The organism is Helicobacter pylori (assembly GCF_006440215.1).
In the GTDB taxonomy this organism is placed as follows: Bacteria; Campylobacterota; Campylobacteria; order Campylobacterales; family Helicobacteraceae; genus Helicobacter; species Helicobacter pylori_CS.
This window is the reverse complement of sequence record NZ_VEZH01000008.1, coordinates 1-93,654: the sequence shown is the minus strand read 5'-3', so window position 1 is coordinate 93,654 and position 93,654 is coordinate 1. Positions and strand designations below refer to the sequence as shown.

Here is a 93,654-nt window from a genome sequence, read left to right as displayed (position 1 = left end):
ACCAACAAGAGGGGCCTTGTGCCTTTGGTCTCGTCAGACACGTCGTTAAAGTGATCGGGCTGACCATTGAAAGTCAAAAAACGCTTTGATGTTTAACGAGCGATTTGCCTCACTTACAAAGGACAGGTAGAGAAGCGTTAAGGCCAGAAACCTTTCACACTCCCCCCCCCCCCCCCCATTTAATACCAATACCGCCCTTATCTTATCGCGCCAAGCCAAAGCCATCGGAGAATCTGACTTTGAGCCGCATTCATCAGCAAAGAAGCGAGCGATAACAACATCTACCGCAGAGGTGGGGGATTGGCTTTCCCTTTATTCTGCCTTGCCTAATCTCGCTCTAGTTTGCGATAGAGGCTCTAAAGTAAGCCCCATTTCTAATGTTTTTGTAACAAACATGCTTTGCGATTTGCATGTGAATGGATCGGGGAGTTATGCGTTTTTGTTGTATCGTTTAATATAGGTGGAGATAGGTAACTTCTATCATTTGATGAGAACAAATCCAGAGACTAAACATTAAGATAGCCTTAAAACGCTTGTGTTAAAATAATTAGAGTAGCAGATATAAAAGGTTAGTTAATAATGGATTTTTTAAAAGAAAACTTAAATACTATTATAGAGGGGGATTGTTTAGAAAAGTTGAAAGATTTTCCTAATAGAAGCGTTGATTTTATCTTTGCTGACCCCCCTTATTTCATGCAAACAGAGGGGGAATTGAAGCGTTTTGAAGGCACAAAATTTCAAGGCGTTGAGGATCATTGGGATAAATTTGGCTCTTTTAAGGAATACGATACCTTTTGTTTGGGTTGGTTAAAAGAATGCCAAAGGGTTTTAAAAGATAATGGCAGTATTTGTGTGATAGGGAGTTTTCAAAATATTTTTAGAATTGGTTTTCATTTGCAAAATTTAGGGTTTTGGATACTCAATGATATTATTTGGCACAAGAGTAATCCGGTGCCTAATTTTGCTGGCAAGAGACTATGCAACGCCCATGAAACGCTTATTTGGTGCGCTAAACACAAAAACAGCAAAGTTAGCTTTAATTATAAAACAATGAAGTATCTTAATAATGACAAACAAGAAAAATCGGTTTGGCAAATCCCTATTTGCATTGGTAACGAAAGATTAAAAGATGCGCAAGGCAAGAAAGTGCATTCCACGCAAAAACCAGAAGCGCTTTTAAAAAAAATCATTTTAAGCGCGACTAAACCTAAAGATATTATTTTAGATCCCTTTTTTGGCACAGGCACAACAGGGGCTGTGGCTAAATCTATGAATAGGTATTTTATTGGCATTGAAAAAGATTCTTTTTATATCAAAGAAGCGGCAAAACGCCTGAATAACACTAGGGATAAAAGCGATTTTATCACTAATTTAGACTTAGAAACTAAACCCCCAAAAATCCCTATGAGTCTTTTAATTTCTAAGCAATTGTTAAAAATTGGAGATTTTTTATACTCATCTAACAAAGAAAAAATTTGTCAAGTTTTAGAAAACGGACAAGTGAGGGATAATGAAAATTATGAAACTTCTATTCATAAGATGAGCGCTAAATATTTGAATAAAACCAACCATAATGGCTGGAAATTTTTTTATGCGTATTATCAAAATCAATTTTTATTGCTCGATGAATTGCGCTATATCTGCCAAAAGGAGTTTTAATGGATTATCAAACCTTTAACGAGATTTTTAATCGTTTTGTCTTTGGAACATCTAAAGCAAAATTGCTTGAAAATATGGCTGAAAATCCTGAACGCTATTTGGGGATTTTTAGACCCACTAAGCCTAAAACAAAACTATTACAAAATTTATTGACTTCCCATGAGATTAAGTTTGGCGATGCGTTTGAATATTTAATAGAAGAGTCTTTAAAAGAGCATAACTTTTCGCCTTTATCTAAAAAAATTCCTTATTACAATAAGGGTAAAGAAAAAATGGAATCTTTAGAATTAGATCAGTTTGCCAAAAAAGATAACACATATTATTTTATAGAACAAAAAATGCGAGATGACCATGACAGTGCCAAAAAGAGAGGGCAAATAGATAACTTTGAAAGAAAATTAGAGGCTTTAATCCATCTTTATGGCGAAAACATTCAAGGCTATTTTTACTTTATAGATGAGAGTTTGAATAAAAATCAAAATTATTATAAAGAAGAATTGCAAAAATTATCTGTTGGTTATGGCGTGCCTTTGAGTTTGTGTTATGGTAAGGAGTTGTTTGAAAATCTTAATATCTTGCAAGTTTGGGATGAGGTTTTAACCCATTTAGTATGGTGACGTGAAATTTTACCCGATTTACCCAGTTTGAATTTTGATGAAAATCCTTTAGAAAGTTTTAGAGAAATCAAAGATTTAGCGCCAAGCGTTTATAGAAAACTTTTGGATAATGATGGAATTTTCAATCTTGTGTTAATTTTATTCCCAGAACAAAAAGTTTTAAAAATGTTAGTAGAGCATTTTAGACAACAAAATAAAACGATCTATCAGCAATTAGTCTCAAAGTTAGCGGCAAGATTATTGTCTTTGCGATAGAGGCTCTAAAGTAAGCCCCATTTCTAATGTTTTTGTAACGGGCATGCTTTGCGATTTGCATTTGAACGGATCGGGGAGTTATGCGTTTTTATTATACCGATTAGGCTCAAAATGAGTGAATGAATGGGCATGTTATCTAAATTTTAGATAGAATAAACGCAAAAAATTGAATAAAACCTTAAGGGTGATTCTTTTTCTAATCTCAAAAATGGGTGGTGCTATTAACAATGACAAAACGACTTTTTAAAGGGTTGTTAGCGATTTCTCTTGCTGTGAGTTTGCATGGTGGTGAAGTTAAGGAAAAAAAGCCGGTCAAGCCGGTTAAAGAAGATCCGCAAGAATTAGCGGCTAAAAGGGTGGAAGCGTTCAGTCGTTTCTCTAATGTGGTTACAGAAATTGAAAAAAAATATGTGGATAAAATCACCATTTCTGAGATCATGACTAAAGCGATTGAAGGCTTGCTCTCTAATTTGGATGCGCATTCAGCGTATTTGAATGAAAAGAAGTTTAAGGAATTTCAAGCCCAAACCGAGGGCGAATTTGGGGGGCTTGGGATCACGGTGGGCATGCGCGATGGCGTTTTAACCGTTATTGCCCCTTTAGAAGGCACTCCAGCTTACAAAGCTGGGGTTAAGTCAGGCGATACCATTTTAAAAATCAACAACGAAAGCACGCTGAGCATGAGCATTGATGATGCGATCAATCTCATGCGCGGCAAGCCAAAGACCCCTATCCAGATCACCATTGTGAGAAAAAACGAGCCAAAACCCTTGGTGTTTAACATTATTAGAGACATCATTAAAGTCCCGTCTGTCTATGTGAAAAAGATTAAAGACACCCCTTATTTGTATGTGAGAGTCAATTCTTTTGATAAAAATGTGACCAAATCGGTTTTAGACGGCTTGAAAGCTAACCCTAAGACTAATGGGATTGTGTTGGATTTAAGGGGTAATCCTGGGGGGCTGTTAAACCAGGCGGTAGGCTTGTCTAACTTGTTCATTAAAGAGGGGGTTTTAGTCTCTCAAAAAGGCAAAAATAAAGAAGAAAATTTAGAATACAAGGCTAATGGCAGAGCCCCTTATACCAATTTGCCTATTGCGGTGTTAGTCAATGGCGGTTCAGCGAGCGCGAGTGAGATCGTCGCAGGGGCACTGCAAGATCACAAACGAGCCGTGATTATTGGTGAAAAAACCTTTGGTAAGGGAAGCGTGCAAGTGTTACTCCCTGTCAATAAAGACGAAGCCATTAAAATCACGACCGCACGCTACTATTTGCCGAGCGGGCGCACCATTCAAGCTAAGGGGATCACGCCTGATATTGTGATTTACCCGGGTAAAGTGCCAGAAAATGAAAATAAATTCAGCTTGAAAGAAGCGGATCTGAAACACCATTTAGAGCAAGAGCTTAAAAAGATTGATGATAAAACCCCTAATTCCAAAGAGGCGGATAAAGACAAGAAAAACGAAGAGGAAAAAGAGGTTACTCCTAAAATGATCAACGATGATATTCAACTAAAAACCGCTATTGACAGCTTGAAAACCTGGTCTATCGTGGATGAGAAAATGGATGAAAAAGCGCCTAAGAAGAAATAAAAACTCATGGGGTTTTTATTTGAAAAATCGTTAATGACTTTTTGCACTCATCCAATCAAAATTATTAAAACCATCAGTTTGGTTTTAAGCCTTTTAGCCACCTTTTTGGTTGCTGATTTGGTCGCTGAAAACACTCATGACCCAGAAGAAATCAAGGCTAAAGTGGTTTATGTGAAAATCCCCCAATTAGAAGATTTGGAAAACAACCCCGTTTATATCGGTCAAACTATAGGCGTAACTTATGATTTATTGCTGTTTGACGCTGAGTTTTTGGAAGCTAAAATCAAAGACGAGCTGGATAAAACCCAAATTGAGCTTTTAAGCAAAATGCCTAAATGGAAAAAGGTGGAAAAAGAGCTTTTCAGAGCGACTTATTATTACAAGATTAAGGGCATAAAAGCGAGCATTCCGCCTTTAGAAGTGAGCGCGTTTTCCAATAAAGACAAATATATAGATTATTCCATAGCCCCAAAAGTTACTTTGCAGGTAACGGACTTATCCAAAAACCCTCGTTATGCGAATGTCATGGCTAAAGATTTACAAGTTTTGCAATACAAAACCAAAGATTATGACGATAAAAACAATATTTTGGTGGTGGAATTAGCGTTCAAAGAGGCTAATTGGGAAGATTTTTACATCAAAGAAGCGCTCAAACAAGGGTTTGATAACGCCTCTTTAAACCAAATCAAGGCTAAAGAAGGGAGCGTTTTTTATTATTGCGTGTTGCCTAAAACCATTCAAAACCTTTCTTTTGATTATTTTTCGCTTTCTAACAGGCAATTTAAAACCTTATCTTTTTCAACCATTCCCACTCAAGACACTACCGGTATTCAAAGCGATCTCATCCCTAAAAACAATTTTTTAGTCTTTTCTAATGTGGCGCTGCTCGCTTTGTGCGTGTTTTTCTTGGTGTTGTTTTTCATTTTTGGGCGCAAGCTCATTTTTTTAGGGCTTGGGATTTTGTGCTTAGGGTTTGTTTTGTATCACCTTTTATTCACGCAAAAATCAGCCCTATTGCTCGCTCATAAAAAAATCCGCATTCTGCCCACGCAAAATTCCACCATCTTAGGGCTTTCTAAAAATGAAATGCCGATTAAAATCTTAGGCTCGCATGATGATTATTATAAAATCCTAACGCCGCATGAACAAATAGGATGGGTCAAAAAAGATGAAGTCAAATAAAAAATCTTTAAGAGCGGTTTATAGAGCTTTAGTGATCGCTATAGGTTTAGCCGTTATCATTGTTTTCAATTATTTTAACCGCAAAAACAATAACGCCCGCTCCAGCCGTAGGGCTTGTTCGTGCTTTTTTCCCCTTACCGGGGTTACTTTAGAAAAAATAGGCGCTTTTGATACGGACGCTAAACTCATTGTCTTAAACCACCAAAGCTTATTGGACATTATTTATTTAGAAGCCTACCACCCTAGCAATATTTGCTGGATCGCTAAAAAAGAGCTGGGCGAAATCCCCTTTTATGGGCATGCCTTAACGGATACCGGAATGATTTTAATTGACAGAGAGGATAAAAAGGGGATTGTGAGCCTTTTGAAAGCGTGTAAAGAAAAATTAGATCAAAACCGCCCTTTAGTGATTTTCCCTGAAGGCACTAGAGGCAAAGGAGGAGAAAAATTCCTCCCTTTCAAGCAAGGGGCTAAAATCATCGCCGAAAAATTCCAGCTCAAAATCCAGCCCATGGTGTTAATCAATTCCATTAAAATCTTTAATTCCAAGCCCCTAGAAGCCTATAAAGCCCGCACCCGTTTAGTCATGCTAGAAAGCTATACGCCCAGTTTTAGCTCACCCACCTGGTATGAAGAATTACAAGAACGCATGCAAAAAGAGTATTTAAAACACTACCATGAATTAAACCCTAGCGAACAATGAAGCTTTTTGACTGCGCTCCTTTAAGCTTGGCTTGGCGGGAGTTTTTGCAAAGCGAATTTAAAAAGCCTTATTTCTTAGAAATAGAAAAACGCTACTTAGAAGCTCTAAAAAGCCCTAAAACCATTTTCCCCAAAAGCTCTAATCTGTTTTATGCGCTCAATCTAACGCCCCCTAGCGCGGTTAAAATCATCCTTCTAGGGCAAGACCCCTACCATTCCACCTACCTAAAAAATCAGCAAGAATTGCCTGTGGCGATGGGCTTAAGCTTTAGCGTGGAAAAAAACGCCCCCATCCCCCCAAGCTTAAAAAATATTTTTAAAGAATTGCATGCGAATTTAGGCGTGCCTGTGCCTTGTTGTGGGGATTTGAGTGCATGGGCTAAAAGGGGCATGCTGTTGTTGAACGCCATTTTAAGCGTGGAAAAAAACCAAGCCGCTTCGCACAAACGCATTGGTTGGGAAGCTTTTAGCGATCAAATATTGATGCGCCTTTTTGAAGCCAACGCTCCCTTGATCGTGGTGCTGTTAGGAAAGATCGCCCAAAAAAAGATCGCTCTAATCCCCAAAAACAAGCACATCATCATCACGGCCCCTCACCCTAGCCCCTTATCTAGGGGGTTTTTAGGGAGTAGGGTTTTTACAAGTATCCAAAACGCCCACAGAGAAATTTATCATAAGGATTTTGATTTCAGCTTGTGATTTAAAGGCTTTACTTTAATCAAATATTAAAACTCAAACCTTAATTTTATTTTTTTAAGGGATAGGGGGATATATTGAAATAACTCTCACCCTACAACCCTCAACTAAAACCCCCTAACCTCCCAAGACCGCCTTAATAAATTATCGTTTGATTAAAGCTCTTTTGTTTTAAAAAACGATTAGAAGCTGAAAGTAAAAGTATAAGTGCCTTTGTTAGTTTTTATTTTAGCTTCTTTAAGGTTGCTACAAGCTCTGGTTTTAAAGATTTCGCCAAATTTTAAGGGGATTTCTATAGTATTGCCTTGTTCTTTCATTCTTTTGATTTTTTGTTCCACTTGAGCGAGTTTTTGAGTGAGTTCTTTTTGCTCTTTTAGACTTTCTTGTTGCTTTTCTTGTTGTTTTTCTTGTTGTTTTTGTTGGTGCTCTTTTTGGTATTTTTGCCGTTCTTGCTGGTATATTTTGCGGAATTTAGGAAGTTCTGTTCGTGCCTCTTTAAGAATTGCATTTGATTGGTTTAAAGTAAACTCTTTATATTCTTGAAGATAGGCTGTCCATATTTTTTTCTGTATTTTTTGATATAAAGGATCCAAGTCTTGCTTGAATTTATCTATTTCTTCTTTTGACCATTCTTTTGATGCTTTTTCCCAAAATTCTCGACTAGTAAGCTTGTTATAATCCTCATCTCCCACGACGCTTTTGATATAATCATCAAGGTAGTATTTGTCTGTGCAACCTTCTGAAACGGAGGAAAGAGAGATATGTATATATTTGTGTTGCTACAAATATACCCTTTTTCCGTTCCTACAGGTTTTATCCTGCTTGTTATATTGTTTATAAATTCACGCCCCCCTTTATCGTCGCTAGAATCCCCTGCAAAAAAATATTTTAGATGTTTGTCAAAAAGTTTCAAGGAATAAATTTTTTTATCTTCAGGCCCTTTAGTCCCGTTACCTTCATAATCAATAGTAGAATCCGTACCAGAGTCCAAATCAAGATCTAGAAAACGAGGGCTAGCGGTGTCATTATTTATTCTATCTACCAATTTATCAAAAGTATTGATAGTGCTGAGCTGTTTTTGGAAATTTTCGTTGGTTTTAATAATATCTTCCATTTGTTTCATATTCACTCTTGTCCATGTATCTAGATTGTCGTATGTTTGCACCTTTTCTCTTTTCATCTTTTCTTTCATGTTTTCAATTTGTAGCATAATATTCTTTCTTTTACTTTCATAGCTTTTTAAACTCATGTTGCTATGTATCTCGCTTTTACAATTCCCTCTATTAAGCTCAATATTTTGGATGACAATATCATCTACATTAGACGAGACTTCAAGATAGGTTTGTTCTTCAATATTATAAGTGTATTTATCAAAATTACCCTCTATTTGTTTATGCGCATCAATAGGTACACCTCCAAATAAAGGCGCTAACGCTAGGCTTAAAACCCCCAATGATTTAAAGTTTATTTTCATGCTTGCTCCTTTGTGCAGTTCGGTTCGTGAGCTATAAATGGTTTGTAATTGGGCGAACATTCTAATAGCGTGGTCTCTTCATAACCATTATTAAATGGAGTTATAAGGTTTTTTAAAGCCTTTTTTAAATCTTGCATGTTGTGGTAGGTTTCCAGTTTTTCTAGTTCGCTTTCATATAGCAAAACTTTTTCACTACTTTTTGATTCAAAACAGACGACAAGCTTGAGAAGTAATGTTTTTATCATCTCCAATTCATAATAAATCCAATTAGACTCAATTTTGTTATTTTGGGTTATACTATTGTCCTTAATTACAATATAGACACGGCATTGTTGGATAATTTCTACTAAACAAATTGCCATAAGAGAAGACAAGTGTCTTTCTAGCTCTTGCTCGCTTATCTTATTTTTAAAAATCTCTAAAATACTTTCTTTAACATCTTTAAGAGTGATACTCCAAAACAGGTTATCTGCAAACACCTTAAAATCATTGTCCTTTTCTAGCTCTTCTTTAAGATCTAAAACAATTTGATTATCTTTGTGGGAATGAGAGATGAAAATCCAAGGCTTATCTTTACTCAAAGAAGTGTTAAAACACTCTTCTTTTAAGATTTTAGCATTGATAGTATTGTCATCATTAAGAGATTTTTTTAGGATTTCACGCATTCTTTGTTTGTTGTCGCTATGTTTGTTATCGCTCTTTTCCATTTACTTTTCTCCAAAAACATTATCAAATACAAATTTTTAAGTTTCCTCTCAAATGCCTTTAGTTTAGTAGACTTAGACTTAGCTTAAGCAGAACTCTAAAAAATTTTAGGGCTTATTCATATTTGATTAACAGAGCCAAATGCCTTTATTTAAGAGCATTTGTGATAGAATGGTGATTTTTAAATAAAGGGAAAACATGCCAATTAGAATCGCTATCAATGGGACTGGGCGCATCGGTTTGTGTGCTATAAGAGTCGCTAGTCAAAGAAAGGATATAGAAATTGTCGCTATCAATTCTACCGCTGAATTAGAAACTCTTTTGCATTTGATCCGCCATGACAGCGTGCATGGGCATTTTGAAGCCAAATTAAACGCCAATAGAACCCTAAATATTGGGCATAGTAAAAACATTTTAGTGTCGAGTGAGCGAGACATTAACAAGCTTGATTTCTCTGCCGCTAATGCAGAAATCATCATAGAATGCACTGGGAAATTCAATTCCTTAGAAGCTTCAAGCGCCCATCTTAAAAACAGCGTGAAAAAAGTCATCATCTCCGCTCCCGCGCAAAATACGCCCACCTTTGTCTATGGGGTGAATCATAAGAATTACCATAACGAAAGCGTGATTTCTAACGCTTCTTGCACGACTAACGCTACCGCTCCTTTACTCAAAATCTTAGATGAAGCTTTTAAAGTAGAAAACGCGCTTTTAACCACCATCCACAGCTACACTAACGATCAAAACCTTTTAGACACCAAGCACAAAGACATCCGCCGTGCTAGAGCGGCTGGTTTAAATCTTATCCCCACAAGCACCGGCGTGAGCAAAGCCATTTCGCTAGTCTTACCGCATTTAGGCCCTAAGATCACAGGCCTTGCTATCAGAGTGCCTACCCCTAATGTGAGCTTAGTGGATCTGTCTTTTAGCTTTAAAAAATCCGTGAGTAAAGCGAGCGTTCAGCATGCGCTTAAAGACGCTTGTAAGCATGCCTTTAAAGGGGTTGTGGGTATTGATGAAGAAAGGCTTGTTTCAAGCGATTTTATTTCTTCGCCCTTTAGCGCGATCGTGATTGATGATCAAATCATGACAATAGGCGAAAAAAATGCTAAAGTATTGGCATGGTATGATAATGAGATGGGCTATAGCGAGCGCTTGATAGACATGGCGCAATATATAGCGCAAAATTAAAAGAAAGGATTTTTCATGTTAGCTAAAATGTCGTTTATGCAAAACGTTAAAAACATTCAAGAAGTGGAAGTGAGCCATAAAAGGGTGCTTATTAGAGTGGATTTTAATGTGCCTTTAGATGAAAATTTGAATATTACCGATGACACGCGCATTAGAGAGAGCTTGCCTACCATCCAATATTGTATTGACAACAAGGCTAAAGATATTATTTTAGTGAGCCACTTGGGCCGCCCTAAAGGAGTTGAAGAAAAATTGAGCTTGAAGCCCTTTTTAAAACGCCTTGAAAGACTCTTAAATCATGAAGTGGTTTTTTCTCAAAACATCGTGCAACTCAAACAAGCCCTAAACGAAAACGCACCCACAAGGATTTTTCTTTTAGAAAACATCCGCTTTTTAAAAGGCGAAGAAGAAAATGATGAAAATCTGGCTAAAGATTTAGCGAGCTTGTGCGATGTGTTTGTGAATGACGCTTTTGGCACGAGCCACAGAAAGCATGCCAGCACTTATGGCACCGCCAAATTCGCCCCTATTAAAGTGAGCGGGTTTTTACTCAAAAAAGAAATTGATTCGTTCTATCAAGCGTTTAACCACCCTTTACGCCCTTTATTGTTGATTGTGGGGGGGGCTAAGGTCAGCTCCAAACTCACCTTGTTAAAAAACATTTTAGATCTCATTGATAAGCTCATCATTGCCGGGGCGATGAGCAACACTTTCTTAAAAGCCTTAGGCTATGATGTGCAAGATTCTTCTGTAGAAGACGCTTTGATAATAGACGCCCTAGAGTTATTGCAAAGCGCCAAAGAAAAAAAAGTCAAAGTCTATTTGCCTATAGACGCTGTAACCACTGATGATATTCTCAACCCCAAACACATTAAAATTTCACCCGTCCAAGACATTGAGCCTAAACACAAGATCGCTGATATAGGGCCTGCGAGCCTGAAATTATTTTCTGAAGTCATAGAGAGTGCGCCCACGATCCTATGGAATGGCCCCTTAGGCGTGCATGAAAAGCAAGAATTTGCCAGAGGCACAACCTTTTTAGCCCACAAGATCGCTGACACTTACGCTTTCTCGCTCATTGGTGGGGGCGATACCATTGATGCGATCAACCGCGCGGGCGAAAAGGACAACATGAGTTTTATTTCCACCGGTGGGGGAGCGAGTTTGGAATTATTAGAGGGCAAAGTTTTACCTTGTTTTGAGGTTTTGGACAAACGCCATTAAGGATCGCTTATGGTGAACGTGTTTTTCAAACAGCAAAAATTTGTCATTAAAAAACGCTTTAATGATTTTAATGGCTTTGATATAGAAGAAAATGAAGTCCTATGGTTTGAACTCATCAACCCTACGCCCAACGAATTGGCCACTCTAAGCCAAGAATACGCTATCCACTACAACACAGACCATTCCCAACGAGTCTCATCAGTTGCCAAGTATTGGGAAGACAGCTCCAGCGTTACGATCAACGCTTTTTTCACCAATCATGATGGAAATGAGACTTTCCACACGGAAATGGCGACCTTTATTTTGTCTAATAACATTCTTTTCACGATCTATTATGGGACTTTAGAAATCTTTGATTCTATCCAAAAAAAGGTTTTGGCTAGCCCTAAAAAATTTGAAGACGGATTTGATATTCTAACCAAAATCTTTGAAGTGTATTTTGAAAAAGGGGTAGAATGCCTAGAGTGGATCAACAAACAAACGAGCCTGTTGCGCAAAAATATCATTTTCAAAGAAACTTCTACGCCTACGCATGAAAATGTTTTGATGCGCTTGTCCAATTTGCAAGAATTTAATGTGGCTTTAAGGGATTCCTTTTTTGACAAACGGCGCATTATTACCGCTTTATTAAGGAGCAATAAAGTGGATAGCGATACTAAAAATAATTTAAATATCATTTTAACCGATTTTAGCTCTTTAGTGGAGTCTACAACGGTCAATCTCAACTCCCTAGACAACATTCAAAACCTGTTCGCTTCTCAAGTCAATGTGGAGCAAAATAAAATCATCAAGCTCTTCACGGTGGCGACCATGGCGATGATGCCCCCCACATTGATTGGCACGATTTACGGCATGAATTTTAAATTCATGCCGGAGTTAGAATGGCAATACGGGTATTTTTTCGCGCTGATTGTCATGGCGATTTCTACGATTCTTCCAGTAATTTATTTTAAAAAGAAAGGCTGGTTGTAGCCTTTCATGGAATTTTTATTCTCACTATTAGACGCTCTTTCTACAACGCATGGCATAGTCTCCTTGACTACACTCACGCTTTTAGAAATCATTTTAGGGATTGATAACATCATTTTTATCACAGTGATGGTCTATAAACTCCCCAAACACCAGCAAAATAAAGCCATGATTTTAGGCTTGGGTCTGGCTATGCTCATGCGCATAGGGCTTTTAGGGAGCTTGTTTTTTATCAGCCATTTGCAAAAGCCTTTATTCACTTTAGCGAGCATGAGCTTTTCATGGCGTGATGTGGTGCTGCTTGTAGGGGGGGTGTTTTTAGCTTTTAAAGCGTTAGTGGAATTAAAAGATCAGATTTATCCTAAAGAAAAACACCAAAAAAAAGCGTTTGGCTTTTTCATCACTTTAATAGAAATCATGTTTTTAGACATCGTCTTTTCTTTAGACTCTGTGATCACGGCTATTGGGATCGCTAAACACTTAGAAGTCATGGCGCTTGCTATTATTTTATCCGTAATAATGATGATGTTTTTTTCCAAAATCGTTGGCGATTTTATTGAAAAACACTACCGTGTCAAAACTCTAGCCTTTGTTTTTTTGCTCGTTGTGGGCGTGTTTTTGTTTTTAGAAGGCTTGCATTTGCACATCAATAAAAACTACTTGTATGCGGGCATTGGTTTTGCCTTACTCATAGAATGCTTGAATATCTTCATAGAAAAGAAAGTGAAAAAAAGTTAAAAAGCGTTTTCTTAAAAACAAAATTAAAGAAGTTGTTTGCAAAAGGCTTTCATGCTTTTGTGAATAACCAAATTTTAATCAAAACTCATAAACGCGGCATTTCGCAATGAAACCCCCTTAAAAGAGGGTTTGTGCACGCACCTAGTAAGCGAACACATAATTCAAATACACGCTATAGAGCCTTCTGTATTTGAGTTCAGCGCCCATGAAAGAGTAATAATCCGTGTTAATGGTGGGGATTTTCACGCCCAATTCCATGCCATGCTGAGCGGCATGATCGCTGTCTTTTTTCTTAGGCCTAGCGAGATTCATTCTCAAGCCTAAATCAAACAAAAATTGGAAGTTAGAAGTGCTGACATTAGCGTTATAAATGCCATTTATCATGGTCAAATTCACTTGTTGGGAATTAAGCCACGAAGTCCCGGCTAACGCAAAGCCTCCAAAAAGCCCCACAGAAAGCTTGTTATTTTTGCCTAAAAAGTTGGTGTTTTTATCGTTGATGAAGTTATAAAGTGCATCCATACCCACCCCATAAGTCCACACATCAGAAGCGGAGTTAAAAAAGCTGGATTTAATGAACGCATGGTTGTAATCAAAAAAGCCGTAATACCTTAACCCACACCTGAATAGATTTTTCTTTGATACAAAGAAACTTCATATTATAAGCAATAAATGGAATTTTATGGCTAATTTTAGCTCTAAATTTTAGAGATTTTGTTTTTTTTTTTTTTTGTAAATTGCGAAAAATGGGGGTTTGATTCAACTTTTAAGGCTTAAAACCGCCTTTAAAAGAAAGACTGGCTTAGTCTTCTTTCAAGCTATAAGCGATAGGGATTTTTAGATGCACGGTTTCTTCTGGTTTAGGGAATAAATGCGCTGCGTTTTTAATGGCATCTAAAGCCGCATGGTTTAAAATATCAGTCGTGTTGCTTTTAACTACTTTAATGTCCGTAACGCTCCCATCAGGATTGATCACAAAGCTCACTAACACTTCGCCCTCAATGCCCCTAATCTGCGCCATTTTAGGGTAGCGGTTTTTAGAAGAAATAGCGGTTTGGATCTTCATTAAGAATTCGTTGCTCACCCCTGGGTTATAAGCTTGAGCTTCAGAAGTCGCGCCCTCAGAGGTTTTGTTGGATTCTTCTTGCTTGTCTTTTTCTTTGACTATGTCTTTAGTCGTTACTTGTTTAGGAGCGCTTTTTTCTTTAGCTTCCTCTTTAGCTTCTTCTTTAGCTTCTTCTTTAGCTTCTTCTTTTTTGGGTTCTTCTTTAGGCTCTTCTTTTTTAACCTCTTCAACTTTAGGCTCAGGCTTATGCTCAGGTTTTGGCTTAGGCTCGGGTTTGGGTTTTGGTTTAGGCTTAGGTTTAGGTTTTGGCTTGGGTTTGGGTTTTGAAACCTCTTTTTTGGGTTCTTCTTTTTTTGGCTCTTCTTTCTTGGGTTTTTCTTTAGGCTCTTCTTTGGGTTTAGCCGACTCGGCATTGGTCTTTGTATTGGAATTAGTGTTAATGCTGGCTAAACTCATGGTAACCTTAGTGGTGCCCGCTTGCGCTAAAGGCGTTGGGGCCTCTTCGCGCAGTAAAAAATAGCCAAACCCTATAGCGTATAGGGCAAAAGAGATTAAAAAGCTAACACTCGTTGAGACTTTACTTAGCTTCTGTGGAGATGGAGAAATTTTCATGATTATGCTCTTTTAAAATATCCATAATGCTGATAAAAGTTTCAAAACGAGAGCTTTTGTCGCTTTTTAAGTCTATAAGGGTTTTAGGGTCTGTTTGTTTGATTACAGCACTCAAAGCTTCTAAACTCGTCGGTTTGTCATCTACGAAAATATTGTCATGCTCATCTACAGAGATGACCACCACTTTTTGATCGTTTGGCTGGGATTTTTCCGCATTTTTAGCGTTAGGGAGATTGACTTTAATCTTACCTTGCGCGATAAAAGTAGAAATGCTTAACACGATCGCTAGCAAAACGAGCATAATATCAATAAAAGGGACAACATTCAGCCCATCGCCTCTTCTGATGCTTTTCATTTTTTCATGATCCTAAATTTTTCGCTCAAAACATCGGATTTTCTCAACAGGCTGTTATAAGCGATCAAAGTAGGGATCGCCACAGCAAGCCCTAGAGCGGTCGCTTTTAAAGCTAAAGACAAACCTACCATGATCGTTTTAGCGTCCATCCCGCCGCTCATGCCCATGTCATAGAAAATCACCATAATCCCTAAAACCGTCCCTAATAAGCCCACATAAGGCGCGTTAGAATAAATCACATAGAGAATGGTTAGATTCTTGGTTAAATCCAAATTTAGGGCATCTATATCATCGTAAGCTTTCAAATTGACTTTGGAATAAAAAATAACCCTTTCAATCACAAACCACAAAGCTAAAAAACTGGCCACGCCAAGCACCGCAAAAACAAACACATCCACATAATCTTTCAACATTGCCATTGAAAAACCGCCCATAAAAACTCCTTGTCTATGATGAAATAATTCCCTTAAGATTGAAGCAACACGCAACACAGCCATTCTAAGAGCATGCGCTCTTTAAGAAGCATCTGTTCGCATAAATGCTCCAAAATGATAAAAGAATGTTGGATTGTTGATTATATTGTTTTAATAATAACAAGTCAATGGTAATTAAGCTAGTAATTGTAATTAAATTCAAACGCTCTTATGACCAACCATTTAAATCCAATCTGTATTATAATTGTTCATTTTAAATTAATTCAATCATACTAGCATGAGCGGCTTTTAACAGACTTATGCCAAAAAAGGATTTTTCTCAATGGATACACCCAATAAAGACGATTCAATCATCCGCTTTTCGGTTTCTTTGCAACAAAATTTATTAGATGAATTAGACAACCGCATCATTAAAAACGGCTATTCTTCTCGCTCAGAATTAGTGCGCGACATGATCAGAGAAAAATTAGTAGAAGACAATTGGGCAGAAGACAATCCTAATGATGAGGGTAAAATCGCCGTGCTTGTGGTGATTTATGATCACCATCAAAGGGAATTAAACCAGCGCATGATAGACATTCAGCATGCCAGTGGGACGCATGTTTTATGCACCACGCACATCCATATGGATGCACATAATTGTTTAGAGACGATTATTTTACAAGGCAGTTCGCTTGAAATCCAACGCTTGCAATTAGAAATCGGTGGGCTTAGGGGGGTTAAATTCGCTAAATTGACTAAGGCGTCTAGCTTTGAACACAATGAATAGCGTCTTAAGATACAAAGAATTAGCGCTCTATGGAGGGAGTTTTGATCCCTTACACAAGGCTCATTTAGCCATCATTGATCAAACTTTAGAATTATTGCCATTTGCCAAGCTCATTGTCTTACCCGCTTATCAAAACCCTTTCAAAAAGCCATGTTTTTTGGACGCGCAAACCCGTTTTAAAGAGTTGGAATCAGCCTTAAAGGGAATAGATAGGGTGCTATTGAGCGATTTTGAAATCAAGCAAGAAAGGGCTGTGCCTACGATAGAAAGCGTTCTTCATTTTCAAAAACTCTACCACCCCAAAACGCTTTATTTAGTCATAGGGGCGGATTGCTTGAGGCATCTTTCTTCTTGGACTAACGCTAAAGAGCTTTTAAAAAGGGTGGAATTAGTGGTTTTTGAAAGGATTGGCTATGAAGAAATCCAATTTAAGGGGCGTTATTTCCCTTTAAAAGGCATTGATGCACCGATTTCTTCTAGCGCGATTAGAGCTAGTTTAGGGGTTTAAGCGTGTTTTTTAATGTGGCGGTAAGCCTCTTGAATGATAGCGAAGCGTTTGGCGTAAAGAGCCTTTTTTTCTTTCAGATCGCACAAATCAGGGTGGTAGGTTTTAGCCAACTCTAAATAGCGCTTTTTGACTTCGCTGAAATCTTCATGCTTGATAAACCCTAACGCTTTGTAGCATTCCCTTAATTTGCGTTCAGCCAAAGTGGTGTAGCTGTCCTTGCCAAAGCCATTAGGATAGATGAAATCTAAGCATGCGTTATGGACGATTCTATTTTCATTGAGCGTTACAATGAGTTCCCAAAAACGCTCTGAATCGCCTCTTATATGCAATTCATCTTGGGTTTCTAAAAACACACAGCCGCTGAATTTTTGGCGTAAAAACCGCTTGGCGATAGGGTGCTTGGTGATAAAAAGCGCGTATTCTGCCCCAAAGGTTAAAACTTTCACTTCTATTTTTTCTAAAAGCGTGTTTTGAGCTATGATTTTGATGCGTATGGGCAGGTGGCTTTTTTGTAAAATCTCTTCTAAAGAATGCGCGCTAATATCTTTCTCATGCGTGCATTCAAGGGCATGATAGACCCAATTGAGCAAGTAGTTTTTTTTAAAGCATTCCGTGTCGTTTAAGATGAGCAACGATGAAGAGAGCATGTGGCACTGGCTGAAATGTTTTTTAGCGTAGTTTAAAACTTTTTTCAATAAAGGGTGGCTGTTAGGGAGCGCGATTTGCGTGAATTTGGCTAACAATTCAATTTTGGCCATTGCCCTTATTTTCTCCATGCGTTTTGATGCGATTTTTAAAAATCTTTAGGTATTTTAGCATGCTAATGGTTAAAAAAGGTGGTTATGAATGGTTTTTGCGCTAGACTACGAGCCATAACTCATTTAATGAAAGATTAAAAATGAAAATAGCGGTATTACTCAGTGGGGGGGTGGATAGCTCTTATAGCGCTTATAGCTTAAAAGAGCAAGGGCATGAATTAGTGGGGATTTATTTAAAACTCCATGCGAGTGAAAAAAAGCATGATTTATACATTAAAAACGCTCAAAAAGCATGCGAGTTTTTAGGCATTCCTTTAGAGGTGTTGGATTTTCAAAAGGATTTTAAAAGCGCGGTTTATGATGAATTTATCAGTGCTTATGAAGAAGGGCAAACCCCTAACCCATGCGCGTTGTGCAACCCTTTAATGAAATTTGGATTAGCTTTAGATCACGCTTTAAAATTAGGGTGTGAAAAGATCGCTACCGGGCATTATGCGAGGGTCAAAGAAATTGACAAGGTAAGTTATATTCAAGAGGCTTTGGATAAAACTAAAGATCAGAGCTATTTTTTATACGCTTTAGAGCATGAAGTTATCGCTAAATTGGTGTTCCCTTTAGGGGATTTGCTAAAAAAGGATATTAAGCCTTTAGCCTTGAATGCGATGCCTTTTTTAGGCACTTTAGAGACTTATAAGGAATCTCAAGAAATTTGCTTTGTGGAAAAAAGCTACATTGACACTTTAAAAAAGCATGTTGAAGTGGAAAAAGAGGGCGTGGTGAAGAACCTGCAAGGCGAAGTCATTGGCACGCATAAGGGCTATATGCAATACACGATTGGCAAACGCAAAGGCTTTAGTGTTAAAGGCGCGTTAGAGCCGCATTTTGTGGTGGGGATTGACGCTAAAAAGAACGAGTTAATTGTGGGCAAAAAAGAAGATCTCGCCACGCATTCGCTTAAGGCTAAAAACAAATCTTTAATGAAAGATTTTAAAGATGGCGAATATTTCATCAAAGCTCGTTACAGGAGCGTGCCTGTTAAAGCGTTTGTCAGCCTCAAAGATGGAATGATTGGAGTGGAATTTAAAGAGTCTTTTTATGGCGTGGCTAAAGGGCAAGCCTTAGTCGTTTATAAAGATGACATCTTGCTTGGCGGGGGCGTGATTGTTTAAAAATTAAAAAACTAAGAGATACGCCTTTTGGCAGTCTCTTAATGCTTTATTGAATAGGCGTTATTGTTGTTGCTTTCTAAATTGTGGCAATCTAGTGGTCAAATAATCAATATGCTCTTCTAGATCTTCTCTAATAGGATTTCCCATAGGATCAAGAGTGAAAATGATGCCTTCAACTCGAGCAAGTTTTGCAGCAGGGACAAAATCGCTATCACCAGAAATTAAAACGATTTTTTGCACTAATTTTTTCAACGCTAAAGTGGCTATATCAAGCCCTATCTTTATATCAACGCCCTTTTGTTTTGCGTGATAGATAAAATCATCATTTTGAAATTCCTCTATACTTATTTTCCTGTTAAAAAGTTTCTTTTCTTTTTCTTGATCACGAATGACCCATTTGGCATTTTTCTCGTCAAGATACCCCAACCTTAACGCTAAACAAGGCTTAGAGATTAAGTGTTTGTGTAACTCTTTCCTTTCTTTATAGGTTGAGCTTTTGGATAGATCTAGAGCTTTTTGAGTGTGTGGATAATGAACCCTTTTCTCTAATGGCTTGCAATCGTAAAAAAATATGCGGTATAGTTCCTCATTCTTTTTATTGATATGCCTTAGGCAATGAGTATGAATATTGTCTGCTAATTTTTTTGGGTTAAGATCTTCATACTTGTCACCAAACTGCTTCTTAAGATGAGATTTGTAGCGTCTTATAAAAAAGTCTCCATCTACAAGTATAGCTACTTTTTTTGACATTCTAAAATCCTAATGAGATATAAAAGCCCGCCCCTTTCAACCCTTTCAATATTGGGCGACAAGAAACGGATAAAAAATATCTAGGGTTCGCACTTGTATTCTATAGGTTCACAAGGGTCGTGGGATCTCTTAATAAAAGAGATCCTTCCTAGAAGTTATGCTCTTATTTTACTATAATTGTTTTTGCTTGTCAAATATTGTCCTACTCTTGCTTAAAATTTTTAAAGCTAGGGAATCCATGCGGATCTAAGCGGATATTTTTAATAAGGGCTTTCCCATCGCTCAAACCACCGCTCACATTGAAGGGCTTTTTAGTCTGTTGTTGGGCTAAAAGGGCTAAAACTTTGGCGTTTAACGCCATGGTTTCATTCAAAAACGCCATTTGCTCACTCAATTCGCTTAAAAATTCTATATTCAAGGTTTTTAGCGTATGCTCGTAATTGGCTAAGATTAGAGCATGCTTTTCTTTATTATTTTTAGCGTTTTTTAGTTCTTTATCTCGCTTTATCAGGGCGTTTTGGTAGCGTTGGCGCAATTCTTTAGCGCATGATTTTAGATTTTCTTTATCGCATAAAAAATGCGTTTTTAAAGTTTCCAGGCGCTTTTCTAAGGGTAAAAAGGTTTTTAGAGCGTCTTCTTTAGCTTGGATTTGGCTTTGAAGCTTGTTTTTAAATTTTTTCAAACGCATGGCTTTATAGGCTTGAAAATCATGGTTTATGAGGGCGTTGTATTCTAGGGTTTTGTTATGGGATTGTTGGTTATGGGCTTGGTTTTCTAAAACTTGATCGCACAAGGCGTTTAAAGCGCTCATCAAATCCAATCGTGAGAGCAAATGGGCGAGTTTAGGCTCTTTGAGCAAGAAAAGGGCGTTGTTTTGCTCTTGGACTTCTAAAGCGTTTGAAGCCTCTTCTAAACTCTTAACGCCGCTCAAATAAGGGCAATGCTCTTGTAAAAAAAGCGTTTGGGATTCTTCTATCAAGCGTTCTTGTTCCATGCCCTTTTTTATGTGTTTTTCTAAAGCTTGTAATTTTTCTAATTCCAAAGCGCTTTGTTTCAATAGCGCATCAGTGTCCATAAGGCGGATCTGGCTGGCGTTAAAAAAACGCCTCTGGCTATTTAGGGTGCTGTTAGCCTTTTTGATTTCTTTGAGTTGATCCTGGTTGTTGGAAAGCACGCTTTGATAGATTCTTAAACTTTCATTGAGTTTATAAAGCATGTCAGAAAGCTGTTCGTTAGAGCGCGAGAGCTTGGCGTTAGTTTGAGAATCAAAAGTCATCATTATCTGTGCGTTTGAAAAGGTTAGAAAGAATAAGAAAAAGCAAAAAAATCTCATGGGGTTATCTTTATTACTATAGTTTCATCGTGTTATTTTATCTAAGTTTTGGCATGCATAAAAACACGCAAAATTATCGCTTTTAAGATAAAATAAGCGTTTTGATGCCATTTTTGGAGCGATCGTGGAATTGAGTTATTATGAAATTTTGGAAGTGGAAAAACACAGCAACCAAGAGACCATTAAAAAGTCTTACAGAAAGCTGGCTTTAAAATACCACCCAGACAGAAACGCCGGCGATAAAGAAGCCGAAGAAAAGTTCAAGCTCATCAATGAAGCCTATGGGGTGTTAAGCGATGAAAAGAAACGGGCCTTATACGACAGGTATGGTAAAAAAGGCTTAAACCAAGCCGGCGCGAGTCAGGGCGATTTTTCTGATTTTTTTGAAGATTTAGGCTCGTTTTTTGAGGACGCTTTTGGGTTTGGCGCTAGGGGGAGTAAAAGGCAAAAAAGCTCTATCGCACCGGATTATTTGCAAACCATTGAATTGAGTTTTAAAGAAGCGGTTTTTGGCTGTAAAAAAACCATTAAAGTCCAATACCAGAGCGTCTGTGAAAGTTGCGATGGCACGGGTGCCAAAGATAAAGTTTTAGAGACTTGCAAGCAGTGTAATGGGCAGGGGCAGGTGTTTATGCGTCAAGGTTTTATGAGTTTTGCGCAAACTTGTGGGGCGTGTCAAGGTAAGGGCAAGATCATTAAAACCCCATGCCAAGCGTGCAAGGGTAAAACCTACATTCTTAAAGATGAAGAAATTGATGCGATAATCCCTGAGGGCATTGATGATCAAAACCGCATGGTGCTTAAAAATAAAGGCAATGAATACGAGAAGGGAAAAAGAGGGGATTTGTATTTAGAAGCGCGAGTCAAAGAAGATGAGCATTTCAAGCGCGAAGGCTGCGATTTATTCATTGAAGCGCCGGTGTTTTTCACCACTATCGTTTTAGGGCATACGATTAAAGTGCCGTCTTTAAAAGGGGACGAACTGGAATTAAAAATCCCTATAAACGCCAGAGACAGGCAGACTTTTGTGTTTAGAAACGAGGGCGTGAAACACCCTGAAAGCTCTTATAGAGGGAGTTTGATCGTGGAATTGCAGGTGATTTACCCTAAAAGTTTGGATAAAGAACAGCAAGGGTTATTGGAAAAATTGCATGCGAGTTTTGGCTATGAGGGTGAACCGCATAAAAGCGTTTTAGAAACCTGTATTTCTAAGATTAAAGACTGGTTCAAATAAAAGGTTGTTGATGCATGATTTTCTAAAAGCCTTCAAAGACGCTTTCCCTCATACCATTTCTATCTTTTTAGGGTATTTGCTTATGGGAATGACTTTTGGAATGCTTTTAGTCCAGCATGGCTATGATTATAAAGTAGCCCTGTTCATGTCGTTATTCATCTACGCTGGGGTGGTGCAGTTTGTAGCGATCACGCTTTTAAGCGCGCAAGCGAGTTTGATGAATGTCGTTATTGTGAGCTTGTTAGTGAATGCGAGACAGACTTGTTACGCGCTTTCTATGCTAGATCGATTTAAAAACACCCAATGGCGTTTGCCCTATTTAGCGCATGCGCTCACAGATGAAACCTTTGCCATATTGAATTTATACGCTCCTAAAGAGGGGGTTAGTGAAAAAGACTTTATTTTTAGCATTTCCTTACTCAACCATTCTTATTGGATTTTTGGTTCGTTGGTGGGTTCGTTGATGGGTTCGCATTTTTCTTTTGACACTCAAGGCATGGAATTTGTGATGACGGCGATTTTTATCGTGCTGTTTATGGAGCAATACAAACGAAACACAAACCACAAAAACGCATGGCTTGGGATTTTTATTGCGGTTGTTTGTTTAGCGCTCTTTGGGACTGAATACTTTTTGCTCATCGCTTTAGTTTTAATGGTGCTCGCTCTTATTTTGTTTAGAAAGCGGTTAGAATGTTGATGCATTCTATACTCATTATTTTAGTCATCATATTAACGACTTATTTCACGCGCATTTGGCCTTTTATGGTGTTTAACGCTAAAAACCCGCCTAACGACTTTGTGCGTTATTTGGGTAGGGCTTTATCATGCTCAGTGATAGGCATGCTCGTGGTCTATTGTTTTAAAGACATTCACATTTTAAAACCCCCTTATGGGATCAATGAAATCACCGCTTTTTTATCCGTTATCCTTTTGCACCGCATTTTTAAGGTGTTTGTTTTAAGCATCACGCTCCCTACCATTCTTTATATGGTTTTAGTCCAAAGCCATGCGTTAGAAAAGGCTTTTTTTAATCCCTAAAATCATGTTTGATTGCTTTTAATTCCCGCATTTTTGATCACAAAATACGCCGTAGGGATAATAAAAAGCGTTAAAACAACGCTGCTTATCATGCCCCCTAGCATGGGCGCGGCGATGGATTTCATGATTTCACTTCCTGTGCCATGGCTATACATGATCGGAATGAGTGAAGCTAAAATGCTAAAAAAGGTCATCAGCTTGGGCCTTACCCTAAGCACCGCCCCATGCATGATAGCCTCTTTTAAAGCGGCGCTGTTTTGCTCTTTTAAAGGGGTTTTGATGAATTTTTGAAACGCGTCTTCTAAATAAATAATCATCACAATAGCCGTTTCGCTCGCTACCCCTAAAAGGGCTAAAAAGCCCACTAATGCCGCCACGCTCATGTTAAAGCCCATGAGATTCATAAAAATCAACCCCCCCAAAAACGCAAAAGGCAGAGTGAAAAAGCATAGTAAGGAATTGGTGAGATTCTTTAAAGCAAAGACAATTAAAATAAAAATGATAAAAACGCTCACCGGCACGATGTATTGTAAGGTTTTAAACGCTTCTTCTAAATACTGACTCTCACCGCTAAATTCATAATAATACCCGTTAGGCAATTTGATTTTTTCTAGCGCTTTTTGAGCCAGTTGCCTGTAGGTGTCAGAGCTGATATTGGCTTGCGGCACAATATAAATAAAATTCACATTCAAGCCCTTTTCGCTCTTTAACACCGCCGGCGAGTTGTCGTAATAGACATGGGCTAACTCCCTTAAGGGCATGTAATTGTAAGCGGTTTTGATGTAGAGGTTTTGTAATTTTTCAATGGTGTTTCTTTCTGTGTCTTCTAAGCGTAAAGAAATGGGGTAGTTTTCTACGCCCTTAATCATGGTAGTGAGCGTGGCTCCGCCCAAAGCGAATTTAATCGTGTCTAACACGGCGTTTTTATTGATGCCATAACGAGCCAGATTTTCATCGTTCAAATCCAGCGTGATGTAGTAGCCATTATTGGATCGCTCAGCAAAAACGGACAAACTCTCTTTTAGGGTTTTGAGCTGTTGTTCCATAAGGATCGCTAATTCTTGTAATTTATCCGTGTCATTACCATAGAGCTTGATGCCTAGGGGTGTTCTAATGCCGGTTAAGAGCATGTCCGTTCTGCCACGAATGGGGTAAGTCCATGAATTAGTCAAGCCTTTTAATTGCAGGGTTTTTTCCAATTTGTCCCTAACTTCTTTATAACTGAGCTTTTCTTTCCATTCGTTTTGTGGCTTTAATTCAATGTAGGTTTCTATCATGCTCAAGCCGGCAGCATCGGTGCTGGTGTTAGCGCGCCCCACCTTGCCAAAAACTTGTTTGACAAAATCCAATCGCTTGATAGCGCTATTACTTTTTTTCAAATATTCTAAAGCGGTGTCAATGCCCACGCCATTAATGGTTACAGGCATATACATCACTACCCCTTCATTGATTTGGGGGATAAATTCCCAGTTGAGTTTTTGATACGCTATATACAAACCCCCTAAGCCCACAATGCTCGCTATTAAAAAAGCGTATCTGAACTTAAGCACAACCTTCAAGCTTGCGCCATAAATTTTCATGAAAAAAGCGTTAATCGGGTTTTTAGACTCTTCTAAAATCCGCCCTTTAATGAGCCACACCATTAAAATAGGGACCATGGTGATAGAAAGCAACGCTCCTACTAGCATGGCAAAGGTTTTGGTGTAAGCTAAAGGGGCAAAAAGCTTTTCTTCTTGACCGGTGAGCGCGAAAATGGGCAAGAAAGAAACCACGATGATCATTAAAGCAAAAAATATCGCGCCTCCCACATGCTTAACCCCTTGCATGATGGCATTAACCCTTTGAATATCATCTTTCGTATCAATGTGTTGCAGATGCTTATGAGCGTTCTCCACCATCACAATCGCCGCATCCACCATCGCCCCTATAGCGATCGCAATGCCTCCTAAACTCATGATACTCGCTTCAATATTGAAATAACGCATGAGCAAGAAACTAATACACACGCTTAAAGGCAGAGTGATAATGACCACTAAAGCGCTCCTGAAATGCAGTAAAAAAATCGCAATAATGACTAGCACAATCGCACTTTCTTCTATGAGCGTGTGGATTAAATTGTCAATGCCTTTTTCAATCAATTCGCTCCTGTCATACACGCTGGTGATTTTCACATCAGGGTTACTCGCTTGTAGGGTGGCGATTTTTTCTTTAATGGCTTTAAGCACCTTGTAAGTGTCAGCGTGATAGCGCACCATGACAATCCCGCCTACCACTTCCTTATCGCCATTGAGATTAGCCGCTCCTCTGCGCGGTTTTGGCACTAGCCTAACGCTGGCTATATCTTTGATTTTTAAAGGGATAGCCCCTTCTTTTTTAACCACAATTTCTTCTAAATCCTTCAAAGATTGGATATAGCCATGCGATCTTATGATTTTTTCAAACCCGTTTTCTAAAATAACCCCCCCACCGGTATCGTTATTGGAATTTTTAATCGCGTTAGCGACTTGCTCCAAACTCAAGTTATAGCGGATCAGAGAATCGTTTTGAAGCGTTACTTCATAATCCTTCACAAAGCCCCCCACGCTTGCGACCTCACTCACCCCATCAACCCCTAAAAGCGCGTAGCGGTAATAAAAATCCTGCAAGACTTTCAAATCGCTTAAATTCTTGCTGCCGCTAGATAAAGCGTATTGATACGCCCAGCCAATAGAAGTAGAATCGCTCCCTATTTCCACTTTAGCGTCCTTGGGCAAATTGCTCACTCGGTTTAATTGCTCTAAAACCCTATCCCTAGCCCAATACAGATTGACGCCGTCTTTAAAAATGATGTAAATCAAACCGCTTTCATAGCTAGAAATCCCCCTAACCGTGTCAATGTTAGCGATACTCATGAAAGTAGAAACTAACGGGTAAGTAACCTGCTCTTGCACGATTTTAGGGCTTTGATTGGGGTAAGTGATTTGCACGACCACTTGAGCGGGGCTTAAATCCGGCAAAGCGTCTAAACGAACGCTTTTTACCGCCCACAAAGAGGCTAAAAAAATGAGTAGAGTGATTAAAGTGGTAAGGAGTTTGTTTTTAACGCTTAAATCAATGATTTTTTCTATCATTCAATAATCCCCATTGTTTTGAGCGTCAGCGTCTAGCACGAATAAAGCGTTATTAGCGACTTCTTCACCCGCTTCTAAACCCTCTAAAATTTCATAGCTCCCATCGCTCAAGCGGACGGCTTTAATTTCTAACGGGCTTAAGCCAAAATCATCTTTTTTAAACACGATAGCTTTCCCCCCCTTAATCAAAACCGCTTCTTTAGGTAAAATCTTCATTTTTTGGGGTTTGTGAAAGATTTCTACTTGAGCGAACATGTTAGGGTAATAAAGCAATTTAAGATTAGGCACATTGAAGCGCGCTTCTAGCATTTTATCTTGCGCATTTATGATAGGGTTGATGTTTTCAAGCGTGATTTCTTGCTTGCCCTTAATCCCTTCTACGAACAAAATCGCTTGATGCGTGTTTTTTAAAAACTCTAAATCCTCTTGATTGACTTTAACAAGCGCCCACAATTGGCTTAAATCTATGATTTGAAACAACTCTTGCCCTTTTTTAATGAAACTCCCCTCATTGAGATCTGGGCTTTTTTTAAAAATAACGCCACTGAAACGAGAGTAAATAGTCATTTCATTTTGGACTTTATGGCTGCTAATGATTTTTTCAATGCTGGAGTTTTCTAACCCTAATAGTTTTAATTTTTCTTTAATCGCTCCCACTTGTTGGTTGAATTTCAATGATGATAGCAACTCGCTTTGAACGCTTGCTAATTCAGGGGAATACACGCTCAATAGTCTATCGCCCTTTTTAATGGGGGTATAGGTTTTATTCGCATAAAGCTTTTCCACATAGCCATCAAAACGCAGGGTTTGAGAAAAAATCAGTGCTTCATTGGGTTGTAAAAGCGCGTAATAGCGCCGGCTTTGAGAAAATTCTTTTTCTATGACCTTAGTGGTGGAAATGTTAAAACGGGTTTGGCTTTTAATTTCCTTAGTTTCTTTAGTTTCTTTAGTTTCTTTAGTTTCTTTAGTTTCTTGAGCGTTAGCCAATAAGGGGCTAAAAAATAGGGCTAACAATAAAAGCCGTTTCATTCTAATCCTTTGAGGTTTTGTAAGGACAAATAAGCGCTATTTAAAGCGCTTAAGGTTTCAAGCTGGGTGATTTGAATGGTGATTTTGTCATTAAAAGCGTTGTAATAAGCGTTGTAATCGCCATTAGATTTCAAATCCAACGCATAAATTTGCGCGATTTTTTCATTCTGTTTGATGATTTTATTGATCGATTCTAGGTTTTTTTGCAAGGTTTCTAATTTTTTAAGGAGTTTTAGGGCCAGGTGGTGGGTTTTGTTTTTGGTGTTTTCCACTTCGCTTTTAAACACTAAGCTTTCTTTTTTCTTTTGCTCCACTAATTTGGCTTGCTTGCCATAAAGGGGTAAGGGGATAGACAAAGCGACGCTAAACATATCGTAGTTATAGTATTGTTTGGAGCGGAAATAATACACCCCGGTAACATTCACATCTTCTAAAAAGCTTTTTTTAGCCAAAGTGATGTCTTTTTGCGATTTTTCTTCATCAAGCCTGGCGATCGCAATATCATAATTAGTAGCGCTAATGTTATACAGCTCTTGCTCCTTATTGAATTCAAAATTTTTAGGGGCAATGCTTAAAAGCTCGTTTTCTTTAAAAGTCAATTCACCCATGGAATAATGGCTGCTAGAGAGCGCTTCTTCTAAATTGTTTTTTTTGATTTCTAATTGCGATTTTAAAATTTCTAGCTTAGAGATCGCTATTAAATTGGGCGAACTGGAATGGTTGGCTTGATAAAGGGTGTTTTCTAAATTTTTAATCGCTGTGTTTAAAAGCTCTATTTCTTGTTGGTTTTTATAATTTTCAATGCCGTTTATCATTAAATTAATCACCAATTGCTGCTTGGTTTTTTTAAGCTCTAATATCTTTTTTTGCTTTTCTAGATGGATCATTTGAGATTGCGTGAGTTTTTTACCATTTAAATCCACTTTTTGAGACAAACCCAAGCTCATGTTTTGCATTAAGGTGCTATCCAGCCTGAAAAAATCGCTCACGTTAGCGTTGTTATAGCCTAAATACAAAATAGGGTTATCCCATTTGCTAACGACTTTTTCTTGAGAATTTAAAGCGTCAATTTGCTCTTGTAAGGCTTGTATTTTTTGATTTTTAGAAAGGTATTTAGCTACAAAAGATTGGATCTCTAAATCTTTAGCCAAACCCAAACTAAAAAGCAGTAACAAGGCTGTTAAAAGGCGTATTGAAACGCCCCTTTTATCAAACGCGCTTATAAAAGATAGCATGCGCTTATAAATCCAGGCTTGTTTTAGCGCGATAAACCTGGCCCTCTTTAGATTTAATATCCACCCTAACCTGCCATGTCCCGTTCATAGAAAGATTGGTTTTAGCTTCATAAAGGCCGTTTTTTTCACTCACTTGCGCCATTTCTTTCATCATTGGCATGCCAGGCATTTCAGGCATCATAAACTGCACCCTAACGATAGCTTTTTCTAAAGCCTTACCTTTTAAAGTGGGGCTGAGTATGAAAGTGTTATCGCCTTTAATGGGGTTACCCACGGATTTGATTTTCACTTCCAAGTCGTTTGCTTTTAGGGTTTGCTCCCATGCGTTCAAACTCATAACCCCCAACGCGCTTATTAAAAATAAAGCGGCTAACTTTTTCATCGTTTTGACCTTTAAATTAAGATAACAAGAAAATTCTTGTTGCGAACGAATGATAACCCTCTTTTGTGTAAAAATTGTGGAAATGGTTTTTAAAAAAATTAGGGTTTTTAAGTAGAAGGTATAAGAGTTTATGCTATTTTTTTAAGGTTTTAAAATCAAATTTCAAAGGATTAGCATGCAATTTAGAATTGAACATGACACGATGGGCGAAATTCAAGTGGATGATAGCCAATACTGGGGGGCTCAAACGCAACGCAGTCTTGAAAACTTTAAAATCGGCACCGAAAAAATGCCTAAAGAACTCATTGGTGCGTTTGCTAAACTCAAAAGGAGTCTGGCGGTTGTCAACCACAAATTAGGGAAATTAAGCCCAGAAAAATCACAAGCCATTATCAAGGCGTGCGATTGCATTTTAAAAGGCGAGCTGTGCGGCGAATTCCCATTAGCGGTATGGCAAACAGGGAGCGGGACTCAAACGAATATGAATCTCAATGAAGTCATCGCCAATAAGGCTACCGAAATTTTAGGGGGTAATTTTAGGGAGAAAAAACTCATCCACCCTAACGATGACGTGAACATGTCTCAAAGCTCCAACGACACTTTCCCTACCGCAATGCATATTGTGAGCGCGCTAGAAATCACGCACAAGTTACTGCCCAGTTTAGAGAATCTGTTAAAAACCTTTAAAGACAAAAGCCAACAATTTAAAGAGATTGTCAAAATCGGGCGCACGCATTTACAAGACGCTACGCCTTTAACTTTGGGGCAAGAATTTAGCGGGTATGCGAGCATGCTAGAGCATTCTAAACAACAAATTTTAGAGAGTTTGGAGCATTTAAGAGAATTAGCCATAGGCGGGACGGCCGTAGGCACAGGTCTAAACGCTCATAAAGAATTGAGTGAAAAAGTGGCTGAAGAATTGAGCCAGTTTAGCGGGGTGAAATTCATTTCTGCACCCAATAAATTCCACGCGCTCACTAGCCATGACGCTATCGCTTATGCGCATGGGGCTTTTAAGGCTTTAGCGGCGAATTTAATGAAAATCGCTAACGATATTAGATGGCTTGCGAGCGGGCCGCGCTGTGGTTTGGGCGAGCTTAATATCCCTGAAAACGAGCCGGGCAGTTCCATTATGCCCGGTAAAGTCAATCCCACGCAATGCGAAGCGATGACCATGGTAGCCGTGCAGGTGATGGGGAATGATACCGCTATTGGCATTGCGGCCAGTCAGGGTAATTTTGAACTGAATGTGTTTAAACCGGTGATTATTTATAATTTCTTGCAAAGTTTGAGGCTGTTGAGCGATGGCATGGAAAGTTTTAACATCCATTGCGCAAGCGGTATTGAGCCTAATAGAGAAAAAATTGATTATTATTTGCACCATTCTTTAATGCTAGTAACCGCCCTAAACCCGCATGTAGGCTATGAAAACGCCGCTAAAATCGCTAAAAACGCCCACAAAAAAGGCATTTCTTTAAAAGAAAGCGCGGTGGAATTGAAACTCTTGAACGCTGAAGATTTTGACAAATTCGTGGTGCCTGAAAAGATGATCGGGCCTAAGGCTTGAAAGTCTTAGGCGTGCGAGATGAAACCTGAAAAAGCCACTCATTTGGTTGGGTATCAATGATTTTAGGCATTGATGAAGCGGGGAGGGGGTGTTTGGCCGGTTCGCTTTTTGTGGCGGGGGTGGTGTGCGATAACCAAACAGCGTTAGAATTTTTGAGCATGGGCTTAAAAGACAGCAAGAAGCTCAGCAAAAAAAAGCGCTTTTTCTTAGAAGAAAAAATCAAATCGCATGATGAGGTGAAGTTTTTCGTGGTTAAAAAAAGCGCGAATGAAATTGATCATTTGGGCTTGGGGGCGTGTTTGAAACTCGCTATTCAAGAAATTTTAGAAAATGGTCGCTCTTTGGCTAAAGAAATTAAGATAGACGGCAACACGGCGTTTGGCTTGGATAAACGCTACCCCAATATACAAACCATCATCAAGGGCGATGAAAAGATCGCTCAAATCGCTATGGCGTCTGTTTTAGCGAAAGCCTTTAAGGACAGAGAAATGCTAAAATTGCACGCTTTGTTTAAGGGATACGGCTGGGATAAGAATTGCGGGTATGGGACTAAACAGCATATAGAAGCGATGATTAAGCTAGGGGCTACGCCTTTTCATCGGCATAGCTTCACGCTTAAAAACCGCAACCTAAACCCCAAACTTTTAGAGGTGGAACAACGCCTTATTTAAAAGGGCGCTGAGATGGGTAGCGCTCGTTAAAGAAAGGTCGATGCGTTTGGCTTTAAAGTAAGCGATTAAGTCTTCAGGCTGAATGAAAGGGAATTGCACCATGACATACACACGATGGTTGGTGGTATCCACGAACCTTTTAGCCAAAATGGATTTAGACACTAAGAAATCAACCAACCCGAATAAATGGCTGATAGCGTTATTTTTAATTTGGAGCGCTTTAACAATACGATGGCGCATTTTAGTGATTAAAACGCTTTCTAAAGTGCTGTAAGCGTTCATTCTGGCCCTTAAAAGAGCGATTTCTTCAGCGTTTTTTTCAGGGGGCAATTTGTCATCATAGGGGATGTAATTGGCGTAAAAATCGTTCCTTTTACCAGAAATTGAAGCCGATCCGACATATTGATTGGGCGGGTTCTTTTGGTCAAAAAGATTGATTTTAAGCCAACTAGGATAGTCAATCGTGTCCTTTAAACTCTCAGCATGCGCTGTTTGAGCGAAGAGGCCTAGGGATAACAAGGCGCAGAAACTTAATTTTTTCAATGCATTCATTATAGCTTCCTTTCTATGAAAGAATATTAAAAACACCCTACGCTTTTGGGGTAAGGTAGCATTTCTCAAAAAGGCGAAATACTAGGATAGCTTATAGTGTGTTAGCTTAAGAAAAAATAAAAAATATGCAATAATCACTTAAAAATGTTAGTAATAATATTAAATACATAAATACATAAATACATAAATACATAAATACATAAATACATAATAACTATTATATCAAAATAGATTGAATATCCAAAGAAAAATCAATGAAATTGAGGTGTTTGTAGGGGGGATTATTGACTGAAATAGGGGCGTTGATAGAAACGACTGCAATGTTTAAAAACCCATGTTTATGGCACCATAAAAGCTGTTTTTCTAAAAAATGGGGCGTGGGGAAAGCGTGGGCGATGAGGGCGAGCTTGTTGGTAGAATTTTCGCGCAAGATAAAAATCCCGTTATCATGGGAGTAAAGCTCATGATTTGGGAATTGCTTGTAAAGCTCTAAAAAAACCATGTTTTCAAAAACGCTTAAAAGCGAGGGGCTAGGAGTTAGGCTATAAGGCAAGGCAAAATCGCACAGATACAATTTGGTTTTATGGTTTTCAAAACTAGGGGCTAAAAAAAGGATGCGCTGGTTTTCTAGCGCGTGTAAGAATTTATAAAGGGTGTCTTTAGAGATCTTAAGCTCTTTTTTGAGTTGCGTATAAAGATAAAAAGCACTCACAAACTTAGACTGATACGAGCAGATTTTAGCCATTAAGGGGGCGTAAACTTGAAAGATTAATTGAATATTTTCTTGTTTTTTTAGGATTTTTTCTTGCTCGTTTTCTGTAAAAAGCGAATCTAAAGCGTTGCCATCTCTTAAAAAGCGGTTAAACAGAGTGTTTTTAGGGGTGTTGGGCTTGAAAAAGTTAGTGTATTCTTTAAAACTCAACCCTAACGCATAGCATAAGCTAAAATTGGGTGCTGTTATGGGGCTTAAATAATTAGGGATAAGAATAATTTTGGGAAGTTTAGGCAGGCTAAAATCCAACCGCTCTATATTGTCTAAAATGAGCAAGTCCATTTTCTTTTCTAAATGCCATTTTAAAAGCCATGAGCTTAGAATGTTTTGGTTCAAACGCATGTCGTTGTAATTGATATACACAGGGTTTTTAAAACCCTTCGCTAGTTTGAGGGCAAAAGTGGTTTTACCGGATTTCATCGGCCCTAAAAGACAGATTTTATCGCTTGAGTTTAAAAGCGGGTTGTTTAAAACCGGCTCTTTAGGGGTTTCAAAAGGCCCAAAAGGGTGTAAGCAAGAAAGGGGCATGAACTTCCTTTCAAATGAGATTGGATTAAGATAAGCGTAGCGCATTTTTTTATATTTCCTTATAAAAAGGAAGTAAAAATCTCTAAAAATCCCTAAAAATAGCAAAAGTTATTGACTAAAGGGCGCATTTTGAGTAGTATTTCAGTTTTTATTTTATTGTTTTATTCTGTTTTGAGTAACGGATGAAACGAGTTCTTTTAGGAGAGTTTATGGAAAAAATCAGGTTGAAGCTCAAAGCTTATGACCATAGAGTGTTGGATCGTTCTGTTGTGGCTATCGTGGAAGCCGTAAAGCGCTCAGGTTCTGAAATTAGAGGGCCTATCCCTTTACCGACTAAGAATAAGCGTTACACCGTTTTACGATCCCCGCATGTCAATAAGGATTCAAGAGAGCAGTTTGAGATTAGGGTTTATAGCCGATTGATTGATATTATCTCGGCCACCCCAGAAACCGTGGATAGCTTGATGAAGTTGGATTTAGCTCCTGAAGTGGATGTAGAAGTAACCTCTATGGAAACGAAGTAGTCTTAACGCATTGAGATAATAAAATAAGGGTTAGATATGGAATTTTTAGTTCAAAAGATAGGCATGAGCCGCACCATTGACGCTAACAGCACGCCTGTAACCTTGCTTAAAGTCTTGCAAGCGAAAGTGTGCCAGCTAGAAAACGGGAAAGCTTTAGTGGCCTATGCGATGCATAAAAAATACAATAAGGCGATTGAAGGCCAGCAAAAGAAATACCAACTCAGTAAAGAGTTTAACCATTTCGCTACCTTAAAAGCTTCCCAACAACAAGAGTTGGGCGATTTGGATTTGAGCGCTTTAGAAACGCTTAAAAGGGTTAAAGCGAGCTTTAAAACGAAGGGGAGAGGCTTTGCGGGGGTGATGAAGCGTTGGAATTTCCAAGGCGGGCCTGCAGCGCATGGGAGCCGTTTCCACCGCCGTCCTGGTTCTATTGGTAACAGAGAATGGCCAGGAAGAGTGCAAAAGGGCAGGAAAATGGCAGGGCATTATGGCAATGAGCTAGTTACTTGCCAAAACGAGGTGCTCTCTTTTGATAAAGAAAGTATGGTGTTAGTGCTAAAGGGTTCAGTGGCCGGCTTTTCTGGGGCTTATGGACGCATTAGAGCGGTATAAAACCATACATTGAATATGATATAAAGGGTTTGATATGAGTAAGGCCATCGTTTTAGACAGCCATTTGAAAGAAAAGGGTAGCGTGGAGTTACCTAAAAGATATGAGGGTATCAACAGCCATAATCTCTATCTTTATGTGAAACATTATTTATCTTCTGTGCGCGCTAATACCGCTAAAAGTAAAAACCGTGCTGAAGTGAGCGGAGGCGGTAGGAAGCCTTGGGTGCAAAAAGGGGGCGGAAGAGCCAGAGCAGGGAGCATCACTTCGCCTGTGTTTGTGGGTGGGGGTGTCTCTCATGGGGCTACGAATAAGCGCAATTACAACCTTAAAATCAACAAAAAACAAAAACGCCTGGCTTTAGAATACGCTTTAGAAGAAAAAGCGCAAGCGGACAAGCTTTTTGTGGTGGAAAAAATCGCTATAAAAGGCGTGGTTGAAGACAACAAAAGAAAGCATTTGACTAAAGAAGCCAACCAAATGTTCCAGGCTTTAGAGCAACGAGACACTTTGTTTGTGTGCATGAACATGGACGAATACACCGAGTTAGCCTTTAGTAACCTTAAAAAATGCTTGATTATTGATGCGAGCGAGTTAAACGCTTATCTTTTGGCGGCGTTTAGCTCTGTGGTGATGGAAGAAGCAGCGTTTCAGCATGTGGTGCAAGATAAGACAGAGGAGTAAAAAATGGCAGACATCATGGATATAAAGTCAATTCTTTACACTGAAAAGTCATTAGGATTGCAAGAAAAAGGCGTTTTAGTGGTCCAAACGGCTCAAAATGTAACTAAAAACCAGCTCAAAGAAGTGTTTAAAACTTACTTTGGCTTTGAGCCTTTGAAAATCAATTCTTTGAAACAAGAGGGTAAGGTGAAACGCTTTAGAGGGAAGCTTGGACAAAGAAAGTCGTTTAAGAAATTTTATGTGAAAGTTCCAGAGGGCGCTAGCATTGCCGCCCTTGGCGCTTAAGAAAGGAGAAAGCGTTATGGCGATTAAAACTTATAAGCCCTACACCCCAAGCAGACGCTTCATGTCGGTGTTGGACTCTAAAGACATTACCGCAAAAAGCAGTGTCAAAGGCTTACTCACTAAGCTTAAAGCAACAGCAGGGAGAAACAATAACGGGCGCATCACCAGCCGCCACAAAGAGAGAGGGGCTAAAAAACTCTATCGCATTATTGATTTCAAACGCAACAAATACAATATTGAAGGGAAAGTGGCTGCGATTGAGTATGATCCTTACAGAAACGCACGCATCGCTCTTGTAGTCTATCCTGATGGGGACAAACGCTATATTTTACAGCCAAGCGGTTTGAAAGTGGGCGATAGCGTTATCGCTGCTGAAGGCGGTTTGGATATTAAAGTGGGCTTTGCGATGAAGTTAAAAAATATCCCTATAGGAACGGTGGTGCATAATATTGAAATGCATCCAGGGGCTGGCGGGCAATTAGCCAGAAGCGCTGGGATGAGCGCTCAAATCATGGGTAGGGAAAATAAATACACCATTATTAGGATGCCAAGCTCTGAAATGCGCTACATTTTAAGCGAATGCATGGCGAGTGTTGGCGTGGTAGGGAATGAGGATTTTATCAATGTCTCTATCGGTAAGGCAGGGCGTAACCGCCACAGAGGCATTCGCCCACAAACTCGTGGTAGTGCGATGAACCCAGTGGATCACCCGCATGGTGGGGGTGAGGGTAAAACAGGGACAAGCGGTCATCCTGTATCGCCTTGGGGCACTCCAGCTAAGGGCTATAAAACTAGAAAGAAAAAAGCTAGCGACAAGCTCATCATTTCCAGAAAGAAACATAAATAAAGGGTTAAAGAATGTCTAGGTCAATTAAAAAGGGTCCTTTTATAGACGACCACTTGATGAAAAAAACGCTCAAGGCAAAAGAGGGCAAGGATAACCGCCCGATTAAAACATGGTCTAGAAGAAGCACCATTTTGCCTGAAATGATTGGTTTTACTTATAATGTGCATAACGGAAGGGTTTTTATCCCTGTGTATATCACAGAAAACCATGTGGGTTATAAGTTAGGAGAATTCGCTCCTACAAGAACTTTTAAAGGGCACAAAGGCAGTGTCCAAAAAAAGATTGGCAAGTAAGGGGGTAGAATGAGTAAAGCGTTATTAAGATTTGTGCGGTTATCTCCTACTAAAGCCAGATTGATTGCAAGACAGATTCAAGGCATGAACGCTGAATTAGCGATCGCTAGTTTGGAATTTACGCCCAATAAAGCGGCTAGAGTGCTTTCAAAAGTGGTGGCTTCTGCGGTCGCTAACGGCTCTTTAGACGCCAAGAGCGCTCTGATTGTTTCTTGCAGAGTGGATGCTGGCCCTGTGCTTAGACGCTCCATTCCAAGGGCTAAAGGCAGAGCCACAGCCATTAGAAAGCCAACATCTCATGTATTCGTAGAAGTAGCAGAAGGGAAAGAAATGAAATCTTCTAAAAGCCATAAAAAAAATCAAGTAGAAGGTAAGTAGGGCATGGGACAAAAAGTTAATCCGGTAGGTTTAAGATTAGGTATTAATAGGAATTGGACTTCCAGATGGTTCCCTAGCGCTCGCACCGCTCCAAGCAATATTGATGAAGACAATAAGATTAGGAAATTCCTTAAAAAAGAGCTTTATTATGCTGGCGTGAGCGAGATTGTGATTGAAAGAGCGGCTAAAAAACTGCGCGTTACGGTTGTAGCGGCTCGCCCAGGGCTTATCATTGGTAAAAAAGGCGTGGATATTGAAAAAGTCAAAGAAGGCCTAAAAACGCTCATCAAAAAAGAAGTCTCCATTAATATTAAAGAAGTCAAATGCCCCCAAGCTGACGCCCAATTAGCCGCAGAAAATGTAGCCACCCAGCTAGAAAAAAGGGTCGCTTTCCGCCGCGCGATGAAAAAAGTCATGCAAGCGGCGTTAAAATCCGGCGCTAAAGGGATCAAGGTGCGCGTTTCTGGCCGTTTAGCAGGGGCTGAAATCGCTCGCACCGAATGGTATATGGAAGGGCGCGTGCCTTTACACACCTTAAGGGCTAAAATTGATTACGGCTTTGCTGAAGCGATGACGGTATATGGTATTATTGGCGTGAAAGTGTGGATTTTCAAAGGGGAAGTTTTGCAAAAAGGCATCCAATTTGAGAAAAAAGAAGAGGCTAAAGAAGAAAGAGAGCCTAGAAGAAGCAGAAGAGGGAAGCAATAATCATGTTAATGCCAAAAAGAACAAAATACAGAAAGCAAATGAAAGGGCGCAATCGCGGGAAAGCCCATCGGGGTAACTCCATTGCGTTTGGGGATATTGCGATTAAAGCCATAGAGCATGGGAGGATTGATTCACGCCAGATTGAATCCGCAAGGGTGGCTATGACAAGGCACATTAAAAGAGCGGGTAAGGTGTGGATTAGAGTGTTTCCCGATAAGCCTTTGACCGCTAAGCCTTTAGAAACCAGGATGGGTAAAGGTAAAGGCTCTGTGGAAAAATGGGTGATGAATATCAAGCCGGGCAGAATCGTTTATGAAATGCTAGGCATTGAAGAAGGACTAGCGAGAGAAGCTTTAGCGTTAGCTCAGAGCAAACTTCCTTTTAAAACCAAAATTGTAACTTGTGAGAGCGAAAATGAAATATACTGAATTGAAAGATAAGAGTATCAAGGAATTAGAAGAGTTGTTGCATGCTAAAAAAGCGGAGCTTTTTGAGTTGCGCGTTAAGTTAAAGGCTATGCAATTGAGTAATCCTAACGAGATTAAGAAAGCCAGAAGAAATATCGCTCGCATTAACACGGCCATTAATGCACATTATTCTTCTAGCGTTGAGTAAAAAAGGGTAAGCAATGAATACAAAAGAGCCGCATAAAAGGCTGGTGCAAGGCAAGGTTATCAGCAAGTTTGCTGAAAAAAGCGCTGTGATTCTTGTGGAAAGAAAAGTGGTGCATGAAAAATACCGCAAGATTGTTAAAAAGTTCAAAAAATACACCATTCATGATGAAAACAATCAGGTGAAAGTAGGGGATTTTGTGAGCGCGATTGAGTGCAGACCGCTTTCTAAAACCAAGTCTTTCACGCTTAAAGAAATTTTAGTAGTGGGAGTATAAGCATGATACAGAGTTTTACAAGATTGAATGTCGCTGACAATAGCGGCGCTAAAGAAATCATGTGCATTAAGGTGTTAGGAGGCAGCCATAAACGCTATGCGAGCGTGGGCAGCGTGATCGTGGCTTCCGTGAAAAAAGCCATCCCTAATGGTAAGGTGAAGCGCGGTCAAGTCGTCAAAGCCGTTGTAGTGAGAACGAAAAAAGAAATCCAAAGGAAAAATGGTTCTTTGGTGCGTTTTGATGACAATGCGGCGGTGATTTTGGACGCTAAAAAAGATCCGGTTGGCACAAGGATTTTTGGGCCAGTGAGCCGAGAAGTGCGTTACGCTAATTTCATGAAAATTATTTCTCTAGCGCCGGAGGTTGTATGATGAAAAGCGGAATCAAAAAAAATGACATGGTGAAAGTCATTGCAGGAGACGATAAGGGTAAGGTCGTTAAGGTTTTAGCGGTGTTGCCTAAGACTTCTCAAGTGGTTGTTGAAGGGTGTAAGGTGGTGAAAAAAGCGATTAAACCTACTGACGATAACCCTAAGGGGGGCTTTATCCACAAAGAAAAGCCCATGCACATTTCCAATGTGAAGAAAGCCTAAGGAGTTGGATACATGTTTGGTTTGAAACAATTTTATCAAAATGAAGTGAGGGCAAAACTCGCTCAAGAATTAGACATCAAAAACCCCATGCTTTTACCCAAACTAGAAAAAATCGTTATCAGCGTGGGCGCTGGGGCTCATGCAAAAGACATGAAAATCATGCAAAATATCGCACAAACGATTTCTTTGATTGCGGGGCAAAAAGCGGTTATCACTAAAGCGAAAAAATCCGTTGCAGGCTTTAAAATTAGAGAAGGCATGGCGGTAGGGGCGAAAGTTACCTTAAGGAATAAACGCATGTATAATTTCTTAGAAAAGCTGATTGTGATTTCGTTACCCAGAGTGAAAGACTTTAGAGGGATTTCACGAAATGGTTTTGATGGGCGTGGGAATTACACCTTTGGGATCAATGAGCAGTTGATTTTCCCGGAAGTAGTTTATGATGACATTATGGTCAGTCATGGCATGAACATCACTATGGTAACTTCTACGGACAACGATAAAGAAGCGTTCAAGTTGTTAGAATTGCTTGGATTGCCTTTTGCAAAAGTGAGATAAGGGGTTAATATGGCTAAAAAATCAATGATAGCAAAGGCTCAAAGGAAACCAAAATTCCAAGTAAGAGCCTATACCAGATGCCGCATTTGCGGGAGACCTCATTCGGTTTATAGGGATTTTGGACTTTGTAGGGTGTGCCTAAGAAAAATGGGCAGTGAGGGACTCATCCCAGGCTTGAGAAAAGCTAGTTGGTAAGGATAAGATATGGTAAATGATATAATTGCAGATTCATTAACTCGTTTGAGAAACGCTTCTATGCGCCGCTTGGAATTCACACAGCTTTATTACGCAAAGATCGTGGTTTCTATTTTAGAGATTTTTAAAGAAAAAGGTTTCATTAAAGATTTCAACATCAAAGATAAAGACAAGAAACAATCGGTTTATGTGCAATTGGCTTATGATGAAAAAGGGCATTCAAAAATCAGCGAAGTGAAGCGCTTAAGCAAGCCCGGTCGCCGTGTGTATAAACAAAAAAACGAGTTGAAGCGCTTTAAAAATGGCTATGGCGTGATTGTGGTAAGCACTTCTAAAGGGGTGATCACCAACGAAGAAGCTTACAGACAAAATGTCGGTGGCGAAGTGCTTTGCAGCATTTGGTAAAGGATTGAAAATGTCAAGAATTGGGAAAAGAATCATTGAAATTCCAAGCTCTGTGCAAGCGAGCGTTGAAGGGAGCAAGCTTCTTTTTAAAAACAATAAAGAAAAGCATGAGTTAGAAACTCACAACCGAGTGAAAATCACGCTTGAAAACAACCAATTGAGCTTCCAGCCTGTGGGCGAAGACGCGCAGTCTAGGGCTTATTGGGGGACTTATGGAGCGTTAGCCAGCAACATTGTAACAGGCTTAAGCACTGGCTTTAGTAAGACTTTAGAAGTCAATGGCGTGGGCTATAAGGTGGCTTTGGGTAATAAAACTTTGGATTTGAGTTTGGGTTTTAGCCACCCGGTGAAATACCCCATTCCAGCAGGGATTGAAATGGTGGTGGAAAAAAACACGATCACTATCAAAGGGAGCGATAAGCAAAAAGTAGGGCAAGTCGCCGCTGAAATCAGGAGCTTCAGACCCCCAGAGCCATACAAGGGCAAGGGCGTGAAATACGGCAATGAAGTCATTATTAGAAAAGCTGGTAAAACAGCTAAAAAATAAATAAGGTGGAGTGATGAACGCAAAAGCATTGTATAAAAAGAAAGCCTTAAGAGATCGCCGAAAATTAAGGATTAAAAGCAAACTCTTGGGCGATAATTTAAGACCTAGGGTGAGCGTTTTTCGTTCGAATCGCTATTTCTATGCGCAAGCGATTGATGATGTTAAACAAAGCACTATAACGCATATTGACGGCAGGAAAATGGGTTTTAAAAACACGCAAGAAGACGCTAAAAAATTAGGCGCTCTCTTTGCTGAAGAATTGAAAAAAGCAGGGATTGAGCGAGCGGTTTATGACAGGAATGGTTACCTCTATCATGGCGTGGTGGCAGCGTTTGCTGAAAGCTTGAGAGAGAACGGGATCGCTCTATGACAGAAAGGAAAGGTATGGAAGAGATTAACAGAGAAGAGTTTCAAGAAGTCGTTGTGAATATTGGCCGTGTAACCAAAGTGGTTAAGGGCGGTAGGCGGTTTCGTTTTAACGCTTTAGTGGTTGTGGGCAATAAAAATGGGCTTGTAGGCTTTGGTTTGGGCAAGGCTAAGGAAGTCCCTGATGCGATTAAAAAAGCGGTAGATGATGCGTTTAAAAACCTGATTCATGTAACGATTAAAGGCACGACTATCGCTCATGACATTGAGCATAAATACAACGCAAGCCGTATTTTACTCAAACCGGCAAGTGAGGGAACGGGAGTGATTGCTGGGGGTTCAACGCGCCCTATCGTGGAATTAGCAGGCATTAAGGATATTCTAACCAAATCTTTAGGCTCCAACAACCCCTATAATGTGGTGCGCGCGACTTTTGACGCTTTAGCGAAAATCAAGGCGTAGTTAAAAAGGATATGATGATGGGATTAGAAAATTTAAAACCGGCTAAAGGTAGCGTTAAGAAAATCAAACGAGTGGGTCGTGGTCAAGGAAGCGGGATGGGAAAGACTGCCACAAGAGGCGGTAAAGGCCAAACCGCAAGGACAGGTTATAAGGCTAAAAGAGGCTTTGAAGGAGGGCAGCAACCCTTACAACGCCGTTTGCCTAAAATAGGTTTTAGGACTAAAGATTCTCATATCTATTCTATCAATGTGGAAAAGAATGAAGCGATTAAAAATTTAGAAGAAATCACTTTTTCAAGCTTGCGCGCTTTACACCATTTCCCCCTTTATATTGAAGGCGTGAAATTGATCGGTAAAGACGCTAAAAACCTAGCTTCTAAAATTAAAGATGAGAGAATCAAAACAAGCGGGCAGAAGTAATGCCCCTATCAGATTGATTTAAGAGGAATAAGTTATTATGAATAAAGCTATTGCTAGTAAGATACTTATCACTTTGGGTTTTTTATTTCTCTACAGAGTCTTAGCTTATATCCCCATTCCTGGCGTAGATTTAGCAGCGATCAAGGCTTTTTTTGACAGCAATTCCAACAACGCTTTGGGGTTGTTTAACATGTTTAGCGGGAATGCGGTTTCTCGCTTGAGCATCATCTCTTTGGGTATCATGCCCTACATCACTTCTTCAATCATCATGGAGCTTTTGAGCGCGACTTTCCCCAACTTAGCTAAAATGAAAAAAGAGCGAGACGGCATGCAAAAATACATGCAAATCGTGCGCTATTTGACCATTTTAATCACCCTAATCCAAGCGGTGAGCGTTTCAGTGGGCTTAAGGAGCATTAGTGGAGGAGCCAATGGAGCGATCATGATTGATATGCAAGTCTTTATGATCGTTTCAGCGTTTTCTATGCTTACAGGGACGATGCTGCTTATGTGGATAGGGGAGCAAATCACGCAAAGGGGCGTGGGGAATGGGATTAGCCTTATTATTTTTGCCGGGATTGTTTCAGGGATCCCATCAGCTATTTCAGGCACATTCAATTTGGTCAATACGGGCGTTATTAATATCTTAATGCTCATCGGTATTGTGCTGATTGTTTTGGCGACTATTTTTGCGATTATCTATGTGGAATTAGCTGAGCGTAGGATCCCTATTTCTTATGCGCGTAAAGTGGTGATGCAAAACCAAAACAAGCGTATCATGAATTACATTCCTATTAAGTTGAATTTAAGCGGGGTGATCCCCCCTATTTTTGCTTCAGCTTTGCTGGTGTTCCCTTCTACGATTTTACAGCAAGCCACAAGCAACAAAACTTTGCAAGCGATTGCGGATTTTTTAAGCCCGCAAGGGTATGCATATAATATTTTGATGTTCTTGCTCATCATCTTTTTTGCTTACTTCTATTCTTCTATCGTGTTCAATTCTAAGGATATTGCGGATAATTTGAGGCGTAATGGCGGGTATATTCCAGGGCTTAGGCCTGGAGAGGGGACTTCATCGTTTTTAAATTCTGTAGCGAGCAAGCTCACTTTGTGGGGTTCATTGTATTTGGCACTCATTTCTACCGTGCCTTGGATTTTGGTTAAGGCTATGGGCGTGCCTTTTTACTTTGGAGGCACAGCGGTGCTGATTGTGGTTCAGGTCGCTATTGATACCATGAAAAAGATTGAAGCGCAAATTTATATGAGCAAGTATAAAACTTTAAGCGCGGTAGGCTTTTAATGGCAATCTCTATTAAAAGCCCAAAGGAAATCAAAGCTCTAAGAAAAGCCGGGGAATTAACCGCTCAAGCGTTAGCCCTTTTAGAGCGAGAAGTAAGGCCTGGGGTTTCACTTTTAGAGCTGGATAAAATGGCTGAAGATTTTATCAAATCCTCTCATGCCAGGCCTGCTTTTAAGGGGCTGTATGGATTCCCCAACTCGGTGTGCATGTCCTTAAATGAAGTGGTTATTCATGGCATTCCTACGGATTATGTTTTACAAGAAGGGGATATTATAGGCTTGGATTTGGGGGTGGAGGTGGATGGCTATTATGGCGATTCGGCCCTCACGCTTCCTATAGGCATAATAAGCTTGCAAGATGAAAAATTGCTCGCTTGCTCTAAAGAGAGCTTGATGCATGCCATTAGTTCAATTAGAGTGGGTATGCATTTTAAGGAGTTGAGTCAGATTTTAGAGGGCGCTATTACAGAAAGGGGCTTTGTGCCTTTGAAGGGATTTTGCGGGCATGGCATTGGTAAAAAACCCCATGAAGAGCCAGAAATCCCCAACTACCTAGAAAAAGGCGTTAAACCTAATAGCGGCCCTAAAATCAAAGAGGGCATGGTATTTTGCTTAGAGCCTATGGTGTGTCAAAAACAAGGCGAGCCTAAAATACTAGCGGATAAGTGGAGCGTGGTTTCAGTGGATGGGCTTAACACAAGCCACCATGAGCATACTATCGCTATAGTTGGTAATAAAGCAGTGATTCTTACGGAGCATTAATGGCAAGAGATGATGTTATAGAAGTGGATGGGAAAGTGATTGAGGCGTTGCCTAACGCCACTTTTAAGGTGGAATTAGACAATAAGCATGTGGTGTTGTGCCGTATTTCTGGAAAGATGCGCATGCACTATATTAGGATTGCTTTAGGCGATAGGGTCAAGCTAGAGCTTACGCCCTACAGCTTAGACAAGGGTCGGATAACTTTTAGATATAAATGAATTTAAGGGTTATTTCAATGAAAATATGTTAGTATAAAAGTTTTTAGTAGTGCCTAATTTTTTCAAAGGAGAACAATCATGAAAGTCAGGCCATCAGTGAAAAAGATGTGCGATAAGTGCAAAATTATTAAAAGAAGGGGCGTTATTAGAGTGATCTGCGCTACCCCTAAACACAAACAAAGACAAGGATAAAGCATGGCAAGGATTGCTGGTGTGGATTTACCAAAAAAGAAGAGAGTAGAGTATGCCCTTACCTATATTTATGGGATTGGGCTTAAGAGTTCCAGAGAGATTTTAGAAGCGGTGGGCATTTCTTTTGACAAGCGTGTGCATGAATTGAATGAAGATGAAGTGTCTAGCATCGCTAAAAAAATCCAACAAAGCTACCTAGTAGAGGGCGATTTGCGTAAAAAAGTTCAAATGGATATTAAATCTTTAATGGACTTAGGGAATTATCGTGGGATCAGGCATCGTAAGGGGCTCCCTGTAAGAGGCCAAACCACTAAAAATAATGCTAGGACTCGTAAGGGTAAGAAAAAAACCGTGGGTAGCAAGTAGCAAATAAGGAGATGATGATTTAATGGCTAAGAGAAATGTAACGGCTAAAAAGAAAGTAGTCAAAAAGAATATTGCTAGAGGGGTTGTTTATATTTCAGCGACCTTTAATAATACCAACATCACTATCACTGATGAAATGGGCAATGTGATTTGCTGGAGCACGGCGGGCGGTTTAGGGTTTAAAGGCTCTAAAAAATCCACCCCTTATGCGGCCCAACAAGCTGTAGAAAGCGCTCTAAGCAAGGCTAAAGAGCATGGCGTTAAAGAAGTGGGCATTAAGGTTCAAGGGCCAGGTAGTGGGCGTGAGACCGCCATTAAGAGCGTGGGCGCGACAGAGGGCGTTAAAGTGCTTTGGATTAAAGACATCACCCCGCTCCCTCATAATGGTTGCAGACCCCCTAAAAGAAGAAGAGTGTAAGGAGGCTTTATGGCAAGATATAGAGGCGCAGTAGAAAGACTAGAAAGGCGTTTTGGGGTTTCTTTAGCTTTAAAAGGTGAAAGGCGATTGAGCGGGAAGAGCGCGCTAGATAAAAGGGCTTATGGACCAGGCCAGCATGGGCAAAGACGCGCTAAGACTTCTGATTACGGGTTGCAATTGAAAGAAAAGCAAAAAGCCAAAATGATGTATGGCATTTCTGAAAAGCAATTCAGGAGTATTTTCGTGGAAGCCAATCGCTTGGACGGCAATACGGGTGAAAACCTTATCCGCTTGATTGAAAGAAGATTGGACAATGTTGTCTATCGCATGGGGTTTGCGACCACTAGAAGCTCTGCTAGGCAATTGGTAACGCATGGGCATGTGCTTGTGGATGGTAAGCGTTTGGATATTCCCTCTTATTTCGTGCGTTCAGGACAAAAAATTGAGATCAAAGAAAAAACCAAGAGCAACCCTCAAGTGGTGCGCGCGATGGAATTGACAGCTCAAACAGGGATTGTGCCATGGATTGATGTGGAAAAAGATAAAAAATACGGCATCTTCACCCGCTACCCTGAAAGAGAAGAAGTGGTTGTCCCTATTGAAGAAAGACTCATTGTAGAATTGTATTCTAAGTAAGGGGTTAGAGCATGAAAGTTATCAAAACAGCACCTTTGATCCCATCAGAAATTAAGGTGCTAGAGAAAGAGGGCAATCGGGTTAAGATTTCTCTGGCTCCATTTGAGTTTGGTTACGCTGTTACGCTCGCTCATCCTATTAGAAGGCTCTTGCTTTTAAGCTCTGTGGGGTATGCTCCTGTAGGTTTAAAGATTGAAGGTGTGCATCATGAGTTTGACTCTTTAAGGGGGGTTACTGAAGATGTGTCGCTTTTTATCATGAATTTAAAAAATATCCGCTTTATAGCCAAGGCGTTAGTGGGGCAGGATAGCTCTTTAGAAAACCAATCGGTTGTGGTGGATTATTCTTTTAAAGGGCCTATGGAGCTTAGGGCTAGGGATTTGAATTCTGATCATATAGAAATCGTCAATCCTGAAATGCCTCTAGCCACAATCAACGAAGACGCTCAATTGAATTTTTCGCTCATTATCTATAAAGGGATGGGGTATGTCCCAAGCGAAAACACAAGGGAATTGATGCCTGAGGGCTACATGCCGCTAGACGGTTCTTTCACGCCGATTAAAAAGGTCGTTTATGAGATTGAAAATGTTTTGGTTGAGGGCGATCCCAACTATGAAAAAATCATTTTTGATATTGAAACAGACGGGCAGATTGACCCTTATAAAGCGTTTTTATCAGCGGTGAAAGTGATGAGCAAGCAACTAGGCGTTTTTGGCGAAAGACCCATTGCTAACACGGAGTATTCAGGCGATTACGCTCAAAGAGATGACGCTAAAGACTTGAGCGCTAAGATTGAAAGCATGAATTTGAGTGCTAGGTGTTTTAATTGCTTGGATAAAATCGGCATCAAGTATGTGGGCGAATTGGTTTTGATGAGCGAAGAAGAGCTTAAGGGCGTGAAGAACATGGGTAAAAAATCCTATGATGAAATCGCTGAAAAATTGAATGATTTGGGCTATCCGGTAGGCACAGAATTAAGCTCTGAACAAAGAGAGAGTTTAAAGAAAAGATTAGAAAAATTAGAAGATAAAGGAGGTAACGACTGATGAGACACAAACACGGATACCGCAAGCTTGGGAGAACCAGCTCGCACAGAAAGGCGTTATTAAAGAATTTAGCGATCGCTTTGATTGAGCATAACAAAATTGAAACAGGGATTTATAAAGCTAAGGAATTGCGCAGTTACATTGAGAAATTAACGACAGCGGCTCGTGTGGGCGATTTTAACGCGCACCGCCATGTTTTTGCGTATTTGCAAAACAAAGAAGCCACCCACAAGCTTGTAACCGAAATCGCGCCCAAATATGCGCAAAGGAACGGCGGATACACCAGAATCCAGCGCACCACTTTTAGAAGAGGGGACGCTTCCACTCTGGCCACCATTGAATTTGTGTGAAATTTGACGGGCTGCTAGCCAAGATTTTAGTCTTGGTTGGTAGTTATCGCTTTGATTTTATCTTTTTAAAAGAAGCACTTAAAAGCTTTGATTTTGTTTTATTGAGCGTTAATTATAAAATTTAAAAAATGCTAAAAGTGTTTTCTGTAATCAAAATATAAAAGAGCTTAGTTAAGCGATAATCTCCAAACGGCAAAAATAAAGTAACTAAAATCTCATTTTTTAAAAAATTAAAATAAACTCAAAACTCGCTTCTATCCCACCCTTTAATTGAGTGGTATTTCTTGCATTTTTATTGAGATTTCCAATTGTTTTGATGATCTTAAGAAATCCAACTGCTGAAGATTGAGTTAGATGGATTGTGTTTTTAGACATGCTAGATCTTGGTTATTTTTTATGCTAAACTGCTTTGAATTTTAGCCGATATGAGTGATGGGTTGATTTGTTCGCTTTGTAGTGGTTTTGTTAAAAAAATGATAAACTCCTATCATTGTGTCCGCCACACAATGCATAATGAAAACGCAAACTACAACCGCCTTTTCCACACAAAGCGAGACTGAATCAATCTTTTTATACTTGCTTATTCAAATGCTCCTTAACTTGGCATAATATACAGATAAAAATTTGCCTAATAAAACCCCGCTCATAAGAACTTTTGATACACCAACACCACCGATTTAGGTTCAGAGCTAAGGCTAAAAAAACTATCTGTGGCTTCATTGAGCGAGCCAGAAAAGAGCGTTTTTAAACGCAAGTTTTTTAAGGGGTATTTGAGATTTTTGGAAGTGAATTGGGCTTTAAGATCTAAGCTAAAAAGCGAGATTTGTTCCCCTTTAAAACTGGGCAAAGCAAAAGGGGTTTCTAGCGCCCTAAAAAGACCATAGTCGCTTATGGCTTGGATTTTTTTGCAAAATTTAAAATACTCCAACAATAAAAAAGTGTTCGCTAAAGCGTGATCTTCTCGCTTGCCATTCAACCCTAAAAAAATAAAATCATCACAGCCCCTATTCAAAGCATAAAAAAAGGCTTTGGATAGATCGTTGCTGTTTTGTTCACTCACGCATATAGGGTTATACAAGGCTTTCAAATGCGAATCAATGCTATCTAGATCGCCTATAACAACGCTGGGTTTGAATTGAAGCGCATGCAAGGACTGGACAGCCCCATCGCATGCGATTAAAAAGGGAGCGTTTTTTAAAATGTCTAAGCATTTTTGAGATTTAGGAAACTCCCCATTCGCTAAAATCACTGCTTGCATGACTGGTTCCAGCGGTTAAAATAATACATGCCAATAAAAAGGTATAGAATCGTTGTGAAGAGTTGCACCAAGCTCTCTGCAGAAATTTGGAAAATACAAAACCACACGATAATGGACACGATATTCCCCAAAGTCATTAAAACATAACTCTCCATATAACGCAAAACCTGCAAAATAAAAGCAATAATAAAGATGACGAAATTAAAACTCTCTGCCCATAAAAAATTCGTTTTAATCTCTTTAAAAAACAAAGCACTCATATAAGTTAAAACCCCTATGCCTAAAACGAGCGTAAAACGCCAATTTTTGGAAAGTTTTTGAGCCTTAATAGCGCCTTCATGCTGCTCTGTCTTTTTCCACGCAAATAGCCCATAAATCGTTACCGGCATATACAAAAAAAGGCATAAAATCACATCAGCGTTTAATTTCCACTGATAAGCGACATAAGCGTAACTCAAATTATAAACAAGACCAAACACAAAGCAAATTGTTTGCCTTTCTCCGGCAAAAAACGCATACAAAACCCCACTAAGCCCTGCTAAAAGATTGATAAACGAGCCTTTGACAAGAATATTAGTAACGATCAAAAACACGCAAGAAAGAATGAGTGTGGCGTAAAATCGTTTGGGTAGTTGGGTGGTTATTAACATGCTATTTCCTTACGCAAGAATTACCTTGACAAGTTCTACGGGTTTGATCTCAGCCTTTTAAAAACTTGAGCGTTTTTAAAAAGCACCCCTTTATTTTGATTGTAACATAAATCAATGAGAATTAGCTTTTTTGATACGCCATATCCCAAAACAGATATTCGTATTCGCTTGTAGTGATAAAAATCTCCTTTAATTTTTCAATTTCTTGTTTTGAAGAAGTGAGAGTGAGGGAATCAAGCAAGTTGATATTCCAATTTACGCACGCTTGAAATTCTTTGGAACTATAGCCCTTAATCCAATGCCCATAAAAGGCATGTTCTAAAGCGTTTGGGATTTGGCTTAAATTTTGCGCGATCACTAAATAGCTCCAGCCACAAGATAGAACAGCCGCCGCAACTTCTTTGATAGAACCCTTAAACCCTTCAGCGAGCATGTAGCTTGTATAGGATTTATTCGCTAGAGTGGGGTGCGCGTTTTGCAATTCTTTTTGAGTGATTTGAAGTTCTCTAATGTAATGGTTATGGATACTCATCTCGTTATTCAAAATATCTTGTATAGCGTTAGAAAACTCCCTCATCACCGCTTCATCACAAGCCTTAACTACGCCCAAAGCAAACACCTTAGCGTATTCTAAAAGAAACAAATAATCCTGAATGATATAAAAACGGAATTTATCTCTTTCTAAAGTCCCATGCCCTATGCCTTGAACAAACGGATGGGAAATACAATCCCCCCAAATAGATTGCGCATTTTGATACAGATATTGTGAAACTTGCATTTTGACACTCCTAAAATCAATTCAGTGCATTCTAACACGAAAACTTGCGATATGGTATAAAAATTTGTTTTTAAAAAGGTTTGTGAGTAAGCTCTTGCTTTCAAAATAAGCTCTTGCTTTCAAAAATGGAACGCTGTATTAAAATATCTGTGATTTTGAATAGCGATCAATGATATTATAAGGCTTGTATTGCCTTTATGTTGTTTAAGACTGGCTATCATTTGTGATCATAAAAGGTTAATTCCATCTCGCTCTGTAGGTTTTTATTTTTAGAAGTTTTTATTATGGGAACTTGCAGTATGGCACTTACAAGATAGGAGTCAATCTTAGATGCATGGTTTCAAACCTATTACAGAGCGAGATGGAATCAACCTTACTATTTATGATCGGTTTAACCTCTGTATTAAGTCATATCGGCTGAAACTTCAAATAGTTTAGCATAAAAATAAAAAAGCGTCTAATATATTTCAAAATAGGCGTTCAATTTTTAAGCGGTTGGTGTAAAAACGCTATTAAAGGCTTGATGTTTTGAGATATTGGGCAGGATAAAGACTACTATTAGAAAAGAAAACTACAAGAAACAAAAACTTGTTTCTTGCAAAAAGTTTATTGGGCGTAAGCTTCTAGGTTGATTTCAATCTTTACCTCATCTCCAACGACAGCATCGCTAAAGGTTTTACCGATACCAAAATCCTTACGATTGATTTTGCCTTCAGCTTGTAGCACCATGAATTCTTTTTTATTCATGGGGTTTTGTAAGGGGGCTTGGATTTTGGCTTCCAATACGACAGGTTTGGTTACGCCATGAAGGGTCAAATCCCCATGGATTTTACCATCTTCGTATTTTGTCATTTTAAAGCTTCCTTTTGGGTATTTTAGCGCATCAAAAAACTCTGCTGTTTTAAGATGGTCGTCTCTTTTTTTGTTCCTAGTGTTAATGCTTTTAATATCAATTTTGCCTTCAAAAACATTGAGAGCTTTGGTATTAGGATCGGCATCAATTTTGCCATCAAAACTATCAAACACGCCTCTTGTTTCATTGAATTTGAAGTGTTTAACCCCAAACCACACGCTAGAGTTCGCCTTATCAATCGTATAAGGTTTTGCAAATGCCAGACTAACGCCCAAAAGGGTGAACATTAACGCTTTTTTCATTGTTTCCTCGCTTCATTTTGAATTAAAAACGCCAATTATACAACAATTCGGTAATTCGGTTAATGAAAAATACTCCTAATCATTTGTTTTAGGGTATAATACAAAAAATCCCCATTAGGTAGGTGTTGTTATGATAAAAAAGACCCTTGCATCAGTTTTATTAGGATTGAGTTTGATGAGTGTTTTAAATGCCAAAGAATGCGTTTCGCCCCTAACAAGAAGCGTTAAGTATCATCAGCAAAGCGCTGAAATTAGGGCCTTGCAATTGCAAAGTTACAAAATGGCGGAAATGGCGCTAGACAATAATCTCAAGCTCGTTAAAGACAAAAAGCCAGCCGTCATCTTGGATTTAGATGAAACCGTTTTAAACACTTTTGATTATGCGGGCTATTTGATCAAAAATTGCATCAAATACACCCCAGAAACTTGGGATAAATTTGAAAAAGAAGGCTCTCTCACGCTCATTCCTGGAGCACTAGACTTTTTAGAATACGCTAATTCTAAGGGCGTTAAGATTTTTTACATTTCTAACCGCACGCAAAAAAATAAGGCATTCACTTTAAAAACGCTCAAAAGTTTTAAACTCCCCCAAGTGAGCGAAGAATCCGTTTTATTGAAAGAAAAAGGCAAGCCTAAAGCCGTTAGGCGAGAATTAGTCGCTAAGGATTATGAGATTGTTTTACAAGTGGGCGACACTTTGCATGATTTTGACGCTATTTTTGCTAAAGACGCTAAAAACAGCCAAGAACAACGAGCTAAAGTCTTGCAAAACGCTCAAAAATTCGGCACAGAGTGGATCATTTTACCCAACTCTCTTTATGGCACATGGGAAGATGAGCCTATAAAAGCATGGCAGAATAAAAAATAAAATTTATCCATCGCATAAGAACGATTTTTGCTAACATGACAATAAATTTGATCTCTTAGGCGGAGCTATGGATTTTGTAGGGTTTGAAGATTTAAAATGCAAAGATAAGAAAAACTCTCAAAAAGTTTTTGTGATCCGTAACGATAAGTTAGGCGATTTTATTTTAGCCATACCCGCTTTAATCGCTCTAAAGCAAGCTTTTTTAGAAAAAGGCAAGGAAGTGTATTTGGGCGTGGTTGTACCTAGCTATACCACCCCAATCGCTTTAGAATTCCCTTTCATTGATGAAGTCATTATAGAAGATAACCATTTGAGTGCCACTCTCAAAAGCAAATCCATTGACGCTCTTATCTTTTTATTTTCTAATTTTAAAAACGCCAGACTCGCTTTTAGTTTGAGAAAATTTATTCCTTATATCCTAGCCCCAAAGACTAAAATCTATTCTTGGCTTTATCAAAAGAGCGTGCGCCAAAGCCGATCGCTGTGTTTAAAAACCGAATACGAATACAATTTGGATCTCATCCATGTGTTTTGCAAAGATCATAATCTCCCTAACGCTCCACTTAAAAAAATCGCATGGAAGCTTAAAGACAAACCCAAAGAGCGATTGATTATCGCTTCAAAACTCAACGCTGATGTTGGTTTGTTGTGGATTGGTGTGCATATGCATAGCGGAGGCAGTTCGCCCGTATTGCCTGCTTCGCATTTCATTGAGCTGATTGATTTTTTATACAAGAATTTGAGTTGTGAGATCATTCTTATTTGCGGACCAGGCGAGAGGAAAGCCACAGAAGAACTCTTTAAAAAAGTCCCTTTCGCTCACCTCTATGATACGAGTCATAGTTTAGTGGATTTAGCCAAATTGTGCGCGAATTTAAGCGTCTATATTGGGAACGCTTCAGGCCCTTTGCATGTGAACGCTTTGTTTGACAACCAATCTATCGGGTTTTATCCTAACGAACTCAGTGCTTCTATTGCCAGATGGCGGCCTTTCAATGAGCGTTTTTTAGGCATCACCCCACCTAATGGCTCAAACGATATGGGTTTGATTGACATTGAAAAAGAGGGTGAAAAGATTGTGGGTTTTATCAATTACCGCAAGATGTAGCTTTGATAAGAGGCTTTTTGCTATAATCATACCTTTGTTTATTCTATAATGTTGTTTGCGTGGATTTTACATTATGAACGCTAAAAATAGGAGCTATTTTTTGAAGTCTTTACTCTCTTTGTTTTTAAAATCAAAATTATCTTATCTTTATTATTACCCTTATATAGCTTTCGTTTTGATGGTTGCAACCATTGCAAAAATTCCTCTTATTCAAAAGATTCCTGTTATTAGAAGGTTCTTTAACGGTCGTTATTCCTTTCAAAAAGATAGCCTTATTCGCATCCAAAACCAACTAGACAGATTGCTCACTCTTACAAAGCCTGCTTCTCCACCCATCCGTAAAAAAACCTTATGTTTTATCCGCTTGGACATTATTGGAGATTATATACTCTATCGCAATTTTTTACCTCTTTTTAAAAAATATTTTGAAGATTATGAAACCACCTTTATTGGAAACGCTACTATCAAGGATATGGCAATCCATTGCGATTCCCAATATATAGATAAGTTTATCTTTTTAGATAACATTTACTGGGAAAAATACTTGCGGATTGGCGCTAATGGCTCACACCTTTCAAAATTAAAAGAATTGTTATTTTTTCTCCCAAAATTCATGAGAAAACGCTACGAAGATGTTTCTAATTTGAGAAAAGAAAGCTATGAGATATGCATTAATAGTTCTATGTTTTATTTTTCAACTAAAGAAGACGCTATTATAAAGCACTTGATTGCCGAAAATAAAGTGGGGGTTTTTTGCACCCACCCAATAGAATCTTTCTTTAGGACTGATTATAGAAGGAGAGGGGAAATTAGAAAAAGCTTTTACACGCATTTGTTCTATCCTAAAGAAGTGCCGCAATTTCTCTATGATTCAAATCAAGATTTTTTTCAGTCTTTTTTTAAGCATTTTAAAGGCGTGGATATAGGGTTTGTTGAACTTGAATTAAAACTCCCCATCGCTTTTGAGTATGAAAAGTTTAAGAATATTCTAAAACCACCTTATGGCGTGTTGAATCTCGGAGCTAGCGATGATTTTAGAGTGTATAAGCGCTTTGATGAGATGATCTATTTTTTAAATCCTGACTACCAACTCGTTCTTTGCGGGAATTCTAAAAAAGATGAAAAGCTTGCCAATTCCATTCTAAAACGCCACAAAAATGCCATTTCTTTAGTCAATCAAACCGATTTGGTAGAATATCTCCATCTTTTAAAGAACGCTAGTTTTGTGATGGGCAATGAGTCTTCCATCACGCATTTGAGCGCTTGTTTGAAAATCTCTCATGCGTTCATAGTCTCTTCGGGTCTCTCAAGCCCAAGATTCCACCCCTACCCAAAGGAAATTGGCCCTAATATCCACATGATCTATCCAAGGGATTTTCAAAAAATAATTTCTAGGTCTAGTAACTGGATGTTCAAAGCCATGACTATGCCACACCCACCAGTGGATTTTGTGAACCCGCAAGATATTATTAGCGCCATTAAACGTTTTGCGCCCCATCTCTTGAAAGAAGATGCGCCATCTAATACCAAAGAAGCAACCTATTTTGAACGAGTTTGATTGCGTTACAAGCTTTTAGAAGATAACTTCAGCTTTAGATTGTAAAAGCATAAAAGGGAATTTTCTAACCACCACCAGATTGAAAGCTTCTTTTCGCCCAACCACATTTTAAGAGAGCAGAATGTCTTGGAATTTTTGAAAACGCTCACTCATTAGCATATTTATTGCCCATTTATCTATTTCTTGTAAAATACAGGTTTATTTTTAGTGTAAAGAAATTGATGGTTAGTCTAATAGAAAAAGCCCCTTACATTCCCTATCCCCTAGCTCTTTATGAAAAATTAGAGCAACAGCACACCTTGCTTTTTGAAAGCGCTGAGGTTGAGAGCAAAGCGCACACCAAATCCCTTTTAATGGCTAAAGCCTGTTTGAAGCTCATTTGCAACCACAATATCGTAACTATCACTAGCCTAACGCCTAATGGCGGGGCGTTTTTGCAAAAATTGAGCGCGTTTTTTAAAACGCCCATACAAGACAATGCCCTAATTTTAACCTACACCAAAAATAAAAAAACGCAAGATGAGTTTTTAAAGCTCTTTGAGCCTAGCCCTTTTGACGCTTTAAGGGGGCTTTTTAAAAGCGTTAAAACAAAACTCAAACACCCCTTTACGCTTTTAAGCGCGGGCGTTTTTTCTTTTGAAATGCTCAATTTTTTTGAAGACTTGCCCCACTTAAAAGCGCAAGACAACACCGCGCATGACTTTATATTTTATGTCGCGCAAAATTTGATCATCATAGACCATAAAGAAAAAAGCGCTGAAATTTTGGGGGCGTGTTTTGATGAACGCTTTAAAACAGAGATAGCTAAAGAATTACAAGACTTAAAAGAGTTGGCTAAAAACATCAAAAGCGACTTTATCCCTAAAAAATCCAAGCAAAGCACAGAAGTTAGCGTTAGTTGTGATGATAGCGAGTTTGAAAAAAGAGTGCTATCCTTACAAGAAGAAATCAAAAAGGGCGAGATCTTTCAAGCGGTGTTGTCGCGCAGCTTTTATATGGAGTGCTTGGAGGGTTTGAGCGCGTATTACCATTTAAAGCTCTCTAATCCTAGCCCCTATATGTTCTATATCAAAGACAGCGATTTTATTCTTTTTGGGGCAAGCCCTGAGAGCGCTTTAAAATACAACGCTTTAACCAATACGGCTGAAATTTATCCCATTGCTGGCACCCGTTTAAGAGGCAAAGACAAGCAAGGCAATATTGATTACGATTTAGATAGTAAAATGGAATTTGATTTGCAACACGACTATAAAGAAAGGGCTGAACACATCATGCTAGTGGATTTAGCCAGAAACGACATGGCCAGAGTTTCAAAAAAGCGCTATTGCGATAAGCTTTTAAAAGTGGATAAGTATTCCAATGTCATGCATTTAGTCTCAAGGGTGGTTGGGGAATTGAAAAAAGGGTGCGATAGTTTGCATGCTTACAGGAGCTTTATGAACGCCGGCACGCTTAGCGGGGCGCCTAAAATCTCTGCGATCAGGCTCATTTACCAATTGGAAAACCAAAGGAGAGGCTCTTATGGGGGGAGTGTGGGGTATTTAAACAGCGAGGGTTCTATGGATTCTTGCATCACCATCCGTTCATGTTTTGTCAAAAACAATAGGGCCGTGATCCAAGCAGGAGCCGGTATTGTGTTAGACAGCGTGCCTAAAAACGAAGCGAATGAAACAAGAGCCAAAGCGCAAGCCCTTATTGATGCGATCAGGAAAACAATCTTATGAAAATCTTTTTTATAGATAATTTTGATTCTTTCTCTTATAACTTGGTGTATGAATTAGAGTGTTTGGGTTATGAAGTGGCCGTTTATCAAAACGATATTGATCCGAGTTATCTTATGGATTTGATGAATGAAGAATCAAAAACCCCTTTATTGTTCATTTCACCCGGGCCAGGTAATCCTAATAGTTCAGGCAATCTTTTAAAAATCATTACAATGGCTAAAAAGAAATTCCCCATTTTAGGGGTTTGTTTAGGCTTACAGGCTTTAGCGCAAAGCTATGGGGCTAAAATCATAAGGAGTAAAGAAATCGTGCATGGCAAAGCGACGACTATTGCGCTCAAAAAGCATGCCGTTTTTAAAGGTTTAGGGGAGAGCATGGTGGTGGGGCGTTACCATTCTTTAATGGCAAGCGGGTTGCCTAAAAATTTAGAAGTGATCGCTGAGCATGACAATATCCCTATGGCCATTATCAATGAAGAAGACAAGATTTTAGCCTATCAATTCCACCCTGAAAGCATCATGACTTTACAGGGGAGGGCGTTGTTAGAACAAAGCATGAGGTTTTTAGAAGGGTTATCATGAAAGAGATTTTAAACGCTCTATACCATCAAAAAGACTTAAACGATGAAGAAATCAAAAAATTATTCACCCTTATTATCCACGAAAAAGTAAGCCCAGTGCAACTTGGGGCCATTTTATGCGCTTTAAAAATCAAGGGCGAGAGCTTTAAGGAGATTAGCGTTGCTGCAACCACGCTTTTAGAGCATGCCCATAAGCCTTTTAATAGCGGTTTGGATTTAATAGACAATTGCGGCACAGGGGGCGATGGGTTAAAAACGATCAACGTCAGCACGATTGCTGCACTCATTGCCAGCTCTATGGGATTATCTATGGCTAAACACGGATCAAGGAGCGTGTCCAGTCATAGCGGGAGCGCGGATTTGTTGGAAAATTTAGGCGTGAATATTGAAATGAATCCCACGCAATTAGAGAATTGTTTCAAACAAACGCATTTTGGGTTTTTATTCGCGCCTTTATACCATCAAAGTTTTAAAAAATCCGCCCCTTTAAGAAAAGAGCTTTTCACTAAAACGATTTTTAATTGCTTAGGGCCTTTAATCAACCCCTTAAGGCCCAAAATCCAGCTTTTAGGCGTGTATGACAAATCCTTGTGTAAGACTATGGCGCTAGCATTGAAGGCTTTAGGCGTTAAAAGGGCGATGGTGGTTAATGGAGGGGGGACAGATGAAATCGTGTTGCACGATACTACGCATGCGTGTGAATTGAAAAATAACGAAATTTTAGAGTATGACTTGAGCGCTAAAGATTTTGATTTACCCCCCTATGATTTGAAAGAATTACAGATTGAAAATGCACAAGAAAGCGTTCAAGCGTGTTTAGATATTTTAGAAAATAAAGGAAAGGATTCGCATACGATGGTGGTTGTGGCGAATGTGGCGAGTTTGTTGTATTTAAGTCATAAGGCTAAAGATTTAAAAGAGGGCGTGGGCATGACTTTAGAGCATTTAAAAACCAAAGTGCCTTATACGCATTTGCAAAAAATCATAAGGCTAAGCCATGCCTAGCGTGTTAGAAAACATCCTTAAAGACAAGCTCCTAGAAGTCTCTGATCTCAAAAAAAACCACGCTTTAGCGACAAACATAAACCCAAGCGATAGGGATTTCAAAAAGGCGTTACTAGAAAAAAAGACTAGCTTTATTTTAGAATGCAAAAAAGCATCGCCCTCTAAAGGTTTAATAAGAAAGGATTTTGATCTGTTGAAAATAGCCAAAACTTATGAAAAATTCGCCTCTTGTATTTCGGTTTTAGCCGATTCCAAGCATTTTTTAGGCTCTTATGAAAACATTAAGATTGTGTCGCAACATTCCACTAAGCCCATTTTATGCAAAGATTTTATTATTGATGCTTTTCAAATCAAACTCGCTAGAATGATGGGAGCTAATGCGGTGCTTTTAATGTTAAGCGTATTAGATGATAAAAATTATTCAGAGCTTTTCAACCTCGCTAAATCCTTAAACATGAGCGTGCTAACTGAAGTTTCTAACCAGCAAGAAATTGAGCGCTTGCTCAAACTCCAATACGACATTATAGGCATCAATAACAGGGATTTACACACCATAACAACCGACATTAACAACACGCTCAAATTGCGCTCTCTCTTGCCTAAAGACGCGCTCGTGGTGAGTGAGTCCGGTATTCATTCGCATGCGCAAATCAAAGCCCTAGCCCCTTATGTGAATGGCTTTTTAGTGGGCAGCTCTTTAATGAAAGAAAAGGATTTGAAAAAAGCGTGTATTAAATTGATTTTAGGCGAAAATAAAGTGTGCGGGCTTACAAAAATTAAAGACGCTAAAGCCGTTTATAAAAACCATTTTATTTATGGGGGTTTGATTTTTGAAAAATCTTCGCCCAGATACATCAAGCCTAAAGAAGCCCTAAAAATCACAAAAGCGGTTCAAAAATTGGATTTTGTGGGCGTGTTTGTGAAAGATAGGATTAAAAAAATTCAAAAAATCGCTAAAAAGCTTGATTTAAAAGCGGTGCAGCTTTATGGCTATTCGCAACAAGAAATCGCTCAATTAAAAAAATCGCTCCCTAAAACTTGCGCGATCTGGCAAGTAGTGAATGTGATGGACGCTAACGATTTAGCGCCTAAAGCTAAAGAAGCCTCTCTCATCTTATACGACACTAAGGGGGATAAAATGGGAGGCAATGGCGTGAGTTTTGATTGGGGTGTTTTAGAAAATGTCAAAACGCCTTTCATGTTAGCTGGTGGGCTTAATTTGGATAATATTCAAAAAGCCTTGAAAATTAAAGCGTTGGGGTTGGATTTCAATTCCGGTTTAGAAACAAGCCCTGGGATTAAAAATAAGGATACAATCAAGCGATTAGCCCGAATTTTAAGAGAGTATTAAAATGAATCAAAAAGCGTATTTTGGGGAGTTTGGAGGGAGTTTTGTTTCAGAATTGTTAGTGCCCGCATTAAGAGAGTTAGAACAGGCGTTTGATGCGTGTTTGAAAGATGAAAAATTCCAAAAAGAATATTTTCATCTTTTAAAAGATTTTGTGGGCCGTCCTAGCCCTTTAACCTTGTGTCAAAATATCGTTTCTAACCCTAAAGTTAAGCTTTATTTAAAACGAGAAGATTTAATCCATGGCGGGGCACACAAGACTAATCAAGCCTTAGGGCAAGCCCTTTTAGCGAAAAAAATGGGGAAAACAAGGATTATTGCTGAAACGGGTGCTGGTCAGCATGGCGTGGCAACGGCTATCGCTTGTGCGTTATTGGGTTTAAAATGCGTGATTTTTATGGGAGAAAAAGACATCAAGCGCCAGGAAATGAACGTTTTTAGAATGCACTTATTAGGCGCTGAAGTGAGAGAAGTTAATTCAGGGAGCGCGACGCTTAAAGACGCCGTGAATGAGGCCTTAAGAGATTGGGCGAGCAGTTACAAGGACACGCATTATTTGCTAGGCACAGCCGCCGGGCCACACCCTTACCCCACAATGGTTAAAACCTTTCAAAAAATGATAGGCGATGAGGTTAAAAGCCAAATTTTAGAAAAAGAAAACCGCTTGCCTGATTATGTGATCGCATGCGTTGGAGGGGGGTCTAACGCTATAGGGATATTCAGCGCGTTTTTAAACGATAAAGAGGTTAAACTCATAGGCGTAGAGCCAGCGGGTTTAGGGCTAGAAACCAATAAACATGGGGCGACTTTGAATAAGGGGCGTGTGGGGATTTTGCATGGGAATAAAACCTATCTTTTACAAGATGATGAAGGCCAGATTGCAGAAAGCCATAGCATTAGTGCCGGGCTTGATTATCCAGGGGTGGGGCCAGAACACAGCTATTTAAAAGAGAGTGGGCGTGCGGTTTATGAAAGCGCAAGCGATGCTGAAGCGCTAGAAGCCTTCAGTTTGTTGTGCCAAAAAGAAGGCATTATCCCGGCATTAGAAAGCTCGCACGCCTTAGCGTATGCCTTAAAACTCGCTCAAAAATGCGAAGAAGAAAGCATTATTGTAGTGAATTTAAGCGGTCGGGGGGATAAGGATTTAAACACCGTTTATAACGCTTTAAAGGAGGTTTAAAATGAGGTATCAAAACATGTTTGAAACCTTAAAAAAACAAGACAAAATGGCGTTTATCCCGTTTGTAACCTTGGGCGATCCCAATTATGAATGGAGTTTTGAAATCATTAAAACCCTAATTGCTAGCGGGGTGAACGCTTTAGAATTGGGGTTTGCTTTTTCCGATCCGGTAGCGGATGGCATCACCATACAAGCGAGCCATTTAAGAGCGTTAAAACACGCTAGCATGGCTAAAAATTTCCAGCTCTTAAGAGCGATCAGAGATTACAATCCCCACATTCCCATAGGGCTTTTAGCGTATGCGAATCTCATTTTTTCTTATGGCGTGGATGATTTTTACGCTCAAATCAAAGAATGCGGTGCCGATAGCGTTTTAATAGCGGATATGCCCTTAATAGAAAAAGAATTAGTCCTAAAATCCGCTCAAAAACACCACATTAAACAAATCTTTATCGCCAGCCCTAATGCGAGCAGTAAAGATTTAGAACAAGCCGCTATGCATTCGCAAGGCTATATCTACACTTTAGCCAGGAGTGGGGTTACAGGGATAAGCCATGCTCTAGAGAACGATGCAAGCGCGATCATCAAAACCTTAAAAGCCTTTAGCCCCACCCCCGCATTACTAGGCTTTGGCATTTCTCAAAAAGAACACATCACAAACGCTAAAGGCATGGGCGCTGATGGCGTGATTTGCGGCTCGGCGTTAGTCAAAATCATAGAAGAAAATTTGAACGATGAAAACGCCATGCTGGAAAAAATTAAAGGGTTTATAGGAGAAATGATTTTTTAAGGGCTTTTAGGTTTTGTTGCGTCAAAAAATTAAAGATCACAGACTAACAATCATCATCAGGTTTTATTGCATGCGCGTTATTATGGCGTTAGTGCAGAAAATACTGCCATAAGCCTAACAACAACATAAAGGCAAGCCTTGTTGTGGTTGATAGCAGCTTAAAATCGCAGGTATTTTAATAATAAAAAAGGCTAGTTTTGATATATTAAGCCGTAAGCTCTTTATAATACTTTTAAATAATACTTTTAAAAAGAACTATTGATTGTTTAGTCCTTTTCGTCTTCGGGTTCTATGTCTATTATGTTATTGTCATGGTTGATTGCTTTCAAAGTATTTTACGAATTTATCCATATTTTCGTTTGCTTCAGCCTCCTTTGCTTTAGCCGCCTTTTTATATTCTTCAGCCGCTTGTTTATATCCTTCTTTTTCTTCTTGAGCTATACACCATAATGCTTTAAAGATTGGTTGCATTTCAGCTTTTTTGCTTGCTTCTAAAAGACCTCCGTGTTCCTTTTTCATTTCGTGAGTGAGATGAGAAGCGTTTTTGTTGTCATCCATAAAAATCCTTTACGATTAATTTAAAACTTTTTATTACAATAGGCTTAGACTTAGCTTAAATAGTGTAAAAAAATTTGAGATCTTATGATTTTATGTGTGGTTTTAAAGCAACTTGTTTAATTGATTTAATATTTTTAAGAGTAAGGGATATGAAATGAGATTATCCCAAGCTCTATTTTAAAGTTTTTCTAATAAATTGAGCAACGCCCTTTTATACTCTAACGCTGTTGTTTCATCCTTGCCTTCAAAGCGGCTGACTAAATACGGGGTGGTGTTGCTTGCGCGAATAAGCCCAAAACCATGTTCAAAAACCACTCTCACGCCATCAATGCTGATGATTTCTTTGATTTTAGGGAAATGACTTGGCGGGTTTTTAAGCGCTTCTTGCAGGCTATGAATGATTTCAAATTTTTCTTCTTCGCTCACAGCGATTTTTTCTTCAGGCGTGGTGTAGGAATAGGGGAGGTTTTTAATGGTGTTTTCCAAATCGCTTGGGGTTTGTTCAAGCAATAATTCTAAAGCCCTTAAGCATGCATAAAGAGCGTCATCATAGCCAAAATAGCGTTCTTTAAAAAAGATATGCCCGCTCATTTCAGCCGCAAAATGTGCATGGGTTTCTTTGAGTTTGATTTTTAAATTGCTATGCCCGGTTTTATACATGAGCGTCTTACCAAAAGCATTAATCGTGTTATACATCACTTGAGAGCATTTGACTTCGCCGATCACAAAGGGGGTGATGCCTTGAGCATGCAAGCGTTTAGCGAATAAAATCGCTAATTCATCGCCCGCATAAATATGATGAGAGCTTAACATCGCAATCCTGTCCGCATCGCCATCAAAAGCAAAGCCTATCAAAATAGCGTTTTCTTGCATGTGTTTTTCTAGATCTTTTAGGTTTTTCGCTTCGCTAGGGTCTGGGTGGTGGTTAGGGAAATTCCCATTAGGATCGCTATAAAGGCTGCTAAAATCAATGTTTAAAGCCTTTAAAATAGGCTCTAAGCCTAATGCTCCCACGCCATTACCAAAATCTAGGGCGATTTTATATTTAAGGTTTTTTAAATGCTTAAAATCCTTGATCAAATAGCGCTGATACGCTTCTAGGGCATTGACTTTCTGTGGTATTTCTTTTAGGGGTTTTATTTCATGCTTGGCGTTTAAAAGCGTGTCTTTTAAAGCTTGAATGTCCTTGCCATAAAACGGGTTTTGATTGAGCGTGATTTTAAAGCCGTTGTATTCTTTGGGGTTGTGAGAGCCAGTGATCATGATAGAATTGGGGCATTGGATGCCATCTATTTCATTAAAGGCCGCAAAATACGCTACCGGTGTGGGGATTAGCCCTAAATCATACACTTTCAAGCCGCTTGATTGTAACCCGGCGCTCAAAGCTTCAAAAAGCGATCGCCCATGCACCCTGGCGTCATGCCCTACAAACACGCTTTTATCGTATTCTCGCATGATTTTCCCTAACTCCACGCCGATACTAAAGGCGCTCTTTTCATCTAAAGTGGTGGGGTAAATGCCTCTAATATCATATTCTCTAAAAATGCTAATGTCCATGTCATGACTCCTTGTTTTTGAATAAATTTAAACCCTGTTCGCATAAATTTTGCCATGCGTTTGTTTGATCTTTTTGTTTTAACTGAACGCATTTTTCTAAACTGGCTCTGGATTTTGCTTTTTGATTGGTTAGATCCAATAAGCCAGATTGCAAGTATAAGGCTTTTTGGTGATCTTCTAAAGAAAGCCTGCGGTTTAAAAGCTTGTCTAGCGTTTCTAACGCTTTTAAATAGTCTTTGGTGGTTCTGTAAGCGTCAATAAGGGCAAATTCGCTAAAGGGCGTGTAAGAATAGTCCTTATAAGCGTCTTGGAGTTTGAGTAAGCTTGTGGCATAAATTTTGACGCTTTTAGGATCTTTTTCATTTTCTAGCAATTTAAAATAAACCAACGCCATGCGTTTATCATCTTTGAAATGCTTTTCTAAAAACGCATACAAATTGAGAGCCAATCCTTTTTCATTGCTTTGCATGTAATCTGAAAATAAAACAAAAGCAATGTCATAAAATTCTTTTTTATTTAAGTTTTGAGCGAGAGTTAAGGCGTCTTTAGAAGCCAGAGTGGAATTTTTAAAATCCCCTAAGCGGTAGTAATTACGCCCCAAACGATAAAGCCATATTAATTTCTCGCTAGGGGTTTTAGCTGTTTTTAAAGCGTTTAGGGCAATAATTTGCGCTTTTTCTTTGAGCGATGCGAAATACAAGCAATCAAAGGCTTGGATTTCTTCTTTGGGGGTAAATTCAAAGGCGGTAATTTGGGATAAGTATTTTAAGGCTTCTTCGCAACGATTGTTTTCTAATGGGGTTTTAGCAAGGATATTGAGCGTTTTTTGGATCAAAGGAGAATCTTTGGGCAAATTTTTTTGCATGCCTAACACTTCAGCATAACGCTTATTTTCAAACAAGAGTTGGGCTTTCAATTCTAAAGCCTTTAGGGCTTCATTAGAATTAGGGAAATTTTGAATGATTTTATCGTAATGGGCGATTTTTTCTTGCGTGTTCCCCTCCATGGAAAAAAGGGCTTTTTCATCGCGCGCTCTAACGACAGAAGCTTTATCCAATTCCGCATGATCTTGCAAATATTGCAGATTGTAAAGGTGGGCGTTTTTAAAGTCCTTGATCCTTGCATACAACGCCCCTAAATCATAAAGCGCTTGCTCTTTAGCTTTCAAATCATCATCTTGATTAAGGAGCAAGTGAGCGATTTCAATCGCGCTTTCATTCATCTGGTTTTTTTTCAATAACTTGAGCAAATCTAGGGCTGATTCGCTATGCATAGAAATATAATCAGGGTTGGATTGAACCACCTTGTCAATGAGGTATTTAGCGTTGTTAAAGTTTTGATAGTTTATCTCTGCTTCAGCCCAATTAAGAGCGATTTCACTCGCACTCTCTTTGTCTTTAGCGTTAGAAAAAGCTTCTTTAAAAAGCATACTAGCGTTGCTTAAATTGGAGGCATTAGCCGCTTCAATGGCTAAACGCATTTGGGCTAAAGGAGCGTAGCGGGAGTCTTTGTATTCTAAAAGAATGCGTTTGTAATAGCGCATGGCCTGTTTGTAATTGTTGTTTTCATCTAAAGCTTTGGCGACATAGTATAGCGCTTCAGGGATATTGGGATCAGTCGGGTAATTTTTAATCCACTTGGTGCCAATGTCTATGAGTAAGGATTTTTTAATGCCTAATTGGCCTAATGCGATAATTTCTAATAAATACAGATCTTTTTTAAACATCGTTTGAGGGTAGTTTTTAAACGCGCGGCTGATCGTGCGTAAAGCGTCAAAATAGGCTTGCGAATCCATTTGTTTTTTAGCCTCTAAATAAGCGTTTAAATCATAGCCCTTTGTGGTGAGTAGGGGTTTGTTATTCACGTCTAGTTCTTGAATGATAGGGGTTTGAGCGTCTTTAATGACAATGGGGAAATTCAAGCCTTTTTGAGCGTTGTCTTTTTCGCTCAAAAAAGGGATATTTTGATCATAGCCTATGATTTGCCACATTCTGGCTTTAGCGTCGTTTTCCACAAAAAGGGGGATCGCTTTTTTATAATCCCTGTCAAAAGAAAAAAGGGTGAGCCTTCGCATCACTTTGGGTTTGATGTGTAAAATGAATTGTTGTTGGCGCATGGAATAGGTGATATTGAAAAAAGCGTTTTCCAAAGGGGTAAAACCCTCCTTAGGGATGGAGTCTATCACGCATTCTATGGGGCGTTTAGCGTGTATAATGGATAGAGAGGCTTCAATCCCGCTTGGCGGTTTTTCATTGGTATAAAAACAAGAAAACGCCTTATTGTGTCGTAAGGTTAAAACCGAAAAATCTTCCCCCCCTTCTTTGCCTTGCGTGAGCGTGAGACTTAAGGCGTTGAGCGAATGGGAGAGTAAACCCATTAAAAGAAAGATTTTTGACTTAAGCCACAAACTCTAAAAGCCCTCGCATCATAAACACAGAGAACAAGCACGCTAACGCCATGGCAATAATGACCGCATAAATGGGCATGGTAGCGTTTTGGGTGTAAATATCGTTTTGAGCGTAGCTTTGGGTTTGTAAGGGCTTATTGAAAAACATCGCTACGAGCCAACGGAAATAATAAAACGCAGCCACCGCGCTATTAACTAACATCACCACCGCTAAAAGAATGTGATTGCTCTCTAAAGCGCTTTCAACGGCTAAAAATTTCCCCCAAAACACGCTAAAAGGCGGGATCCCTGCAAGCCCAAAAACAAAAATAGCGCCCAAGATCGCCACTAAAGGGTGGGTTTTGATAAGGCCGTTGAATTTAGAATAGGGGTGATCGTAGCGTTCATCCCATGTTTTTTCCCGGCTTTTTAAGAGCCATAAAAGGCCAAAAGCCCCAATGTAAGTGAAGGCAAACATGAACCAATAAACAAACATCGCTTGTTGGCTATCTTCAGTGTGGATAAACACGCATGCTAAAGCGAACCCAGAATGCGAAATGGAGCTATAAGCGAGCATTCTTTTGACGTCTTCTTGCCATAAAGCAATGAAATTAGGGATGGTGATAGTCATAAGAATGAGAGCGTAAAAAATGTCTTCTACCCAAGCGGTGCGGGTGTCTATAAACGCCCCAAAAAGGCGAGTCGCTACCACAAAGCCAGCGATTTTAGGCACAATGGAAATATAGCTCGCAAAGACCGGGTTATTGCCCTCATACACATCAGGCATCCAGGTATGGAAAGGCACTAAAGAAACCTTAAAGCCAATCGCTCCAATCAAAAAGATAGCGCCCATCGCAAAGAGCATGGGGTTTGTAACGCCCTCGGTGTGCAAGTATAGGGTAATGACTTCAAGATTCAAGCTCCCTGTAAGCAAGTAAAAAGCCATAGCCCCCATAGCAAAAAACGCGCTCGCCATCGCCCCCATAGTGAAATACTTGATCCCTGCTTCCAAGCCGTAGCGTTTATCGCTCAACGCCATTAACACGCAAAGGGGTAAGGACGCTGTCTCTAACCCAATAAGGATTAACAACAAATGGTTGCTTGAAACCATGAACTGAAAGCCAGCAACAATAAACAAATATAAGGAATAAAATTCAGCGGTTTGAAATTCGTTGAAACGCTCTTTTGAAAGGGCTAAGAAAATGAGCAAAAAGGCTGAAATCAAGACAATGCTTTGAGAGATGAGCGAGAGGGTATCCAAGCTCAAAAACCCAAAAAAGGCGTTTTCTTGCTCTTCTAACCCTAAAACCACCAAAAAATCCAAAACCAAAAAGAGCATGCATAAAAACACATTCAAATTGCGTGAAAACCTGGAAGTGAAAGCGTTGATTAAGAGCGTGAAAATCCCCCCACACACCAACACCAGCATGGGCAAAATGCTCTCAAAATTAAAGCTATCAAAAGAGATGTGGAGACTATCTATTAACATAAGAGACCTCTTTTATCTTAGTATCCAATGAACCTAAAAAAGGGAGCGAGCGGATTTCTATCACCTCTAAAAGCTGTTTAGAGCCTTGCTCAATCGGTTTTAAAAGCATTTTAGGATAAATCCCTAAAATTAAAATCAAAGCTAAAATCACGCTCAAAACCCCTACCTCACGAGCGTTCAAATCTTCAAACACGCTTATTTGATTGTTCCCAGCTTTTAAATTACCAAAGAAGACATCTTTATATGAAGTGAGCATGTAAATCGCTGAGAGAATGATGCTTGTTCCGGCAATGATAGCCAAAAGAGGGTAAGTGGCAAAAAACCCTAATAAGCTTAAAAACTCTCCCACAAAGCCAATGCTTAAAGGCATGCCCACATTCGCCATTAGAACGATCATAAAAAAGGCGGCAAAAATGGGAGCGTTTTTAGCGATTGATCCAAAGCGAGCGATTTCTAAACTGCTGGCACGTTCTTCCAAGATACCAGCGAGCAAAAATAATCCCATGACGATAATACCATGCGCAAACATCATAAACACCGCCCCTGAAATCCCTTCAACATTGAAAGAAAAAACCCCAAGCACCACGACTCCCATGTGCGAGAACGAGCTATAAGCGATGAGGGTTTTTAAATCTTTTTGAGCGTAGGCTAGAAAACCTCCATAAATGATCATGCACAGCGCCACAATGGCTATGGGGGTTAAATAAATCTCTGAAAGCTCAGGAAAAAGCGGGAGCAAGAAGCGTAATAAGGCGTAAGTCCCCATTTTAGAAAGCAAGGCTGAAAGCATGACAGAGCCTAAAGTAGGGGCGTTAGAATACGCATAAGGCAGCCATGTGTGTAAGGGAAAGAGCGGGATTTTAACCGCAATCCCTATTAAGAAAGCCACAAAGAGCCAGGTTTTAACCCCGCTAGAAAAGTTCAATTGATACCAATCTAAAATATCAAAACTCATCATGCCGTAATTGTTAGCGTAGTAATACCCAATGTATAAAATGCCTAAAAGCATGCATAATGACGCTAAAAAGGTGTAGAGAAAAAACTTCATGCCAGAATAGATTTTATGGTTACGGCCAAAACGACCGATGAGATATAAGACCGGCAAGAGCGAGATTTCCCAAAAAGCGTAGAAAAAGATCATATTGAGAGAAGAAAATACGCCCATTAAAATCCCCTCTAACAACAACAAACAAATCGCAAAGTCTTTACGACGCTCTTTGACATAAATCACGGACAATAACACCACGATAGCGTTTAAGAGCAACAAAAAGAGCACGATGCCATCAACGCCCACATGGTAATTCACGCCAATTTGATAGATTAATTCCTTCATTTCTTCAAACTGCATGCCGGCTGTTTGAATATCAAACCCATGCCACAACAACAAGACCAATAACAATTCAATCAAAGCGATGACAATCGCATACGCCCTGCTCGCTTGATCGCTCATAAAGAACGCTAATAGCGCGCTCAGCATGGGGAAAAAGATCACCACACTTAAAAGATGCGCATGTAAAAACTGCATTTCTTATCTCCCAAAAAAAGCTACAAACGCTAACAAGATTAAAACCCCAGCCACCATGAAGCGCAGCATGGAAGTTAAATTCCCGTCTTGACTGATCCTAAACACACGCCCTATGACAAAAACGCTTCTTCCTATAGTATCCACTATCGCATCAATGATCCTTAATTCCACGACTCGGTGCAAGAATGAAGCGATGGCACTAAAAACTTTTGCAATCCCTTGATAGAGCTGCGGGATATAGTATTGGTTGAGCAAGAGCTTGTATAAAAAACCCCCCTCTTTTTTGGAAGTGATACCATTTTTATATTTAAATATGGCATAGGCGATACTCAATAACACCACTATGGTGGTGATACTGATTAAAAGAGCGAGCGGGACGGGATACTCTCCAACGCTAGGGATCACTTGAGAGATGAAATGAAAAAACGGCTCTTCAAAAAACCCGGCAATGACCGCTAAAACCCCTAACGGCAGCATGCTTAAAAGCATGAAATTTTGAGCCTCATGGGGGTGGTTGATTCCGTGTTGTTTGGGTGCAAAAAACACAAGCATGATGAGCCTGAAGCTATAAAAAGCGGTAAAGATCGCCCCGATTAGAAGTGCAAACCATAAAATATGGTGGTGCATCCCAAAAGCTACTTCTAAAATTTTGTCTTTAGAAAAGTATCCTGCGAAAGGGTAAATCCCGCACAAAGCCACTGAACCTATGATCATAAAGATAGCTGTGATCCTCATAGGTTTGTATAAAGCACCCATTTTAGTAATATCCAGATTGTCTTCCATCGCATGCATGACATTCCCTGAGCCTAAGAAAAGGAGGGATTTGAAAAACGCATGCGTAAAGAGGTGGAAAAGCGCGATCGCATAAGCCCCAAGACCGGCCGCTACAAACATATAGCCTAATTGAGAAAGCGTGGAATAAGCCACAATGCGTTTTAAGTCCTTATTGACTAAAGCCATGCTCGCTCCAAAAAGAGCCACAAACGCCCCTAAACATGCGATGAAATAACCCACTTCAAACACCGCGCTATACAAAGGATTGGCTCTGATAACTAGATACACCCCAGCGGTTACCATCGTCGCTGCATGGATGAGAGCGGACACCGGGGTGGGCCCCTCCATAGCGTTGGCTAACCATGTGTGCATAGGGAATTGAGCGCTCTTCCCCATAGCGCCAATGAAAAGAAACACGCTAATGTAAAAGAGCATGGAATAATCGGTGTTATTGAGCATGCTAAAGACTTCTTTATATTGGAGAGTGCCAAAATTCCAAAAGATCAAAATAATCCCCATGAGCATGCCCAAATCCGTGATTCGATTCATCACAAAGGCTTCAATGGAAGCGTTATTCGCGCTTGTCTTATGATACCAAAAGCCAATGAGCAAGTAAGAGCATAGCCCCACCCCTTCCCAGCCAATGAAAAGCCCTAAAAAATTATCGCTCAACACCAACACCAGCATGGAAAACACAAAGCCGCTGAGGTAGGAAAAATAGCGGTTAAACCCTGCGTCATGTTCCATGTAACCTATAGAATACACATGCACTAAGAAAGAAACTAAAGTTACCACGACAATCATGACCGCATTGATATTGTCCAGCATGAGGGAAAAGCCGACTTTAAAATTCCCTACCACAATCCAGTCAAATAAATATTTTTCATAGCTTTGATTGTGCCAGGCTTGAACGAAAAGAACCACAGTGCCAATGAAAGAAACCAGCACGCACAAAGAATTGAAAACGCCCACATGCAACGCTTTAGCTTTAGCCCCAAACAGCCCCGCATAAAGTGCACCGATTAAAGGCAAAAACAACACCACTGACAGCAAAGAAGAATATTGCATGCTCAACCTTTCATAGCGTTTAAAGAATCAATATCTAAGCTCTTGTATTTCTTAAACCACAAAATCACCAAGCCCAAACCAATAGCCACTTCACTAGCGGCAATAGCGATAATAAAGAGCGCGAACATCTGCCCGTCTAAATTGTGCGTGTATTTAGAGATCGCTACAAAACCGATATTGATCGCATTGAGCATGATTTCTGTAGAAAAAAAGAGCAACAGAATGTTTTTGCGTTTCAGCATGCCCGCTACACCAATGCAAAAGAGCAACCCTGAAACAATCAAATAGTGGTTTAACCCTATCATAGAGATTCCTTTATAAATTGCGTGTGATTTTTCCCATGGATTTTTTGAATCCCTGTAGCGATGCCTCCAACCATAGCGACTAAAAGCATTAAAGCCGCCGCTTCAAAAGGGATGAGGTAATTGGTAAAAAGCACATAACCAATCGCTTTAATGTTGGGGATTTTCGTATCAATAGCGTTGGAATTGACTTGATTAGAAAGGTTTTCGCCAATGCTAGGAGCACTTAAAATCAAGGTGAGTAATATTGCCACGCCAAATGAAAGAATGCACAAGATTTTAGGGCTTTGCTTGCGTTCAATCACTTCTGCAGCGGAGTTGAAAAACATCATGCCAAACGCATACATCACAATGACCGCGCCCACATACACCGTGATTTGTACCACGCCCAAAAACTCAGCGTCTAGTAAAAAGAAAAAAGCAGAGATAAAAACCATGCTGCTAGCGAGAGCGGTAATGGCATAGAGAATATTCGTGGTTGTGATCACCACTAACGCCATGCTCAAAGTAAGGATCGCAAAGAAATAAAAGGCAATGGTTTCAAACATTTTCATCTCCCTTATTACTTTCTGGGTTTGTTGGAGTTTCTTCTTGTGATTCTTCTTTTGAAGGCTCTTGGACATAATCTAAAGGGGTGGCTTGCATGCGTTCATTGTAATTAGGGCTTACCGCACCAAAGCCTAAAAACTCGGCATGCGAGCAGTTTTTAGCGTCTTGTTCGCTCGTTAAAAACTCGTTTTTAGAGCCGTATTGGGAGCGTTGGGTGCTGGCGTTTTCAAACCGGTTCCCCATAACAATCGCTAATTCTGGGCAAACTTCCGCGCACAACCCGCAATAAATGCAACGCCCCAAATTGATCGTGTAAGAATCGATCTTTTTGCGGTTGTCTTCGCCCTTATGCGTGATGATCCTTATGCAATTGCTTGTGCAAATCTTTTCGCACAGCCCGCAACCTATACACCTTTCAGAGCCTGAGTCTAAAAGCCGTTGCAGATTATGCACCGCGCGATAGCGTGGGCTTAAGGGGAGTTGCTCCATAGGGTAATGGATGGTTACGCTTGGGCTAAAAAATTCCTTGATCGTAAGCCCTAATCCTTTGAATAGATCCAAACCCAAGCTCGTTTTAACGGTGTCTTTGAACTGCTCGGTCGCGCTATGGACTTCGGCTCGTTTAGGAAGTTGCTTGTATTCTTGTTTGGCCATAAAACATCCTTTAAATTAAAATGATAATGCCTGTTAGCACGATGTTCAATAACGCTAAAGGCAGCATGATTTTCCAGCACATATTCATCAACTGATCGGGCCTTACATGCGGATAAGTCGCTCTAACCCACATGGATAAAAAGACAAAAAAGCCCGCTTTAATCAAAATCGCTATGCCTCCAGGGATAAAGCCCCATGCGTTAAACCCGCCAAAAAACACAATAGAAATTACAAAAGAAAAAGCGAATAAATGCGCGTATTCCGCTAAAAAGAACATGCCCCATTTCAAGCCGCTGTATTCGGTGCAATACCCTGCTACAATCTCGGCTTCATGCTCTAACAGGTCAAAGGGGGTTCGATTCAATTCAGCATAACTTGCGATCAAAAACAAAACAAACGCTAGAGGTTGCTTAAACACAAGCCAGTCTAAAAACCCACCGCTTTGGTAATGATTGATTTCCACTAAAGAGAGCGATCCTACCACCATTAAGGGGGCTAGAATGGTTAAAGTACTGACCACTTCAAAGCTGAGCAGCTGGATCGTCGCTCTTGCGGAGCCAATTAAAGAGTATTTGTTATTGGAGGCAAGCCCGGCTAAAATAGGTGCATAAATCCCTGCTGCACCCACGGCTAAGAAAAACAAAAAGCCAATGTTGATGTCAGAAATAAGGGGTTTGATCTCATAGCCAAACAGAGTGAAATTAGGGAAAAAGGGGATAGGCGCCATGGACACAAACGCGCTCACCATCGCAATAATGGGCGCTAGCGTGAAAATGAATTTGTTTGCGCCTTGGGGGATAATGTCTTCTTTAGTGAAAAGCTTAATGCCGTCTGCTGCGACTTGCAAAAGCCCAAAAGGCCCCACATAACAAGGCCCTAAACGGCGTTGGAAATAGGCTAACACTTTCCTTTCAATGTAAGTGGCAAAGCCTCCTAAAGCCGAAAAAACAGCGACTAGAATCAAAATTTTAATCAGGGTTTCAATGATATAAGCACTCATGCTTGCTCCTTTAAATCCACGCTATCAAACACACCCTCTCTAAAAAAGCCAGAATGGTTTTTCAAAAGAGAAGGCGAGATAACAAACACCTCTTGATCCAAGCTCTCATCAAGATACAAAACGCCTGTTAATTCCTCTTCTTCTTTAGATAAAGTGATGTTTTGCCCCACTTCTTTATTCAATTTTTTTAAGAAAGCTTTAGACACATAGACACCGGCTTTTAATTGCAAATTCTCGCTTTTATGGGTAGCGTTATTGAATTGCGTTTCTGGGTATTTTAAATACGCGTTGAAAGCGATTTTTTCTTTTAAAGGCTTGATAGGCTCGCATTCTGTGGTTTCGCATTCTTTAGCGTTCTCTTCAAAATGGCTTGTTCCTAGCAGATAGCCTCTGTGGTTGATCCTGTCGTTGGTGAAATAGTTGGTTAAATAATCAAATTCTATGGCTTTAAAGCCCGCTTCTGTAGGGAGTTTGTGGGTGCATTCTGTGAGGTTTTCTTCCACAAAGCCAAAGCCTTGCATAATATCGCTCAAATCATAGCCCTCAAACCTCAAAGCCGGTTTTAAGGGCAACACACGCCCTTCAATATTAGTGATCGTGCCTTCTAGCTGGTTGAGACTGGGTAAAATAAAATCCACTTTGCTGACAGCGTCTTTTCCAAAAACCCTATCATCGCTATTGATAGTGAAATCCCCTTGAGCGCGAATGCCTACAATTTTTTCATGTTCAAAAACTTCTTCGCTCAATTGACAAATAGAAGCGATGCCTAAAGCGTTCGCGCTTGGGGGGATAAGAATGAGTTTAATAGCGCTTTTTTGGGCTAACAAACGCAACATTTTAGCGATGTTATGGGCTTGTTTATGGCTATAGATTTCTTCGCCAACCACTAGCAGGGTGTTATTTGATTTTTGCAAAAGAGCCAGAATTTTTTCATAAGTTTCTGAATTGATGCCCGCTTCTTCAAGCAACAAGTAAGTGGTTTTGGTAGGGACTTCAATGCTTTCTTCTTTAACCTCTGTCTTGTTTTCTTCTGGATTTTCTTCTTTTGGGGTAGTTGCTTCTATTTTATCTTCTTCTTGATTTTCTGCCTTATTTTCTCCAATACTGCACCCTTGCTCGGCTTGTTCTAAAGCTTTTTTTCGCTCTTCTTCTAAGGCTTTAAGAGCCGCTTCATCTACAACGCTTTGCTTGGAATCTTCTAAGCTTTTTAGGGCCGCGCTTTCAATGTTAAGCATTTTTAAAAGCATGCCTAAAAGGATTTCTTCAGCCCCCACTTCATGGGTGATGCAAAAAGAGCTTCGGCACAAATTCGCTAACGCGTTATCCTTAATAGGGTGCATAGCGATTAAAGAAGCTTTATTGAGCTTGAGAGCGTTATTGATGGCATAGCGCACTAAAGGGTTTTCTGTTTTGATAGAAGATCCTATCGTAACGACCAAATTGGAAGTTTTAATCTCTTCAATGCTGGGGCGTTTAACTTCGCCCAATACCTTTAAGAATTGTTGGAAATGATACGCTTCTTGATTATAGATTTTAAAATCAAGCTCTTTTCTTAAACGCTCTATTAAAAACGCCTCTTCATTCGTAATATCCCCACCTATTCGCACCGCTTCGCATCCTTTGAGGGCGTTTTGCGCTTCTTTAAGATTAGTGCTGCCTTTAGGGCTAGAGCTCACGTCAAAAGCAAACCGGCCTGCCCCACAAATAGGGTTATGGTAAAAATCATTAAGCACCCTAAAAATCTTAGATTCTTCGCCTAGAGTATCAAAATGGCGCACATCATAAGAAATCAAACACCCGGCTGAGCAATGCGAACAAGTGGAATGGATCTTTTTTAGTTCCCATGCGTTAGCCGTGTAAGCGAAATCTTTATAACTCAAAGCACCCACAGGGCATACCGCAATGCATTCCCCGCAATCATAACAAGGCACACTGCCCACAAAAGAAATAATGCCTTTTTGCTTGCGACTCCACACGCTAAAAGCGTCTTTGGACATGCTGTCTTTAAATTTATCCGGAGCGTGCAAATCGGCTTTAGTGGCTTTAAGGTTGTTTTCGCCCACATTGTCCTTGCAAGTGGTTACGCACCTTTCGCACATGATGCACAAATTAGGATCATACAAGGCTTTTGCCCATGAATCTAGTGCTTTAAAATCATCAGCCACCGCATAAGGTTGGTGCTCCACACCGGTTAAATGCGTCATGTCTTGCAATTCGCACTCCCCGCTTTTATCGCACACGCCACACTCTAAGGGGTGGTTGACATCATAAGTTTGCATGATGCTTTTTCTTTCATCCATGAGCGTGGGGGTGTTAGTGAGGATAACGGCATTGTTTTTGGCTTTCGTGTTGCAACTATAAATGCGTTTGCCATCCATTTCAACCATGCACATTTTGCATGCGACCGTGGGCGAGCAACCGCTTAAATAGCAAATAGTAGGGATGTAGATCCCAGCGCTCCTAGCGGCCTCTAAAACGCTTTGTCCCTCTTGGCATTCAATCGTTTTGCCATTGATATTCATTGTGATCATGAAATTCCTTGAGAGTGGGATAAAATAGGGATATAAGGGTAAGCGTCAAAAAACGCCCCTTCTAAAATCGCAATCAAGCCCTTCAAATGGGGGCTTTCTTCCAACTCGCATTCTAGCGTTTTATTGGAGATTTGAAACCCCGCTTTAGAATGCTGGATCCTATTAGCGATCTTAAATTGTTTGGAAAAAGATAATTTGGGGGTTTCAAGGCTCTTGTAAGAAACATAGACAAACGAGCCGTTAGCCTCACCCATTCGCTCTAAAAGCTCTAAATCTTTTGATTTAAGTTGCGATTCAAAAGGCAAAATGCCCTCTTTTAAAGCTGTTTCTAGCAGCCATTCTTGATCTTTAAAATCATAAAAAGCGGTCGTTGCGTTTGAATCGTTGCAAGGGATATGCAAAATTTCTAGGTAATTTTGCAACTCGCTTAAAAGGGTGTATAAAAAGGCAATATCCGCATGCTTAGTGATCTCTCTATTTAAAACAAGTGCCCTTTTTTTCGCTTTAATGATAAGAGCGATAAGTTCTTGTAATTCTTCTTCGCTCATGTTCGCTTCAGAGCTTAAATACCCCACATCAACCTTTTCTAAAACATGCCCTTTTAATTGGGAAGTTTTTTCTAAAATGCCCCTTAAAATCAAAGCCAAAACCGCCGCTTCCGTGTTGATTTCATACGATGCAAAAAGGCAATTTTCTTGCAAGTCTCTTGTATCTTGTAAGGGTCTCAACAAGGCGTAGGGGAGTTTTAATTGGTTGATGTTTTCTAAAATCAATCGTTCATTTTCATTCAAACAAGCGTTTGAAAACCCCCCAAACAAAACGCACAAATCGCTTTTTTCTAAAAGGTTTAAGCTATCTTTTGTCATCTTGTAATGGATTTCAAACCCTTTTTGAAGAGATAATTTTTCTAAATAATAGGCTTCTTTCAAGCTAAGAGAAGAGCTTGCGATTAAGGGAGAATTTAAGGGGTTAAAGCCGCTCAAAATCAAGCCTTTTTTCTCACGACAATCGTCCAATCCGCTTGATTGAAACGCAAAGAATTGAGGAGCTCATGCCCTTTAGATTGGATAAATTCAGCGCTCTTAGGGATATTAGAAAAATCCCCCACTTCAAACATGAAAATAGCGACTTCATTAGGCTGCATTTCTTTTTCAATCAATTCTTCTAAGCGTTCAAAAATACCCGCTTTTAAGGGGCGTAAATCAAAGCGTTTCATCTATCCACCTCGCCAAACACCGCATTGGTTGAGCCAATCACGGTTACCGCATCCGCTAAGTATTGCCCCACTAAAATGTCGCTTAAAGCCCCAATGTGATAAAAGCTAGGGGCTCTGATTTTTAGTCTGTGAGGATAAGGCTCGCCCTCTGAATGGATAAAAAACCCTAACTCCCCTTTAGGGCTTTCTGTGGGGGCATACACTTCCCCAACGGGTGGACGCATGCCTTGAGCCACTAAAACAAAATGCTGCATCAAGGCGTAGTTTTGCGTCATTATATCTTCTTTAGGGGCAGAAATATAATGCGGGTTTTGGGCCATGATAGGCGTATCGGTTTTAGCATACATGGGAATGAGTTGTTCAATGATGCGAATGCTTTCATCAATTTCTAACATATACAAACAATACCTATCATAACTATCGCCATAATTGCCCACCGGCACATCAAAATCAAGCTCTTTATAAAGCTCATAAGGCTCTTCTTTTCTAACGTCATAAGCGATCCCAGTCCCTCTTAACATGATACCGCTCATGCCCCAACTTTGCGCCATTTTTGGCGTTACAACGCCCACATTTTCCAAACGCATCCGCCAAATGCGATTCTTATCCAATAAGCCTTGAATGAGTTTTTTGCATTCCCTCATTTCGCCTAAAAACTTTTTCAAGCCTTCTAACCAATTAGGGGGTAAATCTAAAGGCACGCCCCCAATCCTTATGGCGTTATGCGTGAGCCTAGCCCCGCAATAATCCTCTATCAAATCCAAGCCGTATTCCCTCGTTTTAAACGCATACAAAAACACGCTCATCGCCCCCACATCTAAAGCATGCACGCTGATAAAAAAGATGTGTGAGATCATACGGTTAAGCTCTAGTAAAATCGTGCGGATTACTTGCGCTCGGCGAGGGATTTCTAAATTGAGCAAGGTCTCTACCGCATAAGCGTAAGCGTAATTATTGCTGGTAGAAGAAGTGTAATCCAATCTGTCGGTAGTGGGCATGTATTCGTTATAGGTCATGTTTTCGCCTAATTTTTCACAGCCTCTATGTAAGTAGCCAATTTCAGGGGTAGCCTTAATGATTTTTTCGCCCTCTAATTCCAAAATCAAGCGCAATTGCCCATGACTGCTGGGGTGTTGGGGGCCAAAGTTTAAAATCATTTGGTTGTCGTCATGTTCAAAAATGATGTTTTCAAACTGGGGGTTGAGTTTCGTGAAATTTTGAGCCATTTTATAGCCTCTTTTTTAAGATAGTGGGGGCGATTTTGTGCAAATCTTTGACAAAAGGGATTTTCTTAAACGCATGCTTTTCTTCTGTTTCTTTCAATTCTTCGCCCTTGCCCTGCTCATAGCCAATTTTGGCGAAATTGAAAGTGTCTTTTTCATCCACTCTCGCGCTGTCTCTCTGCTCTTTACCCACCACTTCTCGGTATTCTTTACCAAAAATTTTATCCACTTCATACCATTGGGCGAATTCATCGCCTTTGAGCGGGTAAGAACGCAACAAAGGGTGGCCTACCCAATCATGCGGCATGATAAGGCGCTTCAAATAGGGGTGTTTGTCAAACACAATCCCAAGCAAATCATACGCTTCCCTCTCGCTCCAATTAGCCGATCGGTATAAAAAGCTCAAAGAATCCACGCTCTCATTAGGCAATAGAACGCATTTCACGCGCACCCTACGGCGGTTCTTACAACTATCGCTAAAACCCACGAATTGATAAAACAATTCAAAATACCCTTTTTTAGCGCACAAATCTATCGCGCTCATTTCGCTCAAACACTCATAACCCAAATGCCTTAAAGTCGTAGCGACAGAAAAAATATCGTCTTTTTTGATCCAAAACACCGCCGTGTTAGTTTCTATATATTTGTCTAAAACCTCATGCTTGTAAGAAAGGTGGTTATAAATGACCTCATAAGCACTGCCCTCTAAATATTTTTTAGGGGTGGGTTCTATGATTTTATAGGGGTCATGCTGGCGCGATTGTTTTTGCACATCTTCATAGGGGGATTGTTTTCTTACCATCACACTAACCTTTTAGGAGCGTCTTGTTTGATCGCTTTAGAGCGTCTGATTTTATCTTGTAAAACCATAAGAGCGTATTGTAAAGTCTCTGGGCGCGGCGCGCAACCGGGCAAATAAATATCCACAGGAACAACCCTGTCCGCTCCTTGAACGGTCGCATAAGTGTTAAACATCCCGCCCGTGTTAGCGCAACTCCCCATAGAAATCACCCATTTAGGCTCAGGCATTTGATCATAAAGCCTACGCATAAATTCGGCATGTTTTTTAGTGAGCGTGCCAGCGATGATCATCACATCCGATTGCCTAGGGCTCGCTCTAAAAATCGTGCCAAACCGGTCAAAATCAAACCTTGAACCCCCTGTCGCCATCATCTCAATCGCACAACACGCCAAGCCGTAAGTTAAAGGCCAAAGCGAATTAGAACGCCCCCAATTCAATAATTTATCCAAAGTGCTTAGAATAACCGGTGCTTGTTGCATTATTTCACCTCTAATTTTTGCCAGCTCAAAGCGTTTCGCTTTAAAGCGTAAATAAAACCAATGGTTAAAAAGAAGACAAAGCCTAGCATTTCAACGAGTCCAAACAAGCCTAATTTTTTAAAACCAATCGCCCAAGGGAACATGAAAACGATTTCTACATCAAATAAAATAAAAAGCATGGCCATGATATAGAAATGATGGGATACTCTATTGGGCTGTTTGAGAGCCACAGGCCCGCATTCATAGGGAGCGAGCTTGAGCTTTTCGCCCTTTTTTTGAGCCATTTTACGGCTCAAAAACCTTTGAATCCTTAAGGTTAAGTTAAACACCCAAAAGGTGAATACTAGCAAAACAAAAACGCCAAAATAGGGGTGATTCAATGCTTCTGTGGCTTGTTGCATCAGACTCTCAAACTCCTTTAATTACTAGCAAATGACAAAGCCAATTAAACCATGTTTTTGCTAATCGTTAGCTGAAAAAATAAAAATTATTTTAACATTTCTTAAGAAGCCATTTCTATGAGTTTGGGCATTAAATCTTGCATGGCATGCACTGCGCTTTCATTAATGCATTGGATATTCTGGGGCAAACGGGCGTTTTTAGCCTTAGGGTCAATGTAATAAATGAGAGCGTCTTTATGCGCATGCGTGTAGAGGCTAGCAGCCGGATAGACTTGCAAAGAAGTGCCAATGATGATTAAAAGATGCGCTTCTTTGACTAAAGAAATCGCTTCTTTAAGCAAAGGCACCGCTTCTCCAAACCACACAATATCAGGGCGTAATTGCGAATCATCCTGGGCGAGATCGCCTAAATTCAAGTCCTTTTCCCACCTATAAACTATAAATTAGGATCTTTCTCGCTGCGAACGCTTAACAATTCCCCATGCAAGTGTAAAATGCGAGAAGAACCCGCCCTTTCATGCAAATCATCTACATTTTGAGTGATGATATTGACTTGATAGTGTTTTTCCAATTCCGCTAAAGCCTTATGGGCTTTGTTAGGATAAACTTCAAAAAGCTGTCGGCGCCTTTGGTTGTAAAAATCCAACACCTTTTGCGGGTTCTTTTTCCAGCCATAAGGCGAGGCAACTTCCATGATGTCATGCCCTTCCCACAAGCCATCAGCGTCTCTAAAGGTTTTAATCCTGCTTTCTGCTGAAATACCAGCCCCACTTAGGATCACTAAATTTTTCATGTTTCCTCCTTGATGATTTCAATACGAGTGCCGCTGAGTTTGTCATGCAAAAAAAACTTAAAAATAAAAGGCGTAACAAACCCTATGAGTAACCCCATGCTCAACACCCACAAAACAAAGCGCCACAAAGCTAAAAAAAAGCCCACTTCTTTGCGGTTATTTTTGACTAATTTAAACTGAGCGTAACGCATGCCAGGGCTTTGGGATTTAAAAGCGATAAAAAAGCTGTGCGTTAGGGCGTAAAAAAGCAGGCATAAAAAAATCGCGCTCTGGTTTTCCCTAAAATCCTTCGCGCTCCCTAAAATCGCATAAGTCATTATGTAAAGCATGGGGGTATAAATCATAAAAATATCGGTGATAAAGGCCTTCAAACGCAAAGAGAGATACAGCCCTTTTAAAGGGCTTTCTAACGCTTGTTTTTTTTCTGGGGTTTTATTTTTTTTGGTTTTTTTAGTTGCCACGACTTCCTGGCTTGATAGCAACGCTACTAGCGCATAAAGGGCAAGAGCTAGGCTTGTGCATGTCAAAAACAAAATCTTCTAAAGCAAAAAGGGGCAAATGGCTAGGCAAACACGCGCCCTCTTGGGCTTTCAAGTGAGAATGAGCGCGCTTGCAAATACCCCGATTGGCTAAAGCGCCAAAAGCCACGATTTGAGCGCCCTTTTCTTCTAAAACTTTAGCGCATTCCATGGCGGATTTTCCCGTAGTGATAATGTCCTCACACACTAAAATTTTTTCGTTTTCTTTGACTTCAAAACCACGCCTTAACGCCATGATATTATCCACCCTTTCGGTGAAGATAAAACGCACGCCCAAAGCCCTTGCAAGCTCATACCCAGCTAAGATCCCCCCAATAGCCGGCGAGCACACGCATTCAATATTCAAATGAGCTTCTTGGATTTGTTTGGCTAACTCTTTGGCTAATTGTTCGGCTAGTTTGGGATCTTCTAAAACTTTAGCGGATTGCAAATAATAATTGGAATGAAACCCGCTACTGAGCAAGAAATGCCCCTCTAATAGCGCTTTAGCGTTTTGATAACATGCCTTAATATCCATGGTTTAGACCTTTAAAATCGCGTCTTCTTTGTTTTTCACGCTTTCATCAATTTTTTTAATGGCTTCATCGGTGATTTTTTGGATCTGCTCTTGGGCTTTTTTGCTTTCATCTTCGCTGATTTCTTTGTCTTTTTCTAATTTTTTTATCTTGTTGTTAGCGTCTTGGCGGGTATTCCTTACAGCCACTTTAGCCTTTTCGCCCATCGCTTTGGCGTCTTTTGCGATGAGTTTTCTTTGCTCGGTTGTCATGGGCGGGAAAAAAAGCTTGATCGTTTCGCCGTCGTTATTAGGATTGACGCCAATATTGGCTTCTTGAATGGATCGTTCAATTTCTTTGAGCAGGTTTTTTTCCCACGGGCTGATTTGAATGGTGGTCGCATCCAAGCTCATCACGGATCCGACTTGATTTAATGCGGTGGGCGTGCCGTAATAATCCACTTTGATGTGATCTAAAATATTGACTGAAACTTTCGCGCTCCTTAGAGTGGAAAAATCCCTGTTTAAAGCTTGAATGCTTTTTTGCATCAGATCTTTGGTTTCGTTATAAATGGCCTGTAACATTATTTTTCATCCTTTTTTTGGTTGGTATGGGCGTTGGTTTGTGTGTGCGTTTTAGGCTTTTGGTGGGTGGTTGGGGGCGTTTTTGCACTCTCTTTGGTTTTTTCAACACCCTTTATATCATTCTCTTTTATATCATTCTCTTTGGCACCATTTTTTTCGTTCTGTTTGGGGCTTTCAACAGAAGGCGCTTTGGCTGGCTCTTTAGGGAGTTCGTTAGGCGTTTGTTTTGGCATTAAAGGATTAGTGGGGGCTTGCTCTAAAGGGTTGAGCGTAGGGTTTAGTGTGGGATTGAGCGTAGGGTTAAGCGTGCCGGTGGCAGGGACTAAGGGTGAAAGATCTTTATTGGTTTTAGTTTCATCTAAAATGCTCTTGCCGTATTCTTTATTGTAAAAATAGCCCAAAGCGATGGTGTTGATGACAAATAACAGCCCTAAAAACATGGTCAATTTCGCCATAAAGCTCGCGGGCCCTTTAGCGCCAAATAAAGACTCATTACTCCCGCTATAAGCCCCTAAGCCGATGCTAGAACTTTTTTGCAACAAAACCACCACCACAATCAATACCGCTAAAACAATTTGTAAGCCTAACAGAGCGCTCGTCATAAACACTGATTCCTTAAATGCCTAAAATTTAGAAAAAATTACGCTTGATCTTATCTAAAATTTGCTAAGAATACACTAAAATTTAGTTTTAATTTCAAGCGTAGTGCGTTAAAGGCGGTGGTGTTGGACTCTTTTTATTCATTTAATCAGCATGCATTCAATAGGCATGCCAAAACTTATCACCTCTTCGCTCATATCCAGCAACAAATCGCTATCTGTCTTGTTCAATTTTTAAAACAAAAACATTACGCTAAAGTTTTGGATCTAGGATCAGGGAGTGGGGCTGTTTTTAACGCTTTAGAGCGGCAAAATATTTTGATTGAAGACTTTATCGCTTTGGATAATTCTATGAACATGCTCAAATTGCACCCCACGCATTCTATTAACATTCAAAAAATCTCTTTAGAGCATGCGGATTTTGAAGAACATGTTTTTTGCGATTATGATCTGGTTGTGTCTTCTTCTTCTTTGCAATGGGCAAGGGATTTAAAAAGCGTTCTAGAAAAAATCGCTCTTTCTAGTAAGGAGGTGGCTTTAGCTATCCATACGGATTTTAGTTTGCATGAAGTGCATGAGTTTTTAGGCACGCCTTCGCCCTTAAGGGATCTCAAAACGCTCAAATCCTTGATCAAAAACGCTTTTAAACATTTTCAAATAGAATTAGAAAACAAGCGCTTCGCTCTTTATTTCAACCGCAAACAAGACTGCTTGAATTACCTTAAAAAATGCGGTCTTTTAGGGGGTTCAACGCTGAGTTTCAAGCAAAAAAAACATTTTTTTCAAAACATGGCGTTTGAAAAATTGAGCTATGAAGTGTTACTCTTTTCTGGGATCAAGCGTTCTTAAAAACTAAGACAAATTAAAATATTAAAATTAGGTGGTTACAATAAACGCTAAACTAATGAGCGAGAAACAACATGCATAAAAAACGAGTCTTTTCAGGCATCCAACCTACCGGGCAAATCCATTTGGGCAACTATTTAGGAGCGATCAAGCATTGGGTAGAGATGCAAGATGAATATGAAAACCTTTTTTGCGTCGTCAATTCGCATGCGATCACCCTACCCATAGAGCCTACATTTTTAAAATCCCAAACCTATGAGTTAGTCAAATTGCTTTTGGCTTGCGGGATTAATCCTAAACAATCGGGGTTATTCATTCAAAGTGAAGTGGATGAGCACGCAGCTTTAGCATGGCTATTAAATTGTCAGGTGTCTATGGGGGAAATGCAACGAATGACGCAATTCAAAGACAAGTCTTTAAAAAACCCTAAAAGCGTGAATGTGGGGCTTTTCAATTACCCTATTTTGATGGCGTCAGATATTTTATTATACCAAAGCGATTTAGTGCCAGTGGGCGAAGATCAAAAACAGCATTTAGAGCTCACACGAAACATTGCCGAAAAATTTAACAGGGATTTTGGGAATTGTTTTAAAGTGCCAGAGCCTTTGATCGCTAAAGTGGGGGCAAGGGTTATGGGGCTAGATGATCCAAAAGTGAAGATGAGTAAATCGCATAAGGGGGCTAACCATGCGATTTTTCTTTTAGATGAGCCAGACATTATTGTAAAAAAAATCAAAAAAGCGGCCACTGATTCTATGGGCGTTATTGCGTTTGATGAAACAAGAGAGGGCATTTTTAACCTTTTAAACATCTACATGCTTTTAAGCAATGAAAGCCCAGAAAACATAGAAGAGCGTTTCAAAAATAAGGGCTATGGGGATTTTAAAAAGGAATTGGCTGAAGTGGTGATCCAGGCTTTAAAACCCATCCAAGAAAGATACAAAGAAATCAGCGATGATGAAGTGAAATCCATTTTAAATGGCGGCACTAAAAAAGCCAGGCCTTTAGCGCAAATGACTTACCAAAAGGCTAAAGAATTGATGGGGTTGGTTTAGATGAAAATTTTAGGTTTATGGTTAGGGGTGTTTTGTTTCCTTAAGGCTACGCCCTATTTATACTTGGGCGAAGAGCCTAAATATAAAGACAATTTCACGCATTTTGAATACGCTAACCCTAACGCTAGAAAAGGCGGTGTTTTAAGGAATGACGCTATAGGGACTTTTGATAGCCTTAACCCTTTTGCGCTTAAAGGCACTAAAGCTGAAGGCTTGGATTTGATTTATGACACTTTAATGGTGCAAAGTTTGGACGAACCTTTTGCCGAATACCCCTTAATCGCTAAAGACGCAGAAGTGGCTAAGGATAACAGCTATGTGATTTTTACCTTAGACAAAAGAGCGAGATTCAGCAATAACGCCCCCATTTTAGCGAGCGATGTGAAGTTTAGTTTTGATACGATAATGGAATTAGGATCGCCTCTCTATCGGCAGTATTACCAAGATGTTAAAAAGGCGGTTGTCTTAGACAAACACCATGTTAAATTCATTTTCAAAACTACTGAAAATAAAGAGTTGCCTCTCATTTTAGGGCAGTTGCAGATCTTTTCCAAAAAAGCGTTTCAAAAGGATTATTTCACCAAAAACCCTTTACTCATTCCTGTTTCTAGCGGCCCTTATGTGATCGCTTCTTTTGATGTGGGCAAGAAAATCACCTACCAAAAAAACCCTAATTATTGGGCGAGAAATTTGCCTAGCCGAAAGGGGCAATTCAATTTTGATGAGATCAAATTTGAGTATTATAAAGACGAAACCATTGCCTTACAGGCTTTTTTAAGCGGGGCGTATGATTGGCGCATTGAAAGCACGGCTAAGGTTTGGGCTAGGGGCTATGTTGGGAAAGCTATGGATAATAAAAAAATCACTAAATACCTGATAGCCCATAAAATGCCAAGCGGCATGCAAGGGTTTTTCTTCAACACGCGCCGGGAAATTTTTAAGGATAAAAGGGTGCGTGAAGCCTTATTTTATGCGTTTGATTTTGAATGGGCGAATAAAAATTTGTTTTTTTCGCAATACAAACGAACCACTAGTTTTTTCAGTAACTCTGTCTATGCGTCCCCCTCTCTTCCAAGCCCTGAAGAAAAAGTTCTGTTAGCCCCTTATGAAAAGAGTTTGGATGAAAGGGTTTTTAAAGAGCCTTATGTCGTGCCTAGAACCGATGGGCCTGATGTTTTGGGCTATAATTTGAGGGAAAATTTAAAATACGCCCAAAACCTTTTAAAAAGCGCGGGCTTTTCTTACAAAAACATGCGTTTGGTGGATAAGAATAACAAGCCGTTTAGTTTCACTTTGCTTTTAAACAGCCCGGCCTTTGAAAGATTGGCCCTAGCCTTTGCTAAAAACTTAAGGGTGTTAGGGATTGAAATGAAAATCCAAAGAGTGGATTTAAGCCAGTATGTCAATCGGGTCAAAAGCTATGATTTTGACATGATTGTAGGAGTGATTGGCCAATCGTCTTTCCCAGGTAATGAGCAGCGTTTTTATTTTGGCTCTTTGAGTGCTAAAGAAAAAGGCGCAAGGAATTATGCGGGAATCTCCAGTAAAGCGGTAGATGATTTGATTGAAAAGATCATTAACGCTAAAGATTATAAGGAACAACTAGCCGCCATTCAAGCGATGGATAGGGTGCTGTTGTGGGGGTTTTATGTGATACCGCATTTTTATTTGCCTAATTACAGGATCGCAGCGTATAATTACATTGGCATGCCTGAAATCAGCCCTAGCTATGGATTTTCGCCGTATTTATGGTGGGTAAAAAAAGAAAGGGGTCTTCAATGATTGCTTATATTCTTAAACGCTTGCTTTTGATTATCCCTACTTTATTAGCCATCATGACGATCAATTTCTTTCTGATCCAATCAGCTCCTGGAGGCCCTATAGAGCAGATGATGGCTAAAATCAATAACACGCAGTCCAAAGAGATTCAAGGCGTTGTTAAAGATCGCGCCTATAGGGGATCTCAAGGGTTAGAGAGCGATTTGATAGAAAATTTAAAAAAACTCTATGGTTTTGACAAGCCCATAGGGGAGCGCTACCTTCTCATGCTCAAAAAATACGCGCAATTTGATTTTGGGGAGAGCTTTTATCGCCAGATTAAAGTGATAGATTTGATTAAGGAAAAATTGCCGGTATCCATTTCGTTAGGGCTTTTTAGCACGCTTTTGATTTATCTTATTTCTATCCCTTTAGGGATCTTTAAGGCCAAACGCAATAACGAGCCTTTAGATGTGCTAAGCAGCGTGGTGATCATTGTCGCTAACGCTATCCCGGCCTTTTTGTTTGCGGTGGTGTTGATCGTGTTTTTTGCTGGAGGGAATTATTGGCACTGGTTCCCTTTAAAGGGGCTAGTGAGCGATAATTTTGAGAGTTTGAGCGCATTAGGCAAAATCAAGGATTATTTATGGCATATCACTTTGCCCGTTCTTTGCATTTCTTTAGGGGGTTTTGCAAGCCTTACGCTTTTAGTGAAAAACTCTTTTTTAGATGAAATGGGCAAACTTTATGTACTGAGCGCTAAGGCTAAGGGCTGTTCAGTGGGGCGTATTTTTTATGCGCATGTGTTCCGCAATGCGATTTTATTAGTGGTGGCGGGTTTTCCGCAAGCTTTTTTGGGCATGTTTTTTAGCTCAAGCTTGTTGATAGAGATTGTTTTTAGCCTGGATGGGTTAGGGCTTTTAGGGTATGAAAGCATTGTGAGCAGGGATTATCCTGTCGTGTTTGGTTCGCTTTATATTTTCACGCTTTTAGGTTTGGTAGCGAGTTTGATAAGCGATTTACTCTGCGTGGTGATTGACCCTAGGATTGATTTTGAAAAGCGTTGAGGGTAGGAATGAAAACTGAAATGAAATCTTCTTTAAAACTTTTTGTGCGGCCTTTTTTGGTGGTTTTAGGGTTTATGTTGTTGTATGCTTTAGTGCATGCTGCACTTGGTTTTTATGCAAAAAAAGACAGCGCTAAAATAAGCCAGAATTTAGAAAAAAGCGAGACAGAGCGCCAAAACAGCGCGCTTTCGCCCAAACAAGAAGAAGCCAACACGACCACAACCGCCACAGAAGAAAACCCCACCAAAGACTCTCCTTTGCCTTTAGAAACAACCACGCAAAAACAAGAAATTAAACAAGAAACTAAACAAGATCAAGAAAAAGAAAACGAGCCTAAACAAAACAGTGCCTCGCCCGTTCAAAACAACCAAAAAACCCCTACAACCCCCTTAATGGGAAAAAAACCTTTAGAGTATAAGGTCGCAGTCAGTGGCGTGAATGTGCGCGCTTTTCCCAGCACAAAAGGTAAAATCTTGGGATTGCTTTTAAAAAATAAAAGCGTGAAGGTTTTAGAAATCCAAAACGATTGGGCTGAAATTGAATTTTCCAACAAAACAAAGGGCTATGTGTTTTTAAAACTTTTAAAAAAGGTTGAATGAAAGAATAATGAAATTAAAATCTTTTGGGGTTTTTGGGAATCCCATTAAACATTCCAAATCGCCCTTAATCCATAACGCTTGTTTTTTGACTTTTCAAAAAAAATTAGGGTTTTTGGGGCATTACCACCCCATATTACTCCCTTTAGAAAGCCATATCAAAAACGAGTTTTTACATTTGGGGCTGAGTGGGGCTAATGTAACCTTACCCTTTAAAGAAAGGGCGTTTCAAGTTTGCGATAAAATCAAGGGCATCGCGCTTGAATGCGGAGCAGTCAATACGCTTGTTTTGGAAAATGGTGAGCTTGTGGGTTACAATACCGACGCCTTGGGTTTTTGGCTCTCTTTGGGAGATGGGGGCTACCAGAGCGCTTTGATTTTAGGCTCTGGGGGGAGCGCTAAAGCCCTAGCATGCGGATTGAAAAAACAAGGCTTGAAAGTGAGCGTGTTGAACCGCTCTATTAGGGGATTGGATTTTTTCCAACGCTTGGGTTGTGATTGTTTCATGGAGCCTCCTAAAAGCGCTTTTGATTTGATCATTAACGCCACTTCAGCGAGCTTGAATAACGAATTGCCTTTGAATAAAGAGGTTTTGAAAGGGTATTTTAAAGAGGGTAAGCTCGCTTATGATTTGGCGTATGGGTTTTTAACGCCCTTTTTGTCTCTAGCCAAAGAGTTAAAAATCCCCTTTCAAGACGGGAAAGACATGCTCATTTATCAAGCTGCTTTAAGTTTTGAAAAATTCAGCGCTTCTCAAATCCCTTATTCAAAGGCGTTTGAAGTCATGCGAAGTGTTTTTTGATGCAAGGGTTTTTAAGAAGCTTGTTTTTTGGGGTTAAAAAGATCCCTAAACGATTCACTCCCCTAGTAGAAAAGGGCGTTTTAAAAGATGCGGTTGGATTCAACAAGGAGCGCTATTTTTTAAAAGAAGGCTTTGATATAGGCAAGATTGAATGGGTAAAAAATAAGGCGTTTTTCATTTCTTTAGCGAAAAATTACCCTAAAGACCCTTTAATCAAAAACTTACCCCCCTCTTTTAAAACAGACGCTTTGATTTTATGCAAAATAGAATGTTCTAAAAAACGCCCCATAGCCTTTTTTAAAGCCGCTCTTTTAAATGCAGATCATGCGATGATAGCTTACTTGGCTAAAGAAAAAAACCAGATTGTGGCTATCCCTTTTAAAGAGCCTTTTAAAAAACCCATTCTTTTAAAGCACAGCCAAAAATCCTTACTAGAATTGCCCAGGCATTGCGTGGTGAAGATCGATCTTAAAAAGCGTGAAATCAGCGAAATTTTAGGGGCTTTAGAAGACCCTTTAATAGATGAAAACCTTTCTTTAAGCCTTTTTGACAGGATTAAGGATTTTTCAAAAGATTGCTTGAATTTAGCGCAATATTACGCGCAACTCAAAGCGAGCGATTTTAAAGACAGGATCAATTATTCTCACATCCCTTTTATCACCATTGATCCCAAAGACGCTAAAGACTTTGACGATGCGATTTTTTATGATAAAGAAAAAAGGGTTTTGTTTGTGGCGGTTGCTGATGTGAGCGAATTTGTGCCGAAATATTCCAGTTTGGATAAAGAAGCCAGGCTTAGGGGTTTTAGCGTGTATTTCCCTAACAGCGTCTATCCCATGCTGCCTTTGAGTTTGTCTCAAGGGGCATGCTCACTAAAAGCGTTTGAAAAACGCCTAGCTTTAGTGTATGAAATCCCTTTAGACGATTTGAAGAACGCCCGATTATCTCAAGGCGTTATTGAAGTTAGGGCTAATTGCACTTATGAAGAAATCAATCATTTTTTAAGCGCTCAACAAAGCTCTTTAGATAAAGATTTGCAACAAAGCCTTTTAGGGTTTTTAGAAATGGCTTTAAAGTTAAAAAAGGAGCGTTTAAAAAAGGGGTTTAATTTCAATTCCTTTGAAAACAAGCTGTATTTAAATAAAGAATGGCGTATAGAAAAAATTGAAACAGAAAAAGAAAGCGATGCGCACACCCTTATAGAAGAAGCCATGCTCTTAGCCAACCAGTCTAGTGCTAGGTTATTAGATGAGCATTTCCACAATAAGGGGATATACCGCACCCATAAAGAGCCGAGTTTGGAGCAGCAAAAACGCCTTTACGCTAAGCTTTTTGATTATGAGATTGTGCGCCCTAAAAACATGGGCTTTTTTCCTTTTTTAGAGCATGTTTTAAAGATAGCCAAAGAAAAGAGTATAGAAAGAGAAGTTTCACGCTTAATCATCAAGTCTCAAAATTTAGCCCTTTATAGCCCCATGCAAGAAAGCCATTTTGGTTTGGGGTTTGCTAGCTATACGCATTTCACTTCGCCCATTAGACGATACAGCGATCTAGCCTTACACAGGCTTTTAAAAGAATTATTATTCCATCAGGCTAAAGGCTGCTCGTATTTGTTAGAAGAAACGCCTGAATTATGCTCTGAGTTGAACGCTTTACAAAAAAAGGCCGCTTTGATTGAAAGGGATTTTGTCAAACGCAAATTCGCCCGCTTGGCTTTAGAGTTTTTAGAAAAAGAATTTTTGGGCGTTGTTTTGGAGGTTAAAGATTGGGTGGTGGTGGGGCTAAAAGAATTTATAGGGCTTAAAGTTTTAGTCAAAACGAACAAGGTTTTTAAGCCTTTAGAAAAGGTGTGCGTTACAATCACGCATGCGGATTTGATTTTAGGGCAAGTTAGAGGCGAAATCACAGAAAGGATTGAAGAGCATGTATCGTAAAGATTTGGACCATTATTTAAAACAACGACTCCCTAAAGCGGTGTTTTTGTATGGGGAGTTTGATTTTTTCATCCATTATTATATTCAAACGATTAGCGCGCTTTTTAAAGGCAGTAACCCTGACACAGAAACTTCGCTTTTTTATGCGAGCGATTATGAAAAAAGCCAAATTGCGACCCTTTTAGAGCAGGATTCTTTATTTGGAGGGAGCAGTTTAGTCATTTTAAAACTGGATTTTGCGTTGCATAAGAAATTTAAGGAAAATGATATTAATCTTTTTTTAAAAGCTTTAGAGCGGCCTAGCCATAACAGGCTTATCATAGGGCTTTATAATGCTAAAAGCGACACCACCAAATACAAATACACTAGCGATGCTATCGTTAAATTCTTCCAAAAAAGCCCCCTAAAAGATGAAGCAATCCATGCGCGCTTTTTTACCCCTAAAACTTGGGAGAGTTTGAAATTCTTACAAGAAAGGGCTAATCTTTTGCATTTAGACATCAGCGGCCATCTTTTAAACGCTCTTTTTGAAACCAATAACGAAGATTTAGGCATTTCGTTTAACGATTTAGACAAGCTAGCGCTTTTAAACGCGCCCATTACTTTAGAAGACATTCAAGAATTAAGCTCCAATGCGGGGGATATGGATTTACAAAAGCTCATTTTAGGGCTTTTTTTAAAAAAAAGCGCGCTGGATATTTATGATTATTTGTTAAAAGAGGGCAAAAAAGATGCGGATATTTTAAGGGGGTTAGAGCGGTATTTTTACCAGCTTTTTTTATTTTTCGCCCACATTAAAACGACCGGTTCAATAGATGCTAAAGAAGTTTTAGGCTACGCTCCCCCCAAAGAGATTGCCGAAAATTACGCTAAAAACGCCCTGCGTTTGAAAGAAGCCGGCTATAAAAGGGTTTTTGAAATTTTTAGGTTATGGCGCATTCAAAGCATGCAAGGGCAAAAGGAATTGGGCTTTTTGTATTTGACCTCCATTCAAAAAATCATTAACCCTTGAAAAATGCCTAAGGCGTTTTTAGTTTTGAGCTTGAATATTCCAATAAAACTCAATTTAATCCAAAAACAAGCGAAAGCAAGGTATAATCAAAAGTTTTTTAGACCTTGCTCTTTTTTAGTAAAAAAAGGGCTATACAACCACAAGGAGAATGGATGAGGCATTATGAAACGATGTTTATTCTCAAACCTACTTTAGTAGAAGAAGAGATTAAATCCAAAATTGAGTTTTATAAAGAAGTGATCACTAAGCATCACGGCGTGATTGAAACGAGCCTGGATATGGGCATGCGTAATTTAGCCTATGAAATCAAAAAGCACAAAAGAGGCTATTATTATGTGGCGTATTTCAAAGCAGAGCCGTCCATGATTTTAGAGCTTGAACGATTGTATCGCATCAATGAAGACGTGTTGCGTTTCATTGTGATCAAATACGAAAGTAAAAAAGAGGTAGAAGCGTGGCATGCGTTAGTGGATAGGGCTAATAAAAAGCCATCACACGCTAAAGAAAAACACGAAAAAACCGAACACACGCATTCTCACCACACAGAGGAAGCAAAAAGCACGGAATCTCATAGCGAATAAGGGCTTATCATGTTTAATAAAGTGATTATGGTAGGGCGTTTGACTAGGAATGTGGAGTTGAAATATTTGCCTAGCGGTTCGGCTGCGGCCACAATAGGTTTAGCCACAAGCAGGCGTTTCAAAAAGCAAGATGGCACTCTAGGCGAAGAAGTGTGCTTTATAGATGCGCGTTTGTTTGGGCGAACGGCTGAAATCGCTAACCAGTATTTGAGCAAGGGTTCAAGCGTTTTGATAGAAGGGCGTTTGACTTATGAGAGTTGGATGGATCAAACGGGCAAAAAAAATTCCCGCCACACTATCACAGCGGACTCGTTGCAATTCATGGATAAAAAGTTAGACAATCCCCAAGCAAACGCTATGCAAGATAGCATGACGCATGAGAGTTTCAACAACGCTTATCCCGCTAATCATAACGCTCCCAGCCAGGATCCTTTTAACCAAGCCCCAAGTTATGCACAAAACGCTTACGCTAAAGAGAATTTACAGGCACAGCCGTCCAAGTATCAAAACAGCGTGCCTGAAATCAATATTGATGAAGAAGAAATCCCCTTTTAAGGGTTAAAATTAAGGAGACATTATGGAAAGAAAACGCTATTCAAAACGCTATTGCAAATACACTGAAGCTAAAATCAGCTTTATTGACTATAAAGATTTAGACATGCTCAAGCACACGCTATCAGAGCGCTATAAAATCATGCCAAGGAGGTTGACAGGCAATAGCAAAAAGTGGCAAGAGAGGGTGGAAGTGGCGATCAAAAGAGCCCGCCACATGGCTTTAATCCCCTACATTGTGGATAGGAAAAAGGTCGTGGATAGCCCTTTTAAACAGCACTAAATGTTTGATTAGGGCTAATAGGGGGCATGCCCTTTTAATCTTATTTAATCTTATTTAATCTTATTTAATCTTATTTAATCTTATTTAATCTTATTTAATCTTATTTAATCTTATTTAATCTTATTTAATCTTATTTAATCTTGGCTTGGCTTTTATGGGGTGCTAGCGGTAAAAACGATAAAAATCCCCCTTAAAACCACCCAAGCAGAAATCCCAAATATCTCTAGTGTTTGGGCACTTCATGACAAAATGAAAGAGCTTGATTTTAGCGGTGGTTTCTTAAGCGTTATTAGTGGGAATGTTATTTTAAAATACCCCCTTAAGAGTTTTACAACTAAATCTAAAACGATCCCACCAAGTAACCAAACCCCCATTTTATCGCTATCTTTGATTAAAACAAATTTTAACCCTTTCTAATCATTTAAAATAGTTCCAAAATACCCCAAAAACCCTTTTTTTTTTTTTGAAACAACAAAACGCCCCATTAGCGCAAAAATCTTATCAATTCATGCTATATTAACGAAATCTTGTGATAAAATCTCATGCTTTACAAGACTTACCTAAACTATTTTATTTCAAGGAGAATGCGATGAAAAAAACCCTTTTACTCTCTCTCTCTCTCTCTCTCTCTCGTTTTTGCTCCACGCTGAAGACGACGGCTTTTACATGAGTGCAGGCTATCAAATCGGTGAGGCCGCTCAAATGGTGACAAACACCA

General features: G+C 39.6%; 105 protein-coding genes and 7 pseudogenes. 70 read left to right on the top strand and 42 right to left on the bottom strand.

Annotated elements, in window-relative coordinates; all coding sequences use genetic code 11:
- The 8 genes and pseudogenes from FIM44_RS08650 to ung all read left to right on the top strand — a co-directional run.
- Positions 1–460 (top strand): annotated as a pseudogene (locus FIM44_RS08650) (type ISP restriction/modification enzyme); the annotation flags it as partial.
- A gap of 119 nt (positions 461–579) precedes the next feature.
- Positions 580–1,659, top strand: a complete 1,080-nt coding sequence (locus FIM44_RS05240; RefSeq protein WP_021308277.1) for a DNA-methyltransferase — start codon at positions 580–582, stop codon at positions 1,657–1,659.
- Positions 1,659–2,531, top strand: a pseudogene (locus FIM44_RS05235) (HpyAIV family type II restriction enzyme). Before FIM44_RS05240 ends, FIM44_RS05235 begins: the two are co-directional and overlap by 1 nt.
- Positions 2,521–2,646, top strand: a pseudogene (locus FIM44_RS08830) (DNA methyltransferase); the annotation flags it as partial. The pseudogenes FIM44_RS05235 and FIM44_RS08830, both read left to right, overlap by 11 nt.
- 112 nt (positions 2,647–2,758) lie before the next feature.
- Positions 2,759–4,123 (top strand): S41 family peptidase, encoded by a 1,365-nt coding sequence (locus FIM44_RS05225; protein WP_194148699.1) that lies wholly within the window; start codon positions 2,759–2,761, stop codon positions 4,121–4,123.
- Positions 4,124–4,129: 6 nt separating this feature from the next.
- Entirely contained in the window at positions 4,130–5,305 is a 1,176-nt protein-coding gene (locus tag FIM44_RS05220; protein ID WP_140579315.1) for an SH3 domain-containing protein, read from the top strand.
- The gene (locus FIM44_RS05215) at positions 5,292–6,008 is read left to right on the top strand and encodes a 1-acyl-sn-glycerol-3-phosphate acyltransferase (protein ID WP_140579314.1); all 717 of its coding nucleotides are present in this window, start codon (positions 5,292–5,294) and stop codon (positions 6,006–6,008) included. The genes FIM44_RS05220 and FIM44_RS05215 overlap by 14 nt, the downstream gene beginning before the upstream one ends.
- Entirely contained in the window at positions 6,005–6,706 is a 702-nt protein-coding gene (gene ung / locus FIM44_RS05210) for a uracil-DNA glycosylase (RefSeq protein WP_140579313.1), read from the top strand. Before FIM44_RS05215 ends, ung begins: the two co-directional genes overlap by 4 nt.
- A gap of 179 nt (positions 6,707–6,885) precedes the next feature.
- On the opposite strand, the gene FIM44_RS08645 is transcribed toward ung, so the two are convergent.
- Genes FIM44_RS08645 through FIM44_RS05200 form a run of 3 tightly spaced genes read right to left on the bottom strand, consistent with a single transcriptional unit; the run spans position 6,886 to position 8,884 of the window.
- Positions 6,886–7,296 carry a hypothetical protein gene (locus FIM44_RS08645; protein WP_238699624.1) on the bottom strand — a complete coding sequence of 137 codons (411 nt, stop codon included), beginning with the start codon at positions 7,294–7,296 and terminating at the stop codon, positions 6,886–6,888.
- A 17-nt stretch (positions 7,297–7,313) separates the two neighbouring features.
- On the bottom strand, positions 7,314–8,177 hold the full coding sequence (locus FIM44_RS05205; RefSeq protein WP_238699623.1) for a hypothetical protein: 864 nt from the start codon (positions 8,175–8,177) through the stop codon (positions 7,314–7,316).
- Entirely contained in the window at positions 8,174–8,884 is a 711-nt protein-coding gene (locus tag FIM44_RS05200) for a toll/interleukin-1 receptor domain-containing protein (protein WP_140579312.1), read from the bottom strand. The genes FIM44_RS05205 and FIM44_RS05200 overlap by 4 nt, the downstream gene beginning before the upstream one ends.
- A 196-nt stretch (positions 8,885–9,080) precedes the next feature.
- Between FIM44_RS05200 and gap the strand changes: the two genes are divergently transcribed.
- From gap to FIM44_RS05180, 4 genes are read left to right on the top strand one after another with little or no spacing between them, the layout of a single operon-like run.
- Entirely contained in the window at positions 9,081–10,073 is a 993-nt protein-coding gene (gene gap, locus FIM44_RS05195; protein ID WP_140579311.1) for a type I glyceraldehyde-3-phosphate dehydrogenase, read from the top strand.
- A 15-nt stretch (positions 10,074–10,088) separates the two neighbouring features.
- The gene (locus tag FIM44_RS05190; protein WP_140579310.1) at positions 10,089–11,297 is read left to right on the top strand and encodes a phosphoglycerate kinase; all 1,209 of its coding nucleotides are present in this window, start codon (positions 10,089–10,091) and stop codon (positions 11,295–11,297) included.
- Positions 11,298–11,306: 9 nt separating this feature from the next.
- Positions 11,307–12,269, top strand: a complete 963-nt coding sequence (corA, locus tag FIM44_RS05185; RefSeq protein ID WP_140579309.1) for a magnesium/cobalt transporter CorA — start codon at positions 11,307–11,309, stop codon at positions 12,267–12,269.
- Positions 12,270–12,275: 6 nt separating this feature from the next.
- Entirely contained in the window at positions 12,276–13,004 is a 729-nt protein-coding gene (locus FIM44_RS05180) for a TerC family protein (RefSeq protein WP_140579308.1), read from the top strand.
- Between the two features lie 141 nt (positions 13,005–13,145).
- Here FIM44_RS05180 and FIM44_RS05175 read toward each other — a convergent pair.
- The 4 genes and pseudogenes from FIM44_RS05175 to exbB all read right to left on the bottom strand — a co-directional run.
- A pseudogene (locus FIM44_RS05175) lies at positions 13,146–13,625 on the bottom strand (outer membrane protein); the annotation flags it as partial.
- 181 nt (positions 13,626–13,806) lie between these two features.
- Complete coding sequence (locus FIM44_RS05170) at positions 13,807–14,682, bottom strand: energy transducer TonB family protein (RefSeq protein WP_140579307.1); 876 nt, start codon at positions 14,680–14,682, stop codon at positions 13,807–13,809.
- Entirely contained in the window at positions 14,648–15,037 is a 390-nt protein-coding gene (gene exbD, locus FIM44_RS05165; RefSeq protein WP_121049793.1) for a TonB system transport protein ExbD, read from the bottom strand. The genes FIM44_RS05170 and exbD overlap by 35 nt, the downstream gene beginning before the upstream one ends.
- Positions 15,034–15,471: a TonB-system energizer ExbB gene (gene exbB / locus FIM44_RS05160; protein WP_000508555.1), complete on the bottom strand. Its 438-nt coding sequence runs from the start codon at positions 15,469–15,471 to the stop codon at positions 15,034–15,036. Before exbB ends, exbD begins: the two co-directional genes overlap by 4 nt.
- Positions 15,472–15,793: 322 nt before the next feature.
- Between exbB and nikR the strand changes: the two genes are divergently transcribed.
- Positions 15,794–16,240, top strand: a complete 447-nt coding sequence (gene nikR / locus FIM44_RS05155; RefSeq protein WP_140579306.1) for a nickel-responsive transcriptional regulator NikR — start codon at positions 15,794–15,796, stop codon at positions 16,238–16,240.
- Positions 16,233–16,748 (top strand): nicotinate (nicotinamide) nucleotide adenylyltransferase, encoded by a 516-nt coding sequence (nadD, locus tag FIM44_RS05150; protein ID WP_194148700.1) that lies wholly within the window; start codon positions 16,233–16,235, stop codon positions 16,746–16,748. The genes nikR and nadD overlap by 8 nt, the downstream gene beginning before the upstream one ends.
- Here the strand turns inward: nadD and FIM44_RS05145 are convergent.
- On the bottom strand, positions 16,745–17,506 hold the full coding sequence (locus FIM44_RS05145) for a J domain-containing protein (protein WP_140579322.1): 762 nt from the start codon (positions 17,504–17,506) through the stop codon (positions 16,745–16,747). The genes nadD and FIM44_RS05145 overlap by 4 nt on opposite strands.
- A gap of 140 nt (positions 17,507–17,646) precedes the next feature.
- On the opposite strand from FIM44_RS05145, the gene mnmA reads away from it, so the two are divergent.
- Positions 17,647–18,675 (top strand): tRNA 2-thiouridine(34) synthase MnmA, encoded by a 1,029-nt coding sequence (mnmA, locus tag FIM44_RS05140; protein WP_140579304.1) that lies wholly within the window; start codon positions 17,647–17,649, stop codon positions 18,673–18,675.
- 60 nt (positions 18,676–18,735) lie between these two features.
- On the opposite strand, the gene FIM44_RS05135 is transcribed toward mnmA, so the two are convergent.
- Together FIM44_RS05135 and FIM44_RS05130 are read right to left on the bottom strand one after the other, a co-directional pair.
- Entirely contained in the window at positions 18,736–19,425 is a 690-nt protein-coding gene (locus FIM44_RS05135) for an NYN domain-containing protein (protein WP_140579303.1), read from the bottom strand.
- Positions 19,426–19,627: 202 nt separating this feature from the next.
- Complete coding sequence (locus tag FIM44_RS05130) at positions 19,628–20,758, bottom strand: synaptonemal complex protein 1 (protein WP_140579302.1); 1,131 nt, start codon at positions 20,756–20,758, stop codon at positions 19,628–19,630.
- A gap of 124 nt (positions 20,759–20,882) precedes the next feature.
- Here FIM44_RS05130 and dnaJ point away from each other — a divergent pair, with 124 nt between their 5' ends.
- The 3 genes from dnaJ to FIM44_RS05115 are packed head-to-tail and all read left to right on the top strand — an operon-like array spanning position 20,883 to position 23,030.
- Entirely contained in the window at positions 20,883–21,992 is a 1,110-nt protein-coding gene (gene dnaJ / locus FIM44_RS05125; protein ID WP_140579301.1) for a molecular chaperone DnaJ, read from the top strand.
- A gap of 10 nt (positions 21,993–22,002) precedes the next feature.
- Positions 22,003–22,689 (top strand): azaleucine resistance protein AzlC, encoded by a 687-nt coding sequence (gene azlC / locus FIM44_RS05120; protein ID WP_140579300.1) that lies wholly within the window; start codon positions 22,003–22,005, stop codon positions 22,687–22,689.
- A complete protein-coding gene (locus FIM44_RS05115) occupies positions 22,683–23,030 on the top strand; it encodes a branched-chain amino acid transport AzlD family protein (RefSeq protein WP_140479738.1) in 348 nt (115 codons plus the stop codon). The genes azlC and FIM44_RS05115 overlap by 7 nt, the downstream gene beginning before the upstream one ends.
- 2 nt (positions 23,031–23,032) lie before the next feature.
- Here the strand turns inward: FIM44_RS05115 and FIM44_RS05110 are convergent, their stop codons facing one another.
- The 4 genes from FIM44_RS05110 to crdA are packed head-to-tail and all read right to left on the bottom strand — an operon-like array spanning position 23,033 to position 28,786.
- Entirely contained in the window at positions 23,033–26,140 is a 3,108-nt protein-coding gene (locus FIM44_RS05110) for an efflux RND transporter permease subunit (RefSeq protein WP_140579299.1), read from the bottom strand.
- Positions 26,141–27,169: an efflux RND transporter periplasmic adaptor subunit gene (locus FIM44_RS05105; protein ID WP_140579298.1), complete on the bottom strand. Its 1,029-nt coding sequence runs from the start codon at positions 27,167–27,169 to the stop codon at positions 26,141–26,143.
- Positions 27,166–28,404: a copper resistance outer membrane protein CrdB gene (gene crdB / locus FIM44_RS05100; RefSeq protein WP_140579297.1), complete on the bottom strand. Its 1,239-nt coding sequence runs from the start codon at positions 28,402–28,404 to the stop codon at positions 27,166–27,168. Before crdB ends, FIM44_RS05105 begins: the two co-directional genes overlap by 4 nt.
- Positions 28,405–28,408: 4 nt before the next feature.
- Positions 28,409–28,786 carry a copper resistance determinant CrdA gene (crdA, locus tag FIM44_RS05095; RefSeq protein ID WP_140579296.1) on the bottom strand — a complete coding sequence of 126 codons (378 nt, stop codon included), beginning with the start codon at positions 28,784–28,786 and terminating at the stop codon, positions 28,409–28,411.
- Positions 28,787–28,961: 175 nt separating this feature from the next.
- Between crdA and fumC the strand changes: the two genes are divergently transcribed.
- Both fumC and FIM44_RS05080 read left to right on the top strand, forming a co-directional pair.
- Positions 28,962–30,353 carry a class II fumarate hydratase gene (gene fumC, locus FIM44_RS05085; RefSeq protein WP_140579295.1) on the top strand — a complete coding sequence of 464 codons (1,392 nt, stop codon included), beginning with the start codon at positions 28,962–28,964 and terminating at the stop codon, positions 30,351–30,353.
- 56 nt (positions 30,354–30,409) lie between these two features.
- Positions 30,410–31,024 carry a ribonuclease HII gene (locus FIM44_RS05080; protein ID WP_140579294.1) on the top strand — a complete coding sequence of 205 codons (615 nt, stop codon included), beginning with the start codon at positions 30,410–30,412 and terminating at the stop codon, positions 31,022–31,024.
- Here the strand turns inward: FIM44_RS05080 and FIM44_RS05075 are convergent.
- Together FIM44_RS05075 and FIM44_RS05070 are read right to left on the bottom strand one after the other, a co-directional pair.
- A complete protein-coding gene (locus tag FIM44_RS05075; protein ID WP_194148698.1) occupies positions 30,998–31,576 on the bottom strand; it encodes a hypothetical protein in 579 nt (192 codons plus the stop codon). The two genes, FIM44_RS05080 and FIM44_RS05075, sit on opposite strands and share 27 nt — an antisense overlap.
- Before the next feature lie 217 nt (positions 31,577–31,793).
- Complete coding sequence (locus FIM44_RS05070) at positions 31,794–32,921, bottom strand: ATP-binding protein (protein ID WP_140579293.1); 1,128 nt, start codon at positions 32,919–32,921, stop codon at positions 31,794–31,796.
- A gap of 164 nt (positions 32,922–33,085) precedes the next feature.
- Here FIM44_RS05070 and rpsJ point away from each other — a divergent pair, with 164 nt between their 5' ends.
- The 29 genes from rpsJ (at position 33,086) to rplQ (ending at position 46,925) form a co-directional block, all read left to right on the top strand.
- Positions 33,086–33,400: a 30S ribosomal protein S10 gene (gene rpsJ / locus FIM44_RS05065; RefSeq protein WP_000411561.1), complete on the top strand. Its 315-nt coding sequence runs from the start codon at positions 33,086–33,088 to the stop codon at positions 33,398–33,400.
- Positions 33,401–33,436: 36 nt separating this feature from the next.
- Positions 33,437–34,012: a 50S ribosomal protein L3 gene (gene rplC / locus FIM44_RS05060; protein WP_000395332.1), complete on the top strand. Its 576-nt coding sequence runs from the start codon at positions 33,437–33,439 to the stop codon at positions 34,010–34,012.
- 34 nt (positions 34,013–34,046) lie between these two features.
- Positions 34,047–34,694 carry a 50S ribosomal protein L4 gene (gene rplD, locus FIM44_RS05055; RefSeq protein WP_140579292.1) on the top strand — a complete coding sequence of 216 codons (648 nt, stop codon included), beginning with the start codon at positions 34,047–34,049 and terminating at the stop codon, positions 34,692–34,694.
- 3 nt (positions 34,695–34,697) lie between these two features.
- Entirely contained in the window at positions 34,698–34,979 is a 282-nt protein-coding gene (locus FIM44_RS05050) for a 50S ribosomal protein L23 (RefSeq protein ID WP_000763613.1), read from the top strand.
- A gap of 16 nt (positions 34,980–34,995) precedes the next feature.
- Positions 34,996–35,826 carry a 50S ribosomal protein L2 gene (gene rplB, locus FIM44_RS05045; RefSeq protein WP_000985807.1) on the top strand — a complete coding sequence of 277 codons (831 nt, stop codon included), beginning with the start codon at positions 34,996–34,998 and terminating at the stop codon, positions 35,824–35,826.
- A gap of 11 nt (positions 35,827–35,837) precedes the next feature.
- Positions 35,838–36,119, top strand: a complete 282-nt coding sequence (gene rpsS / locus FIM44_RS05040; RefSeq protein WP_000091384.1) for a 30S ribosomal protein S19 — start codon at positions 35,838–35,840, stop codon at positions 36,117–36,119.
- Positions 36,120–36,128: 9 nt separating this feature from the next.
- The gene (rplV, locus tag FIM44_RS05035; protein ID WP_121279893.1) at positions 36,129–36,497 is read left to right on the top strand and encodes a 50S ribosomal protein L22; all 369 of its coding nucleotides are present in this window, start codon (positions 36,129–36,131) and stop codon (positions 36,495–36,497) included.
- Between the two features lie 3 nt (positions 36,498–36,500).
- Positions 36,501–37,205, top strand: coding sequence for a 30S ribosomal protein S3 (gene rpsC / locus FIM44_RS05030; RefSeq protein WP_140579291.1), 705 nt, complete (start codon positions 36,501–36,503; stop codon positions 37,203–37,205).
- A 2-nt stretch (positions 37,206–37,207) separates the two neighbouring features.
- Positions 37,208–37,633, top strand: coding sequence for a 50S ribosomal protein L16 (gene rplP / locus FIM44_RS05025; protein ID WP_000928961.1), 426 nt, complete (start codon positions 37,208–37,210; stop codon positions 37,631–37,633).
- On the top strand, positions 37,620–37,820 hold the full coding sequence (gene rpmC, locus FIM44_RS05020; protein WP_000877884.1) for a 50S ribosomal protein L29: 201 nt from the start codon (positions 37,620–37,622) through the stop codon (positions 37,818–37,820). Before rplP ends, rpmC begins: the two co-directional genes overlap by 14 nt.
- A gap of 13 nt (positions 37,821–37,833) precedes the next feature.
- A complete protein-coding gene (gene rpsQ / locus FIM44_RS05015) occupies positions 37,834–38,094 on the top strand; it encodes a 30S ribosomal protein S17 (protein ID WP_001092746.1) in 261 nt (86 codons plus the stop codon).
- A gap of 2 nt (positions 38,095–38,096) precedes the next feature.
- Positions 38,097–38,465, top strand: a complete 369-nt coding sequence (rplN, locus tag FIM44_RS05010) for a 50S ribosomal protein L14 (RefSeq protein WP_000616110.1) — start codon at positions 38,097–38,099, stop codon at positions 38,463–38,465.
- Positions 38,465–38,686, top strand: coding sequence for a 50S ribosomal protein L24 (rplX, locus tag FIM44_RS05005; RefSeq protein WP_140579290.1), 222 nt, complete (start codon positions 38,465–38,467; stop codon positions 38,684–38,686). The genes rplN and rplX overlap by 1 nt, the downstream gene beginning before the upstream one ends.
- 12 nt (positions 38,687–38,698) lie before the next feature.
- Entirely contained in the window at positions 38,699–39,244 is a 546-nt protein-coding gene (gene rplE, locus FIM44_RS05000; protein WP_000467365.1) for a 50S ribosomal protein L5, read from the top strand.
- A 9-nt stretch (positions 39,245–39,253) separates the two neighbouring features.
- Positions 39,254–39,439, top strand: coding sequence for a type Z 30S ribosomal protein S14 (locus tag FIM44_RS04995; protein WP_001085694.1), 186 nt, complete (start codon positions 39,254–39,256; stop codon positions 39,437–39,439).
- 9 nt (positions 39,440–39,448) lie between these two features.
- Complete coding sequence (rpsH, locus tag FIM44_RS04990) at positions 39,449–39,844, top strand: 30S ribosomal protein S8 (protein WP_000245802.1); 396 nt, start codon at positions 39,449–39,451, stop codon at positions 39,842–39,844.
- A 10-nt stretch (positions 39,845–39,854) separates the two neighbouring features.
- Positions 39,855–40,391 carry a 50S ribosomal protein L6 gene (gene rplF, locus FIM44_RS04985; protein WP_140579289.1) on the top strand — a complete coding sequence of 179 codons (537 nt, stop codon included), beginning with the start codon at positions 39,855–39,857 and terminating at the stop codon, positions 40,389–40,391.
- 13 nt (positions 40,392–40,404) lie between these two features.
- Entirely contained in the window at positions 40,405–40,761 is a 357-nt protein-coding gene (rplR, locus tag FIM44_RS04980) for a 50S ribosomal protein L18 (protein WP_000991872.1), read from the top strand.
- A gap of 14 nt (positions 40,762–40,775) precedes the next feature.
- Positions 40,776–41,219, top strand: a complete 444-nt coding sequence (gene rpsE, locus FIM44_RS04975) for a 30S ribosomal protein S5 (protein WP_001860543.1) — start codon at positions 40,776–40,778, stop codon at positions 41,217–41,219.
- Between the two features lie 17 nt (positions 41,220–41,236).
- Positions 41,237–41,638 carry a 50S ribosomal protein L15 gene (gene rplO, locus FIM44_RS04970; RefSeq protein ID WP_000522167.1) on the top strand — a complete coding sequence of 134 codons (402 nt, stop codon included), beginning with the start codon at positions 41,237–41,239 and terminating at the stop codon, positions 41,636–41,638.
- Between the two features lie 37 nt (positions 41,639–41,675).
- Positions 41,676–42,938, top strand: a complete 1,263-nt coding sequence (secY, locus tag FIM44_RS04965) for a preprotein translocase subunit SecY (protein WP_001030183.1) — start codon at positions 41,676–41,678, stop codon at positions 42,936–42,938.
- Complete coding sequence (map, locus tag FIM44_RS04960) at positions 42,938–43,699, top strand: type I methionyl aminopeptidase (protein ID WP_140579288.1); 762 nt, start codon at positions 42,938–42,940, stop codon at positions 43,697–43,699. Before secY ends, map begins: the two co-directional genes overlap by 1 nt.
- Positions 43,699–43,917: a translation initiation factor IF-1 gene (gene infA, locus FIM44_RS04955; protein WP_000090248.1), complete on the top strand. Its 219-nt coding sequence runs from the start codon at positions 43,699–43,701 to the stop codon at positions 43,915–43,917. The genes map and infA overlap by 1 nt, the downstream gene beginning before the upstream one ends.
- 78 nt (positions 43,918–43,995) lie before the next feature.
- Positions 43,996–44,109 carry a 50S ribosomal protein L36 gene (gene rpmJ / locus FIM44_RS04950; protein WP_000868339.1) on the top strand — a complete coding sequence of 38 codons (114 nt, stop codon included), beginning with the start codon at positions 43,996–43,998 and terminating at the stop codon, positions 44,107–44,109.
- Positions 44,110–44,112: 3 nt separating this feature from the next.
- Positions 44,113–44,475: a 30S ribosomal protein S13 gene (gene rpsM / locus FIM44_RS04945; protein WP_000090803.1), complete on the top strand. Its 363-nt coding sequence runs from the start codon at positions 44,113–44,115 to the stop codon at positions 44,473–44,475.
- 22 nt (positions 44,476–44,497) lie between these two features.
- Positions 44,498–44,893, top strand: a complete 396-nt coding sequence (gene rpsK, locus FIM44_RS04940; RefSeq protein ID WP_001129289.1) for a 30S ribosomal protein S11 — start codon at positions 44,498–44,500, stop codon at positions 44,891–44,893.
- 9 nt (positions 44,894–44,902) lie between these two features.
- Positions 44,903–45,529 (top strand): 30S ribosomal protein S4, encoded by a 627-nt coding sequence (rpsD, locus tag FIM44_RS04935; protein WP_000135247.1) that lies wholly within the window; start codon positions 44,903–44,905, stop codon positions 45,527–45,529.
- Positions 45,530–45,540: 11 nt separating this feature from the next.
- Positions 45,541–46,575, top strand: a complete 1,035-nt coding sequence (locus FIM44_RS04930; protein ID WP_000864515.1) for a DNA-directed RNA polymerase subunit alpha — start codon at positions 45,541–45,543, stop codon at positions 46,573–46,575.
- On the top strand, positions 46,575–46,925 hold the full coding sequence (rplQ, locus tag FIM44_RS04925; RefSeq protein WP_001216119.1) for a 50S ribosomal protein L17: 351 nt from the start codon (positions 46,575–46,577) through the stop codon (positions 46,923–46,925). The genes FIM44_RS04930 and rplQ overlap by 1 nt, the downstream gene beginning before the upstream one ends.
- 643 nt (positions 46,926–47,568) lie before the next feature.
- On the opposite strand, the gene FIM44_RS04920 is transcribed toward rplQ, so the two are convergent.
- The 4 genes from FIM44_RS04920 to FIM44_RS04905 all read right to left on the bottom strand — a co-directional run bounded on the left by FIM44_RS04920 (position 47,569) and on the right by FIM44_RS04905 (position 50,766).
- Positions 47,569–48,183 (bottom strand): thiamine diphosphokinase, encoded by a 615-nt coding sequence (locus FIM44_RS04920; protein WP_140579287.1) that lies wholly within the window; start codon positions 48,181–48,183, stop codon positions 47,569–47,571.
- Entirely contained in the window at positions 48,171–48,833 is a 663-nt protein-coding gene (gene pnuC / locus FIM44_RS04915) for a nicotinamide riboside transporter PnuC (RefSeq protein ID WP_140579286.1), read from the bottom strand. The genes FIM44_RS04920 and pnuC overlap by 13 nt, the downstream gene beginning before the upstream one ends.
- A 121-nt stretch (positions 48,834–48,954) precedes the next feature.
- On the bottom strand, positions 48,955–49,611 hold the full coding sequence (gene tenA / locus FIM44_RS04910) for a thiaminase II (protein ID WP_140579285.1): 657 nt from the start codon (positions 49,609–49,611) through the stop codon (positions 48,955–48,957).
- 606 nt (positions 49,612–50,217) lie between these two features.
- Complete coding sequence (locus FIM44_RS04905; protein WP_140579284.1) at positions 50,218–50,766, bottom strand: YceI family protein; 549 nt, start codon at positions 50,764–50,766, stop codon at positions 50,218–50,220.
- Between the two features lie 130 nt (positions 50,767–50,896).
- Here FIM44_RS04905 and FIM44_RS04900 point away from each other — a divergent pair, with 130 nt between their 5' ends.
- The 10 genes and pseudogenes from FIM44_RS04900 (at position 50,897) to trpA (ending at position 60,927) form a co-directional block, all read left to right on the top strand.
- Positions 50,897–51,634 (top strand): 5'-nucleotidase, lipoprotein e(P4) family, encoded by a 738-nt coding sequence (locus FIM44_RS04900; protein WP_140579283.1) that lies wholly within the window; start codon positions 50,897–50,899, stop codon positions 51,632–51,634.
- A gap of 67 nt (positions 51,635–51,701) precedes the next feature.
- On the top strand, positions 51,702–52,742 hold the full coding sequence (locus tag FIM44_RS04895; RefSeq protein WP_140579282.1) for a glycosyltransferase family 9 protein: 1,041 nt from the start codon (positions 51,702–51,704) through the stop codon (positions 52,740–52,742).
- A gap of 100 nt (positions 52,743–52,842) precedes the next feature.
- A complete protein-coding gene (locus tag FIM44_RS04890) occupies positions 52,843–54,300 on the top strand; it encodes a glycosyltransferase family 9 protein (RefSeq protein WP_140579281.1) in 1,458 nt (485 codons plus the stop codon).
- Between the two features lie 45 nt (positions 54,301–54,345).
- Positions 54,346–54,456: pseudogene (locus FIM44_RS04885) on the top strand (type II restriction endonuclease); the annotation flags it as partial.
- 65 nt (positions 54,457–54,521) lie between these two features.
- Positions 54,522–56,024, top strand: coding sequence for an anthranilate synthase component I (gene trpE, locus FIM44_RS04880; RefSeq protein ID WP_140579280.1), 1,503 nt, complete (start codon positions 54,522–54,524; stop codon positions 56,022–56,024).
- Complete coding sequence (locus FIM44_RS04875; RefSeq protein ID WP_140579279.1) at positions 56,021–56,605, top strand: aminodeoxychorismate/anthranilate synthase component II; 585 nt, start codon at positions 56,021–56,023, stop codon at positions 56,603–56,605. Before trpE ends, FIM44_RS04875 begins: the two co-directional genes overlap by 4 nt.
- Entirely contained in the window at positions 56,602–57,609 is a 1,008-nt protein-coding gene (gene trpD, locus FIM44_RS04870; RefSeq protein WP_140579278.1) for an anthranilate phosphoribosyltransferase, read from the top strand. The genes FIM44_RS04875 and trpD overlap by 4 nt, the downstream gene beginning before the upstream one ends.
- Positions 57,602–58,960: a bifunctional indole-3-glycerol-phosphate synthase TrpC/phosphoribosylanthranilate isomerase TrpF gene (gene trpCF, locus FIM44_RS04865; protein ID WP_140579277.1), complete on the top strand. Its 1,359-nt coding sequence runs from the start codon at positions 57,602–57,604 to the stop codon at positions 58,958–58,960. The genes trpD and trpCF overlap by 8 nt, the downstream gene beginning before the upstream one ends.
- Before the next feature lies 1 nt (position 58,961).
- Positions 58,962–60,137, top strand: coding sequence for a tryptophan synthase subunit beta (gene trpB, locus FIM44_RS04860; RefSeq protein ID WP_140579276.1), 1,176 nt, complete (start codon positions 58,962–58,964; stop codon positions 60,135–60,137).
- 1 nt (position 60,138) lies between these two features.
- A complete protein-coding gene (gene trpA / locus FIM44_RS04855; RefSeq protein ID WP_140579275.1) occupies positions 60,139–60,927 on the top strand; it encodes a tryptophan synthase subunit alpha in 789 nt (262 codons plus the stop codon).
- A 266-nt stretch (positions 60,928–61,193) separates the two neighbouring features.
- Here trpA and FIM44_RS04850 read toward each other — a convergent pair.
- From FIM44_RS04850 to secG, 22 genes and pseudogenes are all read right to left on the bottom strand, one after another.
- A pseudogene (locus FIM44_RS04850) lies at positions 61,194–61,485 on the bottom strand (hypothetical protein).
- A 177-nt stretch (positions 61,486–61,662) separates the two neighbouring features.
- On the bottom strand, positions 61,663–63,042 hold the full coding sequence (locus FIM44_RS04845) for a phosphomannomutase/phosphoglucomutase (protein ID WP_140579274.1): 1,380 nt from the start codon (positions 63,040–63,042) through the stop codon (positions 61,663–61,665).
- A gap of 1 nt (position 63,043) precedes the next feature.
- Complete coding sequence (locus FIM44_RS04840) at positions 63,044–65,449, bottom strand: DUF7494 domain-containing protein (protein ID WP_140579273.1); 2,406 nt, start codon at positions 65,447–65,449, stop codon at positions 63,044–63,046.
- On the bottom strand, positions 65,439–66,917 hold the full coding sequence (gene nuoN, locus FIM44_RS04835; protein WP_140579272.1) for an NADH-quinone oxidoreductase subunit NuoN: 1,479 nt from the start codon (positions 66,915–66,917) through the stop codon (positions 65,439–65,441). Before nuoN ends, FIM44_RS04840 begins: the two co-directional genes overlap by 11 nt.
- Positions 66,904–68,442: an NADH-quinone oxidoreductase subunit M gene (locus tag FIM44_RS04830; protein ID WP_140579271.1), complete on the bottom strand. Its 1,539-nt coding sequence runs from the start codon at positions 68,440–68,442 to the stop codon at positions 66,904–66,906. Before FIM44_RS04830 ends, nuoN begins: the two co-directional genes overlap by 14 nt.
- Positions 68,443–68,445: 3 nt before the next feature.
- The gene (gene nuoL, locus FIM44_RS04825; protein ID WP_140579270.1) at positions 68,446–70,284 is read right to left on the bottom strand and encodes an NADH-quinone oxidoreductase subunit L; all 1,839 of its coding nucleotides are present in this window, start codon (positions 70,282–70,284) and stop codon (positions 68,446–68,448) included.
- Positions 70,285–70,286: 2 nt separating this feature from the next.
- Positions 70,287–70,589, bottom strand: a complete 303-nt coding sequence (gene nuoK, locus FIM44_RS04820) for an NADH-quinone oxidoreductase subunit NuoK (protein WP_140463393.1) — start codon at positions 70,587–70,589, stop codon at positions 70,287–70,289.
- On the bottom strand, positions 70,586–71,134 hold the full coding sequence (locus tag FIM44_RS04815; RefSeq protein ID WP_140579269.1) for an NADH-quinone oxidoreductase subunit J: 549 nt from the start codon (positions 71,132–71,134) through the stop codon (positions 70,586–70,588). Before FIM44_RS04815 ends, nuoK begins: the two co-directional genes overlap by 4 nt.
- Positions 71,127–71,789: an NADH-quinone oxidoreductase subunit NuoI gene (nuoI, locus tag FIM44_RS04810; protein ID WP_140479279.1), complete on the bottom strand. Its 663-nt coding sequence runs from the start codon at positions 71,787–71,789 to the stop codon at positions 71,127–71,129. The genes FIM44_RS04815 and nuoI overlap by 8 nt, the downstream gene beginning before the upstream one ends.
- A 10-nt stretch (positions 71,790–71,799) precedes the next feature.
- Positions 71,800–72,789, bottom strand: a complete 990-nt coding sequence (nuoH, locus tag FIM44_RS04805; RefSeq protein ID WP_001277289.1) for an NADH-quinone oxidoreductase subunit NuoH — start codon at positions 72,787–72,789, stop codon at positions 71,800–71,802.
- Positions 72,786–75,320 carry an NADH-quinone oxidoreductase subunit G gene (locus FIM44_RS04800; protein WP_140579268.1) on the bottom strand — a complete coding sequence of 845 codons (2,535 nt, stop codon included), beginning with the start codon at positions 75,318–75,320 and terminating at the stop codon, positions 72,786–72,788. Before FIM44_RS04800 ends, nuoH begins: the two co-directional genes overlap by 4 nt.
- A complete protein-coding gene (locus tag FIM44_RS04795) occupies positions 75,317–76,303 on the bottom strand; it encodes a hypothetical protein (protein ID WP_140579320.1) in 987 nt (328 codons plus the stop codon). The genes FIM44_RS04800 and FIM44_RS04795 overlap by 4 nt, the downstream gene beginning before the upstream one ends.
- A 2-nt stretch (positions 76,304–76,305) precedes the next feature.
- Positions 76,306–76,536 (bottom strand): NADH-ubiquinone oxidoreductase subunit E family protein, encoded by a 231-nt coding sequence (locus tag FIM44_RS04790; RefSeq protein ID WP_000819168.1) that lies wholly within the window; start codon positions 76,534–76,536, stop codon positions 76,306–76,308.
- Complete coding sequence (gene nuoD, locus FIM44_RS04785; RefSeq protein WP_140579267.1) at positions 76,533–77,762, bottom strand: NADH dehydrogenase (quinone) subunit D; 1,230 nt, start codon at positions 77,760–77,762, stop codon at positions 76,533–76,535. The genes FIM44_RS04790 and nuoD overlap by 4 nt, the downstream gene beginning before the upstream one ends.
- Before the next feature lies 1 nt (position 77,763).
- Complete coding sequence (locus FIM44_RS04780; protein WP_162966067.1) at positions 77,764–78,561, bottom strand: NADH-quinone oxidoreductase subunit C; 798 nt, start codon at positions 78,559–78,561, stop codon at positions 77,764–77,766.
- Complete coding sequence (gene nuoB / locus FIM44_RS04775) at positions 78,561–79,040, bottom strand: NuoB/complex I 20 kDa subunit family protein (RefSeq protein WP_001183503.1); 480 nt, start codon at positions 79,038–79,040, stop codon at positions 78,561–78,563. The genes FIM44_RS04780 and nuoB overlap by 1 nt, the downstream gene beginning before the upstream one ends.
- Complete coding sequence (locus tag FIM44_RS04770; protein WP_001183543.1) at positions 79,040–79,441, bottom strand: NAD(P)H-quinone oxidoreductase subunit 3; 402 nt, start codon at positions 79,439–79,441, stop codon at positions 79,040–79,042. Before FIM44_RS04770 ends, nuoB begins: the two co-directional genes overlap by 1 nt.
- A 101-nt stretch (positions 79,442–79,542) precedes the next feature.
- Positions 79,543–80,234 (bottom strand): annotated as a pseudogene (locus FIM44_RS04765) (SIR2 family NAD-dependent protein deacylase).
- Complete coding sequence (locus FIM44_RS04760) at positions 80,231–80,695, bottom strand: RDD family protein (protein ID WP_140579266.1); 465 nt, start codon at positions 80,693–80,695, stop codon at positions 80,231–80,233. The pseudogene FIM44_RS04765 and the gene FIM44_RS04760 overlap by 4 nt, the downstream one beginning before the upstream one ends.
- Positions 80,685–81,290: an orotate phosphoribosyltransferase gene (pyrE, locus tag FIM44_RS04755; protein ID WP_140579265.1), complete on the bottom strand. Its 606-nt coding sequence runs from the start codon at positions 81,288–81,290 to the stop codon at positions 80,685–80,687. Before pyrE ends, FIM44_RS04760 begins: the two co-directional genes overlap by 11 nt.
- Positions 81,291–81,293: 3 nt before the next feature.
- Positions 81,294–81,851, bottom strand: a complete 558-nt coding sequence (gene frr, locus FIM44_RS04750) for a ribosome recycling factor (protein WP_021304057.1) — start codon at positions 81,849–81,851, stop codon at positions 81,294–81,296.
- Positions 81,851–82,453, bottom strand: coding sequence for a preprotein translocase subunit SecG (gene secG / locus FIM44_RS04745; protein WP_194148697.1), 603 nt, complete (start codon positions 82,451–82,453; stop codon positions 81,851–81,853). Before secG ends, frr begins: the two co-directional genes overlap by 1 nt.
- A 123-nt stretch (positions 82,454–82,576) precedes the next feature.
- Between secG and FIM44_RS04740 the strand changes: the two genes are divergently transcribed.
- From FIM44_RS04740 to rpsR, 11 genes are all read left to right on the top strand, one after another.
- Entirely contained in the window at positions 82,577–83,299 is a 723-nt protein-coding gene (locus FIM44_RS04740; protein WP_140579263.1) for a methyltransferase domain-containing protein, read from the top strand.
- 71 nt (positions 83,300–83,370) lie between these two features.
- Positions 83,371–84,351 carry a tryptophan--tRNA ligase gene (gene trpS / locus FIM44_RS04735; protein ID WP_140579262.1) on the top strand — a complete coding sequence of 327 codons (981 nt, stop codon included), beginning with the start codon at positions 83,371–83,373 and terminating at the stop codon, positions 84,349–84,351.
- Positions 84,352–86,133 (top strand): extracellular solute-binding protein, encoded by a 1,782-nt coding sequence (locus tag FIM44_RS04730; protein ID WP_140579261.1) that lies wholly within the window; start codon positions 84,352–84,354, stop codon positions 86,131–86,133.
- Positions 86,130–87,176 carry a microcin C ABC transporter permease YejB gene (locus FIM44_RS04725; RefSeq protein WP_127953477.1) on the top strand — a complete coding sequence of 349 codons (1,047 nt, stop codon included), beginning with the start codon at positions 86,130–86,132 and terminating at the stop codon, positions 87,174–87,176. Before FIM44_RS04730 ends, FIM44_RS04725 begins: the two co-directional genes overlap by 4 nt.
- Before the next feature lie 8 nt (positions 87,177–87,184).
- Entirely contained in the window at positions 87,185–87,775 is a 591-nt protein-coding gene (locus FIM44_RS04720) for an SH3 domain-containing protein (protein ID WP_140579260.1), read from the top strand.
- 7 nt (positions 87,776–87,782) lie between these two features.
- Positions 87,783–88,574: a shikimate dehydrogenase gene (locus tag FIM44_RS04715; RefSeq protein ID WP_140579259.1), complete on the top strand. Its 792-nt coding sequence runs from the start codon at positions 87,783–87,785 to the stop codon at positions 88,572–88,574.
- Positions 88,574–90,508: an RNB domain-containing ribonuclease gene (locus tag FIM44_RS04710; RefSeq protein ID WP_140579258.1), complete on the top strand. Its 1,935-nt coding sequence runs from the start codon at positions 88,574–88,576 to the stop codon at positions 90,506–90,508. The genes FIM44_RS04715 and FIM44_RS04710 overlap by 1 nt, the downstream gene beginning before the upstream one ends.
- On the top strand, positions 90,498–91,520 hold the full coding sequence (holA, locus tag FIM44_RS04705) for a DNA polymerase III subunit delta (RefSeq protein ID WP_140579257.1): 1,023 nt from the start codon (positions 90,498–90,500) through the stop codon (positions 91,518–91,520). The genes FIM44_RS04710 and holA overlap by 11 nt, the downstream gene beginning before the upstream one ends.
- Before the next feature lie 152 nt (positions 91,521–91,672).
- Positions 91,673–92,101: a 30S ribosomal protein S6 gene (gene rpsF / locus FIM44_RS04695; protein WP_001216699.1), complete on the top strand. Its 429-nt coding sequence runs from the start codon at positions 91,673–91,675 to the stop codon at positions 92,099–92,101.
- 9 nt (positions 92,102–92,110) lie between these two features.
- Complete coding sequence (locus tag FIM44_RS04690; RefSeq protein WP_140579256.1) at positions 92,111–92,656, top strand: single-stranded DNA-binding protein; 546 nt, start codon at positions 92,111–92,113, stop codon at positions 92,654–92,656.
- 22 nt (positions 92,657–92,678) lie between these two features.
- The gene (gene rpsR / locus FIM44_RS04685; protein WP_000440196.1) at positions 92,679–92,936 is read left to right on the top strand and encodes a 30S ribosomal protein S18; all 258 of its coding nucleotides are present in this window, start codon (positions 92,679–92,681) and stop codon (positions 92,934–92,936) included.
- The last annotated feature ends 718 nt before the right edge of the window (positions 92,937–93,654 follow it).

Bases quoted from the DNA above. Each gene is read 5' to 3' on its own strand.
- nuoH (WP_001277289.1), bottom strand. From the start codon at position 72,789: ATGAGTGCTTATATCATTGAAACCCTGATTAAAATTTTGATTCTAGTC.
- secY (WP_001030183.1), top strand. From the start codon at position 41,676: ATGAATAAAGCTATTGCTAGTAAGATACTTATCACTTTGGGTTTTTTA.
- crdB (WP_140579297.1), bottom strand. From the start codon at position 28,404: ATGCTATCTTTTATAAGCGCGTTTGATAAAAGGGGCGTTTCAATACGC.
- trpS (WP_140579262.1), top strand. From the start codon at position 83,371: ATGCATAAAAAACGAGTCTTTTCAGGCATCCAACCTACCGGGCAAATC.
- FIM44_RS05070 (WP_140579293.1), bottom strand. From the start codon at position 32,921: ATGCGCTACGCTTATCTTAATCCAATCTCATTTGAAAGGAAGTTCATG.
- rpsH (WP_000245802.1), top strand. From the start codon at position 39,449: ATGGTAAATGATATAATTGCAGATTCATTAACTCGTTTGAGAAACGCT.
- rplF (WP_140579289.1), top strand. From the start codon at position 39,855: ATGTCAAGAATTGGGAAAAGAATCATTGAAATTCCAAGCTCTGTGCAA.
- FIM44_RS05225 (WP_194148699.1), top strand. From the start codon at position 2,759: ATGACAAAACGACTTTTTAAAGGGTTGTTAGCGATTTCTCTTGCTGTG.
- fumC (WP_140579295.1), top strand. From the start codon at position 28,962: ATGCAATTTAGAATTGAACATGACACGATGGGCGAAATTCAAGTGGAT.
- trpA (WP_140579275.1), top strand. From the start codon at position 60,139: ATGAGGTATCAAAACATGTTTGAAACCTTAAAAAAACAAGACAAAATG.
- FIM44_RS05105 (WP_140579298.1), bottom strand. From the start codon at position 27,169: ATGAAACGGCTTTTATTGTTAGCCCTATTTTTTAGCCCCTTATTGGCT.
- rpsQ (WP_001092746.1), top strand. From the start codon at position 37,834: ATGAATACAAAAGAGCCGCATAAAAGGCTGGTGCAAGGCAAGGTTATC.
- rpsR (WP_000440196.1), top strand. From the start codon at position 92,679: ATGGAAAGAAAACGCTATTCAAAACGCTATTGCAAATACACTGAAGCT.
- FIM44_RS04815 (WP_140579269.1), bottom strand. From the start codon at position 71,134: ATGTTTGAAACCATTGCCTTTTATTTCTTTGCGATCCTTACTTTGAGC.
- rplQ (WP_001216119.1), top strand. From the start codon at position 46,575: ATGAGACACAAACACGGATACCGCAAGCTTGGGAGAACCAGCTCGCAC.
- rplV (WP_121279893.1), top strand. From the start codon at position 36,129: ATGAGTAAAGCGTTATTAAGATTTGTGCGGTTATCTCCTACTAAAGCC.
- FIM44_RS05220 (WP_140579315.1), top strand. From the start codon at position 4,130: ATGGGGTTTTTATTTGAAAAATCGTTAATGACTTTTTGCACTCATCCA.
- FIM44_RS05170 (WP_140579307.1), bottom strand. From the start codon at position 14,682: ATGAAAATTTCTCCATCTCCACAGAAGCTAAGTAAAGTCTCAACGAGT.
- FIM44_RS04900 (WP_140579283.1), top strand. From the start codon at position 50,897: ATGATAAAAAAGACCCTTGCATCAGTTTTATTAGGATTGAGTTTGATG.
- rpsC (WP_140579291.1), top strand. From the start codon at position 36,501: ATGGGACAAAAAGTTAATCCGGTAGGTTTAAGATTAGGTATTAATAGG.
- FIM44_RS05240 (WP_021308277.1), top strand. From the start codon at position 580: ATGGATTTTTTAAAAGAAAACTTAAATACTATTATAGAGGGGGATTGT.
- FIM44_RS04920 (WP_140579287.1), bottom strand. From the start codon at position 48,183: ATGCAAGCAGTGATTTTAGCGAATGGGGAGTTTCCTAAATCTCAAAAA.
- rpsF (WP_001216699.1), top strand. From the start codon at position 91,673: ATGAGGCATTATGAAACGATGTTTATTCTCAAACCTACTTTAGTAGAA.
- secG (WP_194148697.1), bottom strand. From the start codon at position 82,453: ATGACGAGCGCTCTGTTAGGCTTACAAATTGTTTTAGCGGTATTGATT.
- FIM44_RS04830 (WP_140579271.1), bottom strand. From the start codon at position 68,442: ATGCAGTTTTTACATGCGCATCTTTTAAGTGTGGTGATCTTTTTCCCC.
- rplD (WP_140579292.1), top strand. From the start codon at position 34,047: ATGAGTAAGGCCATCGTTTTAGACAGCCATTTGAAAGAAAAGGGTAGC.
- tenA (WP_140579285.1), bottom strand. From the start codon at position 49,611: ATGCAAGTTTCACAATATCTGTATCAAAATGCGCAATCTATTTGGGGG.
- rpsS (WP_000091384.1), top strand. From the start codon at position 35,838: ATGTCTAGGTCAATTAAAAAGGGTCCTTTTATAGACGACCACTTGATG.
- rplB (WP_000985807.1), top strand. From the start codon at position 34,996: ATGGCGATTAAAACTTATAAGCCCTACACCCCAAGCAGACGCTTCATG.
- nuoI (WP_140479279.1), bottom strand. From the start codon at position 71,789: ATGGCCAAACAAGAATACAAGCAACTTCCTAAACGAGCCGAAGTCCAT.
- rpmJ (WP_000868339.1), top strand. From the start codon at position 43,996: ATGAAAGTCAGGCCATCAGTGAAAAAGATGTGCGATAAGTGCAAAATT.
- FIM44_RS05115 (WP_140479738.1), top strand. From the start codon at position 22,683: ATGTTGATGCATTCTATACTCATTATTTTAGTCATCATATTAACGACT.
- FIM44_RS05205 (WP_238699623.1), bottom strand. From the start codon at position 8,177: ATGAAAATAAACTTTAAATCATTGGGGGTTTTAAGCCTAGCGTTAGCG.
- pnuC (WP_140579286.1), bottom strand. From the start codon at position 48,833: ATGTTAATAACCACCCAACTACCCAAACGATTTTACGCCACACTCATT.
- FIM44_RS04710 (WP_140579258.1), top strand. From the start codon at position 88,574: ATGCAAGGGTTTTTAAGAAGCTTGTTTTTTGGGGTTAAAAAGATCCCT.
- FIM44_RS04995 (WP_001085694.1), top strand. From the start codon at position 39,254: ATGGCTAAAAAATCAATGATAGCAAAGGCTCAAAGGAAACCAAAATTC.
- FIM44_RS05180 (WP_140579308.1), top strand. From the start codon at position 12,276: ATGGAATTTTTATTCTCACTATTAGACGCTCTTTCTACAACGCATGGC.
- exbD (WP_121049793.1), bottom strand. From the start codon at position 15,037: ATGAAAAGCATCAGAAGAGGCGATGGGCTGAATGTTGTCCCTTTTATT.
- map (WP_140579288.1), top strand. From the start codon at position 42,938: ATGGCAATCTCTATTAAAAGCCCAAAGGAAATCAAAGCTCTAAGAAAA.
- FIM44_RS05130 (WP_140579302.1), bottom strand. From the start codon at position 20,758: ATGAGATTTTTTTGCTTTTTCTTATTCTTTCTAACCTTTTCAAACGCA.
- ung (WP_140579313.1), top strand. From the start codon at position 6,005: ATGAAGCTTTTTGACTGCGCTCCTTTAAGCTTGGCTTGGCGGGAGTTT.
- trpE (WP_140579280.1), top strand. From the start codon at position 54,522: ATGGTTAGTCTAATAGAAAAAGCCCCTTACATTCCCTATCCCCTAGCT.
- FIM44_RS05050 (WP_000763613.1), top strand. From the start codon at position 34,698: ATGGCAGACATCATGGATATAAAGTCAATTCTTTACACTGAAAAGTCA.
- FIM44_RS04845 (WP_140579274.1), bottom strand. From the start codon at position 63,042: ATGGACATTAGCATTTTTAGAGAATATGATATTAGAGGCATTTACCCC.
- corA (WP_140579309.1), top strand. From the start codon at position 11,307: ATGGTGAACGTGTTTTTCAAACAGCAAAAATTTGTCATTAAAAAACGC.
- FIM44_RS05200 (WP_140579312.1), bottom strand. From the start codon at position 8,884: ATGGAAAAGAGCGATAACAAACATAGCGACAACAAACAAAGAATGCGT.
- FIM44_RS05190 (WP_140579310.1), top strand. From the start codon at position 10,089: ATGTTAGCTAAAATGTCGTTTATGCAAAACGTTAAAAACATTCAAGAA.
- FIM44_RS05145 (WP_140579322.1), bottom strand. From the start codon at position 17,506: ATGGCCAAAATTGAATTGTTAGCCAAATTCACGCAAATCGCGCTCCCT.
- FIM44_RS04720 (WP_140579260.1), top strand. From the start codon at position 87,185: ATGAAAACTGAAATGAAATCTTCTTTAAAACTTTTTGTGCGGCCTTTT.
- FIM44_RS04780 (WP_162966067.1), bottom strand. From the start codon at position 78,561: ATGGTAAGAAAACAATCCCCCTATGAAGATGTGCAAAAACAATCGCGC.
- FIM44_RS05215 (WP_140579314.1), top strand. From the start codon at position 5,292: ATGAAGTCAAATAAAAAATCTTTAAGAGCGGTTTATAGAGCTTTAGTG.
- FIM44_RS04875 (WP_140579279.1), top strand. From the start codon at position 56,021: ATGAAAATCTTTTTTATAGATAATTTTGATTCTTTCTCTTATAACTTG.
- nuoD (WP_140579267.1), bottom strand. From the start codon at position 77,762: ATGGCTCAAAATTTCACGAAACTCAACCCCCAGTTTGAAAACATCATT.
- nadD (WP_194148700.1), top strand. From the start codon at position 16,233: ATGAATAGCGTCTTAAGATACAAAGAATTAGCGCTCTATGGAGGGAGT.
- nuoL (WP_140579270.1), bottom strand. From the start codon at position 70,284: ATGCAATATTCTTCTTTGCTGTCAGTGGTGTTGTTTTTGCCTTTAATC.
- frr (WP_021304057.1), bottom strand. From the start codon at position 81,851: ATGTTACAGGCCATTTATAACGAAACCAAAGATCTGATGCAAAAAAGC.
- FIM44_RS04930 (WP_000864515.1), top strand. From the start codon at position 45,541: ATGAAAGTTATCAAAACAGCACCTTTGATCCCATCAGAAATTAAGGTG.
- nuoN (WP_140579272.1), bottom strand. From the start codon at position 66,917: ATGTTAATAGATAGTCTCCACATCTCTTTTGATAGCTTTAATTTTGAG.
- rpsD (WP_000135247.1), top strand. From the start codon at position 44,903: ATGGCAAGATATAGAGGCGCAGTAGAAAGACTAGAAAGGCGTTTTGGG.
- rplX (WP_140579290.1), top strand. From the start codon at position 38,465: ATGAAAAGCGGAATCAAAAAAAATGACATGGTGAAAGTCATTGCAGGA.
- FIM44_RS04730 (WP_140579261.1), top strand. From the start codon at position 84,352: ATGAAAATTTTAGGTTTATGGTTAGGGGTGTTTTGTTTCCTTAAGGCT.
- FIM44_RS04715 (WP_140579259.1), top strand. From the start codon at position 87,783: ATGAAATTAAAATCTTTTGGGGTTTTTGGGAATCCCATTAAACATTCC.
- rpsK (WP_001129289.1), top strand. From the start codon at position 44,498: ATGGCTAAGAGAAATGTAACGGCTAAAAAGAAAGTAGTCAAAAAGAAT.
- nuoB (WP_001183503.1), bottom strand. From the start codon at position 79,040: ATGCAACAAGCACCGGTTATTCTAAGCACTTTGGATAAATTATTGAAT.
- rplR (WP_000991872.1), top strand. From the start codon at position 40,405: ATGAACGCAAAAGCATTGTATAAAAAGAAAGCCTTAAGAGATCGCCGA.
- trpCF (WP_140579277.1), top strand. From the start codon at position 57,602: ATGCCTAGCGTGTTAGAAAACATCCTTAAAGACAAGCTCCTAGAAGTC.
- rpsJ (WP_000411561.1), top strand. From the start codon at position 33,086: ATGGAAAAAATCAGGTTGAAGCTCAAAGCTTATGACCATAGAGTGTTG.
- azlC (WP_140579300.1), top strand. From the start codon at position 22,003: ATGCATGATTTTCTAAAAGCCTTCAAAGACGCTTTCCCTCATACCATT.
- rplE (WP_000467365.1), top strand. From the start codon at position 38,699: ATGTTTGGTTTGAAACAATTTTATCAAAATGAAGTGAGGGCAAAACTC.
- trpB (WP_140579276.1), top strand. From the start codon at position 58,962: ATGAATCAAAAAGCGTATTTTGGGGAGTTTGGAGGGAGTTTTGTTTCA.
- nikR (WP_140579306.1), top strand. From the start codon at position 15,794: ATGGATACACCCAATAAAGACGATTCAATCATCCGCTTTTCGGTTTCT.
- FIM44_RS04800 (WP_140579268.1), bottom strand. From the start codon at position 75,320: ATGATCACAATGAATATCAATGGCAAAACGATTGAATGCCAAGAGGGA.
- rplC (WP_000395332.1), top strand. From the start codon at position 33,437: ATGGAATTTTTAGTTCAAAAGATAGGCATGAGCCGCACCATTGACGCT.
- FIM44_RS04790 (WP_000819168.1), bottom strand. From the start codon at position 76,536: ATGAAACGCTTTGATTTACGCCCCTTAAAAGCGGGTATTTTTGAACGC.
- trpD (WP_140579278.1), top strand. From the start codon at position 56,602: ATGAAAGAGATTTTAAACGCTCTATACCATCAAAAAGACTTAAACGAT.
- rplP (WP_000928961.1), top strand. From the start codon at position 37,208: ATGTTAATGCCAAAAAGAACAAAATACAGAAAGCAAATGAAAGGGCGC.
- FIM44_RS05080 (WP_140579294.1), top strand. From the start codon at position 30,410: ATGATTTTAGGCATTGATGAAGCGGGGAGGGGGTGTTTGGCCGGTTCG.
- FIM44_RS04725 (WP_127953477.1), top strand. From the start codon at position 86,130: ATGATTGCTTATATTCTTAAACGCTTGCTTTTGATTATCCCTACTTTA.
- rplN (WP_000616110.1), top strand. From the start codon at position 38,097: ATGATACAGAGTTTTACAAGATTGAATGTCGCTGACAATAGCGGCGCT.
- rpmC (WP_000877884.1), top strand. From the start codon at position 37,620: ATGAAATATACTGAATTGAAAGATAAGAGTATCAAGGAATTAGAAGAG.
- FIM44_RS05110 (WP_140579299.1), bottom strand. From the start codon at position 26,140: ATGATAGAAAAAATCATTGATTTAAGCGTTAAAAACAAACTCCTTACC.
- FIM44_RS05135 (WP_140579303.1), bottom strand. From the start codon at position 19,425: ATGTCAAAAAAAGTAGCTATACTTGTAGATGGAGACTTTTTTATAAGA.
- FIM44_RS04770 (WP_001183543.1), bottom strand. From the start codon at position 79,441: ATGCAACAAGCCACAGAAGCATTGAATCACCCCTATTTTGGCGTTTTT.
- infA (WP_000090248.1), top strand. From the start codon at position 43,699: ATGGCAAGAGATGATGTTATAGAAGTGGATGGGAAAGTGATTGAGGCG.
- FIM44_RS04895 (WP_140579282.1), top strand. From the start codon at position 51,702: ATGGATTTTGTAGGGTTTGAAGATTTAAAATGCAAAGATAAGAAAAAC.
- rplO (WP_000522167.1), top strand. From the start codon at position 41,237: ATGGGATTAGAAAATTTAAAACCGGCTAAAGGTAGCGTTAAGAAAATC.
- crdA (WP_140579296.1), bottom strand. From the start codon at position 28,786: ATGAAAAAGTTAGCCGCTTTATTTTTAATAAGCGCGTTGGGGGTTATG.
- mnmA (WP_140579304.1), top strand. From the start codon at position 17,647: ATGAAAATAGCGGTATTACTCAGTGGGGGGGTGGATAGCTCTTATAGC.
- nuoK (WP_140463393.1), bottom strand. From the start codon at position 70,589: ATGATAGGGTTAAACCACTATTTGATTGTTTCAGGGTTGCTCTTTTGC.
- FIM44_RS05075 (WP_194148698.1), bottom strand. From the start codon at position 31,576: ATGAATGCATTGAAAAAATTAAGTTTCTGCGCCTTGTTATCCCTAGGC.
- holA (WP_140579257.1), top strand. From the start codon at position 90,498: ATGTATCGTAAAGATTTGGACCATTATTTAAAACAACGACTCCCTAAA.
- rpsE (WP_001860543.1), top strand. From the start codon at position 40,776: ATGGAAGAGATTAACAGAGAAGAGTTTCAAGAAGTCGTTGTGAATATT.
- rpsM (WP_000090803.1), top strand. From the start codon at position 44,113: ATGGCAAGGATTGCTGGTGTGGATTTACCAAAAAAGAAGAGAGTAGAG.
- FIM44_RS04690 (WP_140579256.1), top strand. From the start codon at position 92,111: ATGTTTAATAAAGTGATTATGGTAGGGCGTTTGACTAGGAATGTGGAG.
- pyrE (WP_140579265.1), bottom strand. From the start codon at position 81,290: ATGGATATTAAGGCATGTTATCAAAACGCTAAAGCGCTATTAGAGGGG.
- FIM44_RS04905 (WP_140579284.1), bottom strand. From the start codon at position 50,766: ATGAAAAAAGCGTTAATGTTCACCCTTTTGGGCGTTAGTCTGGCATTT.
- gap (WP_140579311.1), top strand. From the start codon at position 9,081: ATGCCAATTAGAATCGCTATCAATGGGACTGGGCGCATCGGTTTGTGT.
- exbB (WP_000508555.1), bottom strand. From the start codon at position 15,471: ATGGGCGGTTTTTCAATGGCAATGTTGAAAGATTATGTGGATGTGTTT.